Source organism: Terriglobia bacterium, assembly GCA_020072845.1.
Taxonomy (GTDB): domain Bacteria; phylum Acidobacteriota; class Terriglobia; order Terriglobales; family Acidobacteriaceae; genus JAIQGF01.
On sequence record JAIQGF010000013.1, the window covers coordinates 1 to 103,462 of the forward strand.

Here is a 103,462-nt window from a genome sequence, read left to right on the forward strand (position 1 = left end):
TGTGCGGGTGGTTGAGGGCGGAAGCGGCCCGCGCTTCGCGCTGGAAGCGCTCCAGCGCCTGCGCGTCCCCGGCCACCTGAGCCGGCAGGAACTTGAGCGCCACAAAGCGGCCCAGGCGCGTGTCCTGCGCCTTGTAGACAACTCCCATGCCGCCGCCGCCAAGTTGCTCCAGGATTTGATAGTGAGAAATCGTTCTGCCGACCATCCGCCCCCCATAAAGCCGTGGCCGCAAGCATGCCGTGGCGACTCCCGCAAAGTCAATCTCCCGGCACGTGGTGGGACAACGAGAAGGAATGCAAGCCGTTTATGCGGTCAGGATGATCGGCATGCCGCGCGTGATCACGATGGTGTGCTCGTAATGCGCGGAAGGCTTGCCGTCGGTGGTCTTTACCGTCCAGCCGTCGTCCGCGGTATGCGATTCGCCGCTGCCCGCTGCGATGATCGGCTCAATCGTGATGACCAGGCCCTCGGTGAGTTCCTGGCGCGCCGTGGCAACATAGAAGTTCGGGACCTCAGGCGCTTCATGAATTTTGTGGCCGATGCCATGGCCGCACAGGCCGCGGATGACGGAAAAGCCGCTGCGGCGGACCTCGTTCTCCACCGCGCGCCCGATGTCGTGCACGCGCGCGCCCGCCCGCGCCACCAGCAGCGCCCGCTGGAACGCCCGCTCGGCACAGCGCGCCAGCTTGTGATGAAGCTGGCGCACAGGATCGACGGCGACGCTGAGTGCCGCATCCGCCATGTACCCGTTCTTCTCGATGGTGACATCGAGCTTGACCAAATCGCCGGGCTCGATGACGCGCTCGCCGGGAATGCCGTGCACCGCTTCGTCGTTGACGCTGATGCAGTTCTCGCCGGGAAACTGGTAGACCATGCGGGGCGCGGAGACGGCGCCGCTCTCGCGGATGACGCGCGCGCCAACCTGGTCGAGTTCGCGGGTGGTCACGCCGGCGCGCACCTGCTGCTTCATCGCCGCCAGCACGCGGGCCACGATTTCTCCCGCCGCTTTCATGCCGCGCAGATCTTCTTCCGAGCCGATGGACATGGTCACTCCAGATTTTTTTCGAATTGCTCGCGCGCGGCAATGTCTTCCAGTTGCCGGCGCCAGTCAAGCCCTTCGACGAAGTCGCTGGAATCGCGCCAGCCAGGACGCACCTTGACGAACATTTCGAGAAACACTTTCTTGCCCTGCGCGCGCTCGATCTGGTGGCGCGCTTCGGTCCCGATCTTCTTCAGCATGGCGCCGCCCTTGCCGATCAGGATGCCTTTCTGCCCCTCACGCTCGCAATAGATGGTCGCGGCGATGCGTACCAGGCCCTTGTCCTCTTCGAAGCGTTCGATGAGCACCGTGGTTGCGTATGGAATTTCCTGGTGCGTCGAAATCAGCACCTGTTCGCGGATGATTTCGGCGGCCAGAAAACGCATCGGCTGATCGGTGAGCTGGTCGCTGGGAAAATATGCCGGAGCTTCCGGCAGCGAGCTGACAATCGCGTCGAGCAGGTCTTCCAAGCCAAGCTTCTTGCGCGCGGAAATAGGAATGATTTCGCGGAAGTCGTGCAGCTTCGACCACTGCTCGATCAGCGGCAGCAACTTGCGCTTATCAACTAGATCAATCTTGTTGAGCAGCAGGATCACCGGCGTGTTGGCGCGCTTGGCCAGGTCAATGACGAACTGCTCGCCCGTCCCGAACCTCTGCGTGATGTCGGTGATGAGCAGCACCAGGCCGCAGCCTTCGAGGGCGTCGCGCACCTCCTGCATCATTTTTTTGTCCAGGCGATTTTCCGGCCGATGCACGCCGGGCGTATCAATCAGGATCACCTGCGCTTTCGGCCTTCCCTTCTTCGCCGGAAGATTGAGGATGCCCTGGATGCGGTTGCGCGTGGTCTGCGGCTTGTGGGTCACGATGGCGAGCTTCTCCCCGACCAGCGCGTTCAGCAGCGTGGACTTGCCGGCATTGGGACGCCCGAGAATGGTGACGAAACCGGACTTCATAAATTAGCTCTCAGCTATCAGCTCTCAGCTTTCAGCTCTCAGCTCGTCTGCGTACCAACATTATCTGTTCCAATGAAAACCACTGGTGATCCATTCCGGCACGTATCGCCACATGACTGCCGCTGCCGCTATGAGTGCAAGACCGATGAGTAATCGTGACTTCTTCATTGGAATTAAGTGCCACTCGTTCCGGTCTTCGCGTGCTGCAAGGTCGAGATGCGCAGGCGCTCGACGCGGCGGTCGGTGGACTGCAGGACCTCGAAGCGCAGGCCCTCGGCATTGATGACCTCGCCCTGCTGCGGGATGCGCCCGGCAATCTCGCTCACCAGGCCCGCCACGGTCGTGGCCTCGTGCCCTTCCGGCCGCATGCCGAACAGTTCATCGAGGCGATCCACGTCCATGCTGCCGGGAACGATGTAGGAATATTCGTTTTCGCGGATGATGTCCTTCTCGCGCTCGTCGCGAATCTCGCCCACGATCTCCTCGACCATGTCTTCGATGGTGACCAGCCCGGCGACAGCGCCGTATTCGTCCACCACGATCTCCATGCGGATGTTGTCGCGCTGCATCTCGCGCAGCAGGTCGCTGACGCGCTTGCTCTCGGGCACAAACTTGACGTCGGTGTTCATCAGCTCGCGGACGGTCCGGGTGCGCGCCTCGGTGTCAGCAACCTGGAGCAGATCGCGGGCGTGCACGATGCCGACGATCTTGTCGATGGAACCTTCATACACCGGCACGCGCGAGTACGGCCGCGTGCGCAGCATGTCGGTGAGGTTCTCGACGGTGGTGTCGGCGGGCACGGCGAACATCTCCGGACGCGGCTTGATCACCTCGCGCACCGTCTTGTCGCCGAACTCGACCACCGACTGGATGAGCTCGCGGTCGCTCTCCTCGAGGATGCCTTCCTCCTGGCCGGCCTCGATGAGCGCGTCCACGGCTTCCGACGGCCGCTCGGGTTCCGGCTCAGCGTGCTCGCGGGTGAGCGCGAAGACGGAGATGCAGAACCCGATCGCAAGCGTCACCGGCATGGCGAGGTACAGCAAGGCGCGCAGCGGAATGGTAAACCGGGCGAGCCACAGGCCGCGGGTGCGCGAGAAGAGCACAAACGGGAGCAGGCGGTTGCACACCACCACGCTCAGCACCATGGCGAGCGCGGCCTGCGCAAGCTCGGCGGCGGTCCAGTTGCCGGTGTGGAAGACGCTGTACGCGGCCAGCATGGCGAGCGCCGCGGTGGCGAGCTGCTCGAGCACGGCGACGGAGAGCGCGGCGCGTTCGCGGCCCATCCTCAAGCGCGGTTCGACCGCCTGCTCAAAGGCTTCGATGTTCTCCTCGAATTCGCGCGAGAGAAACTTGCCGCGTTCGGTGTACACGCGCTCGACATAGGAGACGAGCCCGAGAATGAACAAGAGAACGATGAAGGCGATGGCAAGGGCGAGGTTCATCGGGCTCGCCTCGGGCGGTCGTTGGTCGTTGGCCGTTGGCCGTTGGTCGTGCGGCGGATCAGGCCGTTGCCGAGGCCGAGTTTGCGGCGGAGACGCTCTTCCTGGCGCGCCATCTCGCCGCGGTCGGATTCGTGATCGTAACCTGCGAGATGGAGTATGCCGTGCAGGATCAAAATTTTCAGCTCCTGCGCGGGCGCGTGCTGGTAGAGGCGCGCGTTGCGGCAGGCGATATCGGTGGAAATCACGATGTCGCCGGAGAACGTATCGGCGACAACCGGAACAGGAGGAAACGAAAGCACGTCGGTCGGCTTATCCTTTCCGCGGAAGCGGCGATTGAGGGCGCGGATGTCGCGGCTGGAGGTCAACACAACATTGACCTGGCCGCGAAGGCCCGCGGCCTTGCGCGCGCGCCGCGCGAAACGGGCCAGCGCCTGCTCGGAAATTCCCGGCGCCGCTTTCCTGATGATGATCATAAAAGCGAACGGGAGGGCACGTGCAGCCCTCCCGTGACCGCCGTCAATTTTACTCTTCGACGTGCTCCGGGGCCGTTTCCATCACGGGCGCGACCGGCTCGACCGGCGGCGGCGAACCGTTGCGGCCGGACTTGCCGTTGATCGGCAGCACCATCTGGTCGTCGCTCAGGCGCGTCTTGTAATCGTCGTAGGCGCGAATGATGCGCTGCACCAGGTGGTGGCGGACCACGTCGCTCTCGTCGAAATGCACAAACGAAATTCCGTCGACGTTGCCCAGGATGTCCATCGCTTCCAGCATGCCGCAGCGCTTGCTGGTGGGCAGGTCGATCTGGGTGATGTCGCCGGTGATGACCGCCTTGGAGTTGAAGCCGAGGCGGGTGACGAACATCTTCATCTGCTCCGAGGTGGTGTTCTGCGCCTCGTCGAGGATGATGAAGGAATCGTTGAGCGTGCGCCCGCGCATGAAGGCAATGGGCGCGATCTCGATGATGTTTTTCTCCAGGTAACGATCGATCTTCTCCGGGTCCATCATGTCGTAGAGCGCGTCGTACAGCGGCCGGAGGTAGGGATCGACCTTCTCCTGCAAGGTTCCGGGCAGAAAGCCGAGGCGTTCGCCGGCCTCGACCGCGGGCCGCGCCAGGATGATGCGGTTCACCTTCTTGGCGAGCAGCGCGGAGATGGCCATGGCCACCGCGAGGTAGGTTTTTCCGGTGCCTGCCGGCCCGATGCCGAAGACCATGTCGTTCTTCTCGATGGCCTCGACGTAGCGGCGCTGGTTGGCGCTCTTGGGCTGCACCGGGCGTTTCCCAAAGGAGCGCTGGCGTCCGGCTTCGGCGAGACCGCGCAGGGTCGCCGCCGGGTCGGAGGCAAGGATGCGCAGAATGGAGCCAAGATCGCCGTTGTTGAAGACGAAGCCGGTGCGCTGGAGATGCGCGTAGTCGGAGAAAACCTGTTCGGCGCGGGCGACGTCGCGCGCCGCACCTTCGATTTCGACGGATTCCGCCTTCAGGTCAATGGTGACGTTCAGGCCTTCTTCGAGGAGGTGGAGGTTTTCGTCCCGGGTTCCGAACAGGGTCTCGATGTTTTTGGCGATGTCGATATTCTTCTTCATTTAATGCTGAGCGTTAACCTCCCGCCGCGGCACCGGGAACGCCGGCGCGCGCGCGTACGGACATGGAGATGACTGGAGTGGGGAGATGGGCCGATGCTCGCCACCAAGTGGAAGCAACTACCATTGCGCCTAGAGTACGACGGGCTCGGGACAGAGTCAATGGCACAAACAGTCCCCAGTCGTCGGTCGTGAGTCTTCAGTCGTCAGTCTTCGGTCGTCAGGAAAGACAAGACCTGGAGACTGTAAATGGCGCGTTTTCAGGAGATTCGCTTCCGGGCGGAAGCAGGGCGCGATTGACCGATGCGCCGGCAGCCCGTAAAATACAAGTCTGGCCCGCAGGAAAAATTCTCAGAGGACAATCAGTCGAATATGGCAAATCACTTTTCGGCCCTGAAACGCGCCCGGCAGACGGAAAAGCGCACCGCCGCCAATCGCGCCAACAAGTCGCGCCTGCGCAGCGCCCTGCGCAAGTTCCGCACGGCGCTCGCCAGCGGCAACAAGGACGAGGCAGGCGTCGGATATCGTGAGACCACCTCGGTGCTCGACAAGGCGGTACAGAAGGGCGTGCTGCACAAGAATACGGCGTCGCGGTATAAGTCGCGGCTCGGCAAGCGCCTGAACGCCATTGCGAAGTAGTTGGTAGTTAAGCGGATCAGAGTTTTGGCGAGACACAGCAATACGTATCTCTTGCTCCGCCAGGATGGATCGCTTTGGCAGCGGCTGAAGTCATCAGACGCGTTCGTGAAAGCAACCTAGTACTTCAGCAAGAGTCCGGTTTGCACTGTATTCACGCGGATAAATCGTGGCGGAGAAAACCCATTCTTGTAAGCAATATTCACCGAGAAGTGGCCTGCATTATCAAGGGCTAGATTCCCGCTGAGAACTCCGTACGCATTCCAACCGCTTACCGCCCTTAGTCGTAATGTATGGTCTTTCTGCTCAACGACTGTATTCTCAGTCGTTGCCAAATACCTTGGGGTGCCGGTAGCATCAATGGTGAAGTTCCCAATTTCGATCTGACCGTGTATTTGCGGCACAACGCGTGCAATCGAATACGTGGGCAGTAGCAGCGTGGCCTTGCCGACGGACGCCGTGACCGTGGTGTCACGCAACGCGCCGCCAATCTCAGTGCCAGAGTGGAAATCTAGTGTGTATCCGAGCCGGGCACGGGGAAGAGTTTCTGGCGCCAGGGTAATACCGTGTGCCTTCGCAATTGCCTGTCGCTTGCTGAATTCTCTCAACGTGCGAACCCGTCTCGGTGCATAAAGGCCCGCAAAATAGTATGTCAAGTCTGGATTTGCCAATAAGTTATCGCGATCCAACTCCTTATCGGTCTCGAAGGTTATTCCCGGACTGAAAAAAATGCCTTGTAAAACTGTGTTCGGCCGAAACACGCGAGTAAATGTCACACCGAAATTTATCGTGTCGGTATAGCTTATGCCACTTACTTTGTTCTGCCCTACATCCGCAGCTGCAACCGGGTAGAACTGGAATCTTCGGTGCAACGTCCCCACCGGAGGAGCTATCCGGCCTTCTAGCACCCATGCGGGTTGCGCATGGGCACCGGCCGCGTGGTCCAACTTGACATAGTAGCTCGCGGCATCTTTCGTGGCCGGGGCCTGCTGTGCTGCGAGCTGCGCTTTCGCCTCGAATTTAGGCTCGGCCGCGTACACGTTTAGAAGCCCTGGAATCCTAAGTGGAAACAATGAGGAATTATCCGGCGCGTTCTGAAGCTGTACTCGTAGGCGCCCCACCCCTCCCAACTCTTGTAAGAAGTGCGGCGTCAGATGGTCGGGGACGGGAACCAAGAGATTGCAGTCGCCGCTTACTTCCACCGGTTTGGCGGCGTAATCTTGCATGATAAATTGACACTTGCCATTGGGCCCGGCCCTAAACCCAACGTGGGATTCAAAAATGTAAGTATTGGCTTCAGCTTCGGTCAGAGGTTGGATCACCGAAAGTGTACCAGCTGTATCCAGATCCTGTTCTACCTTTCCTTGTATTGGCGGCTGTGATGTGGACACCAACTGTAGGACCAGCCGATACTTGTGCTGTTGTTCCAGCACCTTCTTGTCCATGGAGCTTGCCGAAGGAGCAAGATTGATTAAGAGCCACTGCAGGGTGTCTGGTACCGGAGTGACGCTAACCACGTCTATCGGCTTTTTGCCGAAATCCGCAGTTTCCAGTGAAAATATCGCGCCGGATGATAGGGACAGTCCCGAAACATCCGCCTCCGTGCACCGGATCCCCAGCACGCGGTCGGAAAGGACTTTATAGTCTTTGACGTTGCAAAGTGACGTTGAACCAGAGGCGGTCTGGAATTGCATTTCCGTCGCAGATGCGGTTGCAGCCGCAGCTTGTGGTACGAAATGAAGAACCATCCGGTATTTGTTGTCGTTCTCAAGCAAGTGAATGCCAGCCCCGGACGACGAAACGGCCAGCATGATTGTCAGCCATTGCGGAACTTCCGGGACCGCCAATACGCGGATAATCTTAATTTTCGGGCCACCTCCATCAACACGCTCCACGAATGACTCCTCATTCGTGGACAACGTCAGTTGCGAGACGTTAGCCTCGACACACTTGATTAGAAACGCAGTGTCGGAAAGAACCTTATAGTCCAATGGGCGGCAAAGCTGCGTCGATTGACCAAGCGCGATAACCGGCATCAGCAAAGAAAAGCAGAAGACGATTGTATGCGGTCGGATCGTGGTCATGGTCATTTGTCGCTCTAATCGCGATAGCGCGGGCTGCAATTACTGCGGTGCGGGACTCTGATCTACGGCGTTCACGAGATCATTAACAGTTTTGATCTTGCCGCCCTTGTTCGTGTCTGCGTAGAAGTCTTTCGTCCTTGCCCGAATCTCTCTACGAACAGGGCCTTGCCTGAAATCGTCCTGAAGCCTCGTCACAAGTGACTGAACGCCTTCTGGATGGAATCGGAAATCGTGCTTTGAGATTGTTTCTGCCCAAACTACCTCCAGGACCGCATCGTCGGATGGGATCCTTGGGTATTTGGCCCAGGACTTTACCGACATTACAACTGTGTCATGGACGTTCATAGGTTTTGTCACCCCGACACGTAGCCCTATTCGTACCATCAGCAAAGCTAATCCGAGGACGAGGCCAACCGCCACAAACGCCAACCAGTACTTCGTTTGTCTTCGCACTCGAGCGTCCTTTGGAGAGAATCGCGCCATTTAACACCAAGATCAGCTACTGTCAACAATTTCTTGGAGTTGTTTCATTTTCAGGAATGCCTTAGGCACAGGTGTGCGCGAGGCAGGCGGGTAGTAGGCTGGGAATTGTTTAATTTAGCTTTTAGCTTTCGGACGGCAGGCTGCGGCCTGCCGTTTTCGTTTTGCTGGCAGGGCGAGGACGCTCAGTTGGCGTAGCGCGCGGCAGAACGTCGCCCCGTGAGTGAACCCGGGGTTAGCTGCCTGCCTGAGCAAGAGCTCGCTTTAGCGGGCGACAGAGCCGTTTGTCACGTGCCGGTGCTTTGCACCGCATCCAGCCGGATCCCAAAAAATCCTTCCAGCGCGGTGTCGTATTCCTGGGTAGTAGCAAGAGCAGATTCCCGGCGCTGGCCGCCTTCGGTGATCACCAGACGCGCGCCGGTCAAGGTAACGCGCCCGGTGGGGGTCAGAATGCTGCATACGCGATTGCGCGTGAAATGAGATTCCGGCGAGGTCTGGTGATGACGGCACATGCCCTCAAATTCGGAGAGGCGCCGGGGCACGAGCGTGAAGTCGTACAGCATGCGCCACTCCGAGGCCGAATCGGCCAGCACCGGCACGCCGCGCCGGTTGCCGGGCTCGGGAGAATAGCGCAGGACGCGCCAGCGCTCCTCCCGGGTATCGAGGCAGTAAAAAACATTGCGCTGAAACTGCTCCGCGTTGGGCAACAACGGAAGCGGCTCGATGAAAGACTCGCCGAATCCCACGTCGGCCAGCCAGGGCGTGTCCAAATCCACCTGGAGTGTGAGGTGATCGAATTCCGGGCCGACGCGGTTCTCCGCGATGGGAACGCGCGCCGAGAGCAGGGTTACGCGGAAACCGAGTTCACTCAGCAGGGCCGCGAACAGGCTGTTCAGCTCGTAGCAGAAGCCGCCGCGGCGGCGGAGCACGATCTTATCGAACAGGTGCTCCTGGTCGAGCGCAATGGGCACGCCGCGGTGAATGTCGAGGTTCTCGAAAGGTACGGCGAGCAGGTGGGCATAGTGCACGGCGCGCAGGGTTTCCAGTGTCGGCGCGAGGGGGCCGGAGTAGGAGATGCGGCGAAAATAGGAATCGAGGTTCAAGCTACACGGGCAACTGTTGTTGTTCCCACCCGGCTTCTGCGATGTTGGGTTCGGCGCAGAGGTCGAGCACCAACCGCTCGAGGATGAGGCGTTTGCTGGGCGGGTTGGAGCGGAGGTCGAGGTCGGCGCGGGCGATGAGCCGCAGGGCGCGCGTCAGTTCGCGCCGAGACTTGTAGCGGCGTGCCTGGCGCAGGATGTCTTCGGCGGCAAAAGGCGGAACGCGGAAGCCCTGCCAGAGCGCGGCCCAGAGCGCGCGCGAGTCGCGCACGCGCTTCTCGAAAATCACCAGCATCTGGCGGAAGGTTTTCGCCAGCATGTAGAGGTGGCCGATGGCGGCCTCCTCGCCTTCGCCGCTGCTGAGGATCGCTTCCAGCACCCCAAGCGCGCGCACGCGGTCCTTGGCGGAAATGGCGTCGGTGAGTTCGTAGAGCGAGCGCTGCTTGGCGGCCAGGACCATGGTTTCGACGTCGCCGAGCGCGATCCGCTTTTTCTCGCCGACGTAGAGGATGAGTTTTTCCAGTTCGTTGGCCACCAGCATCATGTCGCCGCCCAACGCGTCCACCAGTTCGCGCGCGGCGTCATTATCAACCTTGACGCCTTCTGCGGCGCCGGTGTCGATGGCCCAGCGCACGGCCTCGCCTTCCTCAACGCGCGCCATCTCGACAATCCCACAATACTGGCCGAGAGTTTCGCGCAGGCGCTGGTAGCGGTCGCGGTCGGCGAGTTCCATGCGGCGGACGTCGGCGGGAATGCTGATGAAGTCGGCGACGAAGATGAGCAGCGCGTCGGGATTGGGATTGGCGGCGTAGTCTTCGATCGCCTTGAACTCGGCATCGTGCGAACCGCGGGTATAGAGCGCCTTCACGCCGCGAATGAAGAAGACCTGGAACGGCGCCATGAGCGAAGGCGTGCGGGCGGCATCGAGGACTTCGATGAGCGGGGTTTCGGCGAGATCGAATTCGTGGAGCGAGAAGTCGCGCAGATCGGGCGCAACCAGATGCTGGAGCACGGCCTCGCGGCACTGCTTGCGGAAAAAGGCTTCATCACCGGCGAGCACGTAGCAGGGTTTCAGCTTGCGCTGCACGATGTCGGTAACGAATTTTTCCGCGGCGGCGAAGGCGCGCATTCAGTACGCCTCCAGGATATTGGAGACCAGGGTGCGTGCGAAGTCGCGCGACAGGCGGTCCACGGCGGGCGAGTCTTCTTCGAAGAAGCTGGTAAGCTCGCGCGAGACCTGGTATTGCTCGCGGAAGGTGTAGTTCGGCTGGTCGAACAGCACCGTGCCCTTGCGGTCCACCAGCGAGACGCGCATGGTGACCGTGACTAGGGCGCTGGAGGCGCGGCCGGTCTGCGAGTCGTAGGTGAGCGGCGCCAGTTGCATGGTGGTGACCGTGCCGCGCAGGGTGGCGTCGGCATCGTCCGCCGGTTCGCTGATGATGCGGAATTTTGTGCGGGTGACGAATTCGCGAACCACGGCCGAGGTCAGCACCTGCTCAACCCGGTAGTTTTGCGTCTGATTGGTGAATGCGGGGACGGCGATGGTGTGGACGGAGTCAGGCAGGCGGACGTAGTGGGTGGTGGTGTGGTAGCCGCAGCTCACCGTCAGCAGCAAGCAGCAGAAGAGCGCGGCAATAGATAAGCGTTTCGTCACGTGTTGAGGAGTACCGAGTACCTAGTACCGAGTACCGAGTACCGAGCGTGGTACTCGTAATGCGGCACTCGGTACTAGGTACTCAGTACTCAGTACTCGGTACTTCTACTGCAACTTCCCTTTCGGCATGGCGGCCGCCATTTGCTGGGCGGCGTCAATGGCGTTCAATGCCAGCACGCGCAGGTTGTCGGCGGCGGCCCAGATCCAGAAGCCGGTCTCGCGCTGGGCATCGGCGCGGATCCACACCATCATGTCCTCCGACCCGGCGGCGGCAACGTTGCTGGGCGACTCCTCGGAGCCGCGGGTGAGTTCTACGTGCTCGCCGGCGATGGCCTGCGAAAAATCGCCGATCGAATGTGCCTGCTCCAACTCAATGTAGAGCGAAAAGACGTGTCCATGAAAGATCGGCGCCTGCACCAGCATCAGCGAAGGCACCGGCACATCGGCGTGCGGCACGGACCCCGGCTGCGGAACTTGTCCGGTAATTTGGCGGTAGTGGCTGAGGATGCGGCGCTCGGCGCTTTCCAGCGTGGGCGAGGAATTCTCGCCGTAACGCGCCAGGACATTGAAGGCGACCTGCGCGTCGAAAACCGCCTTGGGCATTTCCTGGAAGGAGAGCAGGTTCACAGTCTGCTCGTGAAGTTCGTCCATGCCGGCGCGGCCGTGTTCGGAGGCGGGCTCGAAGACGGTGGCAACGGCGGAGCGCAGGTTGGCGACCTTCTGCGCGCGAGCGATCAGCAGCGCCAGCACAACCGCGGCGGGATGCGCCGTGACCACGGGCGCGGGCTCGAGTTCCGGTATTTGCGAGTGGCGCAGCTCGCGTTCCAGCCACGGGGAGCGGACGCGGGCGCCGGGAGCGTCTTCCAGCGCGTGCGAGAGGTCCACGATCAGGCTTCCGGCCTGCTGCGCCATGCGCCAGTGTTTGCGGGTGAAATCCGGCTGCGAGGCAAAGAAGGTAAAGTCCACGTGCTCGAAGTTTTCCGCGCGCACGCTCTGCACGAACGTCACTTCCTCGCCGACGGGCTCGAGCTGGCCGAGGGATTCGTCGTCGTCGAGCAGCTTGATGTCCACCGCGGGAAAGGCAGTCTCGGGCAGCACCTCGGCGAGTTCCTTGCCCTTCAGGGTGCCGGCGCCGACGATGGCGACGCGGTAGAGACCGTTCTCCGAGCCCGATCGGCCGGGTTGGTGAGCGCGGTTCATGGTGCGGTGGTGGCCTCCAACGGCGGTGGCGGCGGGCTGCCGCGGCGCCGCAAGATGTACATCAGGCGCGCGATAACGCCGGAGAGCATGTAGAACAGCGCCAGGAAAAACAGGAAATACTCGGAGAAGTAGCGGATGCAGGCAATGACGATGCCGATGATGACGACTACCCAGAAGGGATGCCGGCTGCGGAAATCAATGTCCTTGAAACTGTAGAAGCGCCAGGTGCTGACCATGAGATAGCTGGTGGCGAAGACCAGCGCGGCCCAGATCAAACCCATCCACCAGCTCAGGATGGGAACGCCGTCGGTGAAGTGCACGATGGCGGCGATGACGCCGGCGCCGGCAGGAATCGGCATGCCGACAAAATATTTCTTGCCCGGGCGGCCGGGATTCGAGGGTTGCGGGTTCACCTGGATGTTGAAGCGGGCCAGGCGGCTGGCGCCGGCAATCAGGAATGCGAACGTCGCAATTGCGCCCAGGTGCACCACCCGCGCCAGGAGGTCGCTGCCATTGAGCGGGGCGAGAATGCGGAATCCCCACATCCAGGCAAGGATGGCGGGCGCGACGCCAAAGGTGATGACGTCGGCCAGAGAGTCGAACTCGCGCCCAAAGTCGCTTTCCGTATTGGTCATGCGCGCAATTTTGCCGTCGAGACCGTCGAAAATAATGGCGAAGCCGATGGCCTTGGCGGCATTGTCGTAATGCCAAGGTTCGGCCACCGAGCCCTGGATGGCGTGGTATAGGGCATAGTAGCCAAGCGCCATGTTCAGGGTGGTGAACAGCGACGGCAGCAGGTAGATACCCTTGCGGAAGCGGCGGCGCCGCGGGTCATCGTCGGCACGACGAAGTGGCGGCCAGTTCATCGGCAGGCTCCCTGTTCGCGCTGTGCGCCGGTCAGTTCGATGCGGCGGTCAGCGGGCTGCGTGACCGGCGCGAGGGCAAGGATACTGGAACCGCCGGCGACGTGTTGTCCGATTTTCACCTGCACCGAGGCGGCAGCGTCGAAGATGACGTCGCAGCGGGAGCCGAACTTGATCAGGCCGATGCGCTCGCCGCGCGCGACCGTGTCGCCGACGCGCTTGGTGAAGATAATACGGCGCGCGATGAGGCCGGCAATCTGCTTGAAGACCACCGTCTGGGCGCCGTCGTCCACGGTCACGATGTTCTGCTCGTTGCCGTCGGCGCTGGCCGCGCCCATGGCGTTCTTGAACTGGCCCTTGCGGTACTGCACGTCCCGGACAACGCCGCCGATGGGCGAGCGGTTGACGTGGACGTCAAACACACTGAGAAAAATGCTGATGCGGGTGCGCCCACGGCCCTCCACCTCGATGGCCATGATGTCGGTGACGCGGCCATCGCCGGGAGAGACGATCGCGCCCGCCGCCGCCGGAACCTGGCGGTCGGGGTCCCGAAAGAACCAGGCACAGAACGCGCCGAATGCGAGCGGGACGATGGCCCACGGCGGGGCAGCCAGCCAAGCGAGAAGCCCGGCAGCTACCAGGGACCCGAGCGCGTAATAGTAGCCGTCACGAACCATGGGATAGGGGAATTATAGACGGGGCAGGCCGAGTGAGTTTGTCAGTACGTCAGTTTGTGAGTTTTTCAGTGTCTGGGTTCGTCAACATTTCAGGAACAGTTGGCTCGACGGCGCAGAACTGGTGCACTGAAAACCTGACGAACTGAGGCGCCAAAAGAAAAACGCGGCCGAAACCGCGTGTCAGGACATACCGAACTTGTTTGCCGTGGTGGCGGCAAAGACCCCGTCATGGGGGCTGGTCGGTGATTACGCTACGTTGTTCTCGCGATGCCGGAACTGCTGCTCCAAGGATTCCATCTGGTCCTTGAGGCGCAGTTTCAACTTTTTCAGGCGGACCTCTTCGATCTTCTCATCCTCGGAGAGAAATCTCTTCTGGGTGAGGCTATCGAGCCGCTGGGAATATTGGGAATGTTCAGTAACAAGGCGCCGAAACTCTTCATTGCTGGCGATGAGCACGTCGCGTACCTGAGCTGCCATCCAGCAGACCTCCTACCAACAGTCTGGCAAGGACTTTAAGCTAGCACAGGGGCAAGGCCGCTTCAATCGGTTTTCAACAGATACACTGAATTTCGTAACTGCCCTGCGGGTGGTGCAATTTGAGAAAGTGGCCGGTGGCCAGGGGGTGGGAACCTCGGTAACCGCGAAGCGGGTTACTGATGGCTACCGATGACCCTGCGGTACAGGACCGCGTCTTCGTCGGGGTACTGGTAGTAGTTGCGGCGGAGTCCCGTCGCGGCGAAGCCGTACTTGGCGTAGAGAGCGCGCGCGGCTGCATTCGAGGCGCGCACCTCCAGGAAAACGCTTTCGCCGCCCTGCTGCTTCACCACGTCGAGGAAGTGTTCGAGCAGAGCGGAGGCGAAGCCGCGCCGCTGCGCACCGGGAGCGACCGCAATGTTTTCCAGCTCCCATTCCGGGCCGATTTGATTCGCAATCAGGAAGCCCTGCACAGTGTCGTCTTGGATCACGAGCGCGAGGCGGCGCGGATCGCCGGCGAAAATGCGGTCGTATTCGCTTTCCTTCCAGTGCGCGGCGGTTGGGGCCTGCGCTTCAATCCGGCGCATGGCGGGAACGTCGGCGGAGGTGGCGGGACGGATGTGCAAGCTCTTAGCTCTTAGCTCTTGGCTTGTTCGGCTCCGCGCTTTGCATCTGACTAAGAGCTAAGAGCTAAAAGCTAAGAGCTTCCTTTCGAAAAGATTTCCGCGTCGGAGCGGCGGATGTAGTTGGCGTCCAGCGCTTCGGGCAAAATGACCTGGCCGGCGGCAATCTTGAGCGCCCCGATGCGGGCAATCACGTCGCTTTGCGGACGGGCCACAACCTGCACCGGTTGTCCGCGGGCGAGCAGCAGGGAGGCGACGGATTCGTCGGGAGTGATGACCGGCATCTGCGGCGCCAGTTGCGCCTCGGCGGCGAATTCCTGCACCGGCATCAGCACCTCCCGCAGGAGCTGCGGTACCGCGTCCTCGCGGACCACGTATTCGCCGACGTAGACTTCGCCGCGCATGGCGTCGAGAGCGGCGATGACCTGGGCTTTGAAGGGTTGATCGGCAGTTCCGGGCTCGGAGAGCCGGGCCACATCTCTGGCGCCCGCCCATGCCAGCGCCTCCAGCAGCGAGACGGCGGCGATGGGCTTGTGCGTGATTTCCGCCAGCGCCTTAATCGTGGAGAGCCCGACACGCAGACCGGTAAACGAACCGGGACCGGTCGCGGCGGCGTAGGCGTCAATGGCACGTTTACCCAGCTTGTGGCGCGCCAGCAGCGCCGAAATCTGCGGCATCAGTTGCTCGGAATAGGTGCGGCCGGCGAGGGGAACGAGTTCGAGCACCTTCCCATCCCCAAGCAGCGAAATGCTGCCGTTCGAGCCAGCCGTATCTATGGCAAGAATCAACATCGATCAGGTGATCGGGTGATCCGGTGATCGGGTGATCCGGTGATCGGAACTCATGGTTTGAGATCACCCGATCACCAGATCGCCCGATCACCCGATGATCACACTCCTTTGGGCTGCTCTTCGCACAACTCCAGCAGCACGCCACCCGCGCTGGAAGGATGCACGAAGACGTAGAGGTGGCCGCCGGCGCCGACCTGGATTTGCTCGTTGATGAGGCGCACGCCGGACTTCTTCAGGTTCTCTACCGTGCTCGCCAGGTTGTCCACGCGCAGCGAGACGTGGTGCAGGCCCTCGCCGCGCTTGGCGAGGAACTTGGCGATGGGCGAGTCGTCGGAGAGCGGCTCCAGCAGTTCGATGCGGCTCTCGCCGAGGGGCACCATGGCCAACCGGACCTTCTCCTGGGCAACGGTTTCTTCCGGCATCACCTGCAGGCCGAGGTTCTGATAGAAGGTTTTCGCCTGGGCAAGCGACTTGACCGCGATTCCCAAATGATCAATTTCGAACATGACGAGCAGTCTCCAGTCGTCAGTCTTCAGTCGTCAGGCGCGAGGCCCAAGGTATAAGCCAGAACGCGTCAGTGCTGAAGACTGACGACTGACGCCTGAAGACGTTTAGCGCCCGAGCTTGCTGACAATCTCTTCCACCAGCGAGTACGGGTCACGCTTGTGTTCGGCGATTTCGGCGGCGTAGCGGGAGATCGCTCCATCTCCCATTTCGTCGCGCAGAACGCGCTCCAGCAGCGACTCGCGCAGCATTTCGACCAGGCGCTCCTGCCAGTTCTGCACCTTTTTCTGCAGGCCGAGATTGTGCGTCCGCAGGAAATCTTCGTAGGCGGCGATGGCTTTCGCCAGTTCCGGGACGCCCTGGCCGTCGCTGGCGACGGTCTTGACGATCGGCGGCGTCCAGCCATCGGAGCGCGTGGAGAGCGACTGCATGGCACGGATCTCGCGCTCCACGCGCTCCGCCCCCTCGCGGTCGCTCTTGTTGATGACAAACACGTCCGCAATTTCCATGATGCCGGCCTTGATGGTCTGCACGTCGTCGCCCATGCCGGGCACGAGAATGACGACGGTGATCTCGGCCAGGCGCACGATGTCCACCTCGTCCTGTCCGACGCCGACGGTCTCGATCAACACCAGGTCGCGCCCGCTGGCATCGAGCACGGCGGCGACGTCGGAGGAGGTGCCGGCCAGGCCGCCGAGCGAGCCGCGCGTGGCCATGCTGCGGATGTAGATGCCGGGGTCGGCGTAGTGCGAGCCCATGCGGATGCGGTCGCCCAAAATCGCGCCGCCGGTGTAGGGGCTGGTAGGGTCAACGGCGATGATGCCGACGGTCTTGTTTTGTTTGCGGTATTCCTTGGCGAGCTGGTCAACCAAGGTGCTCTTGCCTGCTCCAGGAGCGCCGGTCAGGCCGATGATGCGCGCGTGCCCGGTGTGCGGGAACAGCGCCTTGAGCAAATCGGTGGATTCGGGCGCACGGTTCTCGACCGTGGTGATGGCGCGCGCCAGGGCGCGGGGATCGCCGGAGCGAATGCGTGAAACCCAGTTGTCGTTGTCGGTGGCCACTGTCGTTGGTCGTTTGTCGTTGGTCGTTGGCGCGAACGACTAACAACCAACGACGACCGACTAGTCTTTCAGAAGCTGGCGGGCAATCACAAGCCTTTGAATTTCGCTCGTCCCTTCCCCGATGGTACACAGCTTAACGTCGCGATAGAACTTTTCCGCGGGGTAATCCTTGATGAAGCCGTAGCCGCCATGGATCTGGACGCCCTCGTTGGCGCAGCGCACCGCAACCTCGCTGGTGTAAAGCTTGGCCATGGAGGATTCCTGGGTGGACTTCATGCCCTTGTCCTTCATGTCGGCGGCGCGCATGGTGAGCAGGCGGGCAGCGTCAATTTCGGTGGCCATGTCGGCGAGCTTCCATTGAATGGCCTGGAATTCGCAGATTGCTTTGCCGAACTGTTCACGCTCCTTGGAGTACTTCAGCGCCGCCTCGAACGCGCCCTGTGCCATGCCGAGTCCGAGGGCGGCGATGGAGATGCGCCCGCCGTCGAGAATCCGCATGGCGTCAATGAAGCCGCCGCCTTCCTTGCCGAGGAGGTTTTCGGCAGGAATGCAGCTGTCCTCGAAGATAAGTTCGGCGGTGTCGCTGGCGCGCAAGCCAAGCTTGTTCTCTTTCTTGCCCGGCCGGAACCCCTGGGTGCCCTTCTCGACGATGAACGCGGACAGTCCGTGGGTATGCGCCGCCTTGTCGGTGACGGCGAGAACGACCGCGACATCGGCATAGTGGCCGTTGGTGATAAACGTTTTGGTGCCGTTCAGCACCCAGCAATTGCCGCGACGAACCGCCGTCATGCGGGCGCTGCCGGCATCCGATCCGCTGCCCGGTTCGGTAAGTCCCCAAGCGCCGATGTGTTCGCCGGTGGCGAGCTTGGGGACGTACTTGCGCTTCTGCTCCTCGCTGCCGGCAACAAAAATATGGTTGGTGCAAAGCGAGGTGTGGGCGGCCACAATGATGCCGATGGACCCGTCCACGCGAGAGAGTTCCTCGATGGCGAGCACGTACTCGATATAACCCATGCCGGCGCCGCCGTATTCCGGCGGAAAGATGGCGCCCATCAGGCCGAGGCGGCCCAGTTCCTTGACCGTCTCCAGCGGGAAGCGCGATTCCTCGTCCCACTCCATGACGTGCGGACGGATTTCGCGCTCGGCAAACTCGCGCACGCTCTTGCGGAGTTGCAGTTGCTCATCGTTGAGTTGAAAATCCAAAACCAGCCTCCGGTGCGGGTGGTTGCGGCCGCCAAGGTGGAACAAACACGTATAACATACGCTGGGGGCAGGGCAAAGCGCAGCTTATGGAGAAACCAGGTACGTCAGTAACTTAGGGGACGAGCTTGTCAGGAATTCGGCAGGTTGCAGTGATTTAGCGATTTAGTGATTTGTGATTACTGGAAAGTCGACGAACTACGCGATGAGCTCCACCAATCACTGAATCGCTAAATCACAAATGGTCCTACTGGCTGATGACCACGAAGGTGGGCTGGGGCGAGCCGGAAGCAATGGTGTTGATGACGGTGTCGTCGGAAGTGCGGATGCAGGAAATGCTGTTGGAATCGCGGTTGGCGACCACCACCTTGGTCGAGGCGGCATCGGCGGCCAACGAAACCGGTGTGCTGCCCACGGTGATTGTCTTGCGGACCGCCAGGCTGACGGCATCGAGAACGGTCACGGTCGTCCCCGAGCACCCCGTCAGGTTGACGGCATCGCTGCACCCGGCATTGGCCACATAGAGGCGCGTGCCATCGGGCAAGGCGGCAATGGAAGCAGGACCGGCGTCGACGGCGACCGTCTTGATCAGGGTGAGGCCGATATCGGCGTCGAAAACCGAAATGGTGTTGGACCCGGTATTGGCGACGTACAGGCGCCGCCGGCCGGGTTCGAACAGCAGGAACGTGGGAGAAGCGCCCGCGGCCACGGTCGCGACCACGGTGTTGCTGGCGACGTTGATCGCCGAAACTGTCCCGCTACCCTGATTCGCCACATACAAGGTCTTGCCATCCGAGTTGATGGCGGCGGCGACGGGAGAACTGCCGACGGGAATGGTGGCGACCACGGAATTGTCGGGTGGAGAAATCGCGCTCACGGTGCCGTCGCCCTTATTGACGCTGTACAGCAGGGTGGTGTCGGGCGTCTGCACCAACGCCACCGGCGTGCGTCCCACCGGGATCGAGGTCTCCAAGGCATTGTTGAAAGTCGTAATCACGCCCACCGAGTTGGTCCCCGAGTTGGCCACATACATGAAACCGACCTGGGTGCTGGCCAGGTAAACCGGCGCCGATCCCGCCGGCAACGTGATGAACGTCACCGTGGACCCCTGCGCCAAAGGCGTGAAGACTGACAGGGAATCGTCATTCTTGTTGGCGACCAGCGCCTGGGCCGTGAGGGCTGCGAAGGCAGCGTGCACCGGGCTGCGTCCGACTACGAAGTTGCCGATGTTGGTGTCTCCGGAGATATCTACGGAAGTGGACATGCCCGGAGAACCATTGTTGTTGCTAAGGACCACGGCGACGCGGGCGGCTTGCGGGTCGCCGCCGGGCTTGAGAACGGGATTGGCCACCGGACGGTAGACATCGCCGCAGCCGCTCAGCAACACCCACGCCAACGCAGCCGCAATGCCGGCGGGCACACTGCGACGCCGTTTCCGGAAGGTTACGGATGTTTGCACCGGCGGCAGGGAGTGTTCGACGTATTTGCCCATGAGGAAATTTCTATTGTAATCGGCGGGCAGCCTGGGCGCTAGTTCCTGGCGCAAAGCTCAACATCGCAGGCTTCAGGCTCCAGGCGTCAGGCTTCAGGCGGCAATGTTTTTGGGTCTGCGGCGGAACTCGACGGTCCCCGGGATCCGACGCCTGAAGCCTGACGCCTGAAGCCTCAAGCCTGTTCCTGCCTTTGGTACGATGCTGGGCAGCGAACCTGGCGCCGCCAGTCATTTTGCACGCCCTGCTAACCCAGCACGTTTTGGTCGCCGTAGCCGTCACCGCGGCGTTTGCCTCGGCCGCATGGCTGTTGCGCGGAGCGACGGCGGGAGGAGCGCTGGCGGGATTTGCCATCGCACTGGCGTTATTCGTGACCGCTGGACCGGGCGGGTTCGCGGCGCTGGTAAGCGTATTCTCCGTTGCATGGTTGACGACGCGGCTTGGCTACCGGCGCAAGCAAGTGCTGGGCATCGCGGAGAACGCGCGGGGGCGTTCCGCCGCGCAGGTGCTCGCCAACCTGGGAGCTGCCGCCGGGTTTTCAGTCGCTGCGCATGTCACGGGGTATCCCGCGCTGCTGGCGGCAGCGATGGCTGCCCTCGCCGAAGCGGCTGCCGATACGGTTGCCAGCGAATGTGGCGAAGCGCTCACCGAGCGCGCGTACCTGATTACCACGATGCGCGCCGTGCCGGCCGGCACCAATGGCGGCGTCAGCATCCCGGGAACGGTCGCCGGAGTAGCGGCGGCGGCGATGATCGGCGCCGTAGCGACAGCAACCCGCGTGGTGCCGTGGTCGGCCTTGCCCATCGTCATCGGGGCGGGAGTAGTGGCGACGGTCATCGACAGCGTGCTCGGCGCCACCCTCGAGGAACGTGGCCTCATCGGCAATAACGGCGTGAATCTCACCAGTACCATTGCGGCTGGGATGATCGCGCTATTGCTGGGGAAGCTCGGATCATGAACAAAACCGTATTCGCCTGGGTGCACAATGCGGGCCGGTGCGAGGGAGTGCTCGACCGCTCATCCCATTAACTCCAAAGTGCTATCTCCAAAGTCCTGTTTTTTTGGCGCAACATCTGGGCTAACATCCGCGTCTAAGTGGGAGGCAGTGCTCACTATGCGGTGGCGGACCTTCATGATCGGCTGGACGATGGCGCTGGCGGTGCTGTTGATCGCCCATCCTAAGCCTCCGGCCGGCAACGAAGACGTGGGCACCGCGGTGGTTGAACTCACCTACGCTGCCCCACCGAACTCGCCGGCCAACCGGCAGTGGAACGCCAATGTCGGACATGCGCCGCGCATCGTGGCGCCGCTGGTCGAGCTGGATGTCACTCCGCGGATGCGTGCCGACGCCAACTACCTGCTCAGCATGGAAGACATCGCGCGCTGGGAAGAACTGCACGGCCACGTGCCTCCATACGCCGTGGTGATGGCGCGCAGTGACGTGCCGGTCCGGTGGCGCTCGCAGCCCGAGAGGCGCGGACACGTTGACGGCAACGCCGGACGCTTTCCCGGATTCAGCGAGGACGCAATTCGTTTTCTGGTGGAAGCGCGCTACGCCTACGGCCTGGGCACCGAGACGCCGGCCAACGGGCGCTCGGTGGTGCTGGTTTATCGCCCCGGGAAATAGCAGGCTCCTCCATACCCCACGCTCAGAACTCACAACTCAGAACTCACAACTGCTTCACTGCGGAAACCACGAAGGGTACAGCCGCCAGAAGACGTAGCTGGCCGATTCGCGAAGCACGGCCGAGATTTTCGCGCCGGCCGTGTGCGGCACCGAACCTGGGCGCGGCGAGCCGTAAGCGACAATGCCATAGCGGCCCATCAGCCGCTTGATGCGAAAGATGTGGTAGGCGTCGCTGACCGCGACCACGTTGCGCATACCGTTGGCGCGAAGGATGGCGCTGACGCGCTCCGCCGATTCGGCGGTGTCCTCGCCTTGGGTCTCGGCGATGAGGGAGCGGTCGGGAATGCCGCGGCGTGACAGGTAGTCGCGGCCGACTCCGCCCTCGGAGAACTTGGGATCGGCGCCGGCGCCGCCGGTGGTGATCACCATGGGCGCCAAACCGCGCTGGAAAAGCTCGTAGGCATGATCGAGGCGCGCGCGATACACGGGCGATGGCCGGCCGGCGTATTCCGCCGCGCCAAAGACGACAATGGCGTCCGCACGCTGCGCTTCATCACGATTTCCCTGCCGCACAATGAAGAAAGCCGAGACTGCGAACGCCGCCAGCACAATCGCGACGCACCCCGCCGCGAGTTGGCGCACGATGGCGCTTGTACGGCGAGCGGATCGTTGCAGAGCGGATGCGGCGGATGGATTCACGGCAGGCCCAAGTTCCGGCGGCTTCATTCTCCGCCGAGGGTGTCGGCGATCGCCTGCCGGGGGACTGCGCCTTCGCGCAGGACACGCCAGCCGCCCTCGCTGAGGTCCACGATGGTCGAGGAGACGTCGCGCGGCGACGGCCCGCCATCCACGATGATCGCAATCCTTTCCTGCAGTTGGTCGCGCACGGCAGAAGCCGTGGTGCACTCGCTCGCCCCGCTAAGGTTGGCCGAGGTGGCGGTGATCGGCACCCCGGCAGCGCGGATCACGGAAAGTGGAATGTTGGCCGAGGGAATACGCAACGCCACGTTGCCGGTGTTGGCGGTCACTTTCAACGGCAGGCGCGACGCCGCCGGAACGATGATGGTCAGCGGTCCCGGCCAGAATTTCCGCGCCAGCTCATAAAATTCGTCCGGCAGCGGATCGCGCGCCAGCATCTCCGCCTGCTCCTCGCTCTCAATCAGCAGCGACAACGGCTTGTGGCGCGAGCGCGATTTGATTTCGTACACGCGCTCCACCGCGCGCAGGTTGAACGGATCGGCCGCCAGGCCATAGAAGGTGTCGGTCGGCATGCCCAGCACCTGGCCGGACTTGATCTGCTCCGCCGCATAGGCCACCAGCGAAGATTCGGGCGTGTCGCTGTTGATCTTGAGGATTTCGGCGCGCACGCTCATTCGTGTAGAACTCATCCTGGCGAACCGCGAATACTAACTTACCATCGGCGCGAGCCGCAAGGGAAGCGGCCCGGAGCGAGGTGGCACGCCGAACCGCGCCCCCGCAGGCCCAAATTGGGCCTGGGTGATACTGGAACAGCGGGGCGGCGTATCATCGTGCCGATGGCCGAATACGATCGCCTGCGCCGCGTATCCAGCCGCCAGAATTCGCTGGTCAAGGAACTCCGGCGCGCTTTTCACGATGGCGAACCGGCCGCGGACGGATCCATCGCCATCGAGAGCGTCCGCACCATCGAGGAGGCAATCCGCAGCGGGCTGCGCTTTCGCGCCGTGTTCTTCGCCGAATCCGCGCAGCCCCGCGCCGGCCGCCTGTTGCCGCAATTCTCGGCCAATGTCGAAATCCTGCTCCTCCCCGACGACGTGTTCCAGAGCGTGGTTGCCACGGAAACGCCGCAGGGCGTGGCGGCGCTGGTGCGCCTGAAGGTCCACAAGCTCGATGAGCTGCTGGCCGCGCCCGGGCCGCTGATCGTGGCCGCTGCCGGCGTGCAGGACCCCGGAAACCTGGGCACGATCATCCGTTCCGCCGAAGCATTTGGCGCCGCCGGCTTGCTGGTGGGAGCGGGGACGGTGTCTCCCTACAATCCCAAGGTCGTGCGCGCGTCGGCGGGTTCGCTGTTTCGCTTGCCAGTGGTGGGAGTGGAATTTCCGGCGGTGCTGGCCGCGCTCCGCGATCGCGGCCTGAAGTTGCTGGCCACCTCGTCGCACAAGGGCACGGCGCTGGAGGAAGCGGATCTTACCGGTGGCGTGGTGGTGCTGATCGGCAACGAGGGCGCCGGTTTGCCGAAGGAGATCATGCGGCAGGTGGACGGGCAGGTATCGATTCCGCACGCGCCGGGCGTCGAATCTCTGAATGCCGGCATGGCGGCGTCCATCGTGCTGTACGAAGCTTCGCGACAGAGGAGGGCGCCAGTTCACCACCGAGACACCGAGGCCACCGAGAAACACCGAGAAGAATAATTTCGGAGGGTTGGGGACATATGAGCACAGGAGCCATGGCAGTGAGATCGGCAAGGTCGGGCGAGCGATTTTTTCGCGATCAGACCGACCCAGTTATTGGAGCAGCCATCGAAGTGCACCGGGTGCTTGGGCCGGGACTGCTCGAAGAAACTTACGAAAGCTGCCTCTGCCACGAGTTACATCTTCGTGATGTCGCTTTTCAACGCCAGGTTCACCTGTCCATTGTTTACAAAGGTATTCGCCTTGCTTCGGCCTATCGCATCGATCTGGTCGTGAATGACTTCGTAATCGTTGAACTCAAGGCAGTCGAACAGATCCTGCCATTGCACGAAGCGCAGCTCTTGACGTATATGCGCCACACCGGAAAACGAGTAGGGCTTCTGATCAACTTCAATGTTCCGATACTGAAGAACGGCATTCGCCGTCGCGTTCTTTGATTTCTCGGTGCGCCTCGGTGGCCTCGGTGACTCGGTGGTGAAACAGTAATCGTGAGCCTGTTCAATCCAATTCGTCGCCCGGATGAGCCGCCGGACCGGTCCACGCCGCTGGCCGATCGCATGCGCCCGCGGTCGCTCGAGGAATTCGTCGGCCAGCAGCACCTGCTCGGGCCCGGCAAGCCGCTGCGGCTGCAAATCGAGCGCGACGATCCCGGCTCGATCATCTTCTGGGGTCCGCCGGGAGTGGGCAAGACCACGCTGGCCAAGATCATCGCCCGCGTCACCAAGGCGGACTTCATCGAGTTTTCCGCCGTGCTTTCCGGCATCAAGGAAATCAAGCAGGTGATGGCCGACGCGGAAAAAGCCCGCCAGTTCGGCACCCGCACCATCGTTTTCATCGACGAAATCCACCGCTTCAATAAGGCGCAGCAGGACGCGTTTTTGCCGCACGTTGAGAAGGGCAACATCCGGCTGATCGGCGCCACCACGGAAAATCCTTCCTTCGAAATTATCGGCGCGCTGCTCTCGCGCACACGCGTGTACGTGCTGCATCCGCTTACCGAGCAGGAAATCGTGGTTCTGCTGCGCCGTGCCCTGGAAGATCGCGAACGCGGGCTGGGCGAAATGAAGGTGCGTGCCGGAGATGCCGTGCTGCAGCGCATTGCGGCCTATTCCAGCGGCGACGCCCGCTCGGCATACAACGTGCTGGAGGTTGCCGCCGGCATCGCGGGCGAGAACGCCGAGATCACCGACCCGATGGTGCGGGACGCGCTGCAGCGGCGCGTGCTGCTCTACGACAAGACGGGCGAAGAGCACTACAACCTCATCTCGGCGCTGCACAAGTCGGTGCGCAACAGCGATCCCGATGCCGCGCTCTACTGGCTGGGCCGCATGCTCGAAGCCGGCGAAGACCCGCTCTACGTTGCCCGCCGCGTGGTGCGCATGGCGGTGGAGGATATCGGCCTGGCCGACCCCAATGCGCTTTCGCTGTGCATGGCGGCGCGCGATGCGGTGGACTTCATCGGTATGCCGGAGGGGAATCTCGCGCTCGCCGAGGCGGTGGTCTATCTCTCCGTCGCGCCCAAATCGAATGCGCTGTACACGGCGTATGGCGCGGTGCGAGCCGACGTCGAGACCACCGCCGCCGAACCGGTGCCGCTGCACCTGCGCAACGCGCCGACCGCGCTGATGAAGAACCTCGGCTACGGCGCCGGCTACCAGTACGCCCACGATCTCGACCAGAAAGTCGCGGACATGCAGTGCTTGCCGGACAATCTCCGCAACCGCACCTACTACTATCCGACGGTGGAGGGAGTGGAGAAGCGCATCCGCGAACGGCTGGAGGAGATCAAGCGCAAGCGCGCCCAAAAGCGAACTACAAAGGACACGAAGGACGCAAATGCGAAAGAAACAGAATAGAAGATGGACCCTTGCGGCTCAGATCACCCGATCACCGGATCGCCCGATCACCCGATAGATTCATCCGAAACGCGCGCGGTGTTCCTTCAGGATGCAGTGGTCCATGACGACGAAGATGCCGGCGCGGCGGGCCTTTTCGGCCGCCTGCTCGTGAATGACGCCCTCCTGCATCCAGATGGCGGGAACTTTCAACTGGATGGCCTGGTCCACGACTCCGGGCACAAATTCCGGCCGCCGAAAAATGTTGACGACGTCAATCTTCTCTTTCACCTCGAGCAGCGAGCCATACGACGGCTCGCCGAGCGCGTCGGTGATGGTCGGATTGACGGGAAGGATGCGGTATCCCTGCGACTGCATGTACGCGGCGACTCCGTGACTGGGGCGCAAGGGACTATCGGAAAGCCCGACCACGGCGATGGTACGCGCGTTCTTGAGCAGTTCTCCGATCGGATCGGCCTTGCTGATCGGCACGGCGGTTCTCCTGGCTGGCTCAGCAATTGTAGCTAAGAGCTACCCGAAGCTGCTCTTCTTCTCCGTCCGCTCGTGGAACATCTTGAGCGCGACCTTGCGCACGGTCTCGGAGATATTCTTGTTCATGGTGAGCGTGCGGAGATCCATATTCAGCAAATTCTTGATGATGGTGAGTTGCACATCCAGCGGGCAGCGCGGGTTGTTGGCCAGGGCCCGCACGATGGCGTAGGTCTTCATGAACTTACGCTTGCCGGCGATGCCGCGCAGCACGCTTTCCTGCACGTTTTTCATCGAGGCGAACATCTCCACTTCCTGGTCGTTGATCTTGGGCGACTCCAGCACCGCCGACGACACCACCTTGGAACCGTCGCGAATCAGGATGAAGCGCTCCTCCTTTTTGCCCTTGATGGCCAACTGCACGCGCTCGCCGACGGTGAGGCGCGAAATTTTCTGCAACGGCGAGATGCGCTCATCGTCTTCTCTTTTCGCCGCTTTCTTCACCGCCAAGGCGGCGGCCGCCGGGACCGCGGCCGAGGGCACAGTTGCACCCGGCACTGGTTCCACGGCCTGCGGCTCCGCTTCCGCGTCACCCACAAGCTGAAAGCCCTTCCCTTCCTCGGCCGCGATTTCCGCCGCATGCTCGGCCACGTATTGCGCGACTGCCTCCTCGTACTCGGCATCCTCGGTGAGCTCGGCCGCTTGCTCCGTGGTTGCGGTCCTCTCCAGCGCCTCGCGTACCTGCTGCACCTGTGACGGCATCAGCACCGGGTTCGAAGCGAGCGCCTGCAGCACGTTCGCCGACGCCTTGGCGCGCGCGGTGGCCAGCAGCAACTGCACCGATTCCGCCGATTGTTCCTGCGCGATCTCCAGCAGCGCGGATTCCGGAATGGCGGGATTGTCGAGCAGCGCCGGCATCAGGCGCGGGCGGCGGTTGTGCAGGAAGTATTCGAGGACATCGTTTGGACTGGCGGGATCGGAGCACACCGCGCGGCACGCTGCCTCGTCCCAACTGGCGAGAGTCAGCCGCGCGTCTTCCCCGAACAGCGGCGTCGAGGCCAGGTACACCAGGATCTCGATCATCTCGGCGGCAGGCAGCGCGAGCGCGCCCTTGGACGCCGAGCGCATCACGTTCGCGGGCACCGCCGATTGGCGCATCAGGTCGATCATCCGCGGCATGGATTCACTCCCCTTCCGCCGGAGCGGCGCTCCAGTTCATCCACGACCCGCTCCAGCTTATCCATCATCCGCCTGCGGCCTTGCGCAGCGTCATCGTCAGGATGGCGGTCACGGGCTTCGGCGGCGCGGAACGCATCCGCCAGCGCGCGGTAATACCACAGCGTGCCCTGTTTGCCTTTGCTGAAGCGGTTGAATACTTCGTCGCCAATCTCGTAGTGGTCGGCGAGAACGGCACGCGCATTGTGTACCTTGTCGGCGATGGAAACCAGGCGCACCTCCGGATCGGCCGCGCGCTCCACGTGCGCGATGTACTTCTGCTTGCGCTCGCACCAGGACGCCTTTTTGTCGGGATCGACTTCGTAGGAATCGGTACAGCCGTCCACGATGCGCGCCACCTTCGCGCCGAACAGCTTGCGGATCTCCTCCAACCTGGGCTGCCCGCCCTGGTCTTCGACCGCATCATGCAGAAGCGCCGCAATCGCCATCTCCTCGTCGCCGCCCGATTCCAGCACCAGCGACGCCACCCCAAGCAGGTGCCCGACATAGGGAATGTCCTTGCCCTTGCGCGGCTGCTCGCGGTGCAGCCGGGCGGCGTACACCAGCGCGTCGTTGAACTTGTCGCTCAGCGGGCGCGAGAGAACGCGCTTCTTGTGCTTGTGCGAATCGGGCATGATTATTTCGCCGCCTGCTGCTCCTGCCGCCGCATCATCAGGTACGCCCGGATGAAGGGCTGCAAATCGCCATCGATAACGCGGTCCACGTCGCCCATCTCCATGCGCGTGCGCAGGTCCTTCACCATGCGATAGGGCGCCAGCACGTAGGAGCGAATTTGCGAGCCGAAATCGATGTCGAGCTTCGAGTCCTCTATCTTCTTCGACGCGGCGCGCTTTTTCTCCAGCTCAAATTCGTACAGCCGCGAGCGCAGCATGCTCATGGCACGGTCGCGGTTCTTGTGCTGCGAGCGCTCGTTCTGGCAGCTCACCACAATCCCGGTCGGGAGGTGCGTGATGCGCACCGCTGAATCCGTGGTGTTGACGTGCTGCCCGCCCTTGCCGCCGGAACGATAAGTGTCCACCCGCAGGTCTTCCGGCTTGATGTCCACCTGGATGGACTCGTCGATTTCCGGCGAGACGAACACGCTGGCGAACGAGGTGTGGCGCCGCTTGGCCTGGTCGAAGGGCGACATGCGCACCAGCCGGTGCACGCCGATTTCGCTGGTCAGCAGCCCGTAGGCGTAATCGCCGTTCACGGTAAACGTCGCCGACTTGATTCCCGCCTCTTCACCGGGCTGATAATCGTTGAGCACGGTCTGGAAGCCTTGGCGCTCCGCCCAGCGCATGTACATGCGCAGCAGCATCTCCGCCCAATCCTGCGATTCGGTTCCGCCTGCGCCCGGATGAATGGTGACGATGGCGTTGCGCGCGTCGTTCTCGCCGGAGAGCAGCGTCTCCGTCTCGAGCTTCTCGACGCGCTCGCGCAAGGAGGCGATCTCGCGCCGCAGGTCGGCCGACACGTTTTCGCCCTCGCGCCCCAGCTCGAAATAGGCGTCGAGGTCGCTGATGCGCCGCGCCAGCTCGGCCTCGGTGGACAGCATGTCCTCCAGGCGCTTGCGCTCGCGCATTACGGTCTGCGATTTTGCGGGATTCGACCAGAGGTTCGGGTCGGAGGCTTCTTTTTCCACCCGCTGCATCTGCTCGCGCAGCCGGGGTACGTCAAAGATACTCCCGCAGCTCGCGCACCTTGTCGCGCAACGGGAGATATTCCTGTTCCAGTTCTTCCAGCATACGACAACCTTGTCACAACTTCAGGGCAGCCGCAACGACTTGTTCACCACCGAGACACCGAGGCCACCGAGAGTTATTTTTTCGCAATTCTCGGTGAGTCTCGGTGATCTCGGTGGCTCGGTGATGAATCGGACCATCAAGACTGCAGGGTCGCCCGGCGGACGGCAACTCGCAAAACGAGCACTACCAAAGAAATTATCGCACACAGCCACACGAACCAGTTCCCATGACGGGTGTAAAACGTGGTGCCGCTCACCACGCTGTAGGGCACGTCCAGCGAGGTGCGCACGTTGCGCGGGGCCTGCGCCACCACGCGTCCAAACGGATCAATCACCACCGTGAGGCCGGTGTCGGTGGCGCGCACCAGCCAGCGATGGTTCTCGATGGCGCGCATGCGCGCCTGGTTCAGGTGCTGTACCGGCGCGGCGGTCTGGCCGAACCAGGCGTCGTCGGAGATGTTGACGAAAACCTGCGCCCCGTTGTTGGCGAACTCGCGAATCTCCGCCGGGTACACCGCCTCGTAGCAGATGAACACCCCCATCTGGTAGTTCCCCAGCGCCAGCGGCCGGCGCGATTCACCGGGAAGGAAATCGCCGACCTCGCGCGTGAGCTTGCCGGCAAAAGTCAGCAGCCGTTTATACGGAACGTACTCGCCAAACGGGACGAGGTGGATCTTGTCGTAGCGCGCGATCCAGTCGCCATTGGGCGCGACGACCGCCGCCGAATTGTAGAGTTGCGACGCCGGCTGCCCGGGGTTGGACACGCCCAGGCTGCCCACCACCATGGTCGCATGCGCGCGCCGCGCGACGTCGCTGACTGCGGCGCGGAATTCCGGACTTGTTGTGAAGAACGGCGCCGGCGACTCCGGCCACACCACCAGGTCCGGAGCCGGTTCGGTGGGGCCCAGCTCGCCCCCACGCGCGACGCTCAAATCGCTCAGCTCACGCAAGGTGGATTGAAAGTACTCGGGCGTCCACTGGTCGGCATTCAGGATGGGGATATTCGCCTGCACCAGGCGCGCGGTGCGGTCTGCGGCCAGCCTCGGCGGTTCGACCAGTTCGCCCGCTTGCAGCAGCCCGGCGACAACGATGGCAGCCAGCAGCACCATCTTCCGCCGTTTCGAGTCCACCAGGAACGCCGCCGCGAATGCGGTGTTCACCAGCACAATCTCGAACGTCAGGCCGTAAACCCCGGTCGCGGTCGCGATCCGCGTCAGGGGAATGTTGTTCACCAGCACCGTGCCGAGCGGGTTCCAGGGGAAATCGAAAGGAAAGCCGCGCACGATCTCCAGCGGCACCCAGAGGAACGGCGCCAGGAACAGGGCTTTTTCGCGCAGCAGACCGTTGGCAAGAATCGCCAGCAGCAAACCGAACCCGCCCCAGATCACGCCCAGCGCAAAACAGAACAACACCAGCAAGCCCAAAGACGTCGGGCCATTCAGCCCGCCGTAGATGTGCATGACGTGGTAAATCCAATACGTGGTCCCGAATGACCACATGACTCCGCCGACGTAGGCGAGCAGAAACCCCTGCCCGGCGCTGACCGGTTGCGCGTCGCCTCCGCCCACCGGCACGCGCCCGCGCAGGATTGCGACCAACAACGGCGCCAGCGCCACCCAGCACAGAAACGTCAGACCGGGGAGCGGGTAGATCAAGCTCTGCAAGACGCCGGAGAGCACCGCCAGTATCCAGGCGCCGGCGCTCAGGCGCGAGCGCCCGCCGAGTTCGCCGCGCGGCGCCAGGAAAAGCCGTGCGCCCGCGCCGAGTCCCACCCGGCGCGCAGGTTTGCGGTGGTTATCCATGGCTGCAACCAGATTCTATCGCGCCGCCCGCGCGCGCCTCTGCTACAGTGTCCGGTTCCAGAGAAGTAACGAGTCGCGAGTCCCGAGTCCCGAGCTGCTTTGGAGCACGTGCTGGGGCGCGCGTCACACGGAGAATTCATGCGCTCGGCCCTGCTTCGCATCACCGCCGCTGTCGTTCTGGTCGCTCTGGTAATCCAGCCCGCTTTTGCCTGGTGGGACACCGGACACATCCTCATCAACCGCACAGCGGCGCTGAAAATCCCGAACAGCATGCCGCAGTTCATGCGCGCCGCTGCCGAGCGCATCGCCTACCTGGGTCCGGAGCCCGACCGGTGGCGCGAGCGCTCCGAGTACACCCTGAAAGATTCGCAGGAGCCCGACCACTACCTCAACATGGAGCTTGTTGCCGACATCCCCGAACTCCCCCGTGGCCGTTACGATTACTACCGCCTGCTGTACGCCAAGCGCGTGGCCGCCAAGGAACATGGCGACGACTTCTTGCCCGAGAAAGTCGGCACGCAGCCCTATATCACCATGGAAATTTATGACCGCCTGAAGGTCGCGTTCCGCGAATATCGGCGCATGAAGCAGCAAAACCTGCCGACGGAAGCGGTGGAACAAAATGCCGTGTTCTACGCCGGCTGGCTCGGTCATTACGTCGGCGACGGTTCCAATCCCATGCACACCACCATCAGCTACGACGGCTGGGTCGGTCCCAATCCCAACGGCTACACCACGCAAAAAGGCGTGCACGCCGAATTCGAAGGCCGCTTTGTTTTGCGCGTCCTGGATAAGATTGATGTCGCCAGCCTGGTCCACGATCCCGTCCGGCTGCAGGATCCGTGGCGCGACTACCTGCAGTATCTCCGCGACTCCAACAAGCTGGTCGAAAAGATCTACCAAATGGAGAAGGCCGGCGAGTTCAAGGACACGGGCACACCGGAGTCACGCGAGTTCCTGCGCCAGCGCCTTGCCGCCGGCTCACAGATGCTGCTCGACCTGTGGTACACGGCGTGGGAAGAAAGTGCAGTGCCGTTGCCGCCGCGCACTCCAGCGCCAGCGAGCGGGAAATAGGACCTTAGGCTTTAGGTCTTAGGCTTTAGGCTTCAGGCTTTTGGCTTCAGGCGCTACCCGGCAGTTCCCAGCCACTGGGCACTGACCACTGACCACTGTTTTCAATTACCCCGGTGACTCAAGCTGGTTACCCGCGCCATCTTTCCTCGCCATGCCAATGCGCATAGAGTCGCGGACAATGGGGGTGAGGGCCATGGAAGCGATCATCATCTGCTTCGAGTGTCGCAAACGAACGACGCTGGAAGATATCCAGTCGGGCTACCACAGCCACGCGGACGTCCTAGAGGCAGAGTCCCCGTTCGATCCCGCGGTCAACGCGGAAGACTAGCCGGCGGCACGCGACCCCTGTTGCAATAATCGCGCCAATTCAGTGTGCCCGCGCTCGCGAGCCACATCGGCCGGGGTTTTTCCGTCATCATTGCCGGCGGCCGGATCGGCCCCGTGGCGCAGCAATGCTTCCGCCATCTCGCGATTGCCCTGGTTCGCCGCCTCATGCAGCGCGGTCCAACCCAGGTGCTGGCGCCCATTGACCGGCGCGCCTCGTTCCAGCAACACGCGGACGATCCCCAACCGGCGTCCCGCGGCGGCGCTGTGCAGCGGTTGCACGCGCATCGGATTCCGGGCGGCGGCGCCGGGGTCCGCCCCGCGCTCCAACAGCAGTCGCGCCACCGCTTCCTGCCCGAAGAAGCAGGCCAGGTGCAGGGGCGTAAAGCCGTCGGGCGAGCAGGCATTCACCTGCTTCGGATCTCCGTCAAGAAGCTCCGTGACCCGCGCGGTGTTGCCCAGCGTTGCCGCCTCGAACACATCGAGCGCGACGCCACAAGCCAGCAGCAGTTCCACCAACTCCGTTTGCCCGCGATAGCGCGCGTTCATGGTTGCCGAAACGCCGTTCTCGTCGCGTTCCTTCGCCAGCGCGGGATTCGCCCGCAGCAATTCCTTGGCGCGAGCCATGTCGTTGCCTTTGATGGCGGCAATCAGATCTGTGCCAGTCATGGTGCGCCACCCCTGCGCCACCCATGCTAATCCGGCGGGACAGATGCGGCAAAACAATCCGCCGGCTACGCCTGATCGCTCAGACGCTTCTTCAGATACATCTCGATGTCCGGGCCGCGCGGGTTCGCGAGCACTTTTTCCACCCACGCGTTGCGCTCGAACCACAGGATCTGCAAGTCCCAAACCGTGCCGGAGCTTCCCGTCGCCGTCACGTCGTGAAGCGCGTCGGGACTTTCCCGTGCGGAGCGATACACATGCCGCTGCAGCTCGCTTTCCCGGTTCCACCAGTTGACGAAGACGAAATTCGCGTCGCGGGCTTCATGGACAGCGAGAAAGCCCACGCCGTGAGCGTCATCGTGATCGCAGGCCGACGGCAACCGCTGCGCCGCGATGTGCTTGGCGGCCGCGATCAGTGCGGCTGGGGGCCGCTGGTGGTGTCGCGAGATTCCGTACACCTTCAGCCGCCATCCCCGATGCTCCCACAGCTCCAGAAAGAGTACGGGAAGCGGACGGAACGATTCGGTCAGGTGAACCGGCTTGCGTTTTGGGGTTTCGGAGGCCGTGGCGTCAGTGTCCTACATTCGCGGAAATCAGTACATTCAGTAAATCTGGTACGCCGGCGCCATGGAACGAACGTCCGGCTTGCGCCCGATCAGCAGCAGTGCCCCGATGCGCTTGAAGTCGCGCAGCTCCTCCGCGTTGCGGAACCACTTGCCGCTGTACTCCTCGGGCGTGGGAGTATCGTCGGGAATGCGCATCGCCTGCACGTCCTCGAAGGCATGCGCCTTCAAAAGCTGCACGTACTCCGCCTCGGAACGCACGTGCACCGGCACTTTCAGCTCGTCCACCCAGCGCAGCGAATAGGGATTGTCCCGGTAGAGGTTGATCAGCAGGAAAAAGCGTCCGTGGGGCGCCAGCACGCGGAACAGCTCTGCCAGCGTGCGCTCCTGGTCGGGGTAGTAATAGAACGCCTCGACGGAAAGCGCCTTGTCGAAGAAGTTCTCCTCCCACGGAATCTGCTGCGCCGAGCCCCAGACGAACATGACGTTGTCGAAGTCCCGGGAGGCGGCGCGTGCCTGCCGGATCATCTCGTCGGAAAGGTCCACGCCGACCACCTGGCCGAACCCTTGTGGCCCCTCGCCCACCAGGCGCGCCAGCAGGCGTGTCGCCCAGCCGGTGCCGCAGCTCAGGTCGAGCACGCGCTCGCCGGCACGCAGGTCCATTAACCGGATGGTCTTTTCTGTGATGTCGAGATGGTGCTTCTCCATCTCCGCACCGCGGCCGGTCTCGGCCCAGCGGTTGAACTCGTCGCGCAGTTGTTGCTCGGGGGTCATGAGCACATTCTAATAAACTCAGGAGCTCGACGGGACTGCGGAATTGCGGAACTGCAGAATTGCGGAATTGAAATTCCGCAGTTCGGCAATTCGGCAATTTCGGCAGTAACCGATAAACTCTTTCTTCGATGTCCACCCAACCCTCACCCGACGGGAAGCCTCCGCTCCTCTACTGCCCGCAATGCGCCCAGGAGGTCTCCGATCCGCTCACCTGCGGCGACTGCTCGGCGGTGATTTGCCGCATCTGCGGCACACCCCTGGAATCCCCCGACGAACTCGGCATCGGCTGATCGCATCGACCGAACCACCGTCCTACCGATAAACTAGAAGCGCATGCTCGGCTGGTTCAAGCTGGTATCGGCAATCCTGGCGGTAGTCCTTCTTTGGTGCGCCTATTTCTGGATCTGGCGCTCCACCCGCCGCCGCCAACCGCGCTTCAACAGCGAAGCGCAACGCGCCATCGCTTTTGCGCGCGTGGAAGCCGAGCGTTTGCAGTCGCCGACCATCGAACCTGTCCACCTGCTGCTCGGCCTGCTGCACGTGCCTGTGCCGGCCATCATCCGTAACCTGCCGCCCGACTCCCACCAGGCTATCCGCGATGAGATTAAGGACCGCGTCGGCGGCGGCGCCATCGTGGATTACCGCGATGACCTGCCCTTCGGCGACGACGCGCGCCTCGCGCTGGTCGCGGCCGCCCGCGAGGCCCGCGGCCTCAGCTCGCGGCAGATCGGCGCCGAACACCTGCTCCTCGGCCTGCTGCACTCGGACACCTCGCTCGCCGCCCTGATCCTCCGCGAACGCGGCCTGCGCCTGGAACCGCTGCGCGCCGCCATCGGCGGATGGACCCAATGAGTCCAGACATTGCTTTGCCTGCCGAAGGTTCGGTAACCTGACCGTTTGCGCAGCACGGAGGTGTGGACGGTGAAGCTACTCGTGATTGGCGCAGGCATGATGGGTTCGGCGGCAGCCTACGACATGGCGCGCGCCGAGGCAGTCGATTCGGTCACCCTGGCGGATACCGACCGCAAGCGCGCCCGGGAGGCGGCGTCGCGCATCAACAAGCTGGCGCGCACCAACAAGGTCCGCGCCGTCGAGGTGGACGCGCGCAGTGAAAAGGCCGCGGCCAAGCTGATGCGCGGCCACGACGCCGCGCTCTCCGCCGTTCCCTACTTCTTTAATCTCGGCCTGGCCCGCGCCGCGGTCGAAGCGCGCTGCCACTTTGCCGATCTCGGCGGCAACAACACCGTTGTCCGCGAGGAATTGGCGCTCGACAAGAAGGCCGCCAAGCGTGGCGTCGCCATCGCTCCCGACTGCGGCCTCTCGCCCGGCATGGCCTCGGTCCTGGCGGGCGAGCTGATGCGGCGAATCGGCGGCGAAGCCGGCGCGCTGAAGATCTATGTCGGCGGATTGCCGCAAGATCCCAAGCCACCGTTCAATTACCAGCTCGCGTTTTCCGTGGAAGGCCTCATCAACGAGTACGCCGAGCCCGCCAAAATCCTGCGCCACGGCAAGATCTTCGAAATCGAACCGCTTACCGAAGCCGAAGTCTTCCGCCTGCAGGACTTTCCGCCCTTGGAAGCGTTTCACACCTCCGGCGGCACCTCAACCCTGCCGGAAACGTTTCGCGGCAAGGTGGGCGAGTGCTTCGAAAAAACCCTGCGCTACGGCGGTCACCTGGCGATGCTCCGCGCGCTCTATGACCTGGGCCTTTTTTCGAAGGAAAAGAAAAAGCTGGGAGAGGTGGAGGTCAGCCCGCGCGAGCTGATGGCCAAACTCTTCGAGGAGCGCTTCGCCGGAAAGGATCCCGACTTCACCATCCTGCGCGTCGAAGCGCACGAGAAGCGTCCCTCCGGATTGCGCGCGTTGCTGGCGGAAAAGCGCCCGGCCCGCGTGCTCTCCTTCACCCTGGTGGATCGCTCCGATGCGCGCACCGGAATGACTTCCATGATGCGCACCACCGCCTGGCCGGCTTCCATCATCGTGCAGATGCTCGCCGCCGGAGACATCGCCAAGCGCGGCGCCGTACGCCAGGAGCTGGACGTCCCGGCGGAAGCATTCTTGGGCGCCATGGCGCGCCGCGGCATCCAAGTTCATTACGAAGAGAGATAAACCGTTGACGAAATTTCTTGACCGCCTGCAGCCCTTGGCCCTGTTGGTCCTGCGCCTGGTCCTGGCCGCCGTCATGATCGCGCATGGCTCGCAAAAGGTGTTCGGCGGCATGCCGCGCTTCCAGACGATAGTCTCTGGGATCGGCCTTCCGGCGTGGCTCTCTTACCTGTCGGCGGCCGCCGAGTTCGGAGGCGGAATCCTGGTGCTGCTCGGCGTGCTGACGCGCTTTGCCGCCCTCGCCATCACCATTGACCTGATGGTTGCCATCGTCAAAGTTCATTTCAAAGCAGGCCTGCGCGGGCCCGGAGGCTTCGAGTTCCCCATGTCGGTGGTTGCGATTGCGTTCGCGCTCATCTTTTTCGGCGCGGGGCCGATCGCCCTCGATACCGTTTTCAGAGGTCGCACCACGGTGGACCGCGGGCGTTAGGACAAGAAAATCATCGCGGAGTTTGAGGCTCGGTTTCAGCGAAATCTCCGACCGTGGCACTGAAACCGAAACTGAAACTGAAACCTAGAATTCGCTCAGCTTCAGCATGGCCCGGTAGAGATCGTCGGCTTGAGGCAGGATCGCGTCTTCCAGGATAGGTTGGTAAGCGACAAAGGTGTCCTTCGCTCCCACGCGCTTCACGGGCGCGTCCAGATACTCAAACAGCTCGTCGGCAATTCGCGCCGCAATCTCGGCGCCATAACCCCAACTCTGCATATCTTCGTGCGCCACCATCACCCGGCTGGTCTTGCGCACCGAGTCGGCAATCGCCTCCCAGTCGTAGGGATTGATCGTCCGCAGGTCGAGGAGTTCAGCCTTGATTCCGTGCTCGCGCTCCAGCCGCTGCGCCGCTTGCAGGGCCCGCGGCACCAGGGCGCCATAAGTCACGACCGTCAAATCCTCCCCGTGCTGCACCACGCGCGCTTTGCCGAACGGCAGCATGAACTCCGGCCCGGGATAGGGCGCGCGGCCGAAGGTTTCGCGGTACAGCCGCTTGTGTTCCAGGAACAGCACCGGGTCGTCGCTGCGGATGGCGGTGCGCAGCAGGCCCGCGGCATCCAGCGCGTTCGACGGAAACACTACGCGCAGGCCCGGAATGTGGGTGAAGATGCTCTCGCCGCACTGCGAGTGATAAATCGATCCGCCGGTCAAGTATCCGCCGATCGCCACCCGCACCACCAGCGGGCAAGAGAAGGCATTGTTGGAGCGCCAGCGGATCAGCGGCATCTCGTTCCGCAGTTGGTGCATCGCCGGCCAGATATAGTCGAAGAACTGGATCTCCACCACCGGCTTCAGGCCGCGCGTGGCCATGCCGATGGCCCGCCCCACGATATTGGCCTCGGCCAGCGGCGAGTTGAAGACGCGGTCGGAGCCGTACTCGCGTTGCAGCCCGGCGGTCAGCTTGAACACCCCGCCCTTGCCCTTGATCAGCTTCTCCTGCAGGTACTGCTCGCGCGAGCAATCGGCCACGTCCTCGCCGAACATGACAATCCGCTCGTCGCGCCGCATCTCGTCGCGCAGCGTGGCGTTGACCAGGTCCGCCATCGTCTTTTCACCCGGTGAGGGCTTGCCCGGCTCGGCGTGCGGGAACTGCGGCTGGGTGTGGAACGCCTCGCTACGAGGGTCCAGAACCGGCGAATAGACGAAGTCGGTCACGCTGCTCGGCTTGGGAAAGGCGGCGGCGGCGGCGCGATCGCTGGCTTCCTGCACTTCCTCCTCGACTTCCTTCTCCAGCTTGTTGATTTCCTCTTCGTCGAGGATGCCCTCGCGCAGCAGCAGCAATTGCAGCCGCGTGATCGGGTCGCGCTTGGCTTCGTCCTCGCGCTCCGACACCGGACGATACAGGCGCTCGTCATCCGACAGCGAATGGGAATACGGCCTCACCACGTGCCCGTGCACGAACGCCGGGCCGTGGCCGGCACGAATGTGCGCCACTGCCTTCGTGATCGCCGCATAGCTGGCAATCGCGTCCGTACCATCCACCTCGGCAAAATGGAAATTCGGGAAGTTCGCCACCAGCCGCGAGATGTTGCCGCCCGGCGTTTGCACCTCCACCGGCACAGAAATCGCGTACTCGTTGTCCTCGATGACAAACAGCACCGGCAGCTTGCCGGTCGAGGCGGTATTCATCGCCTCCCAGAATTCGCCTTCGCTGGTAGTTCCGTCACCGCAGGAGACGTACACCACTTCGTCGTCGTGGAAGACGACGTCCTTGAATTCGCGGTAATCGCCTGGCGCTTTCTGCGCTGAGCTGGCATGCCGGCTGAAGTAACGTCCCGCCTGGGCGCAGCCCACCGCCTGGAGAAGCTGTGTCCCCGTGGGCGACGACTGCGTAACCACGTTCAGCTTCTTGCTGCCCCAGTGCGACGGCATCTGCCGCCCGCCGGAAGCCGGATCGTCGGCGGCGCCCACGGCCTGCAGCAACTGCTCGTACGCCGTCATTCCCAGCGTCAGGCACAGCGTGCGGTCGCGATAGTAGGGGTAATACCAGTCGTAGCCGGCCTTGAGCGCCTGCCCGGCGGCCGCGCCCAGCGCTTCGTGTCCCGCACCCGAAATTTGGAAGAAGATCTTCTGCTGCCGCTTCAGCAGGATTTCGCGATCGTCCACCCGCCGCGAAACAAACATCAGGCGGTACATCCGGACGAGTTGTTCCGCCGTCAGCCCTTCATAGCTGCGCTCCGGCCTGGCCTCGCGCCGCGCCGGTTTCGGCTCGGTTTTGGTGGTCGCCATTCGGTATCCTCAACCCGTGTGGATGTGCCCGACCATTGTAAATGCACCCGCAAAACAGCGGATATACTCAACTAGTACCGTGCGGCACTTGGCCGGTTACTTTGGTGCGATGCTCAAAATCAACAAACCCGTTCCCCGAGACGCTATCCGGCTGATCCTGTTTGATCTGGACGGCACGCTGGTGGATTCGCGCGTTGACTTGGCCAACTCCGTCAACGGCATGCTCCGCCACTACGGCCGTCCCGAGCTGCCGGAACAAGTGATTGCCGGCTATATAGGTGATGGCGCCCCCATGCTGGTCCGCCGTGCGCTTGGAGACCCGGACGACGAGGAGTTCTTCAAACAAGCGCTGGAGTTTTTCATTCTCTATTACCGCGCGCACAAATTGGATACGACCGTGGTCTATGGCGGAATCGTGGAAGCGTTGCGCGCAATGCGCAACGGCAACGGCTTTGAGCGGCGTATGGCGGTGCTCTCCAACAAGCCGGTGAACCCGTCGCGCGGGATCGTCGAGGCGCTCGGGCTCGGTGAATTTTTTGTCCAGGTATACGGCGGCAATAGTTTTCCCACCAAGAAGCCCGATCCGCTGGGCGCGCTGACGCTGGCCCGGGAAAACGGGGTGGAGCCCGGCCAGGCGCTGATCGTTGGCGATTCCGACATTGACGTCCTCACCGCGCGCAATGCCGGCATGTGGAGTTGCGGGGTCAGCTACGGTTTCTCGCCCCATTCCCTGGAGCAGGCGCCGCCCGATGTCTTGGTGGATTCGCCGCACGAGCTGCCGCTGGTCTTCGAAAACAAGCCGCCCGAGTCCGACGACATTCCCGGCGTTCCGGTGTGATTTCCGGCGCTCGGTACTCGGTACTAGGCACTCGGTACTAGCTGTCCGTAAAACATCCTCGTTTCCTGTTCCAGCCTCACCACGCCCCCGCCCTGGTACTCGTCAAACAAATTATCAATCGCGCCCAGCATCGGCGGAAACGACGGATGTCCCCGGTGCGGCATGTACGACGCCGAGAGAATTCTGCCCGTCAGGCAGTGGCGGTCCAGGGTCTGCGGGTTGTCGAACACTGCCTTTTGAAACCCTGCCTTGCCAAAGAATTCGGGCAGCGAGTTCTTGCTCCACAGCGGCTTCACCTTGTGGTAATCAACGCCGAAGCGCACCAGGAGCTGCTCGTATGCGGTCATGAACGGAGTGGCATCCGTGCGGCGCTCGTTCCACAGCAGCACCACCCACCCGCCCGGCTTCAGGATGCGGGCGAACTCGCGGTGCGCTTCCCGCGGCTCGAACCAGTGAAAGGATTGCGCCGCGGTCACCAAGTCCACCAACCCCGATTTCAGCGTGGTCGCTTCCGCGCGGCCGAGCACGGCGACAAAATGGGCGCAGTCGCGCAGCGATTTGCGCGCGGCATCCAGCATGGACGCATTCGGCTCGACCCCGAACACGCGATTCCCGGCGTCGCACAACAGGCGCGACAAGATGCCGGTACCGCAGCCGACGTCGGCAATCACCGACTCCGCTGTCAGCCCACATTCCCGGCGCATGGTTTCCAGCACCTGCGGCGGGTACCCGGGCCGATACCGGGCGTAATCTTGCACGCGATTCGAGAAGCGACGAGTTGGATCCATGCTTGAATGTGGCGCGGGCGCCCTCGCCCGCGATCCTCTTCGATGACGCGATGCTTGCGCATTCGCGCCCAGCACCGCATTATTGCAGTTTCAAGGCTCAGTTTCGAGTTACTGCCGGAGTGCGGCTCCGGTGCTCGCCCTGCGACTCCGCTGAAACCGAAACTGAAACTGAAACTCTCAATGCCAAACAACTCGCATCTTCAATTCTCTCCCGCGGAGCTGCGCAAGGTCCGCTCGCTGAGGACTCCTTACGGAGTCCAGAAATTTCTCGATTCCCTTCCGTACCACCTGGAAGACACCTCGTGGTCGCCGCGCAAAGTGCTGCACCACGGGACCGCGCATTGTTTGGAAGGCGCGATTTTCGGGGCGGCGGCGCTCCGGGTGCTCGGGTTTCCCCCGCTTCTGTGGGACCTGGAGGCCGACTACGACACCGATCACGTGCTGGCCATCTTCAAGGTCCGCGGCCACTGGGGTGCGGTAGCGAAGTCGAATTGGTCGGGCTGCCGCTATCGCGAGCCGGTCCATCGCTCCCTGCGCGAACTTGCCCTCACTTACTTTAACCTTTACTGCAATCGCCGCAAGCAGCGTACCCTGCGCCGATACTCGCGTCCGGTCAACCTGGCGCGTTTTGATCACCTCAACTGGATGATCGCGGAAAAGGACCCCTGGTTCATTGCCGAGTACCTATGTGAGATACCGCACATTCCATTGCTGAAGCCTTTGCACGTGAAGCGGCTCTGCCCGGTGGATGATCGCCTGTTTCGCGCCGAATTGACCGATCATCGGTGGAAATGACACCGTTTTGCGGCCTGAGTGAGCCCTGAGCGTAGCGGAGGGGCGAGCGGGAGACCGCAGGCGTTATCCTGAGCGAAGCGAAGGATCTCTTTTCGCATGACCGCGCCCACACCAGCTTCCGAGTACACGCGTCGGGCCGAAGCCCGCGCCGCGGACGCCGCGCGCCTGGACCGCCGCTCCGTCTGGCTCGGCAACTTGAAACTGGCCGCGGTGATCGTGTTCTTCGTCGCCGGCGCCTTCTACGTCAAGCAGCACGCCTTCTCGCCCTACTGGCTGCTCATCCCGGTCATCGCATTTTTGGCGCTGGCCGTGGTTCACGACCGCGTGATCAACGCCCGGCATGCCGCTGAAAAGGCTGCCGAGTTCTATCGCCGCGGAATCGCGCGCATTGAGGACCGGGGCGAAGGCGACACCGGCGAGCAGTTCCGGGTTGCGGACCACGTTTACGCCGACGATCTCGACCTCTTCGGCAAGGGCAGCGTTTTCGAACTGCTGTGCTGCGCCAGAACTCCGATGGGCCGGCAGACGCTGGCGCGCTGGCTGCTCGCCCCGGCGCCGGTGGATGAAGTCCGCGAGCGGCAGCAGGCGATTGACGAACTCCGCTCCCGCCTCGATCTCCGCGAAGACCTCGCTATCACCGGGGACGATCTGCGCTCGCCGCGCCAGCCCGACTGGCTGGTCGAATGGGCGGAATCACCCGTTGTCCTGAAAAACCCGGCGCTCCGCGTCCTCTCCTCCCTGGTGGCGCTCGCCGCCGTTGCCGCGCTCGTCTATCGCGGCCTCGGCGGTGATTGGATCCCGCTGCTGGTGATCATCGGCGCAGCTTCTCTCATCGCCTCCAGGCTGCGCGACCGCGTGCACTCGCTGCTGGACGCCATCAGCGCCGCCGCCGATGAACTCGCGCTGGTTTCCGCGCTATTGGCGCGCATCGAGCGCGAGCCGTTCACCGCCGCCTGGCTGCGCGCCCGTGCCGCCGGCCTGGAATCCACCGCTGCGACTCCGTCGCGCAGTCTGGCGCGCCTGCGCTATCTCGCCGATCTCGCCAACGGCAGCCACAACTTGTTCGTGAAGTTGATTGACGTGCCGCTGCTGTATTCGGTGCAGGCCGCCTTCGCGGCCGAGTCATGGCGCCGCCAGCACGGCCATTCGGTGCGGCAGTGGCTGGACGCGCTCGGCGACCTGGAAGCGCTGGTCTCTTTGTCGGCGTACGCGTTTGAGCACCCCGACGACCCCTTCCCCGAATTTCTGCCGGAGCGCGTGCCCGCCATCTTCGACGCCGAACGGATGGGACATCCGCTCCTGCCCGCCGCGCACTGCGTTCGCAATAGCGTGCGCCTCGGCGACCCCGCGCAACTGCTTTTGGTCAGCGGCTCGAATATGAGCGGCAAGAGCACGCTGCTGCGCGCCATCGGCGTGAACGTGATGCTGGCGCAGGCGGGCGCGCCGGTTCGTGCCGCGCGCCTGGCCATGTCACCGGTGCGGCTGGGGACCTCAATCCGTGTCACCGACTCGCTCCAGGCCGGCCGCTCCGGCTTTTACGCTGAAATCGTGCGCCTGCGCCAGGTCATGTCGCTCACCGACGGCGGCCAGCCCGTGCTCTTCCTGCTCGACGAACTGCTGCACGGAACCAACTCGTACGACCGGAAAATCGGCGCTGAAGGCATCGTGCGCGCGCTGCTGGAGCGCGCCGCCATCGGGATCGTCACCACCCACGATCTCGCGCTGACCGCGATCGGCACGACCGCCGTGGACGGCCGCGTCCGCAACGCGCATTTCGAAGATCACGTCGAAGACGGCGCCATGCGCTTCGACTACCGGCTGCGTGACGGCGTGGTCACCAAGAGCAACGCCCTGGAACTGATGCGCAGCATCGGACTGGACGTCTGAGCGCCGCGATATAATCAAGAGATGCTCACCGGCCAATACTCAGCTCTGTGGCGACAGCGTTCAGTCGGCCTCGGGTACTAATTGCTAATCGCTAATTGCTTCCATGCCCGACTTTAAGCTCGTTTCCGACTACCAACCCCGAGGCGACCAGGAGAAAGCGATCGAGTCGCTCAACCGCGGTGTCTTGGACGGCGACAAGCACCAGGTCCTGCTGGGCGTCACCGGATCGGGCAAGACTTACACCATGGCGAAGGTGATCGAGCAGATCAACCGCTCCACGCTGGTTCTGGCCCACAACAAGACCCTGGCGGCCCAGCTCTACCACGAGTTCAAGAGCTTTTTCCCGCACAACGCGGTCGAGTACTTTGTATCGTATTACGACTATTATCAGCCGGAAGCCTACATTCCCGCCGCCGACGTCTACATCGAAAAAGAAGCGACCATCAATGATGAGCTCGACAAGCTGCGGCTCTCGGCCACCAAGTCGCTGTTCGAGCGCCGCGACTGCATCATCGTCGCCTCGGTGAGCTGCATCTACGGCCTGGGCTCGCCCGAGGCCTACTACGGCATGCTGCTTTTCCTGGAGAAGGGCCAGAGGATCAAGCGCGAGGACATCTTGCGCAAGCTGGTTGAAATCCTCTACGAGCGCAGCGATTCCGACTTCCGCCGCGGCACCTTCCGCGTCCGCGGCGACGTCATCGAAATCTTTCCCCCTTACGACGACAACGCCTACCGCATCGAGCTTTGGGGCGATCAGGTGGAATCGCTCAGCCAGATTGACCCGCTCTTCGGCACCGTCAAGCAAAAGTACGCGCGCCTCCCCATCTACCCCAAGACGCACTACGTGATGAAGCCGGAGACCAAGAGCGCGGCGGTTGACTCGATCCTGAAAGAGCTGGCCTGGTGGGAAGCCGAACTGGAGAAGCAGGGACGCCTGGTGGAATCGCAGCGCGTTCACCAGCGCACCCGCTTCGATGTCGAGATGATGAAGGAAGTCGGCTACTGTCACGGCATCGAAAATTATTCCCGCCATTTCACCGGGCGGCTGCCGGGGGAGCCTCCGCCCACGCTGCTGGATTACGTGGCGCGCGATTTCCTGCTGTTCATCGACGAATCGCACCAAACCATCCCGCAACTCCACGGCATGTGGCACGGCGACCGCTCGCGCAAGGAAACCCTCATCGAGTACGGCTTCCGGCTGCCCTCCGCGCTCGACAATCGCCCGCTCACCTTCGAGGAGTTCGAGCACCGCGTCAACCAGGTGGTCTACGTCTCCGCCACACCCGGACCTTACGAGCTGACCAAATCGGCCGGCGTGGTCGTCGAGCAGATCATCCGTCCGACCGGGCTGATTGATCCGGAGGTCGAAGTCCGTCCGGTCAAGGGCCAGATTGATGACTTGCTGCACGAAATCCGCGCCCGCGTCGAACACGGCGAACGCGTGTTGGTCACGACGCTCACCAAGCGCATGGCCGAAGACCTGGCGGAGTACTACAGCGAGGTCGGCGTGCGCTGCCGCTACATGCACTCCGAGATCGAAACCCTGGAGCGGGTGAAAATCCTGCGCGACCTGCGCAAGGGCGAGTTCGACGTGCTCATCGGCATCAACCTGCTGCGCGAAGGCCTGGATCTGCCGGAAGTCTCGCTGGTGGCCATTCTTGACGCCGACAAGGAAGGCTTCCTGCGCTCCGCCGGATCGCTGATCCAGACCATGGGCCGCTGCGCCCGCCACCTGCATGGCCGCGCCGTTCTTTATGCCGACCGCATGACCGATTCCATGAAAAGGGCGATCGACGAAACCACGCGCCGCCGCGCCATCCAGCGGGCCTACAACGAGGAGCACGGCATCACGCCCGAGTCCATCGTGCGGCCGCTGGAAATGTCGCTGGCGCACATCGTGGAAGCCGATTACGTGGATATCACCGAGCAAGCCGAGGGCATCCCGGAATTCAAGTCGCAGGAAGAACTCAACGCCTACATCGCCAAGCTGGAGGTCGATATGCGCGAGGCGGCCAAGCGCTTCGAGTTCGAAAAGGCCGCCCAGCTGCGCGATACCATCCGCGACCTGCGCACCAAAGAATTTCTTTTCGCCTGAACAGGTCTAGCCACAGAGGACACCGAGGAAAACCAAGGTCAAAACGCCTTCCTTGATGTTCCTGACCTTTGTGGCTAGGTGTTCTTACTAGCGTCCGCGGGCTTGATCGCGCGGAATCACGCCTGCCCGATCACCGCCGCCGAGATCGCTTCCGGCTTCTCCGTCCTTACCGCCGTGGGCGCCGGCGCCGGCCGGATCGGTGCGACCGCCTGCGTGAGCTGCTCGGATGAGCGCGCAACCTGCTCCATGATTTTTGCGCCCTGGCGCGCCTTGGTCGAGTTCTGGCGCAGGTTGGCGGCGATCTCCTGCACCGCGGCGGCAACGCTTTCCGTCCCTTGCACCTGTTGCGACGATGCCGCCGCAATCGCTTCGGCAAAATCGGCGGTCTGGTGCAGAACCGTGGCAATGCCGGTGAACGCTCGGTCTGCCTGCTCCATGAGCTGCGCGCCATTTCCCGCGACGCGGTTCCCCTGCTCCATCACCGCCACCGCTTCGTTGCTCTCCGCCTGGATGGATTTCAGCAGGGTCACGATGTCGTGCGTCGCCGAACGCGAGTGGTCCGCCAGCTTTTTCAGTTCGGCCGACAGCACTTCCGTGGTCTGGCCGCCCTGCCCGCCGCGCGACGATTCCAGGATCGCGTTCTGCGCCAGCAGGTTGGTTTCGTGGATCAGGTTAATGACGTCGTAGACCTCCAGCGAACGGCTGGCCAGCGACTTGATCTTTTCCGCCGTCGCTTGCATGGCGGCGCAGATGCGCTGCATGCTTTCGGCACTCTCACGCACCGCCCGGCTGCCCTGGTCGGAGAGGTCGAGCGCGCGCCGGGCCGCTTCGTGGGCCGCCGTGGCATGGCCGGAAACCTTTTGCGTGCTCTCGGCAAGCTGCGCGATGGCAGCGGCGGCGTCCATCGTCGCCTGCTCCTGCTGCGACGCCCCGCTGGCCATCTCGGAGGCCGCCGCGATCACCTGCGTGGCCGAGGCCGCGATCTCGGCGCTGGCCGCGCGGGCGCGCTCCATGCGGCGCGCATAATTGTCGGCCAACACATTGAACGATTCAGTCACCGCGGTCAGATGGGGATGAGCCGCGGCCTGGGCTCGGCCCGCCAGGTCGCCGCGCGATACTTGGTTGATGACCTTTTCCAGTTCCGCCAGGTCGGACCGCAGCAATTCTTCGCCTGTCTTGATCGCCGCCGCCTGCGCCAGATTCTCCGCCGCGCGGTTCCAGTTCTCGGCAATCACGCCGAAGTCGTCGGGCGTGACGTTGGCGCGCGTCTCGTAATCGCCCGCGACCAGTTTCTCGGAGAATTCCAGCAATTCGCGGGTCGGCTTCACCACCTTGCCGCCGAGTTGCAGCAGCAGCGCCACGCTGGCCGCCAGCACCAGAAACAAGGCCGCCAGGAACTCCAGGCCCGCCACCTGCGGCAGCGCGCCGAAATCCAGCAGCGACAGCCCGCCCGATCGCGCACCGGCGGCATAAGACAGTCCCAATACCACGATCAGCACGAAAGCATTCACGCCAACCAACGTCCACACACGCGACTTCACTCGGTCCTTCACAAATCTCTCCGGATTAGGATTTCAGAAAGAACGTAGACGGCTGGGGGAGGGTCGTCAGCCCCACTGTACTCAAGAAATGCGTCCGCGAACACCGGAAATTCGGACATGCACTTCAGCGCACGGCAGCGTAGGTAGGCGAGGGCGGATTCGTCTCAGAGTGAGATTTGGCGGCGAACTTCATTTCCGACTCCATCGAGCTGAAGCGCTGCACGATGTCGTGGATGCGAAGCGCCATGGTGTGAATGGTTGCCAGTTGATCGCGGATCTCGGCGGAAAACGCGCCTGGCTCCAGCAACATCAGTTCGGCATTGCCCAACACCGAGGTCAGCGCGTTGTTCACGCTGTGACGCATGTCGAGCATGTACTTTCCCAGCATGGCGTGGCCTTCCGCCTGGGTCAGTGCCTGCTCGGCGCGGCGCGCGCGCGCGTTGGCGTCCAGGCGGCGCAGGCTTTCGGTGGCCAGCGCCACCACTACGTCCACCCAGCCTTCATGTTCCCGCACCAGCATGAATCGCGGATACTGGCTGCGCACGCGCTGTAAGTCAAGGCCATCCGGGGCCAGCAGAATCGCCGGCTTGCCCGATTCATCCAACTTCTTGAATAGCGGCGCTACAACTTCCTTGACCCCGGCGATGACCGCCAGGTCGCACGATGCCACCAGCGGCTCGCTCCACGCCGGCGTCGTCGTCAAGAGAAATGTCGGCACGCTGCGTTCGGTTTGCCAGCGCGCCATCATGGTGGACGCGAATTCCGGCTCGTCGGAGATGATCAATACCGATGGTTGCGACACGTTACAGCTCCAAGGACGCTCCGTTGCGTCCCACACTTCACAATGCACGGACAACTCCAAACTGCTGCTGGCCGTAAGTTATTGATGGTACAGGACTAGCGCCAGGATGGTGGAGCGCCGTCTCCGTCTCACCCTGAAACGCAGTCTCAACTCAGCAGAGTTCCTGGCCAGTGAGCCGACGACGGAGGCCTAGTTGTTCTGCGCCGCGCTGGCTGTACTTCCCTCGACGCCTGGGCCGGCGTCGATGTGGTAGCGCTTCAGCTTGCGGTACAGAGTCGCGCGGCTGATGCCCAGCATCTTGCCGGCGAGCGCCTTATCGCCTCCCACCTGCTGGAAGACGCGCTCGATGGTCTGCCGCTCGATGTCTTCCAGGTCGGTGGAATTCGGCGTCGGCGCAGGGGCTCCCGTGGCGGGCGCTTCCGCCGAAACCGGCAGGGCCGGACCGGCCATGCGAATCGCCGCGGGCAGATCCTGCACGTCAATCGTCTTGTGATTGCCCAGGGCGATGGCGCGCTCGATGCAGTTTTCCAGTTCGCGCACGTTGCCCGGCCAGTCGTACTGGAACAGGCTGTGCATGGCCGCGGGCGTGACCTGCACGTTTTCCTCCGGCGCGTAGCGCGCCAGGAACGAGCGCACCAGCACCACCATGTCGGACTTGCGCTCGCGCAGCGCCGGCAGATGAACGGTGACCACGTTGAGCCGGAAATAGAGGTCCTTGCGGAAGGTGCCGGCGCGATACGAGGCTTCCAGATCGCGGTTGGTAGCGGCGATGATGCGTACGTCCACTTTGACCTTGTCGTTACTGCCGACCGGACGAACCTCTTTTTCCTGGAGCACACGCAGCAGCTTGGCTTGCAACTCCAACGGCAGCTCGCCAATCTCGTCGAGGAAAATCGTGCCCGTATTGGCCGATTGGAAGAGGCCCTGCTTGGTTTTCATGGCGCCGGTAAAGGCGCCTTTTTCGTAGCCGAAGAGCTCGCTCTCGATCAGCGTCGGCACCAGCGACCCGCAATCCACGGCGACGAACGGCCGCTTCTGCATCGAGCCGCGGAAATGAATGGCGCGCGCCACCAGCTCTTTTCCGGTCCCGCTTTCCCCGGTGATCAGCACCGGGGTGCGCGTGTCTTTCAGCCGCGAGACCATGCGGAGCACATCCTGGATTTTGGCCGACGAGCCGTCAATGACGTTCAGCTCCTGCTGGTTGGTGACGCGGTCGCGCAGGTACTCGTTTTCGGCGACGAGGCGCACTTTTTCCTTCATGCGCTGCAGCACCAGCTTCAACTGTCCCGCGCCGAAGGGTTTGGTGATGTAGTCGTAGGCGCCCATCTTCATGGCTTCGACGGCGGACTCGATGGAGCCGTGGCCGGTGATGATGGCCACTTCCGTGCGCGGCAGCATGGCCTTGATCTGCCGCAGCAGGTCGTCGCCGCTCATGGGGCCGAGCTGGCGGTCGAGCACGACGATGTCGGGCGACTCGGTTTCCAGATAGGCGAGCGCGGCTTCGGCGCTCTCCGCCTCGGCGCAGTCAAAGCCGAGCGAGGCGCCGATCGCCATGCACAACTTGCAGATGCTCTGCTCGTCATCCACGATGAGAAAACGGACACGAAAGTCGTCGTTCATTTCGGGCCCCCGAAAACTTTGTCCACCACTCCGAGAAGCTGCTGCACGCGAAACGGCTTTTCGACGCAGGGGGCGCCGGTGCGGCGCAACGTGGCGGCGGTCTCCTCGTTGACGATGTCGCCGGTGATGAAAATGACGCGCGCCACCAGCTCGGGTTTGTGGGCCGAGATCCAGGCGTGAACATCGGCGCCATCCACGCCGCCGGGCGTGCGCATATCGGAAACCACGCCGAGAAAGTCGTCGCGGGCGAGCATGGTGAGCGCATCGGCGCCGCAGGCCACGGGCACGACGTTGTAGCCGGCGCGTTCCAGAGCGGCTTTCACGAACGAAAGCACGGCCGGCTCGTCCTCGATCACCAGCACGGGATACTTGCTTGCCGCGGGCATCATCGTTTCCCTCCCGCGGCAGGGCCGATGCCGGTGGGGGCGACGGGCAGGCGAACCCGGAAGGTGGCGCCGAATCCATCGTCGTTGTTCTGGCACAGGATTTCGCCGCCGTGCTCGCGCACGATGCCGTAGCAGATGCTGAGGCCCAGGCCGGTTCCCTTGCCCACCTCCTTGGTGGTGAAAAAGGGATCGAAGATGCGGTCGGGAAAGGAAATCCCGTGGCCGTTGTCACGGAACACCACCTCGGCGGAGGCCCCGTTCAAGGCGGTGGAGATTTCGATGCGCCCCTGGCGCTCGGTCTCGCGCACCGCGTCGTAGGCGTTGTTCAGAATGTTGAGGAAGACCTGCTGCAACTGGTGCGCATCGCCGATGATGTCGGGCACGCGCTCGTTGAGCCGCTCGACGACTTCCACGCCGTGGCTGGCAAAATCGTAGGAGCGCAGCGCCAGGGTGCGGCGCACGATGGTGTTCAATTGCACCGAGTCGCGCTGCGGCGGCATTTGGCGCGCGAAGCTCAGCAGGTTCTGCACGATCTGCTTGGAGCGCTGCGCCTCCTGCAGGATGACGCGAAGGTCTTCCTTGGCGGGCGCGGGAATTTCCCCGCTTTCCAGCAGCAGGTCGGTGAAGCCCAGAACCGCCGTCAGCGGATTATTGAGTTCGTGCGCCACGCCGGAGACGAGCTGGCCGACGGCCGCCATCTTCTCGGTGTGCATCAGCTTGGCCTGCAGCATGGCGGCGTCGGTGATGTCGGTCATCACCACCACGATACTGTTCACGTGGCCGGGCTCGTCGCGCATGGGGCTGAGGTTGATGGAAAACTGCCCGCCACGGCCCTGTCCCAGCAGCACCGGCAATTCCAGGTTGTCCACCTGGCGGCCGGCCAGGGTTTCCGCCAATCCGTCAATGAGCGCCTGCCGCCTTCCGGGCGGAACCAGTTCCACCAGCTTGCGGCCGAGCAGGTCTTCCTGGGTGTAGCCGCCGGCTTCGAAGCAGCGCTTGTTGGCGTAACTGATGAGCCCGGCGGTGTCCACCACCAGGATCATGCTCTGAGTGTTGTTGAGGATCTTGTTGTTGAAGTCGCGCTGGCGCTGCAATTCGGCCTGGAAGTTTTTCAGCTCGGTGATGTCGAGCATCAGGCCGCGGTACTGCACCACCTTGCCCTGGCTGTCGCGGACGGCGAAGGCATTCTGCAGGCTGTAGATGAGCGCGCCGTCCTTGCGGCGCAGCGTCTCCTCGTAATTGCGCACCACTCCCTTGGCGTTGATCTCCTCCACGAAATGGCTGCGCTGGTCCGCCGAGACGTAAATCTGGCTGCCAATGTCCACCTGCAGGAGGTCTTCCCGGCTGTCGTAGCCGAGCATGCGCACCAGGGCGTCGTTCACCTCGATGAAACGGCCATCGGGCGTGGAGAAGAACAGGCCCTCCTGGATGGTATCGAAGAGCTCGCGATAACGGCGCTCGGCCTCGCGCCGGTCGGTGATGTCCTTGAGCACGTGGATGGTCTGCATGCCCTCGTTGGCGGCGCCGTGAATGCGCGAGGTCGAGACCAGGTAGGTGCGGTCGAGCACCGGATGAACGTATTCGTCGGTGAGGTCGGGGCCGCCGCGGCAGAAGGGACACGACTGCGCGCTCTGGTCGCTGGCCATGGCGATCAGCGCGCGCACGCTGACCCCGATCAACTCCGACGGGCGCACCCCGATGAAGTCGGCCAGCGAGCGGTTGACGCGCAGCACGCGGTAGGACTCGTCGTGCACCACGATCAGGTCGGTGATGGCGTCAAAAATTTCCATCCAGTGGCGGTTGGCCTGGTCCATGCGCGTGAACCAGCGCGCGTTTTCCAGGGCCACGGCGGCGTGCGCCACCAGCGCCTGCAGCAGATGACGGGCATCGTGGGGCAGCGCGCCGCCGCAGTCGGCCAGGCAGAGCAGCCCGAGGAATTCGCCGTCGCCGCCGCTGAGACGGGCGATACTGAGGTCCTTCCACCCCAGCTTGGCCGCCAGCGGGTCACCGAGCAGTTCGGCGGCGGTGCCGGAAATGATGTCTTCGGAGCGCTGGGCGGCGACGTCGGAGAGCGCCACGTCCAGCCGGCGGTGCGCGGTCGAGTCATGGCGCGCGCCCGGATCGTAAAGCACCACGGTGTCGAGAAGCTTGCCTTGCATCAGGGCAAGCGCGGCCGCGCGCGCCCCGAGCATGACGGCGGCGCGGACGGTGAACCCTTCCATGAACTGCGGCAAGCGCACGGTGGAGTTCAGTTCCAGCGCGGCCGCCATCAGGTTTTCCGAGCGCCGGCGATGCTGATCGGCGGCGTACAGGTTCTGCGTCGCTTCCAGGACCACGGCCGCTTCGGCGGCCAGCGTGGCGGCGCGGCGCAGATCTTCGGCGGTGACATTGCCGCCATCGCTGCGTTCCAACAGGCCGACAATTCCCAGCGGTTGGCGGTTGGAACCCAGCAGCGGAATGACCAGGCACTGCAGCGAGGTCAGCGCGGAGAAGGGCTCGGCGATGCCCTCGGCCCACTGGCTGATTTCGGTGGTCCAGAACGGCTCATCCACCGTCTGGGCTCGGCGCTCGAGCATGACGGGAAGCCGGGCGCGGACCGGACGCGCATGGCCGTGTTCCGCGACGTGGCGGATTTCATAGGAGCCGGATTCGGCCAAGGCAATGAAGACCCGGTTAAAACGGAGAAATTCAGCCGCCCGCAGGACGAAGCTCTCCAGGTACTCGTCCAGCATTTCCGCGCGCCGGCGCTCCAGCGCGACTGCGCTCTCGCCACCCGCAGAGGACAGCGCTACCGGATTTTCTCCAGTCTGCATGGACAGGGCTAATTTTGCTTGTCTCGCTCAGAGAGAACCACGGTATCTCAATTTGAGTCAAGACAAATGCAAGTGCGGTTACCAACTCGCTAACCTGTTTGCGAGCAATCGCAATCTCACGCTGAGATCGTTTGGAGCCGCCAATGCGTTGGAGTTGAGACAGAATCTCGCACGTTGGGACATGGTCGGGTCATAGACTTAGCCCGCTAGTAACAAATATCACCCATCAATTCAGCTACTTACCTTAGTAATCGCAAACCGCGATAGGACCTGGACGGGGCTGGCAGCCACCGTGCAATTGCTGGCACTGGAGTTTTCCCTGGAGACGGCCATGTTCGGGAAGGTAAAACCACGTTGGCTCTTGGCGGTGGTTCTTGGCGCCGCAATGTGCCGGGCGTCCACCGCGGCGGAACCAGACCGCAAGGTGGTGTTCCGGGTGAAGCCTGCGTATCCCACACTCGCACGGCAAATGAATGTAACCGGGACGGTGAAGATCGAGGTGGTGATCGCGGCCAACGGAAGCGTCAAGAGCCTGAAGCCGATCGGTGGTCACCCGCTGTTGATCCAGTCGGCAAGCGAAGCGCTGAAGAAATGGCGATTTGCGCCCGGCCCGGAGACGACAACCATCGTGGAATTCCAGTTCCACCACGGCGACTGACGGTCCCCGACTGCGAAGGAGCAGCCATGACGATCAGTAGAAAGCTGTACCTGAATTTCGGGGCGATCCTGGCACTGCTGCTGGTCCTGTTCATCGTCAACCTCACCGCGGTGCGGCGCGAGCACGCGGCCCGCGCCTCGGCGTCGCGCGCGCTGGAACTGGCGCAGGAAGGCGCGTCGGTCCGCTTCCAGATGATGCAGAACCGGCTGTACCTGCGCAATTACCTGCTCAGCGGCGACTCGCGGGAAGTGGACAGGATGGAGGAAGGCATCGCGCGCCTGCATGCGAAGCTCCAAGACCTGATGTCCAAGGTGAATTCCGAGGGCCATCGCACCGCCCTGCAGCGCCTGAGCGAGGCCGAGCGACAATGGGAATCCGGCTTCGCGCGCCCGCTGCTGGACAAGCGCAAGCTGGTGGACACCGGCGCCACCACCGTGGCCGAACTCCAGATTTACTACCTGCAGCTCAATCCCAGCTTGTGGATGAAAACCTCCACCGGGTTCCTGGACGAGGGCGAAGCCGCCAACACCACCCTGCTGGAATCGGAACGGAAGAAAGGCGAAGCCGCAACCTCGGCCACGATTGTCTTCAGCATCGTCGGCACGTTGCTGGCAATCCTGCTGGGCATCGTAATTTCGTACAAGACGGCGAAGTCCATCACCGATCCGCTGCAGCAATTGATTGGCGTGGCCCGCGATATCGGCAAGTCCGGCGACCTGGACCATGAAGTGGACAGCAACCGCAAAGACGAGGTCGGAGAGCTGGCGCGGAGCTTCAGCTCGATGGTGACTTACCTGCGCGAGATGGCCGCGGTTTCCGAATCCATCGCCGGCGGCGACCTGGCGGTGGAAGTGAGCCCGCGGTCATCGCGCGACACCCTGGGCAATGCCTTCGTCAAGATGATCGAAGGCCTGCGCGCGCTGGTGAGCAGCGTCCGCGACAGCGCGGCGCAAGTAGCCAGCGGGTCCAACCAGGTGGCGGGGGCCTCCGACGAGTCGGCCAAAATCAGTCTCAACGCGGCCTCGGCGATTGATGAAGTCACCAGCACCATGCACGAGATGACGATCAACGTGCAGAACATGGTGAAGAACACGCAGGTGCAGGCCTCGAGCGTGAGCGAAACCTCGGCCTCGATCGACCAGATGGTCACCTCGATACAGCGCGTGGCCGACACGGCCAAGGTGTTGCTCGACATCAGCCAGCGGTCGCGGGACGAAGTGCAGAGCGGCATCAGCACGATGGAAAAGGCGACCGACGGCCTGACGCGCATCAACCGCTCCATTTCGTCCTCCGGCGAAATCATCGGCGTGCTCGGACTGCGCGCCGACGATATCGGCAAGATCGTGGAGGTGATTGACGATCTGGCCGAGCAAACCAACCTGCTGGCGCTGAACGCGGCCATCGAAGCGGCGCGCGCCGGCGAACACGGGCTGGGATTTGCCGTGGTCGCCGATGAAGTGCGCAAGCTGGCGGAAAAATCGGCGCAGTCCACCAAGGAAATCGCCGAACTCATCGCCAGCATTCAGAAGGAAGCGCGCAAAGCGGTGGACAACATGGAGAAGAGCACCGGCATCGTGAACGAAGGCATCAGCCTGGGCAACGACCTGAACCTGGCGCTGCGCAAGATCTCCACCGTGGTCACCGAGGTGTACAAATTCGCGCAAGAGATCGGCGCCGCCACCAACGAGCAGTCCCACGGTTCGTCGCAGATTGCCCGGGCGACCACGCGCCTCAACGAGATCACCCACGAGATCAACTCCGCCGTGGAGGAACAGGCTTCCGGCACGCAAGCGGTGGTGAAGGCCATGGACCGCATGCGCGAACTGGTGCAGCGCTCCACGTCGGGTTCCACCGAGCTGGCGGCCTCCTCCGAGCAGATGTCGAAGATGTCGCGCAGTTTGCTGGAAGCCATGGACCGCTTCGTGCTCGATGGCTACAACGGCAACGGCAACGGCCGCAAGGCGGCGCGGACGCCGGCGCCGGAGCGGAAACGCGTGTCACCGGAGAGCTACGCGGCCGTGGCGCAATCTTAGAGGACGATGGCGAAGGACCTACAGATCGTCGGCTTCCGCATCGGGCGCGAGACCTTCGGACTGCCGATCTCGCTGGTGCATGAAATCGTGCGCCCGCCGGAGATCACCAACGTCCCGCACGCGCCGGAGTACGTGGAAGGCGTGATGAACCTGCGCGGGCGCATCGTGCCGGTCATCGACCTGCGCCGGCGGTTCGGCGGCGCCGCCACCGAGAACAGCCGGAAAAATCGCGTGCTGGTGGTGGACGTGGAGTCGAGGGCGGTCGGGCTGATCGTGGACAGCGCCTCGGAAGTGCTGAAGATCAGCGACGCGCAAATCGAGCCCCCGCCCAATGTTCTCACCGATGCCGCCACCAGCTACGTGACCGGCGTGGCCAAGTACCAGGGACGGCTCATCATCCTGGTGGACCTGAGACGGATTTTGCAGAGCGGCGAGTTGCGCCTGCCCGCGGCCGCGGGCGCGTAAGCAAACGATTATGACGAGCGCGGCAGTTCCGTTGTCCGAACCCGAGTTGAAGCTGCTGCAGACCCTGGTCTACCAGGAATGCGGCATGTTCTTCGACGAGCGCCGCGCTCATTTTCTCCAGGACCGCCTGCAGCGCCGGCTGCGCGCCTGCCGCCTGGAGTCGTTCTACAGCTATTACCGCCTGCTGACCAGCCGCGAGGGACGCACCGAACTGGCGGCGTTGCTGGAAAACTTGACCATCAACGAGACCAGCTTCTTCCGCAACAAGCCCCAACTCGACCTGTTTCACAAGGTGACGATGGAAGAGCTGATGCGCAAGAAGCATTCCGAGCGCGACTTCTCCATCCGCATCTGGAGCGCGGGCTGCTCCACCGGCCAGGAGCCGTTCACCATCGCCATGCTGTTGTGCGACGGGCTGGCGTACTACACGCTGCGCAACGCGCCCCCGGCCGGCCTGGATCTTCCCTCACCCAAGCCGCTGGTTCCGCACCCGTGGAAGGTGGAAATCCTGGCGTCGGATATCAGTTATTCCGCCCTGCGAACGGCGCAGGAGGGCAGTTACAGCGAGCAGCAGATGGAACCGGTGGATTTTATGTACCGCCTGCGTTACTTCGACAGGATCGGCGCGCATTACACGGTCAAGGACTCGGTGAAACAGGTGGTGAAGTTCGATTTTCACAATCTCAAGACCGAATACCTGCCGCAGGGCATGGACATTATTTTCTGCCGCAACGTGATGATCTATTTCGACGAGCCGGAACAGAAACGGCTGGTGGAAAAGCTCTACCGCTGCCTGCGTCCCGGCGGGTATCTATTCGTGGGCCACGCGGAATCGCTGTTTGGGCTGAGCGACAAGTTCCGCATGATCCACCAGAACAACGGGACCGCCTACCAGCGCAACGAGGTGCAAGCGTGAGCTCTCATTCCGACGAACGCGCGACCGAAATGCGGGACTTGTTCTTCCAGAGCGCCCAGGAGCTGTTGCAGGCGCTCAACGAGCAGGGTCTCGCCCTAGAAAAGGATGCGGCCAACCGGGAGGCGGTGCGCGAAATCCGCCGCGTGGTGCACACCCTGAAGGGCGATTCGGCCGCCTGCGGTTTCCGTGAACTCAGCGATCTGGCGCACGAATTGGAAGACGTTTTGTCACCCGAAATCGCCGCCTCCAACGCCGCCTCGCTGCCGGAAATCGTGCTCAGTGCCGCCGACATGTTCGACGCCATGTGCGCCGCCTACCGCGCCCGGTTGGACCCGCCGAACGGCGATCCGCTGCGCGCCATGATCTGGCGCATGGCCCAGCAGCCATCCGCGCCCAAAGTCCTGGGAAAGATGAAGCCCAGTTTCGCCTGGACCGAGTACGAGCAACTCGCCATGGCGGAAGCGGCGGGCCGCGGGCTGCACGTTTACGAAATCGCCGTCGCCATCGAGGCCGGGTGTCCCCTGCGCGCCGCCGGCATCGCGTTGCTGAAGAAAGTTCTGCAGGAAGCGGGAACCCTGCTGGCCAGCTCGCTCGAGGAAGCGCGATGGGCGGACGCCGGCCAGGTGGAATTCGCCATCGCCAGCGATCGCGATCAGCATTGGTTGAGCAACAAGTGCCGCCTTCCGGGGGTGGTGGCGCAAGTTGCGGTCGAAAAGTTTGTACCAGCGTTGGAACTCACCCATGAGGACGTCGCCGCGGCAACCACTGCGGCCGCGCCCTCTGCGGTGGGCTCAACCCAGGCCGCTGCGGCGCCGCCGAACCACCACGGCGCTCCCGACGCCGCCGTGAACCGCATCGCCGCTTACGCGGAAAACACGCTGCGCGTGGATGCCGAGCGCATTGACAACCTGCTCGACCTGGTGGGCGAGCTGGTGATCGGTAAATCCATGCTGCACCAGTTGCTGCACGAATTCACGTCGAGGTCGCCGAAAGATCCGCTGCGCGCCAAGTTCGCCGATGCCCTGGCCTTCCAGTCGCAGGTATTGAACGCGCTGCAGCGCTCGGCGATGAAAATCCGCATGGTGCCGGTTGACCAACTGTTCCGCCGCTTCCCGCGCCTGGTGCGCGATGTCGCGAAGCTCTGCGGCAAGGATGTCACCCTCGAGATGAGCGGCCAGGAAACTGATCTCGATAAGGGGCTGCTCGACGCGCTTGCCGAACCGCTGGTTCACCTGATCCGTAATGCCGTGGATCACGGCATCGAAACGCCGTCGGAGCGCAGCGCCGCGGGCAAACCTGAGCAGGGCGCCATCCGCCTGCATGCCTGCCATCAGGGCAACCAGGTGGTGATCGAGATCAGCGACGACGGCCACGGAATTGACGCCGCCGCCGTGCTGGCCAAGGCGGTGTCGCGCGGGCTGGCGACCCCCGACCAGGCGGCGCGGATGAGCGAAACCGACGCCGTCGAATTCATTTTCGAGCCCGGCTTCAGCACCGCCGAGCGCATCAGCGAAATCTCCGGGCGCGGCGTCGGCATGGACGTGGTGAAAACCGCCCTGCAGAAGCTGAAGGGCAACATTAGCATCGAGACGCATCCCGGCCGCGGCACCACCTTCCAGTTGCGCCTGCCGCTGACCCTGGCCATTATCCGCGCCATGCTCTTCCGCGTTGCCGAGCGCCTGTATGCCATCCCGCTGGAGTCGGTGCTGGAAATCGCACGCGCCAGTGAGGCCGACATTCACCGCGTGGACAGCCACGAGGTGCTGCAACTCCGCAACGAGGTGCTCACGCTGGTCCGCCTGAACCGGCTGGCGCCCGCGGCCACCGGCCACGAAGACGGGCGCGTCTTCGTCATCGTGATCGGCAGCGGCGAGCGCAAGTTCGGACTGGTGGTGGACAAGCTGGTGGGCGAGGAAGAACTGGTGATCAAGCCGCTGGACGAGACCGTCGTCGCCAGCGAACTGGTCAGCGGCGCCTCCATTCTCGGCGACGGGACGGTGGTGCTGATCCTCAACGTCGGCGAAGTCCTGCGCAAGTTCGCGCGCGCGCGCCTCAATCCCGCTTCGATTCCTGCTGCCGGCAACGGACGGTCGATGGAGGCCACGGCGTGAGCCATCCCATCCGAGTGCTGGTGGTCGACGATTCCGCCCTGATGCGGAAGCTCATCCCGAGGATGCTGGAACGGGACGGCTCCATCCAGGTCGTCGGCACCGCCATGGACGGCGCGTTCGCGCTGGCGAAGATCGAAGAATTGAAACCGGACGTCATCACCCTCGACCTGGAAATGCCGCGCATGGATGGCACTGAAACCTTGCGCGAGATCACGCGCAAACACCGCATTCCCGTGATTGTGGTCAGCGCCCACACGACGGCGGGCGCGTCCGCGACCTTCAAGGCCCTGGCGTTGGGCGCGCTCGATTTCATCGCCAAGCCGGCCGACGCCGCCGCCGCGCGCATGGACGAAATCGCCGCCGAGCTGATTGCGAAGATCAAGGCCGCCGCCAGCGGCAAAGTCGGCGCCGTGCCCGCGATGACGCACGTGCCGCAGCCCGCCAAGCAGCCGCGGCCCCGCACCGCGCCCAGCAGGATCGTTGCGGTTGGAATTTCGACCGGAGGACCGAACACGCTGCAGTACGTCCTGGCGCAGCTCCCGGCTGATTTCCCCGGCGCGATTCTTGTTGTGCAGCACATGCCCGAGGGCTTCACCGAGATGTTTGCCCGGCGCCTGAACGACACGTGTGCGATCGAGGTCAGGGAAGCACGCTCGGGCGACCTGCTGGCCGCGGGCCGGGCGCTGATCTGCCCCGGCAACCGGCACCTGCGCGTGCGACGGATGCCGCTCGGGCCGGTCGCGGTCTTGTCGGATGAGGATCGCGTCAACGGACACCGCCCGTCGGTGGACGTGCTGTTCCGCTCCGTCGCGCAGGAATTTGGTCCCCGGGCGCTCGCGGTGCTCATGACCGGAATGGGCGACGACGGCGCCGACGCCATGGGCGCGGTCAAGGAGGCCGGCGGGTTGACGATCGCGCAGAACGCGGAGTCGTGCGTCGTATTTGGCATGCCGAAAGCCGCCATCGAGCGCGGCCATGCCGCCCGCGTGCTCTCGCTCGACGCGCTGGTGAATACGCTCCAGGCGCAATGCGGCGTGGTGCATGCGGCGCCGGCGGGCAATACCGTGCCGCAGCCGGCAGTGTAAGGAAATTCGGTCGTAAGTCGTTGGTCGTTAGTCGTTCGCAGGTTGGTTTTGCCCAACGACCAGTGGCCAACGGCCAAGGGAGGTGGGTCATGGAACAATTCGCGGCGCTGCTGCGCACCAAGGACAAGCAGCCGATCCGTTACCTGGTGGTGGACGATTCCATCTTCGCGCGCAAGAACCTGGCGCGCATGGTGGAGTCTTTCGGCGGACGCGTGGCGGGCGAAGCCGGCGACGGCTGTACCGCCATTACCGAATACACCCGCACGCTGCCCGATGTCGTGCTCATGGACATCATCATGCCGCAGATGGAAGGCATTGAGGCGGCGGAGAAGATTCTCCGCTTGCACCCGCAGGCGCGCGTGGTCATGGTATCGTCGGTCGGCTATCAGGAAAACATCATCGCCGCGCTGCAGAAAGGCGCGCGCCATTTCGTGCAGAAGCCGGTCAAGCCCGAAATCCTCTACGAAGTGGTCAAGTACGTGATGGACGAAGACGCGACCACCGCGGTGGCAGCGGCGGCAGGAGCGGCGCGATGAGACTGGAACTGATCCAGCCGTTCATCAACGCCGCCGACGCGGTGCTGGCGCAAAGCCTGGCGTGCAACACGCGCGTTTCCAACGTCACCATGGAACCGGAGGTTTATCGCACGCGTGGCCTGGCCGCGATCGTGACCATGAAGGGAGACATCGAGGGGCGAATCGTCTTCGATCTCGACCGCAGGATTGCCCTGCGTGTCGCCTCGGCGATGGCCGGCAGCGAACTGTCGGATTCCGACGGCTTCGTCAGTGAAACCATCTGCGAGCTGGCCAACCAGGTGATCGGCAACGCCATCACCAGCCTCAACGATCAGGGCTTCCACTTCCGCATCCAGCCGCCCGAAATCCACACCGCCGAACACGGTCTCGGCAGCAGCGAGGATACCGAGGCGCTGGTCATGTGCTTCGATACGCCGAGCGGCAGCGTGTTCATGAACATCGCGCTGCGCTTCCCGAAGTTTGTCGCGTAAGAACGAGGCCACGGATTTCCGCGGATCGGCACGGATAAAACAAAATCCGTGTGCATCCGCGCAAATCTGTGGCCCGTTTTTCCTCTGCGATCCTCTGCGCACTCTGTGGTTAAGAAGCGTTCACGAGCGCGCCAGCTCTTCGCGCGCGATCTTCTCCGCCTCCGTCTTCAGCGCTTCCAGCCAATCCTTGTGCATCGCCACCAGCGATTGCTTCATGCCGCTACCGAACAACGCCGCCACCAATCCCGAAATGTCTTCCCAGGTCTTGATCAGCGTGGTCCCATCGGGCTGCGCCTCGAAGCTGAACCAGTGCTCGCCGGTAAAGCCGGTCGTCTTGCCCACCCAACCGATCCGGTTCGGCGGAAGCGCTTCGATGATGGTGGGCCGGAAAGAAATTCTTCGCGGATACACCAGGTCCATCAGGAACTGGCTTCCCTTTTCCCACGGCTTTCCGCTCAGCCACTTTGCCCGCCCGACCACGCGGTTCCACCACGGCCACTCTTCCAGCTTGTGGAACTTCTGCCACACGTGTTCCGGCTTGCACTTCGCCGTGACGGAGTATTCCAGCCTGGTCGCCATCCTCACCCCAAACTAATTTGTAATTTGTAATTGGTAATTTGCAGTGTCAAGGAGCTGCTGCCGGCGGAAGTTCAAATTGCAAATTACAAATTACCAATTACAAATCCAGCTCCTCATTTGACTCCGCAAATCTCGCGCACTACCTCCAGCGCCTGTTCGCAGCCGGCGCGGTCAACGTCCATGTGGGTCACGAATCGCACCAGTTCGTTGTTCACCGTTCCGCAGAGGACGTTTTTCTCGCCGAGCTTGCGCGCGAAATCGGCGGACGCCATCCCGGTTCCGCTGATGTCGCAGATCAGGATGTTGGTCGCCACCTTGGCCGCATCCAACTTGAGCCCGGGCACGCGCGCCAACCCTTGCGCCAGGAATTTTGCGTTTTCGTGGTCCACGTGCAGGCGCTTGGGCATCTGCTCCAGGGCGATCAATCCCGCGGCGGCGAGCACGCCCGCCTGCCGCATGCCGCCGCCGAGCGATTTGCGATAGACCCGCGCTTGCGTGATGAATTGTCTGCTTCCCACCAGCAGCGAACCCACCGGCGCGCCCAGCCCCTTGGACAGGCAGAACATGACGGAGTCGAACTTGCGCGTGATCTCCGCCACCGGCTTGCCCAGCGTTACCGACGCGTTGAAGACGCGCGCCCCGTCCAGGTGGACCGGCAAACCGGCGGCGTGGGCGCCGTCGCAAATTTCGTCCGCGACATCTTGCGGGTACACGGTGCCCCCGGCCATGTTGTGCGTGTTCTCCAGCGACACTAGCCCGGTCTGCGCGTAGTAATAAGTCTTGGGCGAGATCTTGCGCTCCACCTGCGCCCAGCGCAGGATGCCGTCCTCGCCGTGGATCGGGCGGGCCAGGCAGCCGGAAAAGTGCGCCATCATCGCCATCTCGTAGTTGAAGACGTGGCAGCGCTCCTCGCAAATAATTTCCTGGCCGGGCCGCGTATGGATCTTGATCGCGACCGTGTTGCCCATGGTGCCGCTGGGCACGAAAATCGCGGCTTCGCGCCCGAAAATTTCCGCTGCGCGCTGCTCCAGGCGGTTGATGGTCGGGTCTTCGCCGTAAACGTCGTCACCGACCTCCGCCTCCGCCATCGCGCGCCGCATCTCCGGCGTGGGCTTGGTGACGGTGTCGCTGCGCAGGTCGACCGTGATGACGTGCGTGCGCTGCCCGGTGTTGGCCGCGGATCCGGTGGAGGTAAGGGTGCTCATGGAAGTTCTCGTTGAAAACGATAGAATCGATTCGCCAGTCTAATGAATTCGACTTGCAGCGGGCAAGGTATCCACCCTGGATGACCTGAAGTCAAAGACGATCGGACAGTTAATTCTGGTGGTCGGTTCTATCTGGTACGTCCTTGTTTTTTTTTGGCTACCACCAATTGCGCTGGTCCTTGGTTCTCTAGGATTGCCGGATGTCGCGGGTAAGGCTGTTCTGCGTGCGGAATTTGCGGTTTCGGCTGCGTTGGCCGCCTTCGGGTTTGTAATTTGGCGCCGGGCGGTTGGAAAGCCGTGGCTGGCGACTTATGTTGTCGTCATCTCGTGCGCGCTTTTGGCCGTTTTCGGTGTCTTCTGGATGTATGACTGGATTCACCTGTGAAACTGAGAGGGCCGCCCCAGCGGGGCGGATGAAAATAGCCCAGCACTTCAGTGCTGGGAAGAAGCACGAAGTTTGTCCGCAAGTCCCGTAGGGACGACTGAATGGAACTGGACAGCACTCCTGCGGATGAACTCAATCGTCCCTACGGGACTCCGATCGTTGTGGCAACCAGACCCGGCGCTGAAGCGCCGGGCTATTTTCATCCGCCGCTGCGCGGCTCGAGGGACCGAGCGATCGATTGACCGATAGACCGAACCACCAGGAATTTCTGGAACACTTCATTCGACAGCAAGCGCCCGCGCGACGTCAGCCGTGTCGCCCCCTCACAGATCTCAACCAGGCCCAACTCACGCAGTTCCGCGATCTGCTCGCGAAAAACCGTCGCCGCCTCCGGCCCGTAGCGCTCCGCCAACTCGCGCGCCTGCAGGCCGCGATTTAATCGCAGCCCGAGGAAATACGCCTCTTCCAGCGCCGCCGGATAAGTCACCGGAGTACGCTCGTGCGGCTTGCCGGCCAGGTACGCGTCCAGCGAATCCGGCGTGGCCAGCCGCATCGACTCCACTCCCATGCGAGCGTAGAAATTGGAATCCTCCGACTCGCGCGCGCCACCGAAGTTCGGCGCGTGCTCCAGGTAGTCGCTGATCTCACGCTCCATCGCGGCGCGCGCCTGCCGCGAATCCGCCGCCAGCATGGAATGTGCGTCCACTCCGAAGCCGAGATACGGTTGCCGCGTCCAGTACTTCAGGTTGTGGCGCGACGAATACATCGGGAGATCCGGTGATCGGGTGATCGGGTGCTCGGCTGCGCCGGCGTGCAGGTTGCGGGCAAAATTTGAGATCTCGTACTGAACAATCCCCGCCGCGTTCAGCCGTTCGCACGCTTGCAGATAATAGTCGGCGGTCGCGTCGTCATCGGGGACAAAGTGCGCGTGGTACCGCGTGCCGCCGGCGATCAGCTCCCGTCCGAGGCGCGAGTCCTCGTCCACCTCCAGCATGTACACGCTGACGTGCGGCACGCCGGAAGCAATCGTCTCCGCCAGGGAAAACTCCCAGCTCTCAGGTGTCTGGTGCGGCAATCCGGCAATCAGGTCAATGCTGATGTTGGTGATTCCGGTGGCGCGCAGCCGCGCCAGGTCGTCGAGCACGATGGCGCGCGTGTGCAGCCGCCCCACGCTCGCCGCCTCCTCATCCACGAACGACTGCACGCCCAGGCTGACGCGGTTCACGCCGCAGCGCCCCAGCGACTCCAACATCGGCGGCGTCAGCGTGCCGGGAGCGCACTCCACCGTGATCTCGGCATCGCCACGCACGCGAAATTTCGCGCGTACCGCCGCAAAAATCCGTTCCAGCTCCGCCGCCTCGAGCACCGTGGGCGTTCCGCCGCCGAGGTAAATGGCATCCACCTCGCGCTCGAACTTCGCGCCCATCTCCGCCGCCAGCCGGTCCGACGACTCGATATCCGCCGACACCCGCTCCACGTAGCGGGCAAAGACCGAGCGCGCGACGACGCCCGAGGCGAAGTTGCAAAAGCTGCACTTGGTCCGGCAGAACGGAACCGAGATGTAGATACCCAGAGACACAGATCTCATTATCCCAGACACCGGCAACGCGTGGCCGAACGTGATTCCATTGTTTTCTCTTGCAAACCGGCTGCGCGCGCGTTACACAGATTGCACACCAAGGTGAGGAGCCTCCGATGACCGCCTGCTTTGATTCGCAACAGTTCTGGACCGAGCTGCACGCTCGCGTGGCCACCTTCGATCTGCTGACGCATCCGTTTTACCAGGCCTGGGCCGCCGGGCAGCTCAGCGCGCAGGATTTACGCCTTTATGCGGAGGATTACTATCCCCATGTGGCCGCGTTCCCCACATACTTGAGCGCGTTGCACAGCCGGCTGCCCGACGGCGAAGTGCGTCGCGCGGTACTGCGCAACCTCGCCGAAGAGGAAATCGAGGGCCGCGCCCACAGCGAGCTCTGGCTCGACTTTGCGGAGGGAATGGGCGCCGATCGTGAAAAAGTGCGGTGTCGAGAGGCCCTCGATGAGGTTTCCGGCCTGCTCGCCACCTTCCGCGACCTCGCCAACCACTCGACGACACCCGAGTGCCTGGCTGCGTTCTACGCCTACGAGTCTCAGGTGCCGCGTGTGGCGGAAGCCAAGTGGCAAGGATTGGAGCGGCATTATGGCGCCGATGCCCGAACCGGCGGATACTTTCGCCTGCACCGCACCGCCGACATTCGCCATGCCAGCGTTTGGCGCGCTTTGTTGACCGCTGCGCTGGAGAAGGACTCCCGGTTTGCCGCGGCCGCGCTGAGCGCCGCCGAACGTGCCGCCGCAGCGCTTTGGAAGGCGCTGGACGGCATCGAACGCAAGCGCCAGGCCCGCCTCGGCCTCGTCAAGGCGTGCACCTGAGTGATCTGCTCAGACCGGCCGATGTTCGGCGGCCGCGAATTTCAAGGACATTTTCCATCCTGAGCCTCCCCCGCCTCGTCTGATAACCTAGAGAGAGATGGCGGCCAACATCCACGAAGAAGAGATCTTGGGAAAGGCCTATGACAGCCGGCTGATGAAGCGGCTGCTGGGCTACCTGAGCCCGTACAAATGGCAGGTGGCGCTGGCGCTGGCGGCCATCGTGCTGAAGTCCGTCGCCGACGTTCTCGGTCCCTATCTCACGAAAATCGCCATCGATAAGTACCTTGCTCCCGCTCGCGGCGCCCATTCGTTCCTTGACCGCTGGCTGAGCAGCACACCGCTTCGAGGCATCGCGCAGATCGGCGGCATGTACGTCGGCCTGCTGGTGTTCGGATTCTTCCTGGAATTCCTGCAGACCTACTTCATGCAGTGGACCGGCCAGAAGGTCATGTTTGACCTGCGCAGCCAGATCTTTCGCTACCTCCAAAGGATGCACATCGGCTTTTTCGACCGCAACCCGGTCGGCCGCCTGGTCACCCGCGTCACCACCGACGTGGACGCGCTCAACGAAATGTTTACCTCCGGCGTGGTGGCCATCTTCGAAGACATCTTTGTGCTCGCCGGGATCGTGGGCATCATGCTCAACATGGATTGGCGCCTGGCGCTGATCACCTTCGCCGTGCTGCCGCTGATCATGGTGGCAACCATGATTTTCCGCAAGCATGTACGCGATAGCTATCGCCGCATCCGCACCGCCATCGCGCGCATCAACGCCTACCTGCAGGAGCACGTCAGCGGCATGCTGGTCTTGCAGCTCTTCAACCGCGAGAAGCGCGCCTACGACCGCTTCGAGAAGATCAACGCCAGCCACATGGAGGCGTTTAAGGACGCCATCCTCGCCTACGCCTTCTACTATCCGGTGGTGGAAATTCTGTCGTCCATCGCTATTGCCGGCGTCATTTGGTTCGGGGGCGGCCAAGTGATCCAAGGTGTCACCACTCATAGTCTGGTGGTTCACCTCACTCGTGCGAAGCTCATCAGCGTTCAGGTGGTACTGAACGTGGTGACGCTCGGTACTCTCGTGGCTTTCATGCAATACGCGCAGCGCTTTTTCCGGCCCATCCAGGACCTGAGCGAAAAATACAACATCCTGCAATCCGCGATGGCCTCCAGCGAGCGCATCTTCAAGCTGCTGGATACCACGGTGGACGTGGAGTCACCGGCGGTTGCGAAGCAGGTCACCGGCCCGGGACGCATCGAGTTCGACCATGTCTGGTTCTACTACCGCACCGTTCCGGAGCGGAATGCGGAGGGCGAACTCAACCCCAACGCCGGCGAACCCGACTGGGTGCTGAAGGACGTCAGCTTCGCAGTCGAACCCGGCGAGACCGCCGCTATCGTCGGACACACCGGCGCCGGCAAGACCACCATGATCTCGCTCCTGCTGCGCTTCTATGACGTGCAGCAGGGCGCCATCCGCATTGACGGCGTGGACGTGCGCGAGCTCGACCTCACCGACCTGCGCCGGCGCTTCGGCGTGGTGTTGCAGGATCCGTTCCTGTTCACCGGCACGGTGGAGCAAAACATCCGCCTCGGGTCCGAACATGTTACCGACGAGCAGGTGGCGCGCGCCGCCGAAGACGTGAATCTCGCCGATTTCATTCGCTCGCTTCCCGGCGGCTTCAAGGAACCGGTGCACGAGCGCGGCAGCACGCTGTCCACGGGCCAGAAGCAGCTCATCTCGTTTGCGCGCGCGCTCGCCCACAACCCCAAGATCCTGGTGCTCGACGAAGCTACCTCCAGCGTGGACACCGAGACCGAGCTGCGCGTCCGCGAGGCCCTCACGCGCCTGGTGGAGGGACGCACGTCGCTGGTCATCGCCCACCGCCTGTCCACCATTCAGCGCGCCGACAAGATCATCGTCATGCACAAGGGACGCCTGCGCGAGATGGGCTCCCACCAGCAGTTGCTGGCCCAGCGCGGCATTTACTGGAAGCTCTACCAGCTCCAGTACAAGGATCAGGAATTCCCCGCCGGTGCCGCGACGGCGCAATTCGGCGGCCCCACCGTGCAGGTCAGCGCGGACGATTAGGTTCGCCGCCCAACAGCGCGCTTGTCCGTTGCAGCAATTCCGCATTGCGCGAAACCGCGCCCCGCAACAAATCGAGTTGTTGCTGCGCCACCGGCCAGTTTTTCGCTTCGACGGCTTCGGTCAGCCCCGGCAATTCCAGGTGGGCGTAGGTGTAGCGCGCGCCGTACAACAGGTGCTTGAACCACGGACGCCCGGGAATTCCCTCCGCATTCAACCAGTTCGCCTCCACCTGCATTTGTGCGCGATTTAATTTTTCGAGGACATCGGCGCCGGAATTTCGGCGCGCAAGTTGCCGGCGTACGGCGGCATTCAGGGCTCGGCCCTGCTGTTCGAAGGCGGCGATTGCCTTGAGCAGCGGCGCCGTGTCCAGTTGCCCTGCGAGCTGGTTGTGCTTCTGCAACTCCTCGACGAATTCGCGCACCGCCCGGCCGTAGGCGCCGAAATCAAACGGCAGTGCGTCCGCATTGGCCAGCCGCAGCGCCAGCACGCCCCAGAGTTGCGACATCAGGGCGTGATAGCGGAACCCGGGATCGCCAAAATGCTCGATCCAGAAGTGATCGTCGTACATCGAGTGATAGACGCCGTACGGGCCGTCGAACTGCAACCCGATGACGGGAACTCCCAGGAAATTGAGGAAGACGGTGTGATCGGAACCGCTGCCGATGCGCACGTCGGCCAGGTTCGCTTCCGTGACCGGCTCTTTTTCTTTTTCGGTGCGTTGCTTGGCACGGCGCGAGCGCAACCACGCCGCGTAGAGCGAAGCGCCCGCGGGATCGCGCAGCGACTTCGTGGTCTCCACCAGCAGCGGCGCCAGCGATGCCACCGCGCTGCCGTCGAAATCCGGCCCTGACGCGGATGAATCCACGTTGATGTACGCCACCGCCTTTTGCTTCAGTTCGTCGGCAAATTGCTCGCCCCACTCGGTGGAGCCGGTCAGCCCGACCTCCTCGCCGTCCCAACTGCAAATCACCAGCGTGCGCCGCGGCCGGATGCCTTGTTGGAGCATCCCGCCCAAACTGCGCGTCATCTCCAGCATGGACGCGGTTCCGCTGCTGGGATCCACGCCGCCGAATTCCCACGCGTCGCGGTGATTGCCGAGAACGATCCATTCGTCCGGCAATTCAGCGCCACGAATGCGCGCCTCCACCACATAATTGGGCGCAACCCGGTTGTCCATGTCCACTTTCAAATGGACTCGCGCCTCGCCTCCGAGCCGGTAGGTGATGGGCAGCCCGCCTTGCCAGTCCTTGGGCGCGACCGGGCCGCCCATGTGCTCCAGCAGCGGCTTGGCATCGTGCCAGGAGAGCGGCAGCGCGATGATCTTGGGCAGCGAGCGCGCTTCCTCCGGCGGCACGCGCTTGGCGCCCGGCACTGACGCCCAGCCGGGTGTGAGCGGGTCGCCCGGCACGATGAAATCGTAGGTGATGGCGCCGCGCTGAAAGTGCGACTCCGGGCCCCACGGCCCGCGGGGAAACACTTTGCCCTGCTTGTATCCATCCTCGGCGGGATCGGAATAAATCACGATCGCCGCCGCTCCTTCGCGCTCCGCGGTCAGCGCCTTGAACCCGCGATAGCTGTACGGATTCGAGTAGCGCACCAGCACGATCTTGCCGCGCACATCAATGCCGTTCTTGCGCAGCACTTCGTAATCCTCCGGATTGCCGCTGCGCGCGTACACCATCGGCGCCGTCACCTCGCCCGACGCCGACAAGCCCAGGTACGCGGACTTGACGCGCGGGTTCTGCGTGTCGGGATCCTCGGCATACCCCGCCTCGCGCATCTCCGCCTTATAGGTGACCGGCGACACCATTTCGAGTGACGTTTCCCGCGGAAAGGAGTTCAGCACGTCGTACTGGCGGATGGTCACGTCCTCCAGCCCCTGCTGTCGCCAAGTTTCGGCGATGTACCGCGCCAGTTCGTTGTTGCGCTCGGAGCCGGCGGGATGCGGCTCCGCGGTAAGAAAGCGGTGGAATTTCCGCTCCTGCTGGCGCGAAATCTGCGCCTTGAACTTTTGCTCCAGCGCCACCTGCTTGCGCGCGGAACGGCTGGTGAAGCCGGAAATGGGCGCAGGAGCCGTTTGCCCGGCCGCCCCGAAGGAAGCCAACGTCAGCACCAACAGCACGATGGAGCAAGCCGCGAATTTCCCCAGCTTCAGTTCACCGGTCATGGCGAGGCATTATATGGGTATTGCCCGCATCGGGACACCCCGCCGTTTTGACACTTGATGGCCTCACCCGGATAATCCCAACGTCATGCATTCCCCTGCGCACGCATCCTGGCCCTCGGCCTTCCCGCGCTCGTTCCACAAGCAGTACCCCCGCGCCGTCCGGGGAGAAGGGGCGTGGCTCTACGACGAGCACGGGAAGCAGTACCTCGATCTGGCCGGCAGCGCCGCTGTTTCCTTTCTCGGACATGGCGATCCCGAAATCGCGCGCGCCATTGCCGCCCAATTAAGCGAACTCGAATTTGCGCACAGCAGCCAGTTCGCCACCGCCGTGGCAGAAGACTTCGCACGCGAACTGCTGGCCTTTGCCGGACCGGCTTTCGGTGGCGGAGCGGTGTTCTTCACCAGCGGCGGTTCCGAGGCGGTGGAGACCGCGCTCAAATTGGCGCGGCAATACCAGGTGGAAAGCGGCCATGACGAGCGCTGCCAGGTCATCAGCCGCCGCCAGAGCTACCATGGCGCGACCTTGGGCGCGATGGCGGTGTCGGGAAATTTGCGCCGCCGCCAGCCCTACCTGCCCATGCTGCGCGAGTTCGGCCACATCAACACGCCCTACTGCTACCGCTGTGCTTACGGCGGCAACAACTGCGCGGCGTCCTATGCCGGCGAATTGGAGCGCGCGATTGGCGAGGCCGAGGGCAAGGCGGCAGCTTTCATCTGCGAACCGATTTCCGGCGCCACCCTCGGCGCCGTCGCTCCTCCCGACGGCTACCTGCAGGAAGTGCGCCGCATCTGCGATGCCCACGGGCTGCTTTGGATTGCCGACGAAGTCATGACGGGATGCGGACGCACCGGACGCAACTTCGCCTGCGAGCACTGGCAGGTCGCACCCGACATCCTGGTGGCCGGGAAAGGGCTTGCCGCGGGATACGCACCGCTGGGCGCCGTGATCGCCTCGCACGACGTGGTCGAGGCGATCGCCCGCGGCTCGGGTTCGTTGATTCACGGGTTCACATTCAATGCGCACCCGGTGTCGGTGTCGGCGGGACGCGCGGTGCTGCGCCGCATCGGCGAGCTTGGGCTGGTGAAAGCTGCCGATGGCGGAAATCCAGGTTCACTGGCGGCCGAGTTCGCGGTCGCCCTGCAAACGCTCCGCGATTGCGATCGCGTCGGCGACGTGCGCGGGCTCGGACTGTTGTGGGGCGTGGAATTCGTCGCTGACCGGCAGACTAGGGCGCCGCTCGATCCTTCTGCCGGCTTCGCCGTGCGCATCTTCGATGCCGCGCAACGCCGCGGCGTGCTGGTCTATCCCATGCAAGGATCGGTGGACGGCGTCCGCGGCGATCATCTTCTGCTGGCGCCGCCCGCCGTCACCACCCGCGCAGAAATTTACCGCGGCATCAGCGAACTGCGCCACGCCATCCGCGAGGCCCACCCGTGAATAAAGTGTTGGCCACCCCCGACGAAGCTGTCGCCGACATTGCCGATGGCAGCAGCGTGATGATCGGCGGCTTCGGCCTCTGCGGCATTCCCGAGAATCTCATTGCCGCTCTGGTGAAAAAGGGCGCGCGCGCGCTCACCACCATCAGCAACAACGTTGGGGTGCAGGGTTTCGGCGTGGGCCTGCTTCTGAGCAACCGGCAGATCCGGAAACATATCGGCACGTTCATGGGCGACAACCCGCTTCTCCAGGAGATGCTGGCGCGCGGCGAAATTGAGCTTGAGGTCATCCCCCAGGGCACATTCATTGAACGCATTCGCTGCGCCGGCGCCGGCATTGCGGCCTTTTATACTCCCACCGGCGTGGGCACGCTGGTAGCGCAAGGCAAGGAAACACGCCAGTTCGACGGCCATCCCTACCTGCTGGAGACCGCGCTGCACGCCGACTTTGCGCTGGTCAAAGCCTGGAAGGGCGACAGCTTCGGCAACCTCGTGTACCGGAAAACAGCGCGCAACTTCAATCCGGAAATGGCCACCGGGGCCAGGATCACCATCGCCGAGGTCGAGCAACTGGTGCCCGTGGGAGAACTCAATCCCGACCAGGTCCATACGCCCAGCATTTACGTGAACCGCATCATCCAGGGCTCGGCGTACGAGAAGCGAATCGAAAAGCGCACGGTGCGGAAAAGCTGAAGCTCGGTCGTCGCGTCAATGCCGCTTAAGGGAAATCGGGTAGTGGGCTACTTTGAATTGACGGGGCTGGCAGGCTGGCACGAGATGTGGCATCATCGGGCTATGCCAAAGCGGATTAGAAGCCGCCCGACCGATGTGAACGAAGCAGCATTTCAAATGGTTCAACGTTCCACTGCTGAACCAGAGCCGACGGCAACGCCTGCCAAGCCTACCAGGTCTGAGATTTCGCGTGTGATGACCGCCATGGGGCGCAAAGGGGGAAGGGTCGGCGGCAAACGGCGTTTGGTGACCATGACGCCGGAACAGCGCAGCCAGGTAGCGCTTAAGGCTGCACAGGCGCGATGGGCGAAAAGAAAACAAACATAAACGCGCACTACTGCTCCTTCGCATCCATGTCAAGTATAAAGAAAGTTACTAGCTTGGTGTAAAATGCGTAAGTTGTTGGATACATGAGGAAATTAGCTGTTGCATCAAAACTGCGAGGGCTGCATCATATATGCAGGGTTTGGGGGTTTCTGAACCCAAGATACTAGCTCAGTGTAATTCTGAGCGACCTCCCTGGACTCGGGGTAAAGAGCCAAAACGGCCACCCGCAAGGGTGGCTATTTTGTTGGCTCGGTGAAGGGCAGATTTCCTTCGCTCGGCGGCTGCTCACGCTTTGGCTTTCTGATCCACTTCGGCGGCATCTTTACGAACTCCCCCAAGCGGTCTTCTTGCGTCAAGAATGAAGTCGTCACGACTCTCTGGTTCAATTCTTCATCAATCATGGTAAACACTAATTTGAAGGCGGAACCCGCTTTCGCGTAACGCTTAACGTAGATTTCATCCCCCACTATTACGCCGTGTGCATTGTCGTGAATCGTGTCTGGATCACCGATAATGCCAGGAATCCAGAAGAGAGTGCTAAACCGATTGCCATCGTAGGAATATTCTGATTCGTCCGGTGCTTCGGTCCGAAGATGCTGAATCGCTTTGTGCGCTTTGGCTTTTGTGCCTCGAAACTGTAACTGGATCAACTTGGGAAAATTGTAGTCCATGAACCAGACGCGCGTTCCGAGTGGATCGGCCACATATGTTCCGACCAACTCCTTCTCATACCGCTTAAACATCCCTGTGATGGAGCAATAGCAGTATGGGGGGCATGGCGCGCCTTTTCGCTTGGATTTGTTGGACATCAGATTAGCTTGCTGCCCCCAGACCCTTGAATTGACCAGAGGATAATTTCTCGATTTTCTTCTGATGTGCAAGTTTCGCAAGGACCAAATTAGTAGTCTGAATCTTTAGTCCCAGCGCCTTGGCAACGTCGCCGGCCGTGACTTCGCGTTGGTTGGCCTTGAAGAAGCCGAGGATGCGTGGCTCGGGTTTGTCCTCTGGCGGTTTGATCTCAGAAATCTTTGTACTCACTTCGACTGTGGTGTTGGCCTTTGCAGCCGGAGCCTTTTCCTTTGCACGCTGAGTCTTTTTCGCTTTCTTCTTTAATCCCTTGGCAGAGGCGGGGGCGGCACCCCTGATGTGAGCCGGATACCAGCTTGCCAAGCCCCAGCCATCCTTAAAGCGCAGAACCTTCCCTGCTTTCTTGAGACCGAAGAGTGCCCCGGTCACGACATTTTCAAAGTTGCTCGCCTTGGATTCGACTCCGCCCTCACGGAGCGCAGCGGCAATTTCCTTGTTCGTCTTTTTCTCCTTTACCGCAGACAGGTACAGTTCAACGCAAACGGGAACACTCTTCCCCATGAACGCACCTTTCGGCAGATCGGTCGGTACTCCAGGGGCATCGTTGCGGCCTGTTACTGATGGCGCGGCCAGTTTCATTCCTTCAAGTGGCTGGCCCAGAGCCCCCAACGCCGTTGCGGACTCGACAGACGCAAGGACGGCTTGCAGGGCAGCGATCTTCGCCTTGATGTGATTGATAAATTTGGCTGTGTAATCCAGCTTCTCCTCGGCCATGTGGCGCCCCCTTTCAAAAAGACGCGAATCATGCTATACACAGAAACGCGAGAGATTTGTATGGGGGCGGCATTACCGCCCCCCACCCACGACGGGTGGCGATTCATCTACGCATACCAGCCTCGCTTTCTGATCTGGCGGGTTCGGTTCTTTGGCCGGAAAACCGTGAGCCGAGCCCGTCAGCCACTCCTTTAGTAACATAAAGAACAATCTGAGCACAACTCCAAAATGCAATAAATCTGGGATGATTTTCACGGACCAGATTGCTGACGCATTTTGGTGGCGTGACTCACGCCATTGATTACGCTATACCGCTTTAGCATTAACCCAACAAATATGCCGAGTGCGCCCACTTTTCCGTTTGACATATGCTAAAGCGTATTAGTAATATATAGACACTATGAATCCCTTGGATTCCATTATGCGCGCACAGGTTATTGGATGCCTGATCGAGGGATGCTCCATTCGTTCCACTGTCCGCATGACTGGTGTTGCGAAGAAAACCGTCATGCGTGTGCTAGTTGAAGTCGGCGAAGTGTGCTCCGATGGAAAACGAGACGCGCTATTCCCCGGCAAAGTGCATCGGCTGCACCACCAAGGACGTGAGCGGCAATCCAGACCCGAAGCACATTTCTACTTCGTTTGTAGAGCGCCAGAATTGGACGGTTCGCACGAGTCTGCGTCGCTACACGCGCCTGAGCAATGGCTTCTCGCGCAAGTTAGAGAATCATGCGGCAGCCGTCGCACTCAATTATTTCGCGTACAATTTCATCAAGATTCACCGTACACTGCGCACCAGTCCTGCGATGGCTGCCGGCGTCACAGATCGGTTCTGGGATGTGAATGATCTTGTGGCCCTCTGGGAAGAGTACGAGCGGAGGGCGGAAAGAGCGGCATAGGAGGTGAGTCCACTATGGATGACAACCCGCTGGAACAAATCCGACAAAAAGACATCCAGCGCACGCAGTTAAAGATGGACTTGGTGAAGCACGTCTCAACGCTTTCCAGCGGATCAATTGTCATCCTGGCAGCCTTTGTAAACAAAACCACGGCATGTGCCCCTGCGGGCCGCTATTGGCTGATTGCCTCCGTGGTCTCTTTGATTCTGAGTCTAGTTTCGGCTCTTGTATATTTTTGGGCTTTTGGTCTTGCACGGCAGTTTCAGCGACTTGCCACTCCTAAAACTTCCACCCGTAGAATAGAGCAGATCATCGGCCTTTTGGTGGCTTTGGGTTTTTGCTCCGGTATCATATTTCTTGGTGTTTTCGTAATCACAAACTCAATGTAGCCCACTACCAGCGCGAGCGTGGCGTGGCGCATTGTGCTCCGCTCCTGTATTCTGCTGAATTCCCATGCGACTGCTGATCTCGGCCGGGGAAGCCTCCGGCGAAAGCTACGGCGCGCTGCTCATCGCCGCCCTGAAACAACGTGAGCCATCGCTGGACTGCTTCGGCGTTGGCGGCGAACGCATGCGCGACGCCGGCTGCCGCCTGGTCGTGGACGCCAAGGACATCGCAGTGGTCGGCCTGGCTGAAGTCGTCACCCGCCTGCCGAAAATCCGGGGCGAATTCCGCAAACTGCTGCGCGCGGTGGATTCCGGCAAACCCGACGCCGCCGTGCTCATTGACTTTCCCGACTGGAACCTCCGCCTGGCACGCCAGCTTCACCGGCGCGGCATTCCCGTCATCTACTATGTCAGCCCGCAGCTCTGGGCGTGGCGGCCGAAGCGCATCGCGCAGATCAAGCGCCATGTGCGCAAGATGCTGGTCATCTTCCCCTTCGAAGAGGCGTGGTATCGCGAGCGCGGCGTCGAAGCGGAGTACGTCGGACATCCACTCGCTGATCTGCCCGCGCCGGGACCTGCTCCGCCACTTCGCTCCCCGCAGATTCCCATCGCTGTGCTGCCCGGAAGCCGCAAGAAGGAAATCACGCTTAACCTTCCTGCCATGCTGCAGGCGGCGCGCACGCTCGGCCGCAAGTACCAGTTCATCATTCCGGTCGCCTCCACCGTCAGTTCGAAGTGGATGGTGGACCTGATTCACCGCGCGGTTGGCCAGGACCCCGGCATCAATCTGAAACTGGAAAGCGACGCGCGAGTGGTGCTCTCGCAGGCCCGCGCCGCGATGGTCGCCAGTGGAACCGCCACGGTGGAGGCCGCGCTGATTGGCACGCCCTTCGTGATGGTCTATCGCGTTTCGCGGCTCACCTGGAAGCTCGGCCGCCCGCTGGTGAGTGTCCCCTTCTTCGCCATGCCCAACCTGATCGCCGGACGCGAGGTTGTGCCCGAGCTGGTGCAGGACAATTTCACTCCCGAAAACATTGTGGCCCGCATGAACGAGATTATTGCCGACGGCCCGGCGCGGCAGTCCATGCTGGAGGGATTGAAGGAGGTGCGCGCGAGACTCGCCGCGCCGTCAGGCGCCGGCAGCGCCTCAGATCGCGCCGCCGCAACGGTGTTTGAGGCTCTAGGCTCTAGGCTTCAGGCTTCAGGCTTCAGGCTTCACGTCCGTTCTTCCTAACGCCTAAGGCCCAACGCCCAAAACCTGTTCTTCAATTTCACTCACGGCGCTGTCGCATGCGACGCGCTCGCCTGTTCCTCCCGCGGGGTGAAATACCCGCGACGGCACTGCGCCCGCAGCTTGTTGCGCCGCGGCACAATCTGGATGGTGCGGAAGGTCCCGTCGGGCTTGAAATCAGCCGGCTTGTACCCGATGGCGTATTGATTGCGAAGCGCGTCCTTCACCTTGTCGAAGGCGCGCGCAATTTCCGATTTGCTGTGCGCCGGCAAGACGCTGCCACCGGTCGGGCGGGTAACTAACTCCAGCGCCGCTTCCCCGGGAGGGTAATTGCGGTAGGCGAGGTCGTTCGAGCTCAAGGCGTAGATGACGGTCTCGGCGTGCAGCGCCGATTGGATCGCGTCGTACATGATGGCCTTGCTGCGGGTGTCCTCGCCGTCGGTAATGAGGATGATGGCGCGCCGCATCAACGCCGGCCCGGAAGCGCTGCCCAGCTTGGCCGACGCGAAGCGTATGGCATCGTACAACTGTGTGTCGCCTCCGGCGTGCATCTCGCTCACCGCGTTCGACAGCGCCCCGATGTCGCTGGTGAAGTCGTGGTACAGGGTGACGTGCGACGCAAATCCCACCAGGAACGCCTGGTCAACCTGCGGGCGCAGTACTTTCTGCAGGAAGGTAATGGCCGCCTTTTTCTCGTACGCGAAACGACCGGTGATGGAATCGCTCAGGTCGACGAGCACGCCGACGCGCAACGGCAGGTCGCTCTGCTGTTGGAAATAGCTGATCCGTTCCGGGGCGCGCCGGTTGTCGAGCACGTGCAGATCATCGAGCGAGATGTGGCTGATGAATCTGCCGGAGGCGTCGGAGACGGTGAACACCACGTTCACCTCGTCCACGCGCGCGCGGATGGTCTCGCTCGCCGGCAGGGCCGGCGCAGGCCCGGCGTTGGCATTCGTCAACAGGTTTTCCATGGCGGGAGGCGGCGTCTGCGCCAGTGTCGCGATCGCAAGCACGAACGGGCAGACGACGAGTGCGAGTGCGCGCACCCTGGTCAGAAAGGGCATCCCGACCTCCTCCGCCGACAGCCCGAGTACGGCTGCTTGCCTGGGGGATTTCCAAGACCGGAAAGAACTACCCCACCAATGCAGTGGCCGGATTTTACTCCGTTCCTGGCCGCGGGCAAGGGTTTTGGGACGTGCGGCGGCATGGCAAAGGTGAAATCCTCGCTGCGGCGCGACGAACCGGGCTCCGCTGGGTTAGAGTAGTGGGGGGTCAGTAGCCGCTCAGATGTTGTTTCCCCCGGTTCAGCAGTCGGAACCGTCCGTTCGCAGCGGAGCCCCTAGAACGCGGCGCTTTGGCGTGTTCTGGAGTGCTCGCAGATGCAACAACTGTGCCCGGAAGTGGCCTGAGCGCATCTTTTCTGCCCGCCCGCACATCCAAAACCAACGGGTACTTAGCCGGAGATTCTTCATGCACCACGCACCACGGCCCCTAGGGCGCATCCTTATCTTTCTGGTGAGCGTTGCGGCGCTGGCTCTGCCCGCCGCGGCCGCCGAAAGACCGCGCCTCCGGGTTGACGATTACCAGATCCAAGCCGAGCTTCAGCCCAAGACCCACCGCCTGGTCGCGCACACGCGGGTGAAGTTCACCGCGCTGGAAGATATCAGCGTCGCCAGCTTCGAGCTGCATAACGCGCTGCGCCCGACGCGCATCACCGACGCCGAAGGTCACACCCTCTCCGCCGAGCGCATCACCCAGGACAATGCCATCCGCATCGCGCTGCCCAGCGGTTTGTCGAAAGACGCCAGCACGACGCTCGATATCGATTACGAGGGCACCCTCTCGTCCGCCGATGACAGCCCCGTGCAAGGCCTGAAGCTGGCTTACGTCGGCGACGACACCAGCTACTTGCTTTATGCCGGACGCTGGTTCCCGATGAGCGGCTATGGCACCAATCGTTTTACCGCCAGCATGAAGATCACCGTGCCCGCGGGCTGGACGGTGATCGGCAGCGGCGCGCAGGGTGCCGCCACCACTGAGCCTGCGCGTCCGGTGAAGGGACCTCTGCCGACGCGCGCTCGCGGCCGTGCCGCGCCCAAGCCCGAGCCGGAATCCGCTGTGCCCGCCACCTCCGGTGGCAAGACCTTCACCTTCGAGTGGACCAAGCCCAGTTTCCCTGGAACCATCATTGCCGGAAACTTCCAGCAGAGCAGCAGCAACGCGGTTGGATTGAACCTGCACGTCTTCTTCAAGCCGGTGCACAAGGACCTGGTGTCCAACTACACCGAAACCGCGGTGCGCGAGTTCCAGTTCTACACGGCGCGCCTTGGACCGCCGTTGTCCAACAGTCTGAACATCGTGGAAATGCCGGACGACACGGTGCCCACCGCCTGGGCGCCGGAAATCGCCGCCATGGCCTCGCGCGCGCTTACGGGAAAGGTGAATTACCGGCTGCTGGCGAACGCCATCGCGCACCAGTGGTGGGGCGCCGACGTCAGCCCCGCGACGCGCAGTGACTGGTGGCTGGGCGACGGCTTCGCGCGCTATTCCGAGGCGCGCTATGTCGAGTCCGCCGCCGGCCAGGCCGCATTCACCGAAGCCGTGAAGGACATGGAAGTCGGCGCGCTGGCCTACGACACCGTGCCGCTGTCCAGCGTGGCACGGTTGGACCCGTTCGCGCCGGAATTCCAGGCGCTGGTCACCGACAAGGGCGCCATCATCCTCAACATGCTGCGCTGGGTGATGGGCGACGCCGCCTTCGACAAGACGGTGCGCACTTTCCTGCAGCAGTACACGGGCAAGCCCGCCACGGTAGACGATTTCCGCAAGATCGCGGAGCAGATCCATGGCGACAACCTCACCTGGTTCTTTTCGCAGTGGATCGATTCCACCGGCGCTCCCGAATTCAAGACCAAGTACACGGTGTACCGCGTAGCCAAGGGCTTCCGCACCGTCGGCGAGATCTCGCAAGACCTGGACCTGTTCCGCATGCCGGTCGAACTGAAGATCGACACCGACGGCCAGAGCGAGTCCAAGCGCATCGAAGTGGTGGGCACGAATTCCGCCTTCCAGGTGGAGACCTTCGGCAAGCCGCGGCGCATCACGATTGACCCCGACAACCGCGTGCTCAAGAACTCGCAGGAGCTGAAGGTGCGCGCCTCCATCATGCGCGGCCAGGGAATGGTGGAGCAGGGCGACCTCGCCGCCGCGCTGCAGGAATTCCAGAGATCGCTGGACGCCAACAAGCACAGCTCGCTGGCGCATTACCGCATCGCCGAAGTTTTTTTCCTACAGAAGAACTACCAGGCGGCGGCCAATGCCTACCGCGAGGCGCTCAACGGGGATGGAGAACCGCGCTGGACCGAGGTCTGGAGCCACATCCAGCTGGGCAAGATTTTCGACGTCACCGGCCAGCGCGAGCGCGCCACCAACGAATATCGCCAGGCACTGCAAACCAACGACAATACCCAGGGCGCGATGAATGAAGCGCGCAAGTATCTTTCGGCGCCGTATCAGAGGAAAGAATCGAAAGAGGGGGAGTAGGCTTTAGGCTTTAGGTGTGGTGTCTCAAGACGTTGTTCCCCTCCAAGCCGGAGCGGCTGATGGGTGGCGACTGGCCAAGACTAGCATGCGGGCGGTGCCAGTTGTACTGGTGGAGCCAGGGCTCCAGCTCCGCGCTACGTTCGGTTGAGTTGTGATAGAGACGGGCGTAGGCCCATTCGCGCAGCGCAGTCTGGATGAAGCGCTCGGCTTTGCCGTTGGTGCGCGGGGTATAGGGGCGGGTGAAACGGTGTCGGATGCCGAGTTGACGGCAGGCGGCGGCCAGCAGGCGGGAGTGATAGCAGGGGGCGTTGTCGGTGAGCAGGCGGCGGATGCGGATGCCGAAGCGTGCATAGTAGGCGACGGCGGCACGGAGGAAGGCGGCGGTGGAGTCGGCGCGCTCGTCGGCATAGAGTTGGGTGAAAGCGATGCGGGAGTGATCGTCGATGGCGACATGCAGGATCTCCCAGCCGGCACCGCGAGTTTCGTCACGCGGATCGCCGGTGACACGGTGACCCGGCTTGGTAAAGCGGGCCAGTTTCTTGGTGTCCAGGTGAAGCAGGTCGCCGGGATGTGGGTGTTCATAGCGGCACACGGGCACGACGGGGTCCAGGTCGCGCATGCGGTTGAGATGGTGGCGGCGCAGGATGCGGCTGATGGTGGCGCGGCTCAGGCCGGTGGTCTGCGCGATGTGCACGCCGGTCCAACGCTGTCGCCGCAGCACGAGGACCTGGTTCACGAGGTCGGCTCCGGTCTGGCGCGGTGAACGCTGCGGACGCGAGGAACCGTCGTAAAGGCCGGCACGGCCCTGACCACGATAGCGGAGCACCCACTTACGAGCGGTTTTGGTGCTGACGTGGAACGCGGCGGCCGCCGCGTTCCACGTCGCCTTCTCGTCAATGATCTTTTTGGCTAAAGCCTCTCGACTGCGGAGTGTAAGTCGGGCATTCTGGTGCAGGTCCATTCGGCCTTCTCCTTGGAAAGCGGATTGGTCAGCACCACCAGCTTCTCCGGTCTTGGTCGAATGGACTATTACCTGTTAGGGAACAACGTCCTGAAACTTCACATTTAGGCTTTAGGCTTCTGGCTTCTGGCTTCTGGCTTCAGGATTCAGGCTTCAGCATTCAGGCTTCAGGCTTCAGCATTCAGGCTTCAGGCTTCTGGCTTCAGGCTTCAGGCTTCAGGCCCCAGGCTCCAGGCTTCAGGCTCCAGGCTCCAGGCTTCAGGCTCCAGGCTCCAGGCTTCAGGATTCAGGATTCAGGATTCAGGCTCCAGGATTCAGGATTCAGGCTCCAGGATTCAGGATTAAGGATTACTGGCTTTAAGATTACTGGCTTCTTACAGGCCTCAGGATTAGCCGCGAAGCGGCGCATGACAATAGCCCGGCACTTCAGTGCCGGGTTGATGCGCGACGACGATTTGAGTGCCGTAGGCACGACTGAAACTAGAAACTAAGAATCAGAGACCTTCCTGGCGAATTTCAACCCGCTCAACCGGGATGGGGTGCTGGCGTCGGCGCCCCGGCCCAGCACCAGCGCCTGAAACGCATCCCCCATTCCCACCGGCGTCGCCAGGTGCTTGAGTTGCAGCGCGACTTTGGCCCGCTCCAGCGGCAAGCGGCAGTCCTCGAACGCGTCGGCGAACTGGTTGTCTTCGCCGATTCCCATCAGCAACTGTGATTGCGTCACCAGCGCCAGCGGCTCCAGGCCAACCTGTTTTCCGACGTCCATGAGAGCGGTGAAGTTTACGTGCGCGGTGATGTCCTGCTCGCCCGGGGCCTCGTACGGGTTCTGCGAAATGGCGTGTTGGCGAAACGCCATGACGGTGTCGCGATGGCGCCCTGCCAACTGCTCCTGGCGCGTGTAGCCGTAATCAACCAACAGGCAGAACCCGCGCGCGCCCGCCGCCGGTGCGGCGGCGATGCGCCGCAAGTGATCGAGCGAAACCAGCGTCGCTTCCACTCGTTCCCCCGGCTCGGGATGGACGGAGTAGCGGTCGAGGAAATCCAGTTCTGCCGTTGACGGCGGCGCGAAGCTCTCGACGAATCGGCCATTTTCCACGCCGATGCGCAGTTCGCCGCGGTCCGCGACCACTTCTACCGGCAGCGCGTCGAAGAACTCGTTGGCAAAGACAAGGAACTCGCCTTCGATCTTCGCCGCCTCGATCGTTTCCACTACCTGCACCTTGCCCGCCGCGATCTGCGCGGCGAAGCGCTCATCCAGGCGCGCGCGCAATCCGGGCGAGGCTTCCACCAGCGTGCAATGAAGCGCGCGGTGAAACTCGGGAAGCTTCTTTGCCGTCCAGTCAAGCACGTCCTGCGCGAACAGGCCGCGGCCCGGCCCCAGTTCCACCAGATCAATCCGTAGCGGCGACTCCAGCACGCGCCACATCTCGTCGAACTGCCGCGCCAGCAAACGGCCGAACACGGCGTGCACGTCGCTGGAGGTGTAGAAGTCGCCCGCCTTGCCAAACTGTTCTCGGGCACGCGAATAATACCCGGGCGGATCGCCGCCGGGCGCGCCGTAGAGGCACAGCTCCATGTAGCGCGAAAACGGAATCGGACCGCGTTCGCCGATCTCCCGCTCGATGTATTCGCGGAGGGTCAACTGCCGATGTCCTCTTCCGCCGCACGGGCGCGCGCGTCCGCCTTCTGCGTTTGCGGCGTGCGCACAAACATCTCGATCAGATAATCGTGCAGGCAGGCAAAAAGCTGGTGCTGGAAGGTCCACTCGAACTGGGGATGATCGAGATCGCGCGGGTGCATGCTGAAGTAGTAGGTATGCACGGGCACGGCGGGATTGCGGAAATTGATGATGACCTCGACGCCCTCACCCTGCTCGCGCGCGTCGAACGCCAGCAGCGGGTGCTCGTACAGCTTGAGCTGATCGAGGACGCGCTGCAGGCGTGGATTGGGCGGGGACCTCACGATTGAATTGTACCGTGATGGTCTGTCGGTCTATCGGTCCGTCGGTCTGTCCCCGGTCTGGGGTTTTTCACCGGCAGACCGAAAGACTGATAGACCGAGAGACCGCGCGATTAAAATAAATAGTTCGTCCTTCATGCAGGAGCCCTTATGCCCACCACTCGTACCGGAGCGGCGCCGGAGTGGAATGCCTACGTCGAGGACTTCCGGCGCGCCGGCCACGAAGTCATTGACTGGATCGCTCACTATTTGGAGCATACCCGCGACTATCCGGTGCTGCCCAAAGTCCAGCCGGGAGAACTGACCGACGCGCTGCCTCCCTCGGCGCCCGAGCAAGGTGAGTCCTACGACGCCATTCTCAGGGATTTTGACAACCTCATTCTGCCCGCGGTCACGCACTGGAACCATCCGCGATTTCTGGCGTACTTCGCCAACAGCGCCGCGGCTCCGACCATCCTGGCCGAGGCGCTTGCGGCTGCGCTGAACACCAACGGCCTGCACTGGAAGACATCGCCCGCTGTCGCCGAACTGGAGCAGGTCGCGCTCGGCTGGCTGCGCCAATGGATGGGACTGCCGGACGACTACTTCGGCGTGATCTACGATACCGCGTCGGTGAGCAGCTTGCATGCCGTCGCCGCGGCGCGCGAACTCACCGACCCCGAGGCGCGCGTCGAAGGATCGAAGCCGATGCTGACGTTGTACACCTCGGCGGAATCGCATTCCTCCATCGAGAAGGCGGCCATCGCGCTCGGCATCGGGCAGAGAAATGTTCGCAAGATCGCGGTGGACGCCGAATTCCGCATGCGTCCCGACGCGCTCGCGCAGGCGATCGAGGCCGACATCCAGCAAGGCAAGCGGCCGTTCTGCGTGGTGGCCACCGTCGGCACGACCTCGAGCACCAGCGTCGATCCCGTCGCCGCCATCGCCGACGTCGCTGAAAAGTACGATCTCTGGCTGCACATTGACGCCGCTTACGCGGGCTCGGCTGCGATTCTGCCCGAGTGCCAACACATCCTGAAAGGCGCAGAGCGCGCGCATTCGCTGGTGGTCAACCCGCACAAATGGCTGTTCACGCCGGTGGACTTGAGCGCCTTCTACACCCGGCGGCCGGACATCCTGCGGCGCGCATTCTCGCTGAATCCTGAATACCTGCGCGCCAGCGAGGACCCGCGCGCCATCAATTTGATGGACTACGGCATCCCGCTCGGCCGGCGCTTCCGCTCGCTCAAACTGTGGTTCCTGATGCGCTATTTCGGACGCGAGCGCATGCAGGAAATCCTGCGCTCGCATATCGCGTGGGCAAAACGCCTTGAGCAGCTCATCCGGCGCGATCCGCGCTTCGAAGTCGTCGCGCCCGTGCCGTTCTCGGTGGTGTGCTTCCGCTTCCAGGGCACCGACGAGGACAACCGCGCGCTGCTCGAGTCGGTGAATGCCACGCGCGAGGTCTTTCTCTCCCACACCGTGCTCAACGGCAAGATCGTGCTGCGCGTGGCCATCGGAAACTTGCAGACCACGTGGGATGACGTGCAGAGGGCATGGGAATTGGCGCGGGACAATGTACCGCGCCCGGGCTAGCTACGTCGCACTTGCTTCATCTCGCGCGCAACATTACGGCGGTTGGCGCGTTTGTCGGTGAACTGCAGTAGTTCGACGGGCGCACCGGCTTCCTCGATCATGGCCACGACAACGCCCGGCGAGGGCGAGTTCGGCCGTACGATTACTTTCCTTCCCTTGATCGCAGCCTTGAGATTATCCACCTCAAAGGCGACGTGCGGTACGGTACGCACCAAGTCGGGCACATCGCAGTGCTCGCCGTACATCATCCACTGGATGCCGAACGCATTCGACTCGTGATCGGTGGCGTGAATTTTCAAATGCGGGATGTCCACCATTCCCGGTAGCTTTCGGCGCGTCGGTATGCCGACATGATGGTATTTGTATCTCATGGTGCTGCTGCGCGGCGCCATGCGGCCAGCCTGAATTATTCGCTGCTCTTGCTCGCGGCTTCGGTAACCGGCCTCGGCGTCTGTTCCGAATACGTATAAACCCCGCGTCCCGCCTTGCGTCCCAGCCGTCCGGCCTTGACGTACTGCACCAGCAGCGGCGACGGCCGGTATTTTTCGCCGAGCGTTTTGTGCAGGTACTCCAGAATGTGCAGGCGCGTGTCCAGCCCCACCAGGTCCACCAGTTCAAACGGCCCCATGGGATGGTTGAGGCCCATCTTCAGCGCTTTATCAATGTCCTCGGCGCTGGCGATGCCTTCCTGCAGCATGTAGAACGCTTCGTTGCCGATCATGGCGTTGATGCGGCTGGTGATGAACCCCGGCGATTCCTTGATCACCACCACCTCTTTTTTCATCCGCCGCCCCACCTCGACCGCCGTCGCCAGCGTGTCGTCGCTGGTTTCCAGCGCGCGCACAATCTCCAGCAGCTTCATCTTGTGCACCGGATTGAAAAAGTGCATGCCCACGCACTTTTTCGGCCGGTAGGTGACCGACGCAATTTCCGTGATGCTCAGCGAGGACGTGTTCGAGGCGAGAATGGTTTCCGGCCGGCAGATTTTGTCCAGCAGGGTGAAGATCTCGATCTTCGACTCCATCTCCTCCGGGACGGCTTCGATCACCAGGTCGGCGGCGCGCGCGGCCTCATCCACCGCGCCCGCGTATTCCATGCGGCCCATCGCCTCCTGGGCTTCGTCCGCGCTGACTTTGCCGAGTTCCACCGCCTGGTCGAGGTTGGCGCGGATTTCGTCGCCGGCGCGGCGCAGGGCGCTGGGCAGGATGTCCTCGAGGATGGTGCGATAGCCGCCGAGCGCGGCCGCGTGCGCGATGCCGCGTCCCATGATCCCGGCGCCGATCACCGCGACGGTGCGGACCTCCATTACTTGGACTCCTTCTCCAGCCGCTGCATCAGGCCTTCGAAGCTCGGGTCGGCCTTGCGCATGTATTCGGCCAGGCGCCTCTTCTCTTCCTCGGTCATGTACGGAACATTGGCGATGACGCGGCGCAAGGTGGCGGTAATGTCGTCCACGAAGTTCATCATCCGAATCAGTTCACCGGTTGCGGGCATAAGTGGGTCCTCTTTCTGCGCTGAATTGATAATTGCATTGCCCGCGGCAGATGGCGCCGCGGACGCTTGAGCAAACGACTATTGTCTGCTGCGCGGGGCAGTTTAGTAAAGCAGGCTTCAGGCGTTGGGCTTCAGGCTCCAGGCTTCAGGTTGCAGGTTTGAGGGTGCAGCGTCTAGGCTGACGCGTGTAGAACCTCAGTCGTGCCTACGGCACTCACCGGTTTGTTCCACTTTCCCGCCGCTGAAGCGGCGGGCTATTGTCAATCGCCCCGCTGGGGCTCTTCACATTCAGCTCACGGGGACTGTTCATTTTGCGCCGCGGGCCCTGCATGATGTTCAGCCCTGCTGAGATGGGTGAAGTTTCTTCAGCCCCGAAGGGGCGAATCATAATAGCCCGGCGCTTTAGCGCCGGGAACGCTGTGACAAATTGCCAGAGTCCCGTAGGGACGGCACGGGCATAATAGATACATGCTGCGCGACCGCAACCTAATCCCGCTCTCTCACCAGCATCAACACGCGCTGGCGCTATGCGTCCAGATCGAGCGCGGGCTGCAATCCCAACATCCCGACCCACAGCACTGGCAACAGGAAATCGCGCGGCTTTTCGAGAGTGAGATTCGCTACCACTTCGAGGCCGAAGAGAAGGTCCTGTTCCCGTTCGCCCAGCGCGCGACCTCCTTGCGCGACCTGGTGGATGAACTGCGCATCGAGCACGTTTCCCTGCGCCAGTACGCCGCCGGCGCCACCGCGGGACGCCTCACCGTGCCTGAGCTTCAACTTTTCTCCGCCAGCCTGGCGGCGCATGTGCGCAAGGAGGAGCAGAAGTTGTTCGAGGGGTTGCAGGAATTGTTCTCGCTGGAAGATCTGACGAAGGCGGGCGCGGAGCTGGATTCCTACTTCCTGCACAGCGGCATGCCCGGGGCGACGTGCGCGCTAAGACCGCAGCGCAAGCCTTAATCGCAGCGCGCTCGATGAAATGCATAGATGCCGCGCTGCGCTCAGCATGACAATGGTTGATGGATCGGTCTCACCGCGGTTGCGGCAGTCCGACGCGGCGCAACAGGTCAGCAAAGCGTGGATCGGAGCGGAGGCTGTCCAGGGAGGCAGACGTGGGCAGAGCAACCGCCAGGTAGTAGGAGCGTTGTTTGTACGCCTGATCGAGCCCGGCGAATGCCTGCTCCCTGTCTCCCAGGCCTGAGTACACGACCGCAAAGTTAAATGGCGCGACGTAGCCTTGCTCCGACATCGCCTTCAAGTGATCAAGGAGCTTTCGCGCTTCGGCTTTGTTCCCCGACACGGCGTAGGCGTAAGCAAGGCCGGCCCAGATCTCGGCGTTGTCCTTCTCCAACTCGAGCGCGCGTTGAAACTCGGCAATCGCTTCCGGCATTTTTCCTTTTTGCAGGTAGGCGCTGCCCAGGAACGAATGGAAAAACCAGAAAGTCGGGTCCAGCTCGATCGCTTTACGGAGCTCTACAATCGCCGGGTCCCACTGCCGGTTATAAACCAGGACCGATCCGACCCAACCATTCGCTAGCGAGGAGAGTGGATCGGCTTGCTGAGCCCGCCGGGCTTCCGCGAGCGCCTCGGCGTGTCGGCCCATGGTTGCCAGGAACCAGGAGTAGTATCCGTGCGCCTCCGCGTTGTTGGGACTCAGCTCAATTGCTCGTTTGAACTCTCTTTCCGCGGTGGCCCAATTCCACTCATGCCAGTGCGCTTCCAGGGCGAGGGAAAGGTGAGCGCCGACGTCCGACGGGTCAATCGCCAAGGCCTTTTCTGCCGCGTACTTTGCCTTGGGTCCCGCCTCGTTGGGAGGCATGAACCAATCGTCCTGATTCATGTAGTTGTAAGCCATGCCGCTATAGGCCAACCCATAATTTGGATCGACGGCGATGGCCTGATTGAAATAGTCGAGGCCCTTGCGAAACCCGTCTTTGGTCAGTTTGTTCGTGTGGTACTTGCCCTTGAGATAGAGTTGGTAAGCCTCGGGATTGTCGGTGGAGCCTTTCGTCAGCTTTTGCCGGTCGTCCGCCGAAAGCTGCGAGCGCAACCGCTGCGAAACTTCCTGGGCGATTTCATTCTTTACCGCCAGCAGATCGGCCAGCTTGCGGTTGTACTGCTCTCCCCAAAGCTGCTTGCCGTTGCGAACGTCGTCCAGCTCAACGCTGATCGTCAGGTTGTCGCCGCGCTGCCCGACCTGGCCGGTGAGCACGGCATTGACGCGCAGTTCGTCGCCAACCTTCTGCGCGTCCATCGCCTTCCCCTTGTAATGGAAAGCGACACTGTGGGGAATCACCTTGAGATTCGGCAGCCGCGTCAGGCTGTTGTTGATGCTTTCCGTAATCCCGTCGGAAATGTAGTCGGCGTCGGGGTCGTTGCTCCGATTCTCGAAGGGCAACACGGCGATGGATTCGATGGCGGCGGCGCTGCCGCGCGCGTGCAGATACACGCCGGCACTGACGGCGCCCGCGACCAGCAAAACGGCAACGATCGCGGCAGCCAATTTGTGCGCCTTGATTCCATTGACGATGTACTCCGCACTGGAGGGAGGCGGAGAGATTGCACTGGCGGCCGATCCGGTTTGCGCACCGCCGCTTTCAACTCCATCCGCGCCCGACCCTTCCAGCTCGCGCCGCATTTCTCGCAGCTCGATGGCGACATCCTTGATCGTCTGGTAACGGTCTTCGCGATCTTTCGCCAGGCATCGCCGCACGATTCTCTGCAAATGAACGGGTGCGGCGGGACGGAAGTCGGTGATCGGAGCAGCCGGTTCGCGGATAATCTTGTTGAGGGTATCAATCGCGTCTTTGCCGTCGAAGGCCTTGCGGCCCGTCACTGCCTCGAACAGAATGCAGCCGAACGAGAAAATGTCCGAGCGCTGATCGATCTCCTTGCTCTTGCCTTGTGCCTGTTCGGGGGACATGTATCCCACCGTGCCCAGGACCACACCCGGAGTGGATTGCGGTTGCAGGATTGCGGTGGCCGCCTGGCTTGCGGCCTCGCTGCCTGTTTGTGAAAGTGGCTCGACGAGTTTCGCCAGGCCGAAATCAAGAATCTTGGCGTGACCATCGTGCGTGATCATGATGTTGTCGGGCTTCAGATCACGATGAACGATGCCCGCGGCGTGTGCCTTGGCTAAGCCTTCCGCCACATGCTGCAAATGGCGCAGCAGCTTGGGCAGGTCGGGTTGCCGGTCGTAAATCAATTGGCGCAGCGTCTGGCCGTCGACATACTCCATGGCGATGAAGTTGGCGCCCTCGGCCTCACCAATCTCGTAGATGTGCGCGATGTTGGGGTGATTGAGCGCCGCCGCGGCCTTCGCTTCCTGAACAAAGCGCCGCATCCGGTCCTGGTTGGCAGCGACTTCGCCGGGCAAGAGCTTGAGGGCGACTTTACGATCCAGCTTCGTGTCCTCAGCCAGATACACCTCGCCCATGCCACCGGCGCCGATCGCCGAAGTGATGCGGTAGTGGGCGAGGGTGCGGCCGATCACGCTTCCGCCTTCATTCGATGCCAAGCTGTCGCAAGCCTCCCCAGACTGATGCAGTGGGTACGGTACCACAGCGAAATCGCAAATCCGGGCTCAATCGTGGGGCGAGCGCGCTCTGACAATCTCACCGCCGCTCGCGGGCGAGCGCGCTGCGACGTGCATCTTGAAAAGAAAAAAAGGCGAGCCGCAAAGCTCGCCTTCCAATCACAAATCATCAATCGCAAATCACAAATGCTTATAGCGTACCCGGCGTGTAGCTCCGCGGTGCTGGCACAACCACCCCGCGGCGGCCCCGGTAAAGGACCATGTGCCCGCGGTCGATCACCGCGCCGCGCTGCAGGCCCGGTGCGGGCGGAGCCTTGGGAGCTTGCGGCGGAGCAGGCGGCGATGGCAAGCCCGAGGACTGCCGGATCTGCACGTCGCCGTAATTATTGGTCAGCTTGATCTGCGGGCCGCTTTGGCCGGCGCCACCGACTGAGCCGCTGGCGTATTGCGAATTGTGTTCGCTCTTGACCTGGATGGCCGGAAAATCGCTCTCGATATCGCCGCGTGTGGCGTGCACGTCGATCTGAAACGCAGCGTTTTTCGGCAGCATCACCTGCACCGTGCCGTGCTGGTTGTTGATTTCGACATCACCAAGGCCTTTGCCGGCGCGGTACTCCACCACGCCGTTGCTGTTCTCAATCTTCAGGTTGCCCGACACATCCTCGAGGTGGATGTCCTTGGCGCGGGTTGTCAGGTGCATCGGGCCGGCGATCGTGCGCGCACGCAGGTCGCCCGATTCCATCGTCAGGTCGCCGTCCAGGCGCGCCATCTGCATGTCGGTGCGCGTGGAATGGAAGCTGACGCTCTTGGCCACCTTCGCCAGGTTCATCTGTCCGAAGAAGTCTCCACTGAGGCGCACTTCTCCGCTGACATCGCTGATGTTGGTATCGTCCACGCGGCCGTCCACGCTGACGAATCCCTTGATATTGGTGGCGCGCACGTTGCCGCGGCGCAGGCTGATGTTGACATTGCCGTCGTTGTCGGCAACCGTGACGTCGCCATGCGAGCTGGTGGTGACGTTGCCCGTGCGTCCGGCAATACGGATGTCGCCACGCCGGTCGGAGACCTCCACGTTCGCCTTCTGCGGAACATAGATTTCCAGATCGCTGGCGACAGCTTTGTTGCCCGCGCCGCCGGTGTTCGCGTTCAGCGTCACCGTGGCGCCCGCCGTGGTGAAGCTGGGCTGCGTCTCGCCATCGATCCTCTTGCCCTGCTCTTCGTTGTCGGCCACCACTTTCTTGCGGATCACGACCTTGATCTTGGGCTCTGCCCAGGTATTCACCACCACGTCGCCTCGATCGGAGACGACTTTCAGTTCGCTTCCGGCGGCAAAGGGCTGCTCCACAGTAGCGCTGAAGTTGTAGGAATTCCCGAACAGGCCGCCGAGGTCGTCATCCATATCCATCTGGCCGCGCAGCGCGTTCCAGTTGATGCGGTCGCTGGCGGTAAAGCCCATGCCCAGCAGGACGAGGAAGATGATCAGGACCACGCCGCCGCCGCCGATGCCGCGGGGCTCCAGCAGCTTGATGACGCCCCACAGGATCAGCAGCGCGGGCCAGTAGCGGGCGAAATAATGGTGCAGCGATGCCCAGCTCAGGTAATGCATGTTGCCGAGCAGGAAGATGACGCCGATCAGGATAAGCACCATCGGCCCGGCCAGCGAGCGGCGCCGATGAACATGGATTTGCGGAGCGGGACTAGACATGGTCCACCTGCCGCGGTTCGGAATTCTGGGTTGGCGCCGGTGGCGCTCCCGGAGGCGCCGGCGCGATCACGTCCGTGTGCCCGGTGGTGTCCAGGTTTCCAGCGAGCACCTTCACCAGGCCTATCACGATCAGCAGGATCGGCCAGGTGCGGTTGAAATGCGCCACCCCGAATTCGCTGAGCATGAAGAGCACGCCGAGGGTGATCAGCACCGCCGGGCCCATCAGGCCGCGGCTTCGGCAGCGCGTGCAGTAGCAAGTTCGGTTGGGCTGATAGTTATCCATGGCTCATCTCCTCACATCTCCCTCGTCGCGCCGCCCGGGGGTGAGAAGCGCTTCACCAAAAGCCACACGCCGATGACGATCAGGATCAACGGCCAGAGCCGGTGGATCCAGTACGCATGGAACAGCCCCATGGTGTTCAGCAGGAACAGAACGCCCAGGCCGATGAGCACCAGGGCGCCGACCGGAACCTGCTTGAAGTCCACGCGCTCGCCGCTGCCGAACGCCTTCGCCAGCCCGAACGGATCGGGCGCCGGCTGGCCCACGCGAATGGCGTGCGCGGAGCGCACCGCATCAATGATCTGGTAAATGTAGAAAAACGCGATGCTGAGCCCGAAGATCGGCCCGTAGGTGTCGCCCGTCTGCGAGGCGCCGAACACCAGCGCGATAAAGATCAGCATGTGCGCCAGGCCCTTGGCGTACTGGCCGTTGTAAACCGCGCCGACTCCGAACGGGAAAAATCCTGCCAGCACGCCGGCAAGTCCCGGGCTGGGGCCGCCTGCCACCACCACGGGCGCGCCCGCGGCGCCCGGCACGAAGCCGCTGGCCGGCGGCGCCGACGGCATGGTGTCGTGCAGGCGGGTGGCGATGCAGTCTTCGCAGTAAACGACGCCGCGCACGCTGTGCGAGCACTTCTCACACATCGCCTTGCCGCAGGTGCGGCAATACGAGGTCGCCGCGACGTCGGAATGGACCGTGCAGTTCATGAGTTTCTCCTGGCGAAAACCTGGCCGGCAAGCGGGGCAGCATCGAATAATCGCGCCATGGTGACGGCCTCCTGCTCCCGGCTGTAGTTCTGGTACCGCTTGTCCGGATTTTCGCTGTGGTCCTTTTGCTCTTTCGGTTTCTCCGCCGGGGGATTGCTCTCCTCCGGCGTGGTCGCGCGCTTCAACTCCTGCACGCGCGATTCGATCTCGTACACGAAGCGGATATTCTGGTAGTACTTCACCACGCGGCCCTGCGCTTCGTAGGCGCCGCGCACAATGGCGTTGGGGCTCAGGTCGAGGTGCCGCAGGTTGCCGATCTTGACGCCGGCGAGGTTGAGCACCAGCGAAATCGAGAAGAACGCCATGGCAAACGACATGGCGAATTTCGGCTGCAGCACCGGACTGCTTCCCAGCCGCAGGCCCGCCAGGAACCTGTTCCACCAGCCTTCGCCGGCGTGCGCCGCCGGCGCCGCTTCCTCCACGCGTCCGATGGTCGCGGCCAGCACGTTGTGGACGAAATTCTCGGGAGGCTCCACCTGGGCCAGGCCGCGCAGCAATTGCATGCCGCGCCGGGCTTCGGCAAACATCGGGCCGCAGGTCGGGCACGTGGTCCGATGCGACTCGAACTGCTCGCGCTGGGCGCCGGCCAAGGTGCCGTCCATCGCCTCGCTGAGCAGCCCGTCGAACTCGTGGCACTGCATTCCGGGTTTGGATTCCTCGTACATCAGGTCACCTGCCTATAAGTACGTGATAGCAGCCGTCCAAGTTCCGTCCGTCCCCGATTTATGCGCGACTTCACCGTTCCCTCCGGTACCTTCAGGGCTAAGGCGATTTCCCGGTAGTCCATGTCCTGCAGGTCACGGAGGATCACCGCCTCCCGCAGCTCGGGGGAGAGCTTCTGGAGCGCTTTTTGCACCATTTCCTGGGTTTCGCGGCTCCGGAGGCGGGCATCGGGCGAAGGACCGGAGTCCTCCAGCCGCGCCGCCACACTGATGGAATCCTCCTCGGCTGTGATCCCCTCGTCCATCGAGTCGGTCACCCGGTCCTGCTTGCTCTTGCGAAAATGGTCCACCAGCAGGTTCCGGGTCAGGGTGGCCACCCAGGTCATAAACGATCCCTTATCGGTATCGTAGGTTTTCAGGGTGCGGTAAATCTTGATGAAGACCTCTTGGGCGAGGTCCTGGGCGTCGTCCTGCGAGCCCGTAAACCTATAACAAATGTTGAAGATACGCCGATTGAAGCGCTCGACAATCTCCTCCCAGGCAACCGCGTCGCCGGCTACGCAGCGACGGACCAGAGAGGCCACGACTTGATTGTCGTCCAACCAGCACTCCTCGGGAACTCCTGGTCACACTGCCCCTGGGGATGAATACGGCCCGATTGACCAGAATGTTCCGTCGGGTAACTCTGAGGAAACAATGGATTTTAGCAGGTTATGTGAGGTTGCCCCACCCCTTGCCGCTCCCGGTGGAGCCTGCGCTGAGCGCAGTTGAAGGGGATTTTGGTGAAGGCTGATAGCTGAAAGCTGGAAGCTGATCGCTGACAGCTGATCGCTATTCCGACGTGAAGTAGTCCACCGCCACCGGGCTCTCGAACAGCGAGTAATCGCGCGTCACCACGGTGATCCCGCTTTCGGTGACGAAGTAGCGCTGCCGGTCGGCCTCGGTGTCGTAGCCGATGATGGTCCCTTCGGGGATGTGCACGTCGCGGTCAATGATCGCCCGCCGGATGCGGCAATGCCGCCCGATATTGACGTGGCTGAAGATGATGCTGTCGTCAACTTCGCAATACGAATTCACGCGCACGTCGGGCGAGAGCACGGAGTTGCACACCGCGCCGCCGGAGAGAATGCAGCCGGACGACACGATGGAATCCACCGCCGTGCCAGTGCGGTTCGGGTCGGAAAATACAAATTTCGCCGGCGGATATTGCCGCTGGTGGGTGCGGATCGGCCAACTCGAATCGTACAGGTTGAACACCGGCGACACCGCCACCAGGTCCATGTTGGCCTCGTAAAAGGCCTCCAGCGTCCCCACGTCGCGCCAGTACAGCGCCTCTTTCTTGTTTTCGTCGACGAAGTTGTACGAGTACACGCGGTACTCGTCCACCATCCTCGGCAGGATGTCGTGGCCGAAGTCGTGGGAGGAGGAGGGGTCCTCCGCGTCCTTCAGCAGCACCGGGATGAGCACGTCGGTGTTGAACAGGTACACGCCCATCGAGCCGGACACCATGCGCGGGTCGTAGGGCGAGCGGATATCGGTGACTTGCGGCTTCTCCTGGAAGCCGACGATCCTGCCCTCGCGGTCCACGTCCACCACGCCGAAGCGGTGCGTTTCTTCCGGCTCGATCAGGATGGTCGCCAGCGTCACGTCGGCGCCCGACTCCAGGTGCTGCCGCTCCATCCGCGAATAGTCCATTTTGTAAATGTGGTCGCCCCCCAGGACGAGCACGTGCTTGGGCTGCTCCGCGCCGATGGAGTAAATGTTCTGGTAAACCGCGTCGGCCGTGCCCAGGTACCAGTTCTCGCTGACCCGCTTCATCGGCGGCAGGATCTCGACGAACTCGCCCAGGTCGCGCGCCACGATGTTCCAGCCCTCGCGGATATGCCGGTTCAGCGACAGCGCCTTGTACTGCGTGAGGATGTACACCTTCCGCAGGTCGGAATTGATGCAGTTCGATAAGGTAATGTCGATGATGCGGTAAATCCCGCCGAAGGTCACCGCCGGCTTGGCGCGGTCGCGCGTCAGGGGATACAGGCGCTCGCCCGCCCCTCCGGCCAGCAGCACTCCAAGCGTGTCTTTCATCGCATCGTTCCCGGATCGGTGGTAGTTGCTCGCGGTCAGGAAGCCCAAGCGAGCATTCGATGGTAGCACAAGGAATCGGATGATCGGGTGATCGGATGATCTGCATGCCCGCCGCCTGGCGCCGGCAGCTTGCCGCCTGTTCCTCCACGTCACACGGTTTTGTGATTTATGACCAAGCTCCTGGGTTATGCGCTGCTAGAATGGAGCCCGTGCTAGGCCTTTCCACCGCCCGCAAGCTGGGAATTTTCGGTCGCGTCGCGGCGCGCCAGGCGGGCCAGAGCCGATGGTTGCGCGCCGGCTACTCCGCCCTCCAGATCACCCTCCGGCACTTCGGGCGCGTCGTCCACCTGCTTTGGCTGGAGATCACGGGAGTGTTTTTCTTGTTCTTTGCCCTGGTAGGCGGCGTGGCCTGTTGGCGCGAGTACCTGAAATGGCAGGCCGGCAAGATCGGCCCCGGCAAAATGGTCCTGGCCGCCGGCTTTGCCCTGGTGTTCTTGTGGTTTGGTGTGAGTTCGTTCTGGCGCGTGAAGCGGAAAGCCTGAAAGTCTCTCGGTCTATCAGTCTATCGGTCACTCATTGCCGATCGACCTAAACACTGATCGACCGACAGACCGAAAGACCGATAGACGGAGGTTCCCCCCATGGCCGAAAAAGACGTACTCCCCAGCGTGAAGAAAATCCCGGCCACCAGCGAAGAGCACACCTCCTCCCACATCTCCGTCCACCCGCTCTACACACCCGCCGATCTCGCCGGCCTGGATTACGACCGCGACGTCGGCTATCCCGGGCAGTTTCCCTACACCCGCGGCGTGCAGACCACCATGTACCGCGGCCGCCTGTGGACGATGCGCCAGTACGCCGGCATGGGCGACGCCGAGGACTCCAACAAGCGTTACAAGTACCTGCTCGACGCCGGCACCACCGGCCTGAGCGTCGCCTTCGACCTGCCCACGCAGATCGGCATGGACTCCGACAGCCCCATGGCGACGGGCGAGGTTGGCAAGGTCGGTGTCGCCATTGATTCCATCGAGGACATGCAGCGCCTCTTCGACGGCATCCCGCTGGAAAAAATCACCACCTCGATGACCATCAACGCCACCGCCGCCATCCTGCTGGCGCTCTACATCGCGGTGGCCAAGCGCCAGGGCAGCGATCCTCGCAAGCTCGGCGGCACGGTGCAGAACGACATTCTCAAGGAGTACATCGCGCGCGGAACTTACATTTATCCGCTGAAGCAGGCGATGCGCATCGTCACCGACATCTTCGCCTACGCCAACCAGCACGTCCCCGAGTGGAACACCATTTCCATCAGCGGCTATCACATGCGCGAGGCCGGATGCACCGCGGTGCAGGAGGTCGCGTTCACCCTCGCCAACGGCATGGCGTACGTGCAGGCGGCGATTGATGCCGGGCTCGACGTGGACAAGTTCGCTCCACGCCTGTCGTTCTTCTTCAACTCGATGAGTAATTTCCTGGAGGAAGTGGCGAAATTCCGCGCCGCCCGGCGCATGTGGGCCAGAATCATGCGCGAGCAGTTCGGCGCCAAGAATCCGCGCTCCTGGATGCTGCGCTTCCATACCCAGACCGCGGGATCGTCGCTCACCGCGCAGCAGCCGGAAAACAACATCGTGCGCACCGCGTTGCAGGCGCTGGCCGCAGTGCTGGGCGGCACGCAGTCGCTGCACACCAATTCCTACGACGAGGCGCTCGCGTTGCCGACCGAGCAGGCGGTCCGCGTCGCCCTGCGCACCCAGCAGATCGTCGCCTACGAAAGCGGCGTGGCGCAGACCATTGACCCGCTCGCCGGGTCGTACTATGTCGAGTCGCTGACCAGCGAGATTGAGAAGCACGCCCTCGGCTACCTCGACAAGATCGAGGCGATGGGCGGGATGCTGAAGGCGATCGAGCGCGGCTTCGTGCAGCAGGAAATCCAGAACTCGGCCTATGTGTACCAGCAGGCCGTGGACCGGCTGGAGCAGGTGGTGGTCGGGGTCAACCGCTTCGAGCAGGAGCAGGAGCGCTCCATCGAACTTTTGCGCCTCAACGAAGATCTGGAACGGCAGCAGGTGGAGCGCCTCCGCGAACTGCGCACGCGGCGAGACAAGGGCCCGTGGCAGGCTTCGCTAAAGGCGGTCGAGGACGCCGCCCACTCCGGCGCCAACCTGATGCCCGCCATCATCACCGCCGTGGAGAGCTACGCGACCGTGGGCGAGATCAGCGACACGCTGAGAAGGGTGTTCGGGGAGTACAAGGAAGCGGTGGTGATTTAGCAGTCGCTACGCCATGCATAAGTCCCCGTGCTCTGGGCCGCACTGAAACAACACCGGACAGGTGAGCTGAAGAATGACAACAGCATGAAACGGATTGTTTTCTATTCGTGGCAGTCCGATCTTCCGAACGCGACGAACAGAGGCTTCATTCAAACGGCGCTCGAAAATGCTGCCGCTGGTATAGTCGCCGACGCCACCTTAGCCGTGCAACCAGTCGTCGACCGAGACACACAGGGGGTGCCTGGATCGCCAGATATCGCCGCGACGATCTTCGCGAAAATCACAGCTTCTGATGTTTTTGTTGCAGATGTTTCGATAGTCGCGCGACCTGCCGACGGGAGAGCATGTCCCAACCCAAATGTCCTAATTGAACTCGGCTATGCGATGAAGGCACTAGGTTACGAACGAATGATCCTTGTTTTTAATAACGCATTTGGGAAGATTGAGGAGCTCCCGTTTGATTTGCGCATGCGGCGGATTCTCGTTTACGACATGCCGGCCTCGAAACAGGAAAGAGCTCCAGAGCGAAAAAAACTGGAGGGGCAGTTCGATGGAGCACTTCGCGCTGCTCTCCAGTCGCTTCCCGCGCCCTCGACTGCTTTACCTTCAATTCCGTCCACAGCAGCAATCGAGAACGTTCAGCCCAATCGCGTCATCGTTCTTCGTCGCGATTTAGATGGAATTCTGGACGCCATACAACAGAGAGAGCCTCGCAAGCACCGAGACGGAGCGACGCCTGACGAATTAATTGCCGCAATTAGTTCTACTCAGGAACCCGTCGCGACTTTCTCCAAGATCGCGGAAACCGTGGCTATCATGGACGACACGGATGCGGCGCTGCAGTTGTATCGGTGGTTCGGCCGCGTATTCGAAAATTACAACCTGCCGGAGAACTTCAGCGGACAATTCAGCTCTGCTGATCATGACTATTTCAAGTTTGTTGGCCACGAGTTATTCGTAACGTTCTTCGCGTTCCTACTTCGGGAGCAGCGCTGGGGCTCAATCGAGCAACTGCTAGGGGAACCGATTCCTATGAAGAATGTTCCTCGTGAGCACGGGACGGGGAACGTCTACTGGGAATACGCATCGGAGCATCTCTCGCTGCTCATTGATGAGAGTCCGAAAAGGAGACGCATTTCTCTTCACGCCGACATATTGCACGAGAGACACACTACCGGCGGGCTCGCAGCGGTGCTGTCGTTTGATGACTTCGCTGCCGCGGATTACTTCCTTTTTCTCGCAGGAGAGCTACGTCACGAAACCCCTCCAGATACGTTTTTTGAATGGCGTCCGTGGAGTGCTCTGTACCTCAAACGAGCACCCACATTCCTACTCAATGCTGAAAAGACCAGCGTTGCTGTGCAGGTCGCGCGCGCTATCGGCGTGCCAAGCGTCGCCGAATTCAAGAAGCGACTTGCGGAGCGAGCGCCGCGCATAACTCTATTATTCAGGGGTAGTGGCGGCTTCTGGCATGAACAGCCGTTGCGGGACCAGGACATACAGCGAATAGCGTCGAGGTAGAGTATTCATTTGGCGTACGCCGGGTGCCCCACCCTTCGCGGTTTTCGAAGGGTGGGTAAGCGACCGGACTCCAGCCCGCGAAGCGGGCGAAAGAAAGTAGCCCCGGGCGCGGGGTCCCCAACACGCGCCGCTTTTTGCGCGTGGTGGGGTGCTCGTGAGCCCGGGGTCAGGTTGGCAAGAAATCACTTCCGCTCTGCCGAAGTTGAGCCGGGTTGCGGGCGTGAGCGAAGCGGGAGCCCGCAGGCGAAATCCTGAGCGCAGCGAAGGAGCTTATTCGCATGCGCGCAGCCGCTCGCGGCGGAGCGCAAATAAACAATCCCTTCGTACCCTGTCCTGCTTGAAGATAGGAACGAGCACGTCAGGTGACACCGTCGCGGTAGCGACGGAATGAAAATAGCCCAGGGCTTCAGCCCTGGGTGGCCGGCAGAACAATCTGAGTCCCGTAGGGACGACTGAAGCTCCACTTCAGCCGTCCCTACGGGACTTTGCGTCTCTGCGAATCTTTTCCCGGCACTGAAGTGCCGGGCTATTTTCGTCCGCCGCTACGCGGCTCAATCCAGTTAGACAACCGATGCCGAGCACCCCACCTCTTGCGCGGCAAAGGGTGGGAATGCAGACCAACATCACGCAGCGTTGACCGTGATCCGCCCGGCTTTCCTGACGCGCCGCGGACGAATCACGATTTCGACATCGCAGTTCAGGGCGGTGACGAACCCCAGCAGGCGCTCCACGGAAAAGCCGTCCAGCTTGTAGTTCTTCAGCGCCGACACCTTGGGTTGATTCACTCCCAGCCGCTCCGCGGCCTTCACCTGCGACAGCTTCATCGCGGCGAGTATCCGGTTGAGGGCCACGGCCAGCTTCACCTTCGTCTGCCGTTCTTCGGCGTCTTTGAACCCGAGGTCCGCAAAAACGTTCCCGGAGCTCGCCTTGATCTCCACATCGTCACTATTTCTTCTTTGCGGCACTGGCTTTCTCCTCGAAATTGATCCTGTAGTGCTCACGCGCAGCTTGCAGCCGTTTGTGAATCAACTCAACGTCCGTCTTCGCGGTCCGAATTCCCTTCGGCGACTTCTTCTGAAAGGCGTGCAGGACGTAAACCGCCAATTCAAATCTCACTGTGTACACGGCGCGATAGGTATTGGCTTCGTAGTCGTCCACGATCTCGAATACGCCCGGCCCCTCGCCTTTCCAGGGCTTCGCCGATGGATGTTTCTCGCCGAACTGCGCCACTCCCAGCGCCCAGCCGATTTCATCCTTGACCCGCTCAGGGAATGACATGAGTTCCTCGTGAGAGGAGCCCATCCAAAACAGCTTTTTCTCTCCTGGTGCCGGCTTGCGCGTCATTAGTTATCCCAATTTTAGGATATCAGGCTCCTGTGTCAAGAAGAATTTATGCCGGGTACCCTACCTTTTGCGCGGCCAAGGGTGGGAATGCAAACCAACATCCCGCGGCATTGACCCTGATCCGCCCGCACCGCACGTCGCCGGCCCGCGAAGCGGGCGAAAGAGAGGGTAGCCCCGGGCGTGAGCCCGGGGTTAGGTGCGCAAAGAAATCTTTTCCTCTCTGCCGAAGGCATGCGCGCAGCCGCTGGCGGCGGAGCGCACAGAAAACATTCTGCCGCCCGCTGAAGCTCGCTTCGGCGCTTCGCGCCTCGGTCACGGCTGAAGCCGTGACGTACCCCCCAGCTAACCCCCGGCTTACGCCGGGGACTGCATATTCTGTCGCGCGCTCGGCGCGCTCAGGGAAAACCCCCGTCCCCTTCGACAAGCTCAGGGCGGCGGTGGACCTGACTGGCGGTCCGCGCCTACGGAACTCGCGGTGCTTTGCTGTGTGCAAAGATTTTTGCTTTACCCTGTTCCTAAACCCATAGCATTACTTGCCAACATTTACTAAGTTCCCGCAAATCAACAAATTACGCGGCCATCCAAACGTTTCCCGAGTGGATGCTGAACTGCTGAAGAAGACCGACTGGGCACGGGGATAGGTCTGGATGGTCGGCGTCGGCCCTGGGTAAGGAGAGCACAAAGATGAACGCTTCTTCTCGCATAGTTCTGTGGGCTTTGATGGGATTACTTTTCCCGTTACAAATTGCCTCTGCGCAGGATCACCAGATCACGCCATGGAAGCACAATTATGCTGCAGCGGCCAGTTTAGGCTTCGACGACGGATTGCCGTCGCAGGTCGATTACGCCGTACCCCTTCTGAACGCCAGGGGTCTGAAAGCCACTTTCTTCGTCGTACCGAGCGGTGTTCCAGTCATCCCCACCGGGGGGGATGTCACCTGGGACCAATGGCGGCAGGTAGCAGCGCAGGGCCATGAGATTGGGAGCCAGTCATTCAGCGACCCCGACCTTACGACTCTCACCGATTCAGACCTACGCTACCAACTCAGTCAATCCCAACTCGTGATCAACCAGAACATTCCTTCGCAGTCGTGTATCACACTCGCCTATCCGTTCGGCACGAGCAATTCGCATGTGCAAGCCGTGACGAGCGAATACTACGCAACCGGGCGTGGCGCCTGGGCGGAACTAGAAGGCGGGGACCTGAACTTCTACGAAGACCCTGATCCGGCCTGGCCGTTGCCGCCGAACGTCGACCTTGGGTCCTACAAAGCGGTAAATTTCTTCGACATAGCAGGTAACAACCTTCGTGATACCTTGCCACTCTCGAATATTTACAACAAGCTTGACTTCGCCATTGCACACAACGCTTGGTACGACATGTATGTTCACGACATTGACTCAGGGTTCAGCAGCGACGACCTCGCAGCGCTTCTCGACTACATTGTTGCGAGGAACATCTGGATGGCTCGCTTGGGAGAGGTGGCGCAATACATGCGCGAGCGGAAGGAGTCCACGTTGAGTGTTCTCTCGTCCGACTCTTCCGCGATCCAATTGAGCCTCACGAACTCGCTGAACGGCCTTCTCTATACGGAATCGCTGACGATCAGGAGCATCGTGCCCTCCGCCTGGCTGAACGTTAGCATCACGCAAGGGAGCTCCTCCACGACCATCGCTTCCACCGTTGAAGGCGCCAGCACGGTGGTGTATTACGATGCGCTACCGAATGGTGGAACAATAGTTCTCACCCAGGCAGGGCCGCTGAGCGGGGTGAGTATGAGCCCGGCGACGGTGCAGGGCGGGGTGTCGTCCACAGGAACGGTGACCTTGAACACGCCGGCGCCTGCGGGCGGGGCGGTGGTCAGCTTGACATCGAGCGACACGGCGGCGGCCCGGGTGCCGGCGTTGGTCACGGTGCTGGCCGGGGCCACGACCGCCACCTTCACCGCGACCACGAGCCCGGTGGCCTCCAATGAGACGGTGACGATCACGGCTCTCTACAACAGCGTCAGCCGAACGGCGACCTTGACGGTGACGGTGACGGCGCCGGTTGCCGCGCTGAGCGGGGTGAGCGTGAGCCCGACGTCGGTGCAGGGCGGGGCGTCGTCGACAGGAACGGTGACGCTGGACGCGCCGGCGCCTGCGGGCGGGGCGGCGGTCAGCTTGACATCGAGCAATACGGCGGCGGCCCAGGTGCCGGGGTCGGTGACGGTGCTGGCCGGGGCGACGACCGCCGCCTTCACCGCGACGACGAGCCCGGTGGCCTCCGATGCGGCGGTAACGATCACGGCTCTCTACAACAGCGTCAGCCGGACGGCGACCTTGACGGTGACGGCGCCGGCGCCCGCGCCAGACTTTTCGCTGAGCGCGATTCCGGCCAGCCAAGCGGTACTGCAAGGCACGCCGGGGAGCTACACCTTGACGATCAACCCGACGAACGGCTTCACCGGCGCGGTCACGTTGAGCGTAAGCGGATTGCCGGCGGGCGCGACCGGCAGCTTCACACCGAACCCGGCGACGGGATCGTCGACGCTCGCGGTGACGACGAGTTCGAGCACGCCCGTGGGCACCTACACCCTCACCGTCACGGGTGTGAGTGGCAGCTTGAACCACACCACGACGGTTTCCTTGTCGGTCGTGACGACGCTTCCGCCTCCGGGCGTAGCATTCGATGCGGTTGGGCCAAGTGCTGGCGGAGCATCGGTGGCGAGCGGTTCCAGTTTGAGCTGGAACCACACGGTCGGCGCAAACGGAATGAATCTGCTGCTGATGGTGGGTGTCGCGGTGGGTGCGATGCCAGATACGGGGCATTCGCTCGCCGTCACGTATAACAGCGTCCCCATGACGTCGGTGGGCATTGTGCACAGCAATAATCAAACCTATGGGTATGTGCAGTTGTTCTATCTGACGGCTCCCGCAGTGGGCACGTATCCGGTCCAGGTCACCCTCAGCGGAGGGACTGCGTCACTCGAAGCGGGGTCAGTCAGCTTCACCGGCGTGGATCCGACCACTCCGGTTCGAAATATCGCGACCAGTTTCGGCAGCGGCGTGTCGCCGAAGGTTACCGTCACGAGCACACCAGGGGACATGGTGGTGGATGCTCTCGTCACCGGCTGCAATGGCACCATCACCTCCGGCAAGACTCTCCGCTGGCTCAAGCAAGTGAATTGCGCGACAGCCGGCGGCAACGGCGCACAATCAACGGCGGCCGGAGCTAGCTCGGTCACGATGGGGTATACCGTCCCGTCCGATTCGTGGGGCATGATCGGCGCGGATATCGTCGCGGCAGGTGGGCAACCCATCGATTTCACCTTG

The 103,462-nt window shown here is 62.5% G+C and carries 97 protein-coding genes; 38 read left to right on the top strand and 59 right to left on the bottom strand.

Annotation, left to right across the window (positions count from 1 at the left end):
• The 6 genes from LAN70_14090 to LAN70_14115 all read right to left on the bottom strand — a co-directional run.
• A partial coding sequence (locus tag LAN70_14090) for a serine/threonine protein kinase (GenBank protein MBZ5512281.1) occupies window positions 1–205 on the bottom strand: 205 nt, incomplete at its 3' end.
• Between the two features lie 99 nt (window positions 206–304).
• Window positions 305–1,045, bottom strand: coding sequence for a type I methionyl aminopeptidase (map, locus tag LAN70_14095; protein ID MBZ5512282.1), 741 nt, complete (start codon window positions 1,043–1,045; stop codon window positions 305–307).
• A gap of 2 nt (window positions 1,046–1,047) precedes the next feature.
• Complete coding sequence (gene era / locus LAN70_14100; GenBank protein ID MBZ5512283.1) at window positions 1,048–1,992, bottom strand: GTPase Era; 945 nt, start codon at window positions 1,990–1,992, stop codon at window positions 1,048–1,050.
• 173 nt (window positions 1,993–2,165) lie between these two features.
• Window positions 2,166–3,434 (bottom strand): hemolysin family protein, encoded by a 1,269-nt coding sequence (locus LAN70_14105; GenBank protein ID MBZ5512284.1) that lies wholly within the window; start codon window positions 3,432–3,434, stop codon window positions 2,166–2,168.
• A complete protein-coding gene (gene ybeY / locus LAN70_14110; protein ID MBZ5512285.1) occupies window positions 3,431–3,907 on the bottom strand; it encodes an rRNA maturation RNase YbeY in 477 nt (158 codons plus the stop codon). Before ybeY ends, LAN70_14105 begins: the two co-directional genes overlap by 4 nt.
• Before the next feature lie 49 nt (window positions 3,908–3,956).
• Entirely contained in the window at window positions 3,957–5,018 is a 1,062-nt protein-coding gene (locus tag LAN70_14115; protein MBZ5512286.1) for a PhoH family protein, read from the bottom strand.
• A gap of 369 nt (window positions 5,019–5,387) precedes the next feature.
• Between LAN70_14115 and rpsT the strand changes: the two genes are divergently transcribed.
• A complete protein-coding gene (gene rpsT, locus LAN70_14120) occupies window positions 5,388–5,654 on the top strand; it encodes a 30S ribosomal protein S20 (GenBank protein ID MBZ5512287.1) in 267 nt (88 codons plus the stop codon).
• A gap of 116 nt (window positions 5,655–5,770) precedes the next feature.
• Here rpsT and LAN70_14125 read toward each other — a convergent pair whose 3' ends face one another.
• The 14 genes from LAN70_14125 to LAN70_14190 all read right to left on the bottom strand — a co-directional run bounded on the left by LAN70_14125 (window position 5,771) and on the right by LAN70_14190 (window position 19,854).
• Window positions 5,771–7,741, bottom strand: a complete 1,971-nt coding sequence (locus LAN70_14125; GenBank protein MBZ5512288.1) for a hypothetical protein — start codon at window positions 7,739–7,741, stop codon at window positions 5,771–5,773.
• A gap of 761 nt (window positions 7,742–8,502) precedes the next feature.
• Entirely contained in the window at window positions 8,503–9,318 is an 816-nt protein-coding gene (locus tag LAN70_14130) for an arylamine N-acetyltransferase (GenBank protein MBZ5512289.1), read from the bottom strand.
• A 1-nt stretch (window position 9,319) separates the two neighbouring features.
• Window positions 9,320–10,444, bottom strand: a complete 1,125-nt coding sequence (holA, locus tag LAN70_14135; GenBank protein ID MBZ5512290.1) for a DNA polymerase III subunit delta — start codon at window positions 10,442–10,444, stop codon at window positions 9,320–9,322.
• Complete coding sequence (locus tag LAN70_14140; protein MBZ5512291.1) at window positions 10,445–10,969, bottom strand: hypothetical protein; 525 nt, start codon at window positions 10,967–10,969, stop codon at window positions 10,445–10,447. It lies immediately after the preceding gene.
• A 105-nt stretch (window positions 10,970–11,074) separates the two neighbouring features.
• The gene (locus tag LAN70_14145; protein ID MBZ5512292.1) at window positions 11,075–12,169 is read right to left on the bottom strand and encodes a segregation protein B; all 1,095 of its coding nucleotides are present in this window, start codon (window positions 12,167–12,169) and stop codon (window positions 11,075–11,077) included.
• Window positions 12,166–13,035: a phosphatidylcholine/phosphatidylserine synthase gene (locus LAN70_14150; GenBank protein MBZ5512293.1), complete on the bottom strand. Its 870-nt coding sequence runs from the start codon at window positions 13,033–13,035 to the stop codon at window positions 12,166–12,168. Before LAN70_14150 ends, LAN70_14145 begins: the two co-directional genes overlap by 4 nt.
• Complete coding sequence (locus tag LAN70_14155) at window positions 13,032–13,709, bottom strand: phosphatidylserine decarboxylase (GenBank protein ID MBZ5512294.1); 678 nt, start codon at window positions 13,707–13,709, stop codon at window positions 13,032–13,034. Before LAN70_14155 ends, LAN70_14150 begins: the two co-directional genes overlap by 4 nt.
• 246 nt (window positions 13,710–13,955) lie before the next feature.
• Entirely contained in the window at window positions 13,956–14,186 is a 231-nt protein-coding gene (locus LAN70_14160; GenBank protein ID MBZ5512295.1) for a DUF465 domain-containing protein, read from the bottom strand.
• Window positions 14,187–14,359: 173 nt separating this feature from the next.
• On the bottom strand, window positions 14,360–14,809 hold the full coding sequence (gene rimI, locus LAN70_14165; protein MBZ5512296.1) for a ribosomal protein S18-alanine N-acetyltransferase: 450 nt from the start codon (window positions 14,807–14,809) through the stop codon (window positions 14,360–14,362).
• Window positions 14,810–14,880: 71 nt separating this feature from the next.
• The gene (gene tsaB / locus LAN70_14170; protein MBZ5512297.1) at window positions 14,881–15,597 is read right to left on the bottom strand and encodes a tRNA (adenosine(37)-N6)-threonylcarbamoyltransferase complex dimerization subunit type 1 TsaB; all 717 of its coding nucleotides are present in this window, start codon (window positions 15,595–15,597) and stop codon (window positions 14,881–14,883) included.
• A 98-nt stretch (window positions 15,598–15,695) separates the two neighbouring features.
• Window positions 15,696–16,103: a methylmalonyl-CoA epimerase gene (mce, locus tag LAN70_14175; GenBank protein MBZ5512298.1), complete on the bottom strand. Its 408-nt coding sequence runs from the start codon at window positions 16,101–16,103 to the stop codon at window positions 15,696–15,698.
• 105 nt (window positions 16,104–16,208) lie between these two features.
• Window positions 16,209–17,162, bottom strand: coding sequence for a methylmalonyl Co-A mutase-associated GTPase MeaB (gene meaB, locus LAN70_14180; protein MBZ5512299.1), 954 nt, complete (start codon window positions 17,160–17,162; stop codon window positions 16,209–16,211).
• Between the two features lie 60 nt (window positions 17,163–17,222).
• Window positions 17,223–18,365, bottom strand: a complete 1,143-nt coding sequence (locus tag LAN70_14185; GenBank protein ID MBZ5512300.1) for an acyl-CoA dehydrogenase — start codon at window positions 18,363–18,365, stop codon at window positions 17,223–17,225.
• 244 nt (window positions 18,366–18,609) lie between these two features.
• A complete protein-coding gene (locus LAN70_14190; protein MBZ5512301.1) occupies window positions 18,610–19,854 on the bottom strand; it encodes a YncE family protein in 1,245 nt (414 codons plus the stop codon).
• 260 nt (window positions 19,855–20,114) lie between these two features.
• On the opposite strand from LAN70_14190, the gene LAN70_14195 reads away from it, so the two are divergent.
• Both LAN70_14195 and LAN70_14200 read left to right on the top strand, forming a co-directional pair.
• Window positions 20,115–20,810 (top strand): DUF92 domain-containing protein, encoded by a 696-nt coding sequence (locus LAN70_14195; GenBank protein ID MBZ5512302.1) that lies wholly within the window; start codon window positions 20,115–20,117, stop codon window positions 20,808–20,810.
• Window positions 20,811–20,966: 156 nt separating this feature from the next.
• Window positions 20,967–21,479 (top strand): cyclase family protein, encoded by a 513-nt coding sequence (locus LAN70_14200; protein MBZ5512303.1) that lies wholly within the window; start codon window positions 20,967–20,969, stop codon window positions 21,477–21,479.
• Window positions 21,480–21,533: 54 nt separating this feature from the next.
• Here LAN70_14200 and LAN70_14205 read toward each other — a convergent pair whose 3' ends face one another.
• Together LAN70_14205 and LAN70_14210 are read right to left on the bottom strand one after the other, a co-directional pair.
• Complete coding sequence (locus LAN70_14205) at window positions 21,534–22,121, bottom strand: YdcF family protein (protein ID MBZ5512304.1); 588 nt, start codon at window positions 22,119–22,121, stop codon at window positions 21,534–21,536.
• A gap of 80 nt (window positions 22,122–22,201) precedes the next feature.
• A complete protein-coding gene (locus tag LAN70_14210; GenBank protein MBZ5512305.1) occupies window positions 22,202–22,846 on the bottom strand; it encodes a threonylcarbamoyl-AMP synthase in 645 nt (214 codons plus the stop codon).
• Between the two features lie 168 nt (window positions 22,847–23,014).
• Between LAN70_14210 and LAN70_14215 the strand changes: the two genes are divergently transcribed.
• The 3 genes from LAN70_14215 (at window position 23,015) to LAN70_14225 (ending at window position 25,725) form a co-directional block, all read left to right on the top strand.
• Window positions 23,015–23,869, top strand: a complete 855-nt coding sequence (locus LAN70_14215) for an RNA methyltransferase (GenBank protein ID MBZ5512306.1) — start codon at window positions 23,015–23,017, stop codon at window positions 23,867–23,869.
• 35 nt (window positions 23,870–23,904) lie between these two features.
• On the top strand, window positions 23,905–24,306 hold the full coding sequence (locus tag LAN70_14220) for a GxxExxY protein (protein ID MBZ5512307.1): 402 nt from the start codon (window positions 23,905–23,907) through the stop codon (window positions 24,304–24,306).
• Between the two features lie 120 nt (window positions 24,307–24,426).
• A complete protein-coding gene (locus LAN70_14225) occupies window positions 24,427–25,725 on the top strand; it encodes a replication-associated recombination protein A (GenBank protein MBZ5512308.1) in 1,299 nt (432 codons plus the stop codon).
• 60 nt (window positions 25,726–25,785) lie between these two features.
• Here LAN70_14225 and LAN70_14230 read toward each other — a convergent pair whose 3' ends face one another.
• The 5 genes from LAN70_14230 to lnt all read right to left on the bottom strand — a co-directional run bounded on the left by LAN70_14230 (window position 25,786) and on the right by lnt (window position 30,957).
• The gene (locus tag LAN70_14230; GenBank protein MBZ5512309.1) at window positions 25,786–26,172 is read right to left on the bottom strand and encodes a CoA-binding protein; all 387 of its coding nucleotides are present in this window, start codon (window positions 26,170–26,172) and stop codon (window positions 25,786–25,788) included.
• Between the two features lie 63 nt (window positions 26,173–26,235).
• Entirely contained in the window at window positions 26,236–27,372 is a 1,137-nt protein-coding gene (locus LAN70_14235) for a hypothetical protein (GenBank protein ID MBZ5512310.1), read from the bottom strand.
• The gene (locus tag LAN70_14240) at window positions 27,360–28,043 is read right to left on the bottom strand and encodes an HD domain-containing protein (protein MBZ5512311.1); all 684 of its coding nucleotides are present in this window, start codon (window positions 28,041–28,043) and stop codon (window positions 27,360–27,362) included. Before LAN70_14240 ends, LAN70_14235 begins: the two co-directional genes overlap by 13 nt.
• Window positions 28,044–28,045: 2 nt before the next feature.
• A protein-coding gene (prfB, locus tag LAN70_14245) for a peptide chain release factor 2 (protein ID MBZ5512312.1) occupies window positions 28,046–29,156 on the bottom strand; the annotation gives its coding sequence in 2 pieces (ribosomal slippage) (window positions 28,046–29,086 and window positions 29,088–29,156; 1,110 coding nt in all).
• 136 nt (window positions 29,157–29,292) lie between these two features.
• Entirely contained in the window at window positions 29,293–30,957 is a 1,665-nt protein-coding gene (lnt, locus tag LAN70_14250) for an apolipoprotein N-acyltransferase (protein ID MBZ5512313.1), read from the bottom strand.
• A gap of 138 nt (window positions 30,958–31,095) precedes the next feature.
• Here lnt and LAN70_14255 point away from each other — a divergent pair, with 138 nt between their 5' ends.
• Together LAN70_14255 and LAN70_14260 are read left to right on the top strand one after the other, a co-directional pair.
• Window positions 31,096–32,031, top strand: coding sequence for a nuclease (locus tag LAN70_14255; GenBank protein ID MBZ5512314.1), 936 nt, complete (start codon window positions 31,096–31,098; stop codon window positions 32,029–32,031).
• A 178-nt stretch (window positions 32,032–32,209) separates the two neighbouring features.
• The gene (locus LAN70_14260) at window positions 32,210–32,359 is read left to right on the top strand and encodes a hypothetical protein (GenBank protein ID MBZ5512315.1); all 150 of its coding nucleotides are present in this window, start codon (window positions 32,210–32,212) and stop codon (window positions 32,357–32,359) included.
• On the opposite strand, the gene LAN70_14265 is transcribed toward LAN70_14260, so the two are convergent.
• The 3 genes from LAN70_14265 to LAN70_14275 all read right to left on the bottom strand — a co-directional run bounded on the left by LAN70_14265 (window position 32,356) and on the right by LAN70_14275 (window position 34,358).
• Entirely contained in the window at window positions 32,356–33,024 is a 669-nt protein-coding gene (locus LAN70_14265) for an ankyrin repeat domain-containing protein (protein ID MBZ5512316.1), read from the bottom strand. The genes LAN70_14260 and LAN70_14265 overlap by 4 nt on opposite strands.
• Before the next feature lie 65 nt (window positions 33,025–33,089).
• On the bottom strand, window positions 33,090–33,479 hold the full coding sequence (locus tag LAN70_14270) for an isochorismatase (GenBank protein ID MBZ5512317.1): 390 nt from the start codon (window positions 33,477–33,479) through the stop codon (window positions 33,090–33,092).
• Between the two features lie 144 nt (window positions 33,480–33,623).
• On the bottom strand, window positions 33,624–34,358 hold the full coding sequence (locus LAN70_14275) for a class I SAM-dependent methyltransferase (GenBank protein MBZ5512318.1): 735 nt from the start codon (window positions 34,356–34,358) through the stop codon (window positions 33,624–33,626).
• 128 nt (window positions 34,359–34,486) lie between these two features.
• On the opposite strand from LAN70_14275, the gene LAN70_14280 reads away from it, so the two are divergent.
• The 4 genes from LAN70_14280 to LAN70_14295 all read left to right on the top strand — a co-directional run bounded on the left by LAN70_14280 (window position 34,487) and on the right by LAN70_14295 (window position 36,894).
• On the top strand, window positions 34,487–34,648 hold the full coding sequence (locus LAN70_14280; GenBank protein MBZ5512319.1) for a hypothetical protein: 162 nt from the start codon (window positions 34,487–34,489) through the stop codon (window positions 34,646–34,648).
• 43 nt (window positions 34,649–34,691) lie between these two features.
• Complete coding sequence (locus tag LAN70_14285) at window positions 34,692–35,210, top strand: hypothetical protein (GenBank protein MBZ5512320.1); 519 nt, start codon at window positions 34,692–34,694, stop codon at window positions 35,208–35,210.
• 69 nt (window positions 35,211–35,279) lie between these two features.
• A complete protein-coding gene (locus tag LAN70_14290; GenBank protein MBZ5512321.1) occupies window positions 35,280–36,467 on the top strand; it encodes a saccharopine dehydrogenase NADP-binding domain-containing protein in 1,188 nt (395 codons plus the stop codon).
• Between the two features lie 4 nt (window positions 36,468–36,471).
• A complete protein-coding gene (locus LAN70_14295; GenBank protein ID MBZ5512322.1) occupies window positions 36,472–36,894 on the top strand; it encodes a DoxX family protein in 423 nt (140 codons plus the stop codon).
• A gap of 84 nt (window positions 36,895–36,978) precedes the next feature.
• Here the strand turns inward: LAN70_14295 and LAN70_14300 are convergent, their stop codons facing one another.
• Window positions 36,979–39,183, bottom strand: a complete 2,205-nt coding sequence (locus tag LAN70_14300; GenBank protein ID MBZ5512323.1) for a dehydrogenase E1 component subunit alpha/beta — start codon at window positions 39,181–39,183, stop codon at window positions 36,979–36,981.
• A gap of 109 nt (window positions 39,184–39,292) precedes the next feature.
• On the opposite strand from LAN70_14300, the gene LAN70_14305 reads away from it, so the two are divergent.
• Window positions 39,293–40,021 (top strand): HAD hydrolase-like protein, encoded by a 729-nt coding sequence (locus LAN70_14305; GenBank protein MBZ5512324.1) that lies wholly within the window; start codon window positions 39,293–39,295, stop codon window positions 40,019–40,021.
• A 23-nt stretch (window positions 40,022–40,044) separates the two neighbouring features.
• Here the strand turns inward: LAN70_14305 and LAN70_14310 are convergent, their stop codons facing one another.
• Window positions 40,045–40,809, bottom strand: coding sequence for a class I SAM-dependent methyltransferase (locus tag LAN70_14310; GenBank protein MBZ5512325.1), 765 nt, complete (start codon window positions 40,807–40,809; stop codon window positions 40,045–40,047).
• A gap of 180 nt (window positions 40,810–40,989) precedes the next feature.
• Here LAN70_14310 and LAN70_14315 point away from each other — a divergent pair, with 180 nt between their 5' ends.
• From LAN70_14315 to uvrB, 3 genes are all read left to right on the top strand, one after another.
• Window positions 40,990–41,604 carry a hypothetical protein gene (locus tag LAN70_14315; protein ID MBZ5512326.1) on the top strand — a complete coding sequence of 205 codons (615 nt, stop codon included), beginning with the start codon at window positions 40,990–40,992 and terminating at the stop codon, window positions 41,602–41,604.
• Between the two features lie 96 nt (window positions 41,605–41,700).
• Window positions 41,701–43,491, top strand: a complete 1,791-nt coding sequence (locus LAN70_14320; protein MBZ5512327.1) for a mismatch repair protein — start codon at window positions 41,701–41,703, stop codon at window positions 43,489–43,491.
• A gap of 103 nt (window positions 43,492–43,594) precedes the next feature.
• Complete coding sequence (gene uvrB, locus LAN70_14325) at window positions 43,595–45,586, top strand: excinuclease ABC subunit UvrB (protein ID MBZ5512328.1); 1,992 nt, start codon at window positions 43,595–43,597, stop codon at window positions 45,584–45,586.
• 116 nt (window positions 45,587–45,702) lie between these two features.
• Here the strand turns inward: uvrB and LAN70_14330 are convergent, their stop codons facing one another.
• The 5 genes from LAN70_14330 to LAN70_14350 form a co-directional block, all read right to left on the bottom strand.
• The gene (locus LAN70_14330) at window positions 45,703–47,139 is read right to left on the bottom strand and encodes a hypothetical protein (protein ID MBZ5512329.1); all 1,437 of its coding nucleotides are present in this window, start codon (window positions 47,137–47,139) and stop codon (window positions 45,703–45,705) included.
• Between the two features lie 112 nt (window positions 47,140–47,251).
• Window positions 47,252–47,929: a hypothetical protein gene (locus LAN70_14335; protein ID MBZ5512330.1), complete on the bottom strand. Its 678-nt coding sequence runs from the start codon at window positions 47,927–47,929 to the stop codon at window positions 47,252–47,254.
• Between the two features lie 189 nt (window positions 47,930–48,118).
• Window positions 48,119–49,549 (bottom strand): sigma-54 dependent transcriptional regulator, encoded by a 1,431-nt coding sequence (locus LAN70_14340; GenBank protein MBZ5512331.1) that lies wholly within the window; start codon window positions 49,547–49,549, stop codon window positions 48,119–48,121.
• Window positions 49,546–49,938, bottom strand: coding sequence for a response regulator (locus LAN70_14345; protein ID MBZ5512332.1), 393 nt, complete (start codon window positions 49,936–49,938; stop codon window positions 49,546–49,548). The genes LAN70_14340 and LAN70_14345 overlap by 4 nt, the downstream gene beginning before the upstream one ends.
• Window positions 49,935–52,748 carry a PAS domain S-box protein gene (locus LAN70_14350; GenBank protein MBZ5512333.1) on the bottom strand — a complete coding sequence of 938 codons (2,814 nt, stop codon included), beginning with the start codon at window positions 52,746–52,748 and terminating at the stop codon, window positions 49,935–49,937. Before LAN70_14350 ends, LAN70_14345 begins: the two co-directional genes overlap by 4 nt.
• 292 nt (window positions 52,749–53,040) lie before the next feature.
• On the opposite strand from LAN70_14350, the gene LAN70_14355 reads away from it, so the two are divergent.
• From LAN70_14355 to LAN70_14390, 8 genes are all read left to right on the top strand, one after another.
• Window positions 53,041–53,406, top strand: a complete 366-nt coding sequence (locus LAN70_14355) for an energy transducer TonB (GenBank protein ID MBZ5512334.1) — start codon at window positions 53,041–53,043, stop codon at window positions 53,404–53,406.
• A gap of 26 nt (window positions 53,407–53,432) precedes the next feature.
• On the top strand, window positions 53,433–55,439 hold the full coding sequence (locus tag LAN70_14360) for a HAMP domain-containing protein (protein MBZ5512335.1): 2,007 nt from the start codon (window positions 53,433–53,435) through the stop codon (window positions 55,437–55,439).
• Window positions 55,440–55,445: 6 nt separating this feature from the next.
• The gene (locus LAN70_14365) at window positions 55,446–55,904 is read left to right on the top strand and encodes a chemotaxis protein CheW (protein ID MBZ5512336.1); all 459 of its coding nucleotides are present in this window, start codon (window positions 55,446–55,448) and stop codon (window positions 55,902–55,904) included.
• A gap of 10 nt (window positions 55,905–55,914) precedes the next feature.
• Window positions 55,915–56,820, top strand: coding sequence for a methyltransferase domain-containing protein (locus LAN70_14370; GenBank protein MBZ5512337.1), 906 nt, complete (start codon window positions 55,915–55,917; stop codon window positions 56,818–56,820).
• On the top strand, window positions 56,817–58,931 hold the full coding sequence (locus tag LAN70_14375; GenBank protein MBZ5512338.1) for a chemotaxis protein CheA: 2,115 nt from the start codon (window positions 56,817–56,819) through the stop codon (window positions 58,929–58,931). Before LAN70_14370 ends, LAN70_14375 begins: the two co-directional genes overlap by 4 nt.
• Window positions 58,932–58,972: 41 nt before the next feature.
• A complete protein-coding gene (locus tag LAN70_14380; protein MBZ5512339.1) occupies window positions 58,973–60,016 on the top strand; it encodes a chemotaxis response regulator protein-glutamate methylesterase in 1,044 nt (347 codons plus the stop codon).
• A gap of 89 nt (window positions 60,017–60,105) precedes the next feature.
• Window positions 60,106–60,552, top strand: a complete 447-nt coding sequence (locus LAN70_14385) for a response regulator (protein MBZ5512340.1) — start codon at window positions 60,106–60,108, stop codon at window positions 60,550–60,552.
• Window positions 60,549–61,022, top strand: coding sequence for a chemotaxis protein CheX (locus tag LAN70_14390; GenBank protein MBZ5512341.1), 474 nt, complete (start codon window positions 60,549–60,551; stop codon window positions 61,020–61,022). The genes LAN70_14385 and LAN70_14390 overlap by 4 nt, the downstream gene beginning before the upstream one ends.
• A 120-nt stretch (window positions 61,023–61,142) precedes the next feature.
• Here LAN70_14390 and LAN70_14395 read toward each other — a convergent pair whose 3' ends face one another.
• The 3 genes from LAN70_14395 to LAN70_14405 form a co-directional block, all read right to left on the bottom strand.
• Window positions 61,143–61,601 carry an SRPBCC family protein gene (locus LAN70_14395; protein ID MBZ5512342.1) on the bottom strand — a complete coding sequence of 153 codons (459 nt, stop codon included), beginning with the start codon at window positions 61,599–61,601 and terminating at the stop codon, window positions 61,143–61,145.
• A 113-nt stretch (window positions 61,602–61,714) separates the two neighbouring features.
• The gene (locus LAN70_14400; protein MBZ5512343.1) at window positions 61,715–62,806 is read right to left on the bottom strand and encodes an aminotransferase class I/II-fold pyridoxal phosphate-dependent enzyme; all 1,092 of its coding nucleotides are present in this window, start codon (window positions 62,804–62,806) and stop codon (window positions 61,715–61,717) included.
• 584 nt (window positions 62,807–63,390) lie between these two features.
• Window positions 63,391–64,779, bottom strand: coding sequence for a coproporphyrinogen III oxidase family protein (locus tag LAN70_14405; protein MBZ5512344.1), 1,389 nt, complete (start codon window positions 64,777–64,779; stop codon window positions 63,391–63,393).
• Window positions 64,780–64,886: 107 nt separating this feature from the next.
• Here LAN70_14405 and LAN70_14410 point away from each other — a divergent pair, with 107 nt between their 5' ends.
• Entirely contained in the window at window positions 64,887–65,600 is a 714-nt protein-coding gene (locus LAN70_14410; protein MBZ5512345.1) for a CADD family putative folate metabolism protein, read from the top strand.
• A gap of 97 nt (window positions 65,601–65,697) precedes the next feature.
• Window positions 65,698–67,692 (top strand): ABC transporter ATP-binding protein/permease, encoded by a 1,995-nt coding sequence (locus tag LAN70_14415; protein MBZ5512346.1) that lies wholly within the window; start codon window positions 65,698–65,700, stop codon window positions 67,690–67,692.
• Here the strand turns inward: LAN70_14415 and LAN70_14420 are convergent.
• Window positions 67,676–69,859 (bottom strand): M28 family metallopeptidase, encoded by a 2,184-nt coding sequence (locus LAN70_14420; GenBank protein ID MBZ5512347.1) that lies wholly within the window; start codon window positions 69,857–69,859, stop codon window positions 67,676–67,678. The two genes, LAN70_14415 and LAN70_14420, sit on opposite strands and share 17 nt — an antisense overlap.
• Before the next feature lie 85 nt (window positions 69,860–69,944).
• Between LAN70_14420 and LAN70_14425 the strand changes: the two genes are divergently transcribed.
• Together LAN70_14425 and LAN70_14430 are read left to right on the top strand one after the other, a co-directional pair.
• Window positions 69,945–71,297: an aminotransferase class III-fold pyridoxal phosphate-dependent enzyme gene (locus tag LAN70_14425; protein MBZ5512348.1), complete on the top strand. Its 1,353-nt coding sequence runs from the start codon at window positions 69,945–69,947 to the stop codon at window positions 71,295–71,297.
• Entirely contained in the window at window positions 71,294–71,989 is a 696-nt protein-coding gene (locus tag LAN70_14430) for a CoA transferase subunit A (protein ID MBZ5512349.1), read from the top strand. Before LAN70_14425 ends, LAN70_14430 begins: the two co-directional genes overlap by 4 nt.
• Window positions 71,990–72,591: 602 nt before the next feature.
• On the opposite strand, the gene LAN70_14435 is transcribed toward LAN70_14430, so the two are convergent.
• The gene (locus LAN70_14435) at window positions 72,592–73,059 is read right to left on the bottom strand and encodes a hypothetical protein (protein ID MBZ5512350.1); all 468 of its coding nucleotides are present in this window, start codon (window positions 73,057–73,059) and stop codon (window positions 72,592–72,594) included.
• 109 nt (window positions 73,060–73,168) lie between these two features.
• Complete coding sequence (locus LAN70_14440; GenBank protein MBZ5512351.1) at window positions 73,169–73,936, bottom strand: hypothetical protein; 768 nt, start codon at window positions 73,934–73,936, stop codon at window positions 73,169–73,171.
• A gap of 545 nt (window positions 73,937–74,481) precedes the next feature.
• Here LAN70_14440 and LAN70_14445 point away from each other — a divergent pair.
• The 3 genes from LAN70_14445 (at window position 74,482) to lpxB (ending at window position 76,455) form a co-directional block, all read left to right on the top strand.
• Window positions 74,482–74,835 (top strand): hypothetical protein, encoded by a 354-nt coding sequence (locus LAN70_14445; protein MBZ5512352.1) that lies wholly within the window; start codon window positions 74,482–74,484, stop codon window positions 74,833–74,835.
• Between the two features lie 14 nt (window positions 74,836–74,849).
• The gene (locus LAN70_14450; GenBank protein MBZ5512353.1) at window positions 74,850–75,224 is read left to right on the top strand and encodes a hypothetical protein; all 375 of its coding nucleotides are present in this window, start codon (window positions 74,850–74,852) and stop codon (window positions 75,222–75,224) included.
• A gap of 64 nt (window positions 75,225–75,288) precedes the next feature.
• Window positions 75,289–76,455, top strand: coding sequence for a lipid-A-disaccharide synthase (lpxB, locus tag LAN70_14455; protein ID MBZ5512354.1), 1,167 nt, complete (start codon window positions 75,289–75,291; stop codon window positions 76,453–76,455).
• Between the two features lie 41 nt (window positions 76,456–76,496).
• Here the strand turns inward: lpxB and LAN70_14460 are convergent, their stop codons facing one another.
• A complete protein-coding gene (locus tag LAN70_14460) occupies window positions 76,497–77,516 on the bottom strand; it encodes a VWA domain-containing protein (GenBank protein MBZ5512355.1) in 1,020 nt (339 codons plus the stop codon).
• Window positions 77,517–77,922: 406 nt separating this feature from the next.
• Between LAN70_14460 and LAN70_14465 the strand changes: the two genes are divergently transcribed.
• Complete coding sequence (locus tag LAN70_14465; protein ID MBZ5512356.1) at window positions 77,923–79,995, top strand: tetratricopeptide repeat protein; 2,073 nt, start codon at window positions 77,923–77,925, stop codon at window positions 79,993–79,995.
• A 10-nt stretch (window positions 79,996–80,005) separates the two neighbouring features.
• On the opposite strand, the gene LAN70_14470 is transcribed toward LAN70_14465, so the two are convergent.
• The 3 genes from LAN70_14470 to LAN70_14480 all read right to left on the bottom strand — a co-directional run bounded on the left by LAN70_14470 (window position 80,006) and on the right by LAN70_14480 (window position 82,918).
• Window positions 80,006–80,956, bottom strand: a complete 951-nt coding sequence (locus tag LAN70_14470) for an IS481 family transposase (GenBank protein MBZ5512357.1) — start codon at window positions 80,954–80,956, stop codon at window positions 80,006–80,008.
• 487 nt (window positions 80,957–81,443) lie between these two features.
• A complete protein-coding gene (locus LAN70_14475) occupies window positions 81,444–82,598 on the bottom strand; it encodes an SAM-dependent methyltransferase (GenBank protein MBZ5512358.1) in 1,155 nt (384 codons plus the stop codon).
• Window positions 82,595–82,918, bottom strand: coding sequence for a hypothetical protein (locus tag LAN70_14480; protein MBZ5512359.1), 324 nt, complete (start codon window positions 82,916–82,918; stop codon window positions 82,595–82,597). Before LAN70_14480 ends, LAN70_14475 begins: the two co-directional genes overlap by 4 nt.
• Window positions 82,919–83,065: 147 nt before the next feature.
• Here LAN70_14480 and LAN70_14485 point away from each other — a divergent pair, with 147 nt between their 5' ends.
• Window positions 83,066–84,490 carry an amino acid decarboxylase gene (locus LAN70_14485; GenBank protein MBZ5512360.1) on the top strand — a complete coding sequence of 475 codons (1,425 nt, stop codon included), beginning with the start codon at window positions 83,066–83,068 and terminating at the stop codon, window positions 84,488–84,490.
• On the opposite strand, the gene LAN70_14490 is transcribed toward LAN70_14485, so the two are convergent.
• The 3 genes from LAN70_14490 to LAN70_14500 are packed head-to-tail and all read right to left on the bottom strand — an operon-like array spanning window position 84,487 to window position 85,984.
• Complete coding sequence (locus LAN70_14490; protein MBZ5512361.1) at window positions 84,487–84,861, bottom strand: hypothetical protein; 375 nt, start codon at window positions 84,859–84,861, stop codon at window positions 84,487–84,489. The genes LAN70_14485 and LAN70_14490 overlap by 4 nt on opposite strands.
• Before the next feature lie 35 nt (window positions 84,862–84,896).
• Window positions 84,897–85,796, bottom strand: a complete 900-nt coding sequence (locus tag LAN70_14495) for a 3-hydroxyacyl-CoA dehydrogenase (protein ID MBZ5512362.1) — start codon at window positions 85,794–85,796, stop codon at window positions 84,897–84,899.
• A complete protein-coding gene (locus tag LAN70_14500; protein MBZ5512363.1) occupies window positions 85,796–85,984 on the bottom strand; it encodes a hypothetical protein in 189 nt (62 codons plus the stop codon). The genes LAN70_14495 and LAN70_14500 overlap by 1 nt, the downstream gene beginning before the upstream one ends.
• Before the next feature lie 468 nt (window positions 85,985–86,452).
• Here LAN70_14500 and LAN70_14505 point away from each other — a divergent pair, with 468 nt between their 5' ends.
• Window positions 86,453–86,941, top strand: coding sequence for a hemerythrin domain-containing protein (locus LAN70_14505; GenBank protein ID MBZ5512364.1), 489 nt, complete (start codon window positions 86,453–86,455; stop codon window positions 86,939–86,941).
• A gap of 70 nt (window positions 86,942–87,011) precedes the next feature.
• On the opposite strand, the gene LAN70_14510 is transcribed toward LAN70_14505, so the two are convergent.
• The 7 genes from LAN70_14510 to glgC all read right to left on the bottom strand — a co-directional run bounded on the left by LAN70_14510 (window position 87,012) and on the right by glgC (window position 95,012).
• Window positions 87,012–89,498: a protein kinase gene (locus tag LAN70_14510; protein MBZ5512365.1), complete on the bottom strand. Its 2,487-nt coding sequence runs from the start codon at window positions 89,496–89,498 to the stop codon at window positions 87,012–87,014.
• 208 nt (window positions 89,499–89,706) lie between these two features.
• On the bottom strand, window positions 89,707–91,221 hold the full coding sequence (locus LAN70_14515) for a DUF4097 family beta strand repeat-containing protein (GenBank protein ID MBZ5512366.1): 1,515 nt from the start codon (window positions 91,219–91,221) through the stop codon (window positions 89,707–89,709).
• Entirely contained in the window at window positions 91,214–91,504 is a 291-nt protein-coding gene (locus LAN70_14520; GenBank protein MBZ5512367.1) for a DUF5668 domain-containing protein, read from the bottom strand. The genes LAN70_14515 and LAN70_14520 overlap by 8 nt, the downstream gene beginning before the upstream one ends.
• Window positions 91,505–91,515: 11 nt before the next feature.
• Window positions 91,516–92,208: a B-box zinc finger protein gene (locus LAN70_14525; protein ID MBZ5512368.1), complete on the bottom strand. Its 693-nt coding sequence runs from the start codon at window positions 92,206–92,208 to the stop codon at window positions 91,516–91,518.
• On the bottom strand, window positions 92,205–92,933 hold the full coding sequence (locus LAN70_14530) for a zf-HC2 domain-containing protein (GenBank protein ID MBZ5512369.1): 729 nt from the start codon (window positions 92,931–92,933) through the stop codon (window positions 92,205–92,207). Before LAN70_14530 ends, LAN70_14525 begins: the two co-directional genes overlap by 4 nt.
• Window positions 92,933–93,532 (bottom strand): sigma-70 family RNA polymerase sigma factor, encoded by a 600-nt coding sequence (locus LAN70_14535; GenBank protein MBZ5512370.1) that lies wholly within the window; start codon window positions 93,530–93,532, stop codon window positions 92,933–92,935. The genes LAN70_14530 and LAN70_14535 overlap by 1 nt, the downstream gene beginning before the upstream one ends.
• Window positions 93,533–93,761: 229 nt before the next feature.
• Window positions 93,762–95,012, bottom strand: a complete 1,251-nt coding sequence (glgC, locus tag LAN70_14540) for a glucose-1-phosphate adenylyltransferase (protein ID MBZ5512371.1) — start codon at window positions 95,010–95,012, stop codon at window positions 93,762–93,764.
• A gap of 200 nt (window positions 95,013–95,212) precedes the next feature.
• Here glgC and LAN70_14545 point away from each other — a divergent pair, with 200 nt between their 5' ends.
• The 3 genes from LAN70_14545 (at window position 95,213) to LAN70_14555 (ending at window position 98,803) form a co-directional block, all read left to right on the top strand.
• Complete coding sequence (locus LAN70_14545; protein ID MBZ5512372.1) at window positions 95,213–95,554, top strand: hypothetical protein; 342 nt, start codon at window positions 95,213–95,215, stop codon at window positions 95,552–95,554.
• Window positions 95,555–95,653: 99 nt separating this feature from the next.
• Complete coding sequence (locus LAN70_14550; protein ID MBZ5512373.1) at window positions 95,654–97,282, top strand: methylmalonyl-CoA mutase family protein; 1,629 nt, start codon at window positions 95,654–95,656, stop codon at window positions 97,280–97,282.
• 27 nt (window positions 97,283–97,309) lie between these two features.
• Window positions 97,310–98,803 carry a nucleotide-binding protein gene (locus tag LAN70_14555; protein ID MBZ5512374.1) on the top strand — a complete coding sequence of 498 codons (1,494 nt, stop codon included), beginning with the start codon at window positions 97,310–97,312 and terminating at the stop codon, window positions 98,801–98,803.
• Window positions 98,804–99,426: 623 nt separating this feature from the next.
• On the opposite strand, the gene LAN70_14560 is transcribed toward LAN70_14555, so the two are convergent.
• Together LAN70_14560 and LAN70_14565 are read right to left on the bottom strand one after the other, a co-directional pair.
• Complete coding sequence (locus LAN70_14560) at window positions 99,427–99,768, bottom strand: helix-turn-helix domain-containing protein (GenBank protein ID MBZ5512375.1); 342 nt, start codon at window positions 99,766–99,768, stop codon at window positions 99,427–99,429.
• Window positions 99,749–100,147, bottom strand: coding sequence for a type II toxin-antitoxin system RelE/ParE family toxin (locus LAN70_14565; protein ID MBZ5512376.1), 399 nt, complete (start codon window positions 100,145–100,147; stop codon window positions 99,749–99,751). The genes LAN70_14560 and LAN70_14565 overlap by 20 nt, the downstream gene beginning before the upstream one ends.
• A gap of 684 nt (window positions 100,148–100,831) precedes the next feature.
• On the opposite strand from LAN70_14565, the gene LAN70_14570 reads away from it, so the two are divergent.
• Window positions 100,832–103,462, top strand: a 2,631-nt coding sequence (locus LAN70_14570; GenBank protein ID MBZ5512377.1) for a polysaccharide deacetylase family protein, incomplete at its 3' end; no start/stop codon positions are given.

Coding starts and splice junctions, on each gene's coding strand:
- LAN70_14260 (MBZ5512315.1), top strand. CDS start 32,210: ATGGGGGTGAGGGCCATGGAAGCGATCATCATCTGCTTCGAGTGTCGC.
- LAN70_14380 (MBZ5512339.1), top strand. CDS start 58,973: ATGCGGAAGCTCATCCCGAGGATGCTGGAACGGGACGGCTCCATCCAG.
- LAN70_14565 (MBZ5512376.1), bottom strand. CDS start 100,147: ATGACGCGCAAGCCGGCACCAGGAGAGAAAAAGCTGTTTTGGATGGGC.
- LAN70_14460 (MBZ5512355.1), bottom strand. CDS start 77,516: ATGCCCTTTCTGACCAGGGTGCGCGCACTCGCACTCGTCGTCTGCCCG.
- LAN70_14300 (MBZ5512323.1), bottom strand. CDS start 39,183: ATGGCGACCACCAAAACCGAGCCGAAACCGGCGCGGCGCGAGGCCAGG.
- LAN70_14240 (MBZ5512311.1), bottom strand. CDS start 28,043: ATGCCCGATTCGCACAAGCACAAGAAGCGCGTTCTCTCGCGCCCGCTG.
- LAN70_14470 (MBZ5512357.1), bottom strand. CDS start 80,956: ATGGACCTGCACCAGAATGCCCGACTTACACTCCGCAGTCGAGAGGCT.
- LAN70_14545 (MBZ5512372.1), top strand. CDS start 95,213: ATGGAGCCCGTGCTAGGCCTTTCCACCGCCCGCAAGCTGGGAATTTTC.
- LAN70_14390 (MBZ5512341.1), top strand. CDS start 60,549: ATGAGACTGGAACTGATCCAGCCGTTCATCAACGCCGCCGACGCGGTG.
- LAN70_14395 (MBZ5512342.1), bottom strand. CDS start 61,601: ATGGCGACCAGGCTGGAATACTCCGTCACGGCGAAGTGCAAGCCGGAA.
- LAN70_14525 (MBZ5512368.1), bottom strand. CDS start 92,208: ATGAACTGCACGGTCCATTCCGACGTCGCGGCGACCTCGTATTGCCGC.
- LAN70_14490 (MBZ5512361.1), bottom strand. CDS start 84,861: ATGAGATACAAATACCATCATGTCGGCATACCGACGCGCCGAAAGCTA.
- LAN70_14445 (MBZ5512352.1), top strand. CDS start 74,482: ATGGAAAACGAGACGCGCTATTCCCCGGCAAAGTGCATCGGCTGCACC.
- LAN70_14105 (MBZ5512284.1), bottom strand. CDS start 3,434: ATGAACCTCGCCCTTGCCATCGCCTTCATCGTTCTCTTGTTCATTCTC.
- LAN70_14235 (MBZ5512310.1), bottom strand. CDS start 27,372: ATGCCGCGGATGATCGACCTGATGCGCCAATCGGCGGTGCCCGCGAAC.
- LAN70_14215 (MBZ5512306.1), top strand. CDS start 23,015: ATGGCCGAATACGATCGCCTGCGCCGCGTATCCAGCCGCCAGAATTCG.
- glgC (MBZ5512371.1), bottom strand. CDS start 95,012: ATGAAAGACACGCTTGGAGTGCTGCTGGCCGGAGGGGCGGGCGAGCGC.
- LAN70_14505 (MBZ5512364.1), top strand. CDS start 86,453: ATGCTGCGCGACCGCAACCTAATCCCGCTCTCTCACCAGCATCAACAC.
- LAN70_14405 (MBZ5512344.1), bottom strand. CDS start 64,779: ATGAGATCTGTGTCTCTGGGTATCTACATCTCGGTTCCGTTCTGCCGG.
- LAN70_14155 (MBZ5512294.1), bottom strand. CDS start 13,709: ATGGTTCGTGACGGCTACTATTACGCGCTCGGGTCCCTGGTAGCTGCC.
- LAN70_14315 (MBZ5512326.1), top strand. CDS start 40,990: ATGCCAAACAACTCGCATCTTCAATTCTCTCCCGCGGAGCTGCGCAAG.
- ybeY (MBZ5512285.1), bottom strand. CDS start 3,907: ATGATCATCATCAGGAAAGCGGCGCCGGGAATTTCCGAGCAGGCGCTG.
- LAN70_14220 (MBZ5512307.1), top strand. CDS start 23,905: ATGGCAGTGAGATCGGCAAGGTCGGGCGAGCGATTTTTTCGCGATCAG.
- holA (MBZ5512290.1), bottom strand. CDS start 10,444: ATGCGCGCCTTCGCCGCCGCGGAAAAATTCGTTACCGACATCGTGCAG.
- LAN70_14275 (MBZ5512318.1), bottom strand. CDS start 34,358: ATGACCCCCGAGCAACAACTGCGCGACGAGTTCAACCGCTGGGCCGAG.
- LAN70_14305 (MBZ5512324.1), top strand. CDS start 39,293: ATGCTCAAAATCAACAAACCCGTTCCCCGAGACGCTATCCGGCTGATC.
- LAN70_14280 (MBZ5512319.1), top strand. CDS start 34,487: ATGTCCACCCAACCCTCACCCGACGGGAAGCCTCCGCTCCTCTACTGC.
- LAN70_14310 (MBZ5512325.1), bottom strand. CDS start 40,809: ATGGATCCAACTCGTCGCTTCTCGAATCGCGTGCAAGATTACGCCCGG.
- LAN70_14450 (MBZ5512353.1), top strand. CDS start 74,850: ATGGATGACAACCCGCTGGAACAAATCCGACAAAAAGACATCCAGCGC.
- LAN70_14520 (MBZ5512367.1), bottom strand. CDS start 91,504: ATGGATAACTATCAGCCCAACCGAACTTGCTACTGCACGCGCTGCCGA.
- LAN70_14255 (MBZ5512314.1), top strand. CDS start 31,096: ATGCGCTCGGCCCTGCTTCGCATCACCGCCGCTGTCGTTCTGGTCGCT.
- LAN70_14425 (MBZ5512348.1), top strand. CDS start 69,945: ATGCATTCCCCTGCGCACGCATCCTGGCCCTCGGCCTTCCCGCGCTCG.
- LAN70_14190 (MBZ5512301.1), bottom strand. CDS start 19,854: ATGGGCAAATACGTCGAACACTCCCTGCCGCCGGTGCAAACATCCGTA.
- uvrB (MBZ5512328.1), top strand. CDS start 43,595: ATGCCCGACTTTAAGCTCGTTTCCGACTACCAACCCCGAGGCGACCAG.
- lpxB (MBZ5512354.1), top strand. CDS start 75,289: ATGCGACTGCTGATCTCGGCCGGGGAAGCCTCCGGCGAAAGCTACGGC.
- LAN70_14515 (MBZ5512366.1), bottom strand. CDS start 91,221: ATGTCTAGTCCCGCTCCGCAAATCCATGTTCATCGGCGCCGCTCGCTG.
- LAN70_14200 (MBZ5512303.1), top strand. CDS start 20,967: ATGCGGTGGCGGACCTTCATGATCGGCTGGACGATGGCGCTGGCGGTG.
- LAN70_14420 (MBZ5512347.1), bottom strand. CDS start 69,859: ATGACCGGTGAACTGAAGCTGGGGAAATTCGCGGCTTGCTCCATCGTG.
- LAN70_14500 (MBZ5512363.1), bottom strand. CDS start 85,984: ATGCCCGCAACCGGTGAACTGATTCGGATGATGAACTTCGTGGACGAC.
- LAN70_14320 (MBZ5512327.1), top strand. CDS start 41,701: ATGACCGCGCCCACACCAGCTTCCGAGTACACGCGTCGGGCCGAAGCC.
- LAN70_14125 (MBZ5512288.1), bottom strand. CDS start 7,741: ATGACCATGACCACGATCCGACCGCATACAATCGTCTTCTGCTTTTCT.
- era (MBZ5512283.1), bottom strand. CDS start 1,992: ATGAAGTCCGGTTTCGTCACCATTCTCGGGCGTCCCAATGCCGGCAAG.
- LAN70_14485 (MBZ5512360.1), top strand. CDS start 83,066: ATGCCCACCACTCGTACCGGAGCGGCGCCGGAGTGGAATGCCTACGTC.
- LAN70_14385 (MBZ5512340.1), top strand. CDS start 60,106: ATGGAACAATTCGCGGCGCTGCTGCGCACCAAGGACAAGCAGCCGATC.
- LAN70_14360 (MBZ5512335.1), top strand. CDS start 53,433: ATGACGATCAGTAGAAAGCTGTACCTGAATTTCGGGGCGATCCTGGCA.
- LAN70_14530 (MBZ5512369.1), bottom strand. CDS start 92,933: ATGTACGAGGAATCCAAACCCGGAATGCAGTGCCACGAGTTCGACGGG.
- LAN70_14150 (MBZ5512293.1), bottom strand. CDS start 13,035: ATGAACTGGCCGCCACTTCGTCGTGCCGACGATGACCCGCGGCGCCGC.
- LAN70_14145 (MBZ5512292.1), bottom strand. CDS start 12,169: ATGAACCGCGCTCACCAACCCGGCCGATCGGGCTCGGAGAACGGTCTC.
- LAN70_14465 (MBZ5512356.1), top strand. CDS start 77,923: ATGCACCACGCACCACGGCCCCTAGGGCGCATCCTTATCTTTCTGGTG.
- LAN70_14340 (MBZ5512331.1), bottom strand. CDS start 49,549: ATGAACGACGACTTTCGTGTCCGTTTTCTCATCGTGGATGACGAGCAG.
- LAN70_14265 (MBZ5512316.1), bottom strand. CDS start 33,024: ATGACTGGCACAGATCTGATTGCCGCCATCAAAGGCAACGACATGGCT.
- LAN70_14415 (MBZ5512346.1), top strand. CDS start 65,698: ATGGCGGCCAACATCCACGAAGAAGAGATCTTGGGAAAGGCCTATGAC.
- LAN70_14400 (MBZ5512343.1), bottom strand. CDS start 62,806: ATGAGCACCCTTACCTCCACCGGATCCGCGGCCAACACCGGGCAGCGC.
- LAN70_14160 (MBZ5512295.1), bottom strand. CDS start 14,186: ATGGCAGCTCAGGTACGCGACGTGCTCATCGCCAGCAATGAAGAGTTT.
- rpsT (MBZ5512287.1), top strand. CDS start 5,388: ATGGCAAATCACTTTTCGGCCCTGAAACGCGCCCGGCAGACGGAAAAG.
- LAN70_14345 (MBZ5512332.1), bottom strand. CDS start 49,938: ATGATGCCCGCGGCAAGCAAGTATCCCGTGCTGGTGATCGAGGACGAG.
- LAN70_14550 (MBZ5512373.1), top strand. CDS start 95,654: ATGGCCGAAAAAGACGTACTCCCCAGCGTGAAGAAAATCCCGGCCACC.
- mce (MBZ5512298.1), bottom strand. CDS start 16,103: ATGTTCGAAATTGATCATTTGGGAATCGCGGTCAAGTCGCTTGCCCAG.
- LAN70_14370 (MBZ5512337.1), top strand. CDS start 55,915: ATGACGAGCGCGGCAGTTCCGTTGTCCGAACCCGAGTTGAAGCTGCTG.
- LAN70_14225 (MBZ5512308.1), top strand. CDS start 24,427: ATGCGCCCGCGGTCGCTCGAGGAATTCGTCGGCCAGCAGCACCTGCTC.
- map (MBZ5512282.1), bottom strand. CDS start 1,045: ATGTCCATCGGCTCGGAAGAAGATCTGCGCGGCATGAAAGCGGCGGGA.
- LAN70_14495 (MBZ5512362.1), bottom strand. CDS start 85,796: ATGGAGGTCCGCACCGTCGCGGTGATCGGCGCCGGGATCATGGGACGC.
- LAN70_14115 (MBZ5512286.1), bottom strand. CDS start 5,018: ATGAAGAAGAATATCGACATCGCCAAAAACATCGAGACCCTGTTCGGA.
- LAN70_14285 (MBZ5512320.1), top strand. CDS start 34,692: ATGCTCGGCTGGTTCAAGCTGGTATCGGCAATCCTGGCGGTAGTCCTT.
- tsaB (MBZ5512297.1), bottom strand. CDS start 15,597: ATGTTGATTCTTGCCATAGATACGGCTGGCTCGAACGGCAGCATTTCG.
- LAN70_14365 (MBZ5512336.1), top strand. CDS start 55,446: ATGGCGAAGGACCTACAGATCGTCGGCTTCCGCATCGGGCGCGAGACC.
- lnt (MBZ5512313.1), bottom strand. CDS start 30,957: ATGGATAACCACCGCAAACCTGCGCGCCGGGTGGGACTCGGCGCGGGC.
- LAN70_14440 (MBZ5512351.1), bottom strand. CDS start 73,936: ATGGCCGAGGAGAAGCTGGATTACACAGCCAAATTTATCAATCACATC.
- LAN70_14410 (MBZ5512345.1), top strand. CDS start 64,887: ATGACCGCCTGCTTTGATTCGCAACAGTTCTGGACCGAGCTGCACGCT.
- LAN70_14350 (MBZ5512333.1), bottom strand. CDS start 52,748: ATGCAGACTGGAGAAAATCCGGTAGCGCTGTCCTCTGCGGGTGGCGAG.